Raw genomic sequence first — 115,343 nt, 5'->3', positions numbered from 1 at the left:
GAATCGGCGTCGCGGTCAGCGTCAGCACGTCGACTTCCGCGCGCAGCGCTTTCAGCGCTTCCTTCTGACGCACGCCGAAGCGATGCTCCTCGTCGATGATCACGAGCCCGAGCCGCTTGAACTGCACATCGGACGACAGCAGCTTGTGCGTGCCGATCACGATATCGACCGAACCTTCGTTGATCTGCTGGATCGCCGCGTTCACTTCCTTGGTCGACTTGAAGCGCGACAGCTCGGCGATGCGCACCGGCCAGTCGGAGAAGCGGTCACTGAAGGTTTGCGTGTGCTGTTCGGCGAGCAGCGTGGTGGGCGACAGCAGCGCGACCTGCTTGCCGCCCATCACCGCGATGAACGCCGCGCGCAGCGCGACCTCGGTCTTGCCGAAGCCGACGTCGCCGCACACGAGCCGGTCCATCGGCTTGCCGCCCGTCATGTCGCCGATCACGGCCGCGATCGCGGCGGCCTGGTCCGGCGTCTCCTCGAAGCCGAAGCTCTCGGCGAACTTCACATAGTCCTTCGGTTCGAGCGCGAACGCGTGGCCTTCGCGGGCGGCGCGGCGCGCGTACAGGTTGAGCAGTTCGGCGGCGGTGTCGCGGATCTGCTGCGCGGCCTTGCGTTTGGCCTTTTCCCACTGGCCCGAACCCAGCGAGTGCAGCGGCGCGCTTTCCGGATCGGCGCCGCTGTAGCGCGAGATCACGTGCAATTGCGCGACCGGCACGTAGAGCTTGCTGTCGCCCGCGTATTCGAGGTGCAGGAACTCGGTTTCGCCTTCGCCGAGGTCCATCGTCACGAGACCCATGTAGCGGCCGATACCGTGCTGCGAATGGACCACCGGATCGCCGACCTTCAGCTCGGACAGATCGCGCACCATCGAATCGACGTTGCTCGCCTGTTCCTGGCGGCGGCGTCCCGCGCGGCGCGCGAGCGGCCCGTACAGCTCGGTTTCGGTGATGATTGCGATGCCGTCGCCCGGCACCGCGAAGCCGTTCGCGAGCGGCGCGACGCCGAGCGAGAACGGCGCATCGCTCTTGAGCCAGTCGGCGAAGCTGTCGGCCGAGGCGGGCTTCAGCTGGTTGTCGGCGAGCAGTTGCAGCAGCGTCTCGCGGCGGCCCGCCGATTCGGCGGCAAACAGCACGCGGTTCGGCGTCGTGCTCAGGTACGCGCGCAGTGCCGAGACAGGGTCGTCGGCGTGACGGTCGATCGCGAGGTTCGGCAAAGTGATCGACCAGGCGCCGCCGCCGTTGCTGGGCAGCACGAGCCGTGCGAACGGCTTCGCGAACGTGAAGAAATCCTCGTCCGACAGGAACAGCTTCTGCGGTTCGAGAATCGGCCGGTCGCGGTCGTGCGACAGGAAGTTGAAGCGCTGCTTGGTGTCGTTGGTGAAGCGCCGGATCGCCGCGTCCAGATCGCCGACGAACGCGAGCTGCGAACCGTCGGGCAGGTAATGGAAGAGGGTGGCCGTTTCCTCGAAGAACAGCGGCAGATAGTATTCGATACCCGCCGACGGCACGCCGTTGCCGATGTCTTTATAGATCGACGCGCGGCTCGGATCGCCCTCGAAGGTCTCGCGCCAGCGGCTGCGGAATGCGGTGCGCGCGGCTTCGTCGAACGGGAATTCGCGGCCCGGCAGCAGGCGCACGTCCTTGACCGGATAGAGGCTGCGCTGCGTGTCGGGGTCGAACGCGCGGATCGAGTCGACCTGGTCGTCGAACAGGTCGATCCGGTAGGGCAGCGGCGAGCCCATCGGGAACAGATCGAGCAGCGAGCCGCGCACGCAGTATTCGCCGGGACGCACGACCTGGCTCACGTGCTCGTAGCCGGCGAGCGTCAGCTGCGCCTTCAGCTTCGCTTCGTCGAGCCGTTCGCCCTGCGAGAACGAGAACGTGTAGGCGGCGAGGAACGACGCCGGCGGCATCCGGTACAAGGCCGTCGTGGCCGGCACGAGCAGGATGTCGCAGCGGCCTTCGCCGAGATCGTGCAGCGTCGCGAGACGCTCGGACACGAGGTCCTGGTGCGGCGAAAACGTGTCGTAAGGCAGCGTTTCCCAGTCGGGCAGCAGGCGCACGCGCGCGTCGGGCGCGAAGAAGCCGATTTCCAGCGACAGGCGCTGCGCGTCGACCGCGCTTTCGCAGACCACCGCCAGCAGCGGCATCTTCTCTCGATAGCTGAGATGGTAGCGGGCGATCAGCAGCGCGTCGGACGAACCGCGCGTGCCGTCGAAGGCGAAACGCTGGCCGGCCTTGACGAGCGCGACGGGCGAGGAGGACTGCGAGGTTGCGGCGATGTCTGGCATAAAGGAGAGAAAGCGGCTCGGGGCTCACACGACGGCCAAGTTTACGCGTCCACGGGCGTGAATGCGAAGGACGTATTATAAAATCCGTCCTTTACTTTGACCTGGCGGCATCCGCACTCGTGACTTCCCGTCTCTTCGCCCTGATCCCGTGCGCGGGCACCGGCAGCCGTTCCGGCGCCGCGATGCCCAAGCAATACCGCACTGTCGCCGGCCGTGACATGCTGCATTACTCGCTCGCCGCGTTCGACGCGTGCAGCGAATTCACGCAGACGCTAGTCGTCATCGCGCCCGACGACCAGCACTTCGACGCGCGCCGCTTCGGCAATCTGCGTTTCGCGGTGCGGCGCGTCGGCGGCGCGTCGCGCCAGGCGTCGGTGCTCAACGGTCTGCACGCGCTCGCCGAGTTCGGCGCCCACGACGACGATTGGGTGCTCGTGCACGACGCAGCCCGGCCCGGCATCACGCCAGCGCTGATCCGCACGCTGATCGGAACGCTAAAGGACGACGCGGTCGGCGGCATCATGGCGCTGCCGGTCGCCGATACATTAAAGCGTATCGACCGCGCGTCGCCCGATGGCCGCATCGCCCGTACCGAGGCACGCGACGGCTTGTGGCAGGCGCAGACCCCGCAGATGTTCCGCATCGGCATGTTGCGCGAGGCGATCCTGCGCGCGCAGGCCGACGGCCACGATCTGACCGACGAAGCGAGCGCGATCGAATGGTCGGGGCATGCGCCGAAGCTTGTGCAAGGCAGTCTGCGCAATTTCAAGGTCACGTATCCGGAAGATTTCGATCTGGCCGAGGCGATTCTGAGCCGCGCCGGCGGTTCGTGATACCTCGTATTTGCTCAATAGAAAGATTTGAGAAGGCTTTAAAGAAGCTTTAAAAGCTTCAGCACTTGAGGATGTGACGCATATGGATTTCAGAATTGGGCAAGGCTACGACGTGCATGCGCTGGTGCCGGGACGCGCGTTGATCATCGGCGGCGTGACGATTCCGTACGAGCGTGGGCTGCTCGGTCACTCGGACGCGGACGTGCTGCTGCACGCGATCACCGACGCGCTGTTCGGCGCGGCCGCGCTGGGCGATATCGGCCGCCACTTCTCCGATACCGACGCGAAGTTCGCCGGCGCCGACAGCCGCGTGCTGTTGCGCGAATGCGTGGCGCGCGTGAAGGCGGCGGGTTTTGCGATCAGCAACGTCGATAGCAGCGTGATCGCGCAGGCGCCGAAGCTTGCGCCGCATATCGAAGGGATGCGCGCGAATATTGCGGCGGACCTCGGCCTGCCGATCGAGCGCGTGAACGTCAAGGCGAAGACGAACGAGAAGCTCGGGTATCTCGGCCGCGGCGAGGGCATCGAGGCGCAGGCCGCGGTGTTGCTGGTCAGGAACTGAGAGGGCTTTTTGTTTGAGTGACCGGCGGTTCCGCTTACAGCGTCGCGCCGCCGATCGTCCGATTGCTCGGACACAGTTCGTCCGTTTGCAGGCCGTCGAGGATGCGCAGCACTTCCTGGGGATTACGGCCCACGTATAGATTGTTGACCGACACGTGCTGGATCGTGTTGTCCGGATCGACGATATAGGTCGCGCGCAGCGCGACACCCGCCTCCTTGTCGCGCACGCCGAGCTGGTCGATCAGCTCGCCTTTCACGTCGCCGAACGAGTAGTGGTTGAGCCTGTCGAGCGCCTTGTCCTCGCGGCGCCACGCGAGCTTCACGTATTCATTGTCGACGCTGCCGCCGAGCAGCACTGCCTCGCGGTCCTCGAACTCCTTGACGAGCTTGCTGAAATCGACGATTTCCGTTGGGCAGATCAGCGAAAAATCCTTCGGATAGAAGTAGATGATTTTCCACTTGCCTGGAAACGATTGATCGGTGATGTATTCGAACGCCGAGACGCCGTGTTCTTCGTGATGATTGAAGCCCGGTTTCGCGGCAATGACGGTGAACGCTTCGAGTTTGTCGCCAACGGTTTTCATGCAAAGGCTCCTTCGGAAGTCGTACAAAGCGGCGTGCTTCGAATCACGACGGCGCGCCGTGTCGCGCGCCGTCGGCTCACGCGCTCTTTGCGAGCGGAAACTCGATCGTCACTTCAAGCCCAGGTCCGGGCGAGCGGTTGCGCAACCGCAGCGCGCCGCGATAACGCGCGACGAGCCGCTGCACGATCGCCATGCCGAGGCCCGTGCCGTTGGCCTGGGTGCGCGCCGAATTCACGCGATAGAACGGCCGCGTGACGAGCGCGAGCTGGTCTTCGGGAATGCCGGGGCCTTCGTCGACCACCGACAGTTCGACGCGCGAATGCGACACGCGCGTTTCGAGAATCACGTGTGGCACACCATCGCCGTCGCTAAGACCATATTTGCGGGCGTTCTCGAGCAGATTACCGACCACGCGGCGCATGTCGGTTTCATCGGCCTCGATCACCGCCGACGGAGCGAGCCGTGTGATCAGCCGCATGCTGTCCTCGCTTTGCATCCGCGCGGCGAGCTCGCTTGCGATCACCGACAGGTCGACCGGTTCCGGCACGCGCTGCACCGGACGCGCGTAGTCGAGGAAGCGGCCGATGATCATGTCCATCTGCTCGATGTCGTCGACCATCGCGTCCTTGGTGGCCTGATCGGACGGGCTCATTTCGGTTTCGAGCCGCAGCCGCGCGAGCGGCGTGCGCAGATCGTGCGAGATGCCCGCGAGCATCAGCGCGCGATCGGCCTCGAGCTGTTCGAGGTCGCGCACCATCTGGTTGAAGCTTCGATTGGTTTCGGCGGCGACGCCCATGCCGCGCTCGGGGAGCGGCTCGGGTGATTGCCCCGAGCCGACCCGGCGCGCGGCCATCGCGAGACGCGCAAAAGGCCGGTTCACCAGACTCGTGATGAACGCCGCGCCGAACAGCGACAGCGCAAGCGCGAACACGCCCCAGCCGGCCCACTGAAGGCCGGTCGCGTTATCGAGCTGATCGCGGTCGAGCGCGACCCAGTAGTCGTCGTCGTCGATCTTGAAGCTGATCCATACGCCGTTGATGTCGTTGACGCTCTGCGCGATCACGGTGTCGTCGCCGAGACGGCCGCGGATGTCGTGCTCGATCAGACGATTCAGCGATTCGTCGGGCTGGAGTTTGTATTTGTCGGTGGCTTCGCGCGGGTACACGCGCACCCCTTCATTGCTCTCCAGATCCTGCAGCAGCGCGCGCCGCAGGTCGGGATCGGAATAGAGGAGTGCGGTGCGCGTGAGTTTGACGATCGCGACGAGTTGCAAAGCCACGCGCTGCGCACGCGGCTCCCGCTCGATCACGCGAAAGCTCTGGAACCACGCGGCGAGACTGACTGCGATCAACAGCGCGATCAGCAGAAAGGTCCGCCAGAAAAGGCCGCCGAACGCGAGCGTCAGGAGGCGCCGGTCGATCCGCATGGGCCCTTCTTATCTGGAGTCAAAGACAGAAACTATATGGGACCGAAGCAGGCGCTTTGCATGGGACCAGGTGACGCACTGAAGCGCGAACTCTGATCGACAGCTAAAACGCCTACTCTGGTCGACATGAAAACGGAGCACAAACTCAGGCTGCGCCGTCGGGAATGAACACGTAGCCGAGGCCCCACACGGTCTGAATGAAGCGCGGACTGCCCGGATCCGGCTCGATCAGCTTGCGCAGACGCGAAATCTGCACGTCGAGGCTGCGGTCGAAGACTTCGTATTCGCGGCCGCGTGCGAGCTCCATCAGCTTTTCGCGCGACAGCGGCTGACGCGGATGACGGGCGAACACCTTCAGCACCGAGAATTCACCGGTGGTAAGCGGAATTTCCTGGCCGGCCTTGGTCAGCGTGCGGGTGGCGAGATTCAGTGCGAACTCACCGAACTCGAAAACCTCGGTGGTCTCGGACGGCGCGCCCGGCAACTCGGACGGCGACTGACGGCGCAGCACCGCGTGAATGCGCGCGACCAGTTCGCGCGGATTGAACGGCTTGGGCAGGTAGTCGTCGGCACCCATCTCGAGTCCGACGATGCGATCGACATCCTCACCCTTGGCCGTCAGCATGATGATCGGCGTACGGTCGTTGCTGCCGCGCAGACGGCGGCAGATCGACAGGCCGTCCTCACCGGGCAGCATCAGATCGAGCACCAGCAGATCGAAGCGCTCGCGCACCCAGAGCTTGTTCATTGACGGCGCATTTTCGGCGACGTAGACGTTAAAGCCCTGCTCACCGAGGTAGCGGCGCAGAAGATCGCGCAGGCGTGGATCGTCGTCGACGACGAGGATTTTCGAAGGGTTTTTGGTTTCCATGGTCGGCATCTTAGCGCGATTAGAAAGTGGTGCGCGGTTACACCATTTCTGGGGTTACAGTCAGTTACAAAATTTACCCGCGGTATGGCGTGACGTAAAGTATGCGCGTTTAGACTCCTTTACTGAATGCGGCTGTTCGGTGGATACTTCACTCGACAAAACTCTCGTACCCGGCTGTTACCGGGGTTTGTATACGCATCTGAGGTAGCCGGTTGCCGCGCCACGAAGGGAACAAAATGAAGGGAGGGGTTTGGCCAAATGTGCGCCTGAGCGTGATTGCACTGGCGGTTGCCGGTACGCTCGCAGGCACACTGGGCCCGACGCTCGCCCATGCGCAGCCGTCCGCGGATAGAGCGGCGAGCGAGCATGCGCCCCGCTCCGGCAATGGCAAACCCAGCCACCGCAACCCGAGCATCGATCACCCTGCTTCAGACGTGATGTTGCGTACCGCGGTTCCCCCTGACCTCGATCAACGTCGCCGAGACGGGCATATGACGCCCGAAGAGCGTCGGCTGCTGCGGCAGCACATCGAAGACGCCGTGCGCGAGTTGTACAAGCGTTGATCTCAGCGCGCGCATCGTCGCATGAGTAGTCCTGTTGCACCTTCCGCTTCCACTTCCTGATCCGCTGCTCCGTTGAGTCGCCAGCATCTGCTCGAGTTGTGACTCGTAATGGATCCGCGTTGGCGAACCATTTCAACGTGTGTGTTGAGCGTCGCGCGAAAGCTCCCGCAGCGAAGCGAAATCACCGCCTTCCGACTGGGTGTTCGAGCCGATTCCAATGCGTGCCGAGCGCATCACATGGAGGCCGGGTCAGCGTCGCGAGCAACGAATGCGGCTCGAACAGCGTTACGGACTATTACGTGCAAGCTGAGTGCGAGAGGGTCGAACATGCCTTCGCCGCCAGTCAAGTTCATGATCGGAGCGTTGCGCGCATTCGATGTCGGCTACGACGATACCTCGCGGTTCGTCGCGCCGATTCGCGCGTTCGGTCGCGGATCAATAGCTCGACGCTGCTCGCGCACAGGCAGTTCGTCGACCATCTGGTTCGCGCAATCAGCAGTGCAGGGGCGCCGCGCATGAATGGCGCGCCAGCGCTTGCCGCGAATCAGGTGCGCCCGCCGCTGCAGCGCGTCATGGCGCGCAATGGCCGGGGTGGCGTACGCTTTGACATCGCGATTTGGCTCGCGCATATGCAACGGGCGGCCCGACACGCGCCATCATGATCACGACGAGGTGCAGCATGAAACGACGCAGCTTTTTGTCGATGAGCGCGGCCGCCGGTGCATCGCTGTGGTTGTGTCGCGGGATCGGCGCAGAGGACGCGAACGCTGCGCAGTGGGGGGATGAATCGAAAGCGCCGTTCGTGCGGGGGCGTGGTTACAGCAACCTGCTGATACTGATCGAACTCAAAGGTGGCAACGACGGTTTGAACACCGTGATCCCGTTCGCCGATCCCGCGTACTACACGCTGCGCAAAAACATCGGCATCAGACGCGAACAGATGATCCAGCTCGACGAGCGCACCGCGCTGCATCCCGCGTTGCAGCCGTTGATGCCGTTGTGGCGCAGCCGGCAACTCGCGATCGTGCAGGGTGTCGGCTACGCGCAGCCGAACCTGTCGCATTTCCGGTCGATCGAGATCTGGGATACCGCGTCGCGCGCCGATCAGTATCTGCGGGACGGCTGGCTTACGCGCGCGTTCGCGATGAAGCCGGTGCCCTTCGATTTCGCGGCCGACGGCGTCGTCATCGGCAGCGCCGAAATGGGGCCGCTCGCAAATGGCGCGCGCGCGATCGCGCTGGTCAATCGCACGCCGTTCGTCGGGGCATCGCGACTCGCGACGCCGGTGCCTGAGTTGAAGACCGCGTTTCCAGGTGGCGCGTTCGGCAGTTCGATCAAAACGGCGATGCAGGTGCTGGCCGCTTCGGACAGCCGGAGGATGGTTGCGGCCGGACGCAAGCGAATGGAGCCGCCGTGGAGCGGCCAGGGCGTGGCCGTGATCCGGCTAACGCTGAACGGTTTCGATACGCACCAGAACCAGCGCGGACAGCACGCCGCATTGCTTCAACACTTCGCGGAAGGGATGGTGGCGATGCAGGCCGCGCTCGTCGAGTTGGGCCGCTGGAGCGATACGCTCGTGATGACGTATGCGGAGTTCGGGCGCCGTCCGCGCGAGAATGAGAGCAACGGCACCGATCACGGCACGGTGGCGCCGCACTTCGTGACGGGTGCTCGCGTGCGGGGCGGTTTGTATGGCGTATCGCCGATGCTCGCGCGGCTCGACGGAAATGGCAACCTGCCGGTCGGCGTGGATTTTCGCCACATTTATGCGACGGTGCTCGGGCCCTGGTGGGGGGTGGACGCATCGACGATTCTGCAGCAGCGGTTCGAGCCGCTGCCGTTGCTGCGGGTGTGAGCGGACGGGCGCGAATCGACGCGCCTCGCTGTCAGGCTACTTCGCGCGCCACGCGATCCATAGTTTGCGGATCGGCGTCAACGCGATGCGTTGATGCAGCACGTGATAGCCGTCGCGCTCGATTTCATCGAGCAGCGCCAACGCGAGCGCCGCGAGCGCGAGCAGCGTGCGCTGAGCGCGCCGCGCGCTGGCGGGCACCGCGGCGAGCGCGCTCTGCACGGCATCGCGCGCGCGGTGCGTCTCGAAGCGCATCAGCTCGGTGAACGCGTCGGTGTATTTGCGGTTGATCAGATCGGCGGCGGTGACGTTGTAGCGCTGCATCTCGTCGATCGGAACGTAGATGCGGCCGTGCCGCGCATCGTTGCCGGTTTCGGCGACGAACTGCGCGAGCATCAGCGCCTCGCCGAGCGGAGCCGCCCACGTCGACGCTTGCGCGGCATCGTCGGCCGATCCGGCTGCCGCAGCGCGCGACACCAGCGACGCAAAATTGCCGCCAACCCCGCGCACATAGCGGCGCAGGTTCGGATAGTCGAGATAGCGTGCCTGGTCGAGATCCATCTCGAAGCCCGCGAGCAGTTCCTGTAGAGCGGGATACTCGGCCTGCGCGTCGGGCAGGTAGGCCGCGAGCGCCTTGGACACCGGATGCGACGGCGAGCCCGCGGCGAGCGCCGCAATTTCTTTCTGCCACCACGCGAGCTTGGTGCGGCCGACCGCGGGATCGCTCGTCTCCTTGACCGTTTCCTCGAACTCGCGACGCAATGCGAAGAGCGCCGTCAACAGCGGCTGACTGGCTGCGCGCGCCTGGCGAAGCGCATAGTAGGTGCTCGATCCTGGGGGCGCCGCTTTCTGCTGGCAATAGTCGTCGAAATTCACGGGATGAGAGTGTGGGGAAGGGCTGGCGAGAAGGGCGCTGGCGTCCTTTGCGGCGCCCGTCCCGGCGAGCCGAAAATTGTAGCATCGGCGCCGCGCGCGCAGATACCGCTGGGTGCAGACAAGCGCGAATCAATCGGTTAGAATCTCGCGCTTACGCTTTCGGGCACGTTGTTTGGCGCGTCTGGAAGTGCACAGGACATCGGGCACGACGCATTGCGGCGTACCCGGCTGCGAGGGTGGCGAAATTGGTAGACGCACCAGGTTTAGGTCCTGACGCCCGCAAGGGTGTAGGGGTTCGAGTCCCCTCCCTCGCACCATTTATTGGAGTCAAGAAAACCCCGTCAAGTCCTTGGACCGGCGGGGTTTTTTCTTTGCTGCACGGTCTCTGCAGGGCCGCAGCATTGCCCCGCGGCCTGTCATTGCGAGCACGCGACTCAGGCGCCCGGTGTTCCCGGCGATTCCTGCGAACCCGGCAACTCCGCATGCGCGGCACCTTCGAGGAAGCGGCGCGTCGACTCGAATGCCTGCAGCATCTGGTCCGGCCACGGCGTTTGCAGCATCACGGCCTGATGATTTTCAAATGCCGACGACAGCAGTTTCGCCAGTTCCGGCGAACGAAGATGACGCAGCACGACGCTGACCGCGATTGCGGTTGCCTGGCTCGCGCCGGCGGTCTGGAGTTCCGACGCGGTGAGCGCCGCTACCTGTTTGTTGATGTCCACTGAAACGTCCCTGGATGAAAAAGAGGGTGAAGGCGCGTTCGCCAATGCTCAATTTTGACACGTGCCGCCCGATGCCGTGGGGGGGCGCTCTTCAAACATGGCCGGTTCGTCTCGCGCCATCACTCGCGCGCGTTCATCGCGCGGATCACCTTGTCGAGCGCCGCGCCGAAAGCGGCCCTTTCTTCTTCGTCTAGACAGTCGAACATATCGCCGTTCCATTTGCGCGCGATCGGCATCACCTTGCGATACAGCGCGCGGCCTTCCTGCGTGAGCGAGACCAGCACGACGCGGCCGTCTGCGGCGCTCGTCTCGCGCTGCACGAGTCCCTGCCGGATCAGCGCTTCGGCTGCGCGACTCGCCTGGCTTTTGTCCAGATTGGCATGGCGTGCCAGTTCCATGATCGAGAATGGTCCGAACGATCCCACCGACGCAATCACACGCGCTTCAGGCAGCGTTACGTCGAGCTTCGCCGCGTAGCGCGCGCTGATGCCGCGCTCGGCCAGTTTGTTCAAAACATGCAGACGATACGTGAGGAACTGCTCGAGCCCGGCTTTGGCGGAGTCCTTCATGGTCACCCCGTGATGAGTGGAACCGTCGTGGCGCTGTGATTGTTGCGGCAACCGTTTCGCGGGTCAACGCGCGCCGTATTTCAGGCGCGTCAACTGCTCGGCCTCGTTGGCGAGCAGGCGCGCTGTGTCGCGAATCGCGACGTCGAGCGCGATCGGCCCAGGCGCCGGCGAAAAGCAGCCGTTGAAGTGTTCGGCAAGACGCGGCAGTGCGGCGGGGTCGACCGCGCCGGACAGCAGCGTGGCGGGCACGCCCGCGGCTCGCGCATGCGCGCACGCGATGAAGGGCGCCTTGCCGTGCAGCGTCTGTACGTCGGAGCGGCCTTCGCCGGTGATCAGCCAGTCGGCGCCGGCGAGCGCCGCGTCGAGGCCGATTTGCCGCGCGACCGTTTCCGCGCCCGGCTCGAACTGCGCGCCGAGCATGTGCAACGCGAAGCCGAGGCCGCCTGCCGCGCCCGCACCCGGCAGGTCCCGCGCGCTGTGGCCGAGCGCGGCTTCGAGCAGATCGGCGAAGCGCGCGAGCGCCGCGTCGATCGGTGCGACCTGTTCGGGCTTTACGCCTTTTTGCGGTCCGAAGATCGCGGTCGCGCCGTGCTCGCCGGTCAGCGGATTGTCGACGTCCGACATGCCGACGAACTGCGTGTCGGCAAGCCGCGCGTCGAGCAGCGACGCATCGACCCGGGCCACACGTGCAAGCTGCTCGGGCGTGCCTTCGAGCGCGTTGCCTTGCGCGTCGAACAGTTGCAGGCCGAGGCCGGTCAGCAGACCGGCGCCGCCGTCGTTCGTGCTGCTGCCGCCGAGCGCGACGAAAAAGCGCCGCACGCCGGCGTCGAGCAGCGCGCGAATCGCTTCACCCATGCCGCGCGTGCTGCGCGCCTCGACCGGCACGCCCATGCCCACTGGGTCTGTAATACCGACGATTTCCGCCGTCTCGATGATTGCGCTGCCGTCCGCGAGCAGGCCTGTGAGCGCCGCGCGCGTCGGGCCGGCCGCGCCGCGCACGCTGAGCGTGCGGCGCTCGCCACCGCTCGTGAGCATGGCGTCGAGCGTGCCTTCGCCGCCGTCAGCCATAGGACAAATGCGCACGCTCGCGTCGGGGCGTGCACGCTGGATGCCGGATGCGATCGCCTGCGCGACCTGTTCCGCGCTGAGCGAGCCTTTGAATGAATCGGGAGCGATGACGACGACAGGCGAGGGCGACGAATTCGGCATGGTGTCTCTGAGAGGTTTGAGTCGTTGTAAGCGGTTGCTGGAGCCGATGAAGCGACCGGCAGCTGGTGACCGGCGGTGGCGGCCCGACCGAGTGCGTTAGCTTATCAGCATGGGGACGTCGGCTGAATATGTCGAAAGGCATAGGCAGGATCGCTGCAAACCGGATAGCGAGGCCAGCGACAAATCACGCTCGCTGTGCCAAAACCACCCGAAAATGCCCCGCAAAACGCGCAGAATGCAGGGAAAACTCGATGCATTCATCGAATCCCGGCTAGGCGCGCAAATAGTTTGCTAAAATATTTGGCTCTTTGGACTCAACCGTGCTGCCGGCGGCCTGCAAGCCCGCGGCGCAGGTGCGTGATCGATGCAATCGGCGCAAATCGATGCGAAGCGACATCGACGGGCAGCACGGAGAAGATAACTGATTCGCTCGAATAATTTTAGGACGATTGAAGCCATGGCTAACGTTGTTGAAAACCTCGGCAAGCTCGAACGCCGCGTGACGATTTCCCTGCCGAAGGATGCCGTGCAGAAGGAAGTGGATTCGCGTATCCGTCAACTCGCGAAGAACGTGCGCATGCCGGGTTTCCGCCCGGGCAAGGTGCCGCTCAAGATGGTCACGCAACAGTATTCGGGCCAGGTGGAAGCCGAAGTGCTGAGCGACAAGGTCGGCAAGGAATTCTTCGACATCAGCCGCGCCGAGAACCTGCGTGTCGCGGGTCAGCCGAGCTTCGCGCCGAAGACCGACGCCGCTGAAGGCAGCTACGCGTTCGACGCGACCTTCGAGGTGTACCCGGAAGTGAAGCTGGGCGACGTCGCCACGGCTGAAATCGAGCGCACCACCACCAGCATCAGCGAAGCGGAAATCGACCGCACGCTGGACATCCTGCGCAAGCAGCGCGTGCACTTCCACGCTCGCGGCGAAGCCGGCGAGCACGGCGACGGCGGGGCGGACACGGCCGCCAAAGACGGCGACCGCGTGACGGTCGACTTCGTCGGCAAGATCGACGGTGAAGCATTCCAAGGCGGTAGCGCCGAAGACTTCGGCTTCGTCCTCGGCGAAGGCCGCATGCTGCCGGAATTCGAAAAAGCCGCGTTGGGCCTGAAGGTCGGCGAGGCGAAGGAATTCGACCTGAAGTTCCCGGACGACTACCACGGCAAGGAAGTGGCGGGCAAGACGGCGCAATTCACGATCACGATGAAAAAGATCGAATGGCCGCATCTGCCGGAAGTCGACGGCGAATTCGCGAAATCGCTCGGCATCCAGGACGGCGATCTGACCAAGATGCGCGCCGAAATCAAGGACAACCTCGAGCGCGAAGCGAAGCGCCGCACGCAAGCCATCGTCAAGAACCAGGTGATGGACGCGCTGCTGAAGATCGCGGAACTCGACGTACCGAACGCGCTGATCGAACAGGATCAGGAACGCCTCGTCGCTATGGCTCGCCAGGATCTGGAGCAGCGTGGCGTGCCGAACGCCAAGGACGCGCCGATCCCGGCTGCAATGTTCAAGGAGCAGGCCGAGCGCCGCGTCAAGCTGGGCCTCGTGCTGGCCGAGCTCGTGAAGGCGAATGAACTGCAGGCGAAGCCGGAGCAGATTCGTGCCGAAGTCGACGAATTCGCGAAAAGCTACGAAGACCCGAAGGAAGTCGTCCGCTGGTATTATTCGAACCAGCAACGTCTTGCTGAAATGGAAGCGTACGTCGTTGAAGCCAACGTCGTCGACTTCGTCGTCAGCAAGGCCAAGGTGACGGACAAGGAAGTGAGCTTCGAGGAACTGGCAAGCGCAACGGCGCAAGCGTAAGCGTCGCTGCAACGGCGTGCCGGCTGTCGGAGCGACCGACGGCCCGCACGCCGTTTTTTTGCGCCGCGAGAGTGTGGGTGACGTACCGGATCTGTTTGTACGCGCACACAAGGACGGCACTTGAATACGGGCTCGTCGCACCAACCTGTGTCCAGCAGCTAATATTCAGAATATTTCCAGACAAGGATCCATTGCATGACCTTTCGCGCCCAAATGCTGGACACGTTGACCTCCCAGTCGTCCCGGGATCTCGAAGCGCAGGCACTCGGTCTGGTGCCGATCGTCGTGGAAACGAGCGGCCGGGGCGAGCGTTCGTATGATATCTACTCGCGTCTGCTGAAGGAACGCATTGTGTTCCTCGTAGGCGAAGTGAACGACCAGACGGCCAATCTGGTGGTTGCGCAGATGCTGTTTCTCGAAAGCGAGAATCCGGACAAGGACATCTACTTCTACATTAACAGCCCGGGCGGCTCCGTGTCTGCCGGTATGGCGATCTACGATACGATGCAGTTCATTAAGCCGGACGTTTCGACCCTTTGCATGGGCCTCGCGGCAAGCATGGGCGCGTTCCTGCTCGCGGCCGGCGCGAAGGGCAAGCGCTTTGCGCTGCCGAATTCGCGCGTGATGATTCACCAGCCGCTCGGCGGCGCGCGCGGTCAGGCATCGGATATCGAAATCCAGGCGCGCGAAATCCTGTACCTGAAGGATCGGCTGAATCACCTGCTCGCGCACCACACCGGTCAGCCCGTCGAGCGTATCGCGCGTGACACCGACCGCGACAATTTCATGTCCGGCGATGACGCGCAGGCGTACGGCCTTGTCGACCAGGTGGCGCACAAGCGTCCTTGATCTGGTACGGTTTTGCCACGCTGTTTTGCCCACGGTCGCGGCAAAACCGTCATCGGGCCGGTGGTGAATGTTCAACTTCCGTCCGGGCGTCTGCGGCAAGCGCCGTTATCGTGCTAACTAGCCCGGCCGCGCCCAAACTGCGTGGCGGGGGCAAACGGCGTATTATGTAATCCGGTGTCCGGAGGCTCACACATCTATGGCGGACAAGAAAGGTTCTAACAGCGAAAAGCTGTTGTATTGCTCGTTTTGCGGCAAGAGCCAGCATGAGGTCAAGAAACTGATTGCTGGCCCGTCGGTGTTCATCTGCGATGAATGTATCGATCTTTGCAACGAAATCATTCGTGACGAGGCTGCAGGCGCGGGCATCGAGGCGGGCTTGTCGAAGTCCGACCTGCCGACTCCGCAGGAAATCCGCGAAATTCTCGACCAGTACGTGATCGGTCAGGAGCGCGCGAAGAAAATCCTCGCGGTCGCGGTCTACAACCATTACAAGCGTCTCAAGCATCTCGACAAGAAGGACGAAATCGAGCTGTCGAAAAGCAACATCCTGCTGATCGGCCCGACCGGCTCCGGCAAGACGCTGCTCGCGCAGACGCTCGCGCGCCTTCTGAACGTACCGTTCGTGATCGCAGACGCGACCACGCTGACGGAAGCCGGCTATGTCGGTGAAGACGTCGAGAACATCATCCAGAAGCTGCTGCAAAATTGTAACTACGAGGTGGACAAGGCCCAGCGCGGCATTGTCTACATTGACGAGATCGACAAGATCAGCCGCAAGTCCGACAACCCGTCCATCACGCGCGACGTGTCGGGCGAGGGCGTGCAGCAGGCTCTGCTGAAGCTGGTCGAAGGCACAATGGCGTCGGTGCCGCCGCAAGGTGGCCGTAAGCATCCGAACCAGGACTTCATCCAGGTCGATACGACCAACATCCTGTTCATCTGCGGCGGCGCGTTCGACGGCCTTGAAAAGGTCATCGTCGACCGTACCGAGAAGACCGGCATCGGTTTTGGCGCCAGCGTGAAGAGCAAGCAGGACCGCGATGCCGGCGAAGTGCTGCGTGAAGTGGAACCGGAAGATCTGATCAAGTTCGGCCTGATTCCAGAACTGATCGGCCGTCTGCCGGTGGTCGCCACGCTCGGCAAGCTCGACGAAGCAGCGCTGATGAAGATTCTCGTCGAACCGAAGAATGCGCTGGTCAAGCAGTATCACAAGCTCTTCAGCATGGAGCGCGTCGAACTGGAAATTCGTCCGGCCGCGCTGCAGGCCGTGGCGCGCAAGGCGATCCGCCGCAAGACCGGGGCGCGGGGCCTGCGTTCGATACTGGAACAGGCGTTGCTCGATGTGATGTACGACCTTCCGCAAATGAAAGGTGTCAGCAAGGTCATCATCGACGACAACGTTATCGACGGCGACGGCAAACCGCTGCTGATCTACGAAGACGCGCCGAAGGTCGCGGGTTCGAACTGATCGGCTTTCGAGTTCTGCAAAAAAGCCGTTCATGGCGACGTGAACGGCTTTTTCGTTTATCGTGTGGTCAGGCTGGTTGTTCTCAACTATGGAGTCACTGAATCTTCGGAGTCACTGAACTTTTCCCACACGCGGAGGCTTGCAATATTTTCTGCTGGCCTCACCTATCGAACGAACTGATTCCACTCATGGGGAAATGAAATGTCAGGAACCCAACTCCTCCCGCCGGAACGCATTACGCTGCCGCTGCTCCCGCTGCGCGACGTAGTCGTTTTCCCGCACATGGTGATTCCGCTCTTCGTAGGCCGCCCGAAGTCGATCAAGGCTCTCGAAGCAGCGATGGAAGGCGGCAAGCACATCATGCTCGTCGCCCAGAAAACGGCTGCGAAAGATGAGCCGACCGAAAAGGACATGTACGAAGTAGGGTGTATCGCCAACATCCTGCAGATGCTCAAACTGCCCGACGGTACCGTGAAGGTGCTCGTCGAAGGCTTGCAGCGCGCGAAGACGCTTTCCATCGAAGAACAGGAAACGCAGTTCTCGTGCGAAGTCATGCCGCTCGAACCCGACCACGCCGACAGCGCTGAAACCGAAGCGCTGCGTCGCGCGATCGTGTCGCAGTTCGACCAGTATGTGAAGCTGAACAAGAAGATCCCGCCGGAGATCCTGACCTCCTTGTCGGGTATCGACGAAGCTGGGCGTCTCGCGGACACAATTGCCGCGCATCTGCCGCTCAAGCTCGACCAGAAGCAACACATCCTCGAGATGTTCCCGGTGATCGAGCGGCTCGAGCATCTGCTCGCGCAACTCGAAGCCGAGATCGACATCCTGCAGGTCGAAAAGCGTATCCGTGGACGCGTGAAGCGTCAGATGGAGAAGAGCCAGCGCGAGTACTACCTGAACGAACAGGTCAAGGCGATCCAGAAGGAACTCGGCGAAGGCGAAGAAGGTGCAGATCTCGAGGAGCTCGAGAAGCGCATCACGGCCGCCCGCATGCCGAAGGAAGCGAAGAAGAAGGCCGACGCCGAGCTGAAGAAGCTCAAGCTGATGTCGCCGATGTCGGCGGAAGCGACGGTCGTGCGCAACTACATCGACACGCTGATCGGCTTGCCGTGGCGCAAGAAGAGCAAGGTCAACAACGATCTGTCGAATGCTGAGCGCGTCCTCGACGAAGACCACTTCGGTCTCGAGAAGGTGAAGGAACGCATTCTCGAGTATCTCGCAGTCCAGCAACGTGTCGACAAGGTCAAGGCGCCGATTCTGTGCCTCGTTGGGCCTCCGGGTGTGGGTAAGACTTCACTCGGCCAGTCGATCGCGCGCGCGACGAACCGCAAGTTCGTGCGCATGGCATTGGGCGGCGTGCGTGACGAAGCCGAGATTCGCGGCCACCGCCGTACGTACATCGGTTCGATGCCGGGCAAGATCCTGCAGAGCCTGACCAAGGTCGGCGTGCGCAATCCGCTCTTCCTGCTCGACGAAGTCGACAAGATGGGCCAGGATTTCCGCGGCGATCCGTCGTCGGCGCTGCTCGAAGTGCTCGATCCGGAACAGAACCATACGTTTGCCGACCACTACGTCGAGGTCGATTTCGACCTGTCGGACGTGATGTTCGTCGCGACGTCGAACTCGCTGAACATTCCGCCGCCGCTGCTCGACCGGATGGAAGTGATTCGTCTGTCTGGCTATACGGAAGACGAGAAGGTCAGCATCGCGCAGCGTTATCTGTTGCCGAAGCAGAAGAAGAACAACGGCCTCAAGGATGGCGAGGTCGATGTGACCGAATCCGCGATCCGCGACATCATTCGCTACTACACGCGTGAAGCGGGCGTGCGTTCGCTCGAGCGTGAAGTGTCGAAGATTTGCCGCAAGGTCGTGAAGATGCTTCTGCTGAAGAAGGCGGAAGGCGCGGTGAAGGTCGACGGTAGCAATCTCGACACGTTCCTCGGCGTGCGCAAGTACGACTTCGGTCTAGCCGCCAAGGAAAATCAGGTGGGCCAGGTCACGGGTCTCGCGTGGACGGAAGTGGGCGGCGATCTGCTGACTATCGAAGCGGCAGTGATGCCGGGCAAGGGCAATGTGATCCGCACGGGTTCGCTCGGCGACGTGATGAAGGAATCCGTCGAAGCGGCACGCTCGGTCGTGCGTTCCCGTTCGCGTCGTCTTGGCATCAAGGACGAAGCGTTCGACAAACAGGACATTCACATCCACGTGCCGGAAGGCGCGACGCCGAAAGATGGTCCTTCGGCTGGTATCGCGATGACGACCGCGCTGGTGTCGGTGTTGACCGGCATTCCGGTGCGCGCCGATGTCGCGATGACGGGCGAAATCACGTTGCGTGGCGAAGTCCTGCCCATCGGCGGTCTGAAGGAGAAACTGCTGGCGGCGCATCGCGGTGGCATCAAGCTGGTGCTGATTCCGGAAGAAAACGTCAAGGATTTGACGGAGATTCCGGACAACGTGAAGAACGCGATCGAAATCGTGCCCGTCCGCTGGATCGATAAGGTACTCGAACTTGCGCTCGAACGTGTGCCGCAGGCGTTGCCGGAAGAAGAGCCGAAGCCTTCGGCGCCGGTTGGTGCCGAGCCGGGCAAGGATGCCGCGACGGACGTCGTCAAGCACTAAGGTCCGAGCCGCATCAGAATGCGCTGACGTCAAACAGCAGCGCTGTTGCTCGCTGAAGTAGAAAACCCGCGGTCAAGGCCGCGGGTTTTTTTATTGCCTGCGCGACCTTGTCGCGGTGTCGGATCACCAGACTTTCCGCTGCAACATACTGTGATGAAAGTGCCGCTCTAAAATCACCTCGATCAGGCTCAACCCCGGTTGACACAAGGGTTTCGGCCGCTTCTAATGGGGCGGCCTGGCGTTAGCGCCGGCCGCGTGGCGGGAGGTGCTGGAAAGCACTGTCACGATTGCCAATAAACATTCACGGGGGTTTTGAATGAACAAAACGGAATTGATCGATCACATCGCACAGCAAGCCGACATTTCGAAGGCTGCGGCCGGCCGCGCGCTCGATGCAGTCATCGCGGGCGTCAAAAGCACGTTGAAGAAGGGCGGATCGGTCACGCTGGTCGGCTTTGGCACGTTCGCGGTCGGCAAGCGCACCGCGCGCACCGGGCGCAATCCGCGCACGGGCGCTGCGATCAAAATCAAGGCAGCAAAAGTTCCTAAATTTAGGCCTGGCAAAGCGCTGAAGGATGCGCTAAACTAACAGGCTTGCTGCTTGAGGAATTGCTTGACCCGGTTGCGTGATCCATTCATCGGGCGAGCGGTAGCAAGGCAGAAAACACATCAAGCACTGAATCACGAAACGGGTGCTTAGCTCAGTTGGTAGAGCGGCGCCCTTACAAGGCGTAGGTCGGGAGTTCGAGCCTCTCAGCACCCACCAGTTTCAGATTCGGCGGCAGTGTTTTCAGTAGCAAGAGCGCAGTAAAAGGAGTGGTAGTTCAGTCGGTTAGAATACCGGCCTGTCACGCCGGGGGTCGCGGGTTCGAGTCCCGTCCACTCCGCCAGTATCCACGAAAGGCGAACTCCGGTTCGCCTTTTTTGTTGCCCGCTGAGGTAAGATCGGGCGTTCTGTTTTTGGCATCCCTCACGCATGCTCGATTTTTTCCGCAATCACCAACGCCTGATGATGTTCATGCTCATCCTCGTCATTTTGCCGGGGTTGGGTTTTGTGGGTATTCAGGGCTTCCGCGGCTTCTTTGACGAAAGCGCAAACGTCGCGAGTGTCAACGGTCACAAGATCACCCGCGTCGAATATGACGACGCGATGCGCCAGCAGCTCGACCGGGGGCGTCAGATGCTCGGCGCGCAGTTCGACATGAAGTCGTTCGACACGCCGGAGCGCCGCCGCCAGATGCTCGACGGCATGATCGAGCAGCGTGTGCTCGCCGACGAAACGCAGCGTCTGCATCTGACCGCATCGGACGACGCGGTGCGCCGTGCACTGCTGTCCGATCCGGTGATTTCGTCGCTGAAAAATCCCGACGGTTCGATCGACCTCGAGCGCTACAAGCAGTTGCTCGCGATGCAGGGCATGACGCCCGATCAGTACGACGAGCGCATGCGCTACAACCTCGCGATGCAACAGCTGCCCGCGAGCATCGCGGCGAGCGCGTTCACGTCGAAGACGCTTGCGCAGCACCTGACCGAGCTCGCGCAGCAGCAGCGTGAAGTGCAGGGCATCGCGTTCCATCCGCACGATTACGAGGCGAAGATCCAGCCGACCGATGCGCAACTGCAAGCGTATTACGACGCGCATCGCAACGACTTCGCGACGCCCGCTACCGCGACGATCCAGTATCTGGTGATGTCGCCGGCCACGCTGGGCGCATCGGTGCAGCCGAGCGACGCGGACCTGAAGAAATACTACGACGACAACATCGCCCACTTCCGCACCGAAGGCCAAGTGCGCGCGAGCCACATCCTGATCGCGGCACCGAAGGACACGAGCGCGGCCGACAAGGCCAAGGCGAAACAGAAGGCCGAGGAGTTGCTCGCACAGCTCAAGGCGCATCCGGATCAGTTCGCGCAGATCGCCCAGCAGAACTCGCAGGACCCGGGTTCGGCATCGAAGGGCGGCGATCTCGGTTACTTCGGCCGCGGCATGATCGCGGGCGGCCAGGCGTTCGACGACGCGGTGTTCGCGCTGAAGAAGGACGAGATCAGTGGCATCGTGCAGACGGACTTCGGCTTCCATATCATCAAGGTCACTGATGTAAAGCCGGCGGTGACGAAGTCGTTCGACGAAGTGAAAGAGCAGATCACCAGGGAGCTGAAGACGCAACTGGCGAGCAAGGCGTTCACCGACGGCTCGGAAGGCTTCACGTCGCTGGTCTATGAGAAGGCCAAGAGTCTGCAGCCGGCCGCCGACAAGTTCAAGCTGCAAATCCAGACCGCGACGGTCACGCCGCAGCCGGACGCGAAGCTGCCGCCCGACAGCCCGCTGAACAATCCGAAGTTCCTCGCAGCCGTATTCGCGAACGACTCGGTATCGGCGCACAACAATACGCAGGCCATCGACGTCGGGAACAACACGCTGATCGCAGCGCGCGTGACCGACTACAAGCCCGCCGCCGTGCCCGCATTCGACGCGGTGAAGGACGCGGTGCGTCAGAAGGTGATCGCCGAGCAGGCGAACGAAGCGGCGCACAAGGACGGCGCTGCGAAGCTGGCCGAGTTCGAAAAATCGAAGGCGACCGCCGGTTTCTCGTCGCCGCTCAAGGTTTCGCGCAATGACGCGCAGGGCGTGCCGCCTGCCGCACTGAGCGCGATCTACAAGGTCGATGCGCAAAAGTTGCCGGCCTACGTCGGTGTCGATCTCGGCGATGACGGCTATGCGATCTATCGCGTGAATCAGATCGTGCCGCCCGCTGCCACCGACGCGCAGCATCTCGCCGTCGCGCAGCAGCAGATTGCGCAGGTGGACTCGCAGTCGCAGGCCGAGGCCTATCTGAAGGCGCTGCGCGAGCGCTCGAAGGTGCAGTTCTACGGCACGCTCGACAACGCCGCCCAGACGGCCGACCAGTAAGCCGTAGCAAGCATTCCCTGCAGGTCAAAAGAAAAGCCCCGCAAATGCGGGGCTTTTTCTATCTACGGCCAGAGCGATCGTTTCACAGACAGCCGCTGATCGCGCCGGTAGCATTGCTTGCGCCCGCGCCGGCGCCGCCTGGGCGGAAGCCGACCCACGTGCCCTTGCCGCTATACGACGGACGGACCACCGCTGCGGCGCCGTTGGGCGGTTGCTGGCCCGGGACGTAGACGTCCATGGCCTGATCGTTGGCCAGGATACTTTGCGAAACGACCTGCTGTTGTGAGCTATCCGCCCATTTCTGCGCGATGCAGGTTGCGACGGCGCGAGGCGGCTGCTGGCTTTGACCCACCGACTGAACCCCCGCGGGCGGTTGAGCCGCGCAGGCCGAGATGGCAACAGTCAAAGCGATTAACGGTAAGTATTTCAACGTTATCTCCTCAGGAGTCGCTCAAGATTGAGCCGGGTGGCACGGAACGGCCCATGTATCGAACGGCTCGGCGATCCGTGCTCCCCCCAGGTTCCGGAAACAAGTCGTTAGCAGGTGTTTCAGTGCGGCGAACTTGTGCGAAGGAGTGGCTTGACAGCGGGCCACACGTTGTTGAGTAGCAGCGGCTGTGCCTGCTGCGTCGGGTGGATCTGATCGGCCTGGAACATATCCGGTTTATCCGCGATGCCGGCGAGCAAAAAAGGCACGAGCGGCAGATGGAATTCCTTCGACAACTGGCCGTAGAGGCCGTGGAACTTTTGCGTATAGTCGGGGCCGTAATTGGGCGGCACGTACATGCCGACGAGCACGACCTTCGCATGGCCGTGCTGCGCCTGTTCGATGATCGTGCGCAGGTTGGCCTCGGTCGTCGAAAGCGGCACGCCGCGCAACGCGTCGTTGGCGCCGAGTTCGACGATCACGATGCTCGGCTTGAGCCGTTCCATCAGCGCGGGCAGACGCGCGCGCCCGCCGCTCGTCGTGTCGCCGCTGATGCTCGCATTGGCGACGCTATAATCGATGCGCTCTTCGGCCAGACGCTGACGCATCAACGCGACCCAGCCCGTATCGCGGGGCAGCCCGTACTCGGCGGAGATGCTGTCGCCGAGCACGACGATCACAGGCTTCGCGGGTTCGGGCGCATTCGCCGCATGAGCCTGCAACGGTAACCAAACCAGCGCGGCGGCCATCATGGTCGCGCCGAATGCCGCGGTCAGCGCCGCGGCACGAGGGGCGATGGCGCGCACTTTCAATCTACGCTTCACCATGCCAAACAGAACTGATCCAGTCATTGAAGTGCGGGGTTTGTGCAAGAGGGTTAAGGATGCAACGGGTGAACTGACGATTCTCGATGACATCGATCTTGCCATCGATGCCGGCAGCAGCGTGGCGATCGTCGGTGCATCCGGGTCGGGCAAGTCTACGCTGCTCGGCTTGCTCGCGGGATTGGACAGCGCGAGCGCAGGCTCGGTTCGGCTGCTCGGCCGCGAACTCGGCGATCTCGACGAAGACGGGCGCGCCGCGTTGCGCAGCGGCGCGGTTGGCTTCGTGTTCCAGTCGTTTCAATTGATGCCGCATCTGACCGCGCTCGAAAACGTCACGCTACCGCTCGAACTGCAAGGCGGCATCGGCACACGCGAGGCCGCCGCGCGTGCGCGCGAACTGCTCGAACAGGTAGGGCTCGGGCAACGCACCGGTCACTATCCGAAGTTGCTGTCGGGCGGCGAGCAGCAGCGCGTTGCGCTCGCTCGCGCGTTCGTCACCCGCCCGAAGATCCTGTTCGCCGACGAACCCACCGGCAGTCTCGACGCGGCCACCGGCCACGCGGTCATCGATCTGATGTTCGAGATGAATCGCGCGCACGGCGCGACGCTCGTGCTCGTCACGCATGACATCGAACTCGCGCGGCGTTGCGATACGACGGTGACGATAGAAGCGGGGCGGCTCGCGTAATGATCTGCGCCGGATCGCGGGCTCGCGCTCGCGCATCGCCGCAACCATGTAGTCGTCGAAGCAAAAACAAAAGCGGGCCGCAGCCCGCTTTTGTTTTGTCTATCGCGCGCTAACGCCGCTAACGCGCACATCAAACTTCCACTCAGCGCTTCAACGCAGCCCGCGCCCGCGCGATCAACGCCGAGGTCGACGAATCATGCTTCTTCACGTCGGCACTCGCCGCACCCAGATCGGCCTCGACCACCTTGCCGAGGATCTTGCCGAGCTCGACGCCCCACTGGTCGAACGGATTGATGTTCCACACCGACGCCTGCACCAGCACCTTGTGTTCATAAAGCGCGATCAGCGCGCCGAGCGTGCGCGCGGTCAACGCGTCGAGCAGCAGCGTCGCGGTCGGGCGGTTGCCGGGGAAGGTCAGGTGCGGCGCGAGTTCCGGCTTGTCGGGGCCGGCCACCTTCTTTGCTTCCTCGAGCGTACGACCCAGCATCAGCGCTTCGCTTTGCGCGAAGCAGTTCGCGAGCAGCTTCGGATGATGGCTCGCGAGCGGATGCTCGGGCGTCAGCACTGCGATGAAATCGATCGGCACGATCGTCGGGCCCTGGTGCAGCATCTGGAAAAACGCGTGCTGACCGTTCGTGCCCGGCTCGCCCCACGTCACCGCGGAGGTCGCATAGTCGACGAATGCGCCGTCGAGACGCGCGGACTTGCCGTTGCTCTCCATTTCGAGCTGCTGCAGATACGACGGCAGAAAATGCAGCGCCTGTGAATACGGCGCGACCAGATAGCTCTGCGAGCCGAAGAAGTTGCGATACCAGATGCCGATCATGCCGAGCAGCACCGGCAGGTTCTTTTCGAGCGGCGCGGTACGGAAGTGCTGGTCCATCTCGTTGGCGCCGGCGAGCAGCTCGTCGAACTGCTGCGGGCCGATCGCGATCATGATCGACAGACCGACGGCCGACCACAGCGAGTAGCGTCCGCCGACCCAGTCCCACATCGAGAACACGTTTTCTTTCGCGATGCCGAACTTGACGACTTCGGCCGTATTCGCCGACACGCCGACGAAGTGCTTCGCAAGCGCGCTTTCCGGGCAGCCTTTCTGGATGAAGAAGTCGCGCAGCGAACGCGCATTGGTCATCGTCTCCAGCGTCGTGAAGGTCTTCGACACGATGATCGCGAGCGTCTCCTCGGGATCGATCTGCTGCATCACGTTGTACAGATCGGCGCCGTCGACGTTCGACACGAAGTGCGTCGAGATCTCGGGCGTCGCCAGATGATGCAGCGCGTGCACGACCATCTTCGGCCCGAGATCCGAGCCGCCGATGCCGATGTTCACGACATGACGAATCCGCTTGCCGGTGTAGCCGGTCCACGCGCCGCTGCGAACCTGCTCGGCGAACGCGGCCATTTTCTTGCGCTCGGCCTGCACGTCGGCGAAGAAAGGCGCCTTCGGGTCGGTTGCGCGCAATGCCGTGTGAAGCGCGGCGCGGCCTTCGGTCGGGTTGACGACTTCGCCCGCGAACATCGCGTCGCGGCGCTTTTCGACGCCGGCTTCGCGCGCGAGTTGCACGAGCAATTGCAGGGTTTCGTCGGTGATGCGGTGCTTCGAGAAATCGGCTGCGAGACCGCCGCCCGCGAACGTGAAGCGTTCGGCGCGCGTGGGAGCGGGATCGTTCTCGGGGGCGAACCAGTCGCGCAGATGCGCATCGCGAATCTTGTCGTAATGCGTCTGCAGCGAGGACCAGGAGGGGAGCGAGTTCTGGGTCATAGCGTCCGTCTAACCAAGGGGCACGAAGGAAGGCGCGCGCATGAAGCACGGCCGAGAATGATGCGGCGATTCAGTCAGAGCGATGCCACGCGGACCGGTTCGCGAGCGGGTGCCGACGATACTTCGCGAAGCCGGTGAACTTCGCGAAAACGCGAGGCGGCGCACGCGCCCGCTGGAGTATCGCCGCGACCCGCGACATCGATCCGACGCGCGGCGCAGGCAATCAGTATAGCGGGGATGCGTGGCGGGCAGCAGTGCGTTGCGCGCGGTCGCAATGATTGGGATCGCGATGTTTCACCGGTGTGAAAGAGCGAGGCGACCGAGCCGCGCACGACCCGTCCGTCAGGCAGGCGTCGCCGAATAGAACAGCCGGTTCAGTAGGGTGCGCACCATCGGCGCCAGCTCGCCGGCCGTCAAACCCGCGGGACCTTGGCCCTGCGCGGTCAGCGTATCGGCGGCGAGGCCGTGCAGATAGACGCCCGCGAGCGCCGCCTCGAAGCGTGGCAGGTGCTGCGCGAGCAGCGCGCCGATGATGCCGCCGAGCACGTCGCCGGTGCCGCCCGTCGCGAGCGCGGCGTTGCCGGTTGGATTCAGCGCGAGGCGGCCGTCGGGCGCGGCAATGATCGTGCCGACGCCTTTCAGCACGACGACGCTCGCAAAACGCGCCGCGAGCGCACGGGCGGCCGCCAGACGGTCGCGCTGCACGCTCGCCGCATCGCTGCCGAGCAGGCGCGCGGCTTCGAGCGGATGCGGCGTCAGGATGCACGGATCGCCCTGCACGCCGCGCGCGGTGACTTCGGCGGCGAGCGCGGGATCATTGGCGATCAGGTTCAGCGCGTCGGCATCGAACAGCTTGGGCACGTCGAGCGGCAGCACGTCGTGCAGTACGCGCGTCGCGCGTTCGCCATGCCCCATGCCGCAGCCGATCGCGAGCGCATCCATCGAATCGAGCGGCAGCGTGTCGATCGGATGCAGCATCAGTTCCGGGTGCGGCGGATCGTAGGGCGGGGCGCCTTCGCCGAGCAGCGCGACATGAACCTTGCCCGCGCCGCTGTAGAGCGCCGCGCGCGCCGCGAGGATCGGCGCGCCGCACATGCCCGTGTCGCCGCCGACGACCGCGAGGCTGCCGAAGGTGCCCTTGTTGGTCGCGAAGGTGCGCGGGGGCATGAACGGGCCGAAGAGGTCGGGGGCGCTGAGCTGGATCGCGGCGCGCGGGGCGCCTGGGGCAGCGTCCTGGCCACCGCCGCCGCCGTTGATTCCTGCGGTGAGCCCGATCGGTGCGACGGTCACCCGCCCGGTCAGGTCGCGGCCCTGCGCGGTGAAAAGCCCCGGTTTCGCGCCGATGAACGTGATCGTGTGGGTCGCATGGACCACCGCCGCGCCATTGCCGCCGATCACCGCGCCGGTGTCGCTGTCGAGCCCGCTGGGCACATCGAGCGCGAGTACGGCGCCTTGGGTCGGGCGCGTCTTCGTGCGTTGCGACAATTGCCGCGCGAGCGTCGCGAATACGCCGTCGAGCGGCCGCGCGAGACCGATGCCGAACATGCCGTCGACGAGCCAGCCATAGCCGTCGAGCGAGGCGGGCGGCGCAGTGTCGATCGGCACGCCGGCGGCGCGTGCGGCGTCGAGCGCCCAGCGCGCGTCGGCCGGCTTCACTTCGACCGGCATGCAGACTTCGACGGCGATGCCGGCCTTGTGCAGCTCCGTTGCGACGACCAGCGCGTCGCCGCCATTGTTGCCGGGGCCGGCGACCAGCCACGCGCGCTGCTGCGCTTTCGTCACCGAGGTATCCGCGGCGATCCGTTCGAGCAGCCAGCGCGCGGCCGCGTGACCGGCGCGCGCCATCAGCGTGTGCCCGGGCAGGGACGCGGCGGCCTGGGATTCGGCGATGCGCAGGTCGGTCAGCGTCAGCAGCGGCAGCGCAAGCGGCTGCGGGTCGCTGAGTGGGGCGGTGAGCGGATCGAAAAGGGTGAGCAGCGAGTTTTCGGCGTCTGTCATGGCGAAACCTGGCGGTGCGCCCGCGGCACGGCGGGCAGACTTGGGAATCGCTATGGTAGTGCCGATAGGCGCGCGGCGTGCGGCTGTTTCGGTGTTGGCGGTGGGAGTGGCGCGATGAGCGCGCCGTGTCGACAGCGGGCTGTCAGCCCGCCATCCCCGCGCGGAAGAGCGCGAAACCTTACTGGAACCGCTCCGGCCGCAACGCCGCGAGCGTGTCTGGCGGCAACGTCAGTGTCTGCCCCGACATCAGCTCTGCAACGAGCTTGCCCGCGCCGCAGGCGAGGCCCCAGCCGGCCGGGCCATGCCCGACGTTGACGAACAGGCGCGGATGCAGCGCGTTGCCGATCACCGGCAAGCCGTCCGGCGACAGCAGTTTCACGCCTTCCCACGGCAGCGCCGCCGAAATGCGCGCGGCGCCCGGAATCCAGTCGTGCGTCGCCTGACCGAGCATCGCGAGCGCCTCCTTGGTCGGCGCTTCGCCGAGCGGCTTGTCGATCTGGCTCGCGCTTTGCAGCACCGCACCGCCCGCGATCCGCAGCCGATGGTTCATGCGGCTGATGCCGATGCGCTTGACCGCATCGACGATCGCGACATGCGGCGCGCATTCCTCGTGCGCGATCGGCGCGACCAGCGAATGCAGCCGCAGCGGGTGCAGCGGCAGCTTGAGTCCCGCGCGTTCGAGCAGCGCCAGGCTGCCATAACCGGCCGCGACCACGATCGCGTCGGCCTGGACCACGTCGATTTCGCGCGAGCGGGGCGCGCCGTCGCGCGGCGCGAGTTCGACCGCCGCACGCTGATTTTCGAGCCGGATGCCGGTCACCTCGCAGTTCGGCATGAACTGCACGCCGCCCTGGGCGTCGAGCACCTGTTTGACGAGCTTGGTGAAAAGCGGACAGTTCGCGGTGCGCTCATGCTCGAACAGCACGCCGCCGGCGAATTCAGGATCTGTGGGCACCGCATGCTCGAACGCCGCGCATTCGGCCGGGCTCATCACGTGATGCGGCACTTCGAACTGGCCCAACAGATCGAGCGCAGCGGCGCTCAATTCCCATTCGTGCGCGCTGCGCACGAGGTACAAGAGACCGCTCGCCTGTTCGAATTCGAGGCCGAAGCGGGCTTCCACGTCGGCCATCGCCTCGCGCGACGATTCGATCAGCGGCCGCAACAGCGCGTACTGGCGCGCGAACGCCGCGGGTTCCTGCCATGCTCCGAGCTGCTTGATGAACTGCCGCGCGGCGCCGTTGAAGCCGGTCTTGCTGATCACGCCATTTTTCGCGTTGTAGCGGCTCGCCATGAAGGTCGGGCCGAACCAGACGTCGAGCGGCGTCGGCAGCACGCTGCCGCCTTGTCCGTAGGTGGCGCCTTGCGCGACAGTCGCGTGACGCTCGACGACGCATACCCGATGGCCGGCCGCGCGCAGCTGATAAGCGGTGGCGACGCCCGCTACCCCGCCGCCAATGACGATGACATCCATGTTCTGATTCGATGTGCCGACGGGCGGCTCGCGCGTTCCCGCTGGCTGTGACATGCGGCGCGCCGCAGGGTGAAGCCCGTGCCGCGTGCGCCGATCTGGTGAAACGCGAATGATAGCAGTCAAAGCACCCGCGCGGCGACGCGACGGGCACTCCAGCGACGCCTCGCGCGCGCAGACGCAGGCCGCCGGCGCGACACCCCGGAGCCCGCTGGAAGCCCGTTCCCGGGGTATAATCTCGGACTTCCTTTCCGCCTCACGTCGCCTGCATGCGCGGCTCCCCGGCATCAATGAGCGACGCAACGTCAAGTCCCATGGCCCACTTCTCGTGTTTCCCCGGCGCTTCGGCCCTTTCCGATTTCCGTCAAACCCGCCTGCTCGAAACGCTCACGCGCATCGACCCGAATATCACCGGCGTGCGCGGGCAGTATCTGCACTTCGTCAATGCCCAGACCGAACTGTCCGCTGAAGACAGCGCAAAGATCGAGGCGCTGATGCACTACGGCGATCCGTTCGAAGCAGGCAAGGAGCGTGGCGCGGTCGAAACCTTCCTCGTGGTGCCGCGCTTCGGCACCGTGTCGCCGTGGGCCAGCAAGGCAACCGACATCGCGCATCATTGCGGTCTCACGCACGTGCGCCGCATCGAGCGCGGCGTCGAATATTCGGTGACGCTGAAAAGCGGCCTGCTCGGCGGCAAGAAGACGCTGTCCGACGAAGCGCGCGCGGCCGTCGCCGCCGCGCTGCACGACCGCATGACGGAGAGCGTCGCGCCGTCGCGCGACCATGCGCTGCATCTGTTCGACGAGCTGCCGGCCAGGCCGCTGCAAACGGTCGACGTGCTCGCGAGCGGCCGCGCCGCGCTAGAAACCGCCAATGTGGAACTGGGCCTCGCACTCGCCGACGACGAAATCGACTACCTGGTCGACGCATTCACGAAACTCGAGCGCAATCCGACCGACGTCGAACTGATGATGTTCGCGCAGGCCAACAGCGAGCACTGCCGCCACAAGATCTTCAACGCGGACTGGACGATCGACGGCGAGAAGCAGGACATGTCGCTGTTCAACATGATCCGCAACACCGAGAAACTCAACCCGCAGGGCACCATCGTCGCGTATTCGGATAACTCGGCGATCATGGTCGGCGGCATGGCCGAGCGCTGGTTCCCGCGCACGCCGGCCACGCTCGGCGCGAGCGAATTGCCCGAGCACTATGGCCGCAGCGTCGAGCTCACGCACACGCTGATGAAGGTCGAAACGCACAACCACCCAACCGCGATCTCGCCGTTCCCGGGCGCCGCGACCGGCGCGGGCGGCGAAATCCGCGACGAAGGCGCGACCGGCCGCGGCGCGCGTCCGAAGGCGGGCCTCACGGGCTTCACGGTATCGAACCTCGAATTGCCGGACGGCGTCGAGGCGTGGGAAAACGCGCGCGACTCGGCGCAGCCGCTCGCGCAGCGCAATCCCGCCGACCAGCACGAAGCGTACGGCCGCCCGGACCGTATCGCGTCGCCGCTGCAGATCATGATCGACGGCCCGCTCGGCGGCGCCGCGTTCAACAACGAATTCGGCCGGCCGAACCTCGGCGGCTACTTCCGCACCTACGAGCAGAACGTCGCGGGTCTGGTGCGCGGCTATCACAAGCCGATCATGATCGCGGGCGGCATCGGCAATATCTCCGACCAGCACACGCACAAGCACGATCTGCCGGAAGGCTCGCTGCTGATCCAGATCGGCGGTCCGGGCATGCGCATCGGCATGGGCGGCGGCGCCGCGAGCTCGATGGCGACTGGCACCAACACCGCTGAACTCGACTTCGACTCGGTGCAGCGCGGCAACCCGGAAATCGAGCGGCGCGCGCAGGAAGTGATCAACGCGTGCTGGCAGCTCGGCGAGAAGAACCCGATCCTCAGCATTCACGATGTCGGCGCGGGCGGTCTGTCGAACGCATTCCCCGAAGTGGTCGACGGTGCGGGCAAGGGCGCACGGTTCGAACTGCGCAAGATCCAGCTCGAAGAAAGCGGCCTGTCGCCGCGCGAAATCTGGTCGAACGAAGCGCAGGAGCGCTATGTGCTGGCCATTTCGCCTGCCGATCTGCCGGTGTTCGAGGCGATGTGCAAGCGCGAGCGCTGCCCCTTCGCGGTGATCGGCACGGCCACCGCCGAGCGTCAGCTGAAACTGATCGATGCCGAGCAGAACGAAGCCGCGCACCAGCCGGTCGACATGCCGATGGAAGTGCTGCTCGGCAAGCCGCCGCGTATGCACCGCGACGTGAAGCGCGTCGAGCGCAAGCTCGAACCGGTCGACGTGACCGGCCTCGCGCTGCAAGAGGTCGCGCAGAGCGTGCTGCGTCACCCGACGGTTGCGAGCAAGTCGTTCCTGATCACGATCGGCGACCGTTCGGTCGGCGGCACGACCGCACGCGACCAGATGGTCGGCCCGTGGCAGGTGCCGGTGGCCGACGTCGCGATCACGACGATGGACTACGCGGGCTTCAGCGGCGAAGCGATGACGATGGCCGAGCGCACGCCGCTCGCCGTCATCAACGCGCCGGCCTCGGGCCGCATGGCGGTCGGTGAGGCGATCACCAACATCGCGGCGGCGCCGATCGCGTCGCTCGACAAGCTGAAGCTGTCGGCCAACTGGATGGCCGCGTGCGGCGCACCGGGCGAAGACGCGGCGCTCTACGACACGGTCAGGGCGATCGGTATGGAACTGTGCCCGGCGCTCGGTATCGGCATTCCGGTCGGCAAGGATTCGCTGTCGATGCGCACGCGCTGGGAAGACAGCGGCGTAGCGAAGGAAGTGGTCGCGCCCGTGTCGCTGATCATCTCGGCTTTCGCTCCGGTCGAAGACGTCCGCAAGCATCTGACGCCGCAATTGCAGCGCGTGAGCGAAGTCGGCGAGACGGTGCTGATCGCGATCGACCTCGGCCGCGGCAAGCAGCGCCTGGGCGGCAGCATCCTCGCGCAGGTCACGCAGCAGGTCGGCGATACGGTGCCGGACGTCGACGATCCGGAAGATCTGAAGCGCTTCTTCAACGCGATCCAGGCGCTCAATAGCGACGGCAAGCTGCTCGCGTACCACGACCGCTCGGACGGCGGCCTGTGGGCGACGGTCTGCGAAATGGCGTTCGCGGGTCACGCGGGTGTGTCGCTGAACGTCGACATGCTGGTGCTCGACGCGAATCACGAATCCGATTACGGCGACGCGAAGGACTGGGCAAAGCAGACCAGCGGCCGCCGCGAAGACCGCACGCTGCGCGCGCTCTTCAACGAAGAGCTCGGCGCCGTCGTGCAGGTGCGCACGGCCGATCGCGACGCGGTGCTCGCCGCATTGCGCGAACATGGTCTGTCGGCGTGCTCGCACGTGATCGGCAAGACCAACGAGCGCGACGTGATCGAGATCTATCGCGACGCGAAGAAGGTCTACGAAGCGCCGCGCACCGAACTGCATCGCACGTGGAGCGAAGTGAGCTGGCGCATCGCCCGTCTGCGCGACAACCCCGCTTGCGCCGACGCTGAATACGATTCGCTGCTCGATGCGGCCGACCCGGGCATCACGCCGGTGCTGAGCTTCGATCCGGCGGAAGACGTGGCCGCGCCGTTCGTCGGCAAGGGCGCGCGTCCGCGCGTCGCGATCCTGCGCGAGCAGGGCGTGAACTCGCATCTGGAGACGGCCTATGCCTTCGATCGCGCCGGCTTCGATGCTCACGACGTGCACATGAGCGACCTGCTCGCGGGCCGCGCGAACCTCGCCGATTTCGCGGGCGCGGTCGCCTGCGGCGGGTTCTCGTACGGCGACACGCTGGGTGCCGGCGAAGGCTGGGCGAAGACGATCCGCTTCAACGCGCAACTGGCCGACATGTTCGCCGCGTTCTTCGGCCGTGAAGACACGTTCGCGCTCGGCATCTGCAACGGCTGCCAGATGATGAGCAGCCTCGCGTCGATGATCCCCGGCGCCGAAGCATGGCCGAAGTTCACGCGCAACAAGTCGGAGAAATTCGAGGCGCGCTTCTCGCTCGTCGAAGTGCAGGCATCGCCATCGCTGTTTTTTGCGGGCATGGAAGGCTCGCGCATTCCGGTCGCCGTCGCGCACGGCGAAGGTTTTGCGGACTTCTCGCAGCAGGGCGACAAGTCGAAGGTCGCGGTTTCGATGCGCTACGTCGATCACCGTGGTCAGGCCACCGAGCAGTATCCGTTCAACCCGAACGGTTCGCCCGAGGGCATCACGTCGGTCACGACTGCAGACGGCCGCTTCACGGTGCTGATGCCGCACACGGAGCGCGTGCATCGCGCTGTGCAGATGAGCTGGCATCCGCAGGGCTGGGGCGAGATCGGCACGGACGCGAGCCCGTGGCTGCGTGTGTTCCAGAACGCACGTCGCTGGCTCGGTTGATGAGTCGAGGGGGCTGCCGCCTGCGTGCGGCGGCCTCTGTTTGCGGCGGCAGCACGTTGACGCCCCGCAAGTCTCACAGCAACAAAAAAGCCGCCCACGGGCGGCTTTTTTGCGTTCCAGCTTCTTCAGAGCCAGGAGACGGCGGACTGTCCAAAGACGATCCGCCCGCTGACACTCACTGAATCTTCGCGCTCTTGCGCAGATTCTCTTCGAATGCCTGCAGCTTTTCCTGCTGGATCTGCTGCACGATCTGCGCACGCACCTGCTCGAGCGGCGGCGGCGTGACGGCGCGGATGTCATCCACACGGATGATGTGCCAGCCGAATTGCGTATGCACCGGCGTGTCGGTCATCTGGCCTTTCTGCAGATGGGTGGCCGCGTCCGCGAATTCAGGCACGTAGGCCTTCGGGTCCGACCAGTCGAGGTCGCCGCCGTTCTTGCCCGATCCCGGGTCCTTCGAGTATTGCTTGGCGAGATCTTCGAAGCTTGCGCCGGCCTTGATCTTGGCGATCAGGTCCTTCGCCTGCTGCTCGTTGTCGACGAGGATATGGTGCAGGTGATATTCCTTGCCGCCCGCTTCCTTGACGAGCGCGTTGTAGCGCGCGGTGACTTCGGCGTCGGTCGGCTGGTTGTTCTTCACGAAATCTTCGATCAGCGCGCGCAGCACGACGGTTTGCTGTGCGACCGCGATTTGCGCCTTGATGTCCGGACGGTTCGGCAGCCCGCGACGCAGGGCTTCCTGCATCAGAATTTCGCGATTCACGAGCTCTTCGCGCACGGCCTGCTGCAGCTGCGGCGTGTCCTGCTGGCCCTGGTGAACCAGTTGCTGGATCAACGCATCGGCGCGCGACTTCGGAATCGGCGTACCGTTCACGACGGCGATGTTCTGTGCGAATGCAGGTGCGGCCGCGAACGCAGCCAGCAATACCCAGAGGCGGGTTTTCTTCAAGGTCATCGAAAGGTTCCTAGCGGGGCAACAAAGCAAATTCTTCGGGCGTGTACGCCGTGATGGCAAGGGCATGAATGCCGCGCTGCATGGCATCGGCCAGCGCATCATACACCATGCGATGCCTTGCCACGCGGGGCTTGCCGGCAAATGCGACGGCCACGATCGTGACGCTGAAATGACCGCCAGCCGCGGCACCTGCATGGCCCGCGTGCTGCGCGCTGTCGTCGGTGATGCTGATCGACTCGACGGGTGCGAGCGCGGCCGCGAGGCGCGCCTCGATCAGCGCGGCGCGCTCGGCGGTGGTCGCGTGCATGAACAGGTCGCTCATGTCATTCCTCCTTCATGTACTTCGACAGCCACAGGCTCTGTCCGACGATGAACACGAGCAGGCAGCCGGTCGCGCCGAACAGCTTGAAATTGACCCACTGATCTGTCGTGTAGTGATACGCGACGAACAGGTTCAGAAGACCGAGCAGCACGAAAAAGACCGCCCAGATCAGGTTCAGCTTGCCCCAGATCGCGTGCGGCAGCGTGATCTGCTTGCCCATCATCGCTTCGATCAGATTCTCGTTGAAGCCGAGCTGCGACACGATCAAAGCGACGGAAAACGCCCAGTACAGCACGGTCGGCTTCCATTTGATGAAGGTGTCGTTGTGCAGCACGAGCGTCGCACCACCGAATACCACGACGACGCCGAGGCTCACCCACAGCATCGGGTCGACCTTGCGGTGGCGGAACGCCACCCACGCGATCTGCACCAGCGTGGCGACGATCGCCACTGCCGTCGCCGTGAAAATGCCCCAGATCTTGAAGGCGACGAAGAACAGGATGATCGGGAACAGATCGAACAGGAATTTCATTATCTGGTCGGGAAGTGGGAGAGTGAGTCGAACGGTGAGTCGAACATTGATGCGCGCCCGCTTGGCGCGCAAGGTGCGCGGCGCCCGCCGACGAGCGGGAGTACCGCATTGAAAGGGCGCCGCGCGCGGTTTTGCGCCGCGGCGCCCGAAGCGGGCAAGGCTGCTGCCGCGCCGCGTTACTTGGGCTCGAATTGTAACGCAGCCGAATTGATGCAGTAGCGCAGACCGGTCGGCGCCGGTCCGTCCTCGAACACGTGGCCCAGATGCGCGCCGCAGTTCTTGCACTGCACCTCGATGCGCAGCATGCCGTGCGAGCGGTCGGTCTTCTCGGCGATCACCTCGCCGTTGATCGGCCGGAAATAGCTCGGCCAGCCGCAGCCGGCGTCGAACTTGGTGTCCGATTCGAACAGCGGCGTGCCGCAGCACACGCAGTCGTAGACGCCGCGTTCCCAGTGATCGTTGTAGCGGCCCGTGAACGGGCGCTCGGTGGCCGCGTGGCGGGTCACCTGGTATTCGATGTCGGACAGCTCCTTGCGCCACTCGGCGTCGCTTTTCTGGACGGCTGGGGCGTCATGCTTGAGATCGTCGGGGTTGCTCATGGTCGGGTTCCTGTCTCGGGTTTGTACCGGTGTTTTCTGGCGGGATGGCCGCGGCGATTGAACTGCGCCGGTGCGTCATGACGAACAGCTCACTTCGAGCGAGCTCGCCCAGTCGGGCGGCAGACCCGCATACGTCGCGTATTCGGGCTGCTCGTCGAACGGGCGACGCAGCACGGCCGCGAGCCGTTCCACCTCGGAGAAATCCTTCTCCCTCGCACGCTGGATCGCCGTTTCCGCCAGATGGTTGCGAAGTACGAATTTGGGGTTCACACGGTTCATTGCAATGGCGCGCGCAGCGTCGTCGCGTGACTCAACGGCGAGCCGCGCGCGGTAGTCGTTCGCCCATGCGTCGAAGGCGGCGCGATCGAGGAACAGATCGCGTACCGGCGCATCGCCGCTCGCATCGTGTTTCGACAGGCGCGCGAGATTGCGGAACGTCAGCGTGAAATCGGCGCGGTTCGTGTGCATCGCTTCGAACAGCCGGTTCACGAGCGCGTCGTCGCCGTCGCGCGCCTGTTCGAGGCCGAGCTTCGCGCGCATGCGGTTTTCGAGCGCCGGCGCGAAGCGCTCCTTGAAGCCGGCGAGCACATGCTGCGCTTCTTCGACCGCCTTGTCGGCGCGCACGCTTTCGTCATGCTTTTCGCCGAACAACGGCAGCAATCCCTGCGCGAGGCAAAAGAGGTTCCAGTACGCGATTTGCGGCTGCAGCCGGTAGGCATAACGCCCCTGCGTATCGGAGTGATTGCAGATGTGGCCGGCATCGAAGCCATCCATGAAGCCGAACGGTCCGTAGTCGATCGTCAGGCCCAGGATCGACATGTTGTCGGTATTCATCACGCCGTGACAGAAACCGACCGCCTGCCAGTCGACCATCAGATCGGCGGTAGAGCGTACCGCTTCGGCGAGCAGCGCCAGATACGGATCGTCGGCCTCCCTGCAATGCGGATAGAAGCGTTCGATCACATGATCGGCCAGCGCGCGCAACGCGTCGACGCGATCGTTCGCATAGAAGTGCTCGAAGTGTCCGAAGCGCACGAAGCTCGGCGCGACGCGCGTGACCACCGCGGCGGTTTCGATCGTCTCGCGCCGCACCGGCTGGTCGGAGCCGATCACGCACAACGCGCGCGTGGTCGGAATGCCGAGATGATGCATCGCCTCGGAGCACAGATATTCGCGGATCGACGAGCGCAGCACCGCGCGGCCGTCGCCCATGCGCGAATAAGGCGTGCGGCCCGCGCCTTTGAGCTGCAGCTCGTTGCGCTCGCCGTCGTGTTCCAGCTCGCCCAGCGTGAGCGCGCGGCCGTCGCCGAGCTGGCCGGCCCACACGCCGAATTGATGGCCCGAGTACACCGACGCATAAGGCAGTGCGTCGGCCGGCCAGTCGCGCGTCGCATTGCCGCAGAACAGCTCGAGAAAGCCCGGCTCGCGTTCGATGCCCTCGGGCATCCCGAGCCGCGCGGCGGTGTCGGCCGAGAAGCCGACGAGGTAGGGTGCGTCGAGCGGCGCGGCTGGCAGCCGCGTGAAGAAGGTGCCGCCGAGCCGCGCGAACGCGTTGGCTGGGGGAGTGGCGAGTGTGTTGGAAAGATCCGTCAATGCTGCGGATAACCCTGCAATGCTTGGGGAAAACGACATGTTGAGCGCCTCTGGATTAGCCGATATTGTAAGTCCGCGCCCGCGGCGGTGCTGGGCGGCCGGCTACATCGTTCGGACCATGCTGCGTACGACGCCGCCACGATCGTGCACCTCGCGCTGTTCGGCGCGCTATCCGTTTCACGACCATATATTCAACGAACCCGACCGCAACCCCATCGACACACTAACGAGCCGAGGAGACCCCGCCTTATGACGACGCCGCTGCTGGGCCAGATGATGGACGTGCCGCTCACCGTATCATCGTTGCTCGCGCATGCCGCGCGCCATTTCGGCAGCACCGAGATCGTGTCGCGGCGCATCGAAGGCGACCTGCATCGCTACACCTACCGCGATTGCGAGAAGCGCGCGAAGCAACTCGCGCAGGCGCTCATCGCGCTCGGCGTCGAACCGGGCGACCGGGTCGCGACGCTCGCGTGGAACGGCTACCGGCATCTCGAAGCGTATTACGGCACCACCGGCTTCGGCGCCGTGTGTCACACCATCAATCCGCGCCTTTTCCCCGATCAGATCGCCTACATCATCAATCACGCCGACGATGCGTACGTGCTGTTCGACACGACGTTCGCGGCGCTGGTCGACACGCTCGCGCCGCAGTGCCCGCGCGTGCGCGGCTGGATCGCACTGTGCGATGAAGCGCATCGGCCGCCGATGCAAACGTCGGTGCTGTGCTACGAAACGCTGATGGACGGGCAGGACGGAGTGTTCGACTGGCCCGCGCTCGACGAGCAGCAGGCGTCGTACCTCTGCTATACGTCGGGCACGACTGGCAATCCGAAAGGCGCGCTGTACACGCATCGCTCGACGGTGCTGCATGCGTTCGGCGCGGCGTTGCCCGACTCGATGAGCCTGTCGGCGCGCGACTCGGTGCTGCCGATCGTGCCGATGTTCCACGTCAACGCGTGGGGCCTCGCGCATGCGGGGCCGCTGACCGGCGCGAAGCTCGTGTTCCCCGGCAAGGATCTCGACGGCAAGTCGCTGTACGAACTGATGGAGAGCGAACGCGTCACGTGCTCGGCCGGCGTGCCGACCGTGTGGCTCGGTCTGCTGAACTACCTGCGCGAAACCGGAGCGAAGTTTTCGTCGCTCGAGCGCACCGTGATCGGCGGCTCCGCCTGTCCGCCCGCGATGCTGCGGGTGCTCGAGGACGACTACGGCGTGCAGGTGATCCATGCATGGGGCATGACGGAGATGTCGCCGCTCGGTACCTTGTCGAAGCTGAACTGGGAGCAGAGCCAGCGGCCGCTCGCCGAGCAGCGCAAGCTGCTCGAAAAGCAGGGCCATGTGATCTATGGCGTGGACATGAAGATCGTCGGCGAGGATGGCCGCGAGCTGCCGTGGGACGGCGTTGCGTTCGGCGATCTGCACGTGCGCGGGCCGTGGGTCATCGACCGGTATTTCCGCAAGGAAGATTCGCCGCTCATCGACGGCTGGTTTCCGACCGGCGACGTCGCCACGATCGACCCCGACAGCTTCCTGCACATCACCGACCGCTCGAAGGACGTGATCAAGTCGGGCGGCGAATGGATCAGTTCGATCGAACTCGAAAACGTCGCAATCGCGCACCCGGCGGTCGCGGAAGCCGCGTGCATCGCATGCGCGCATCCGAAGTGGACCGAGCGGCCGCTGCTCGTCGTCGTCAAACGCGCGGGGCACGACGTCACGCGCGACGAACTGCTGGCGTTCTACGACGGCAAAGTGGCGAAGTGGTGGATTCCCGACGACGTCGTGTTCGTCGACGAACTGCCGCACACGGCGACCGGCAAGCTGCAGAAGCTCAAGTTGCGCGACCTGTTCCGCGACCACGTGCTGCCGTCCGCGCTCGAAGACAGCCGCGACTGTCCACTGACCACCGAGGCCCAGGGGAAACCCCGTTCGATAATAAATTGAACGTTCGTGCTTTTTCAGTGTATTCTGCGCGCTGACACCCGGACCGTCGCTTGAGAAAGTCTGACAATAGTCAGGCTCGATGAACCGGACAGGCGGCGCATCATGCGCCGCCTCAATGAATGCATGGATCGCACGGAGGCACGCAGATGGCAGTGGACTACACAACTCATGACGGCGTGGCCGTTCTCACGCTGAACAATCCGCCCGTCAATGGGCTCGGTCTGTCGACGCGGGCGGGGATCGTCGAAGGGCTCGAGCGCGCGCAGAACGACTCGGCCATCAAGGCCATCGTGCTGACCGGCGCGGGCAAGGCCTTCTCGGGCGGCGCCGACATCACCGAATTCAATACGCCGAAGGCGACCCAGGAGCCGACGCTCGCGACCGTCATCAAGGCCGTCGAAGGCAGCGCGAAGCCGGTCGTCGCGGCGATTCACAGTGTCGCGATGGGCGGCGGCCTCGAGCTTGCGCTCGGCGCGCATTACCGCGTCGCCGCGGCCGGCGCGCAGATCGCGCTGCCCGAAGTGAAGCTCGGCATCCTGCCGGGCGCTGGCGGCACGCAACGTCTGCCGCGCGCGATCGGCCTCGAAGCGTCGCTGAACATGATCGTGTCGGGCGCGCCGGTGCTGTCGGAAAAGCTCGCCGATTCGGGGCTGTTCGACGAACTCGTCGCGAATCCCGCCGAACTGGCCGAAGCCGCGCTCGCGTTCGCGCGCAAGGTCGGCGCCCAAACGGGCCCGCATCCGAAGGTGCGAGACCGCAAGATCGAACATCCGAACGCGCCCGGTTTCATCCAGTTCGCGCGCAATAGCGTCGCGGCCATCGCGAAGAACTTCCCGGCGCCGCATAAATGCATCGACGCGGTCGAGGCCGGTGTGAAGGATGGCTTCGACAAGGGCCTCGCATTCGAGCGCGAATGCTTCATCGCGCTCGTGCAGACGCCGGAGAGCCACGCGCTGCGTCACGCGTTCTTCGGCGAGCGCGCGGCGAGCAAGATTCCCGACGTGCCGTCCGATACGCCCGTGCGCGACATCAATCAGGTGGCAGTGATCGGCGCCGGCACGATGGGCGGCGGCATCGCGATGAACTTCCTCAACGCCGGCATTCCGGTCACGCTGCTGGAAACGAAGCAGGAGGCGCTCGACCGCGGTCTCGCGACGATCCGCAAGAACTACGAGGCCACCGTCAAGAAGGGCAAGCTGAAGCCCGAAGTGATGGAGCAGCGTCTCGCGCTGCTGAGCCCGACGCTGTCCTACGACGACCTGAAGCACGCCGACATGATCGTCGAAGCCGTGTTCGAAGAGCTCAGTGTGAAGGAGCAGGTGTTCGGCCGGCTCGATGAAGTCGCGAAGCCGGGCGCGATCCTCGCGTCGAACACGTCGACGCTCGACGTCGACAAAATCGCCGCGTTCACGAAGCGTCCGCAGGATGTGGTCGGCATGCACTTCTTCAGCCCGGCCAACGTGATGAAGCTGCTCGAAGTCGTGCGTGGCAAAGAGACCGCGAAAGACGTGCTCGCCACCGTGATGAAGCTCGCGAAAAAGATCAGGAAGACCGCGGTGGTGTCGGGCGTGTGCGACGGCTTCATCGGCAACCGGATGATCGAGCAGTACCTGCGCCAGGCGCTCTTCATGCTCGAAGAGGGCGCATTGCCCGCGCAAGTCGACAAGGCCATCGAGAAATTCGGCTTCGCGATGGGCCCGTTCCGCATGAGCGACCTCGCCGGCAACGACATCGGCTGGGCGATCCGCAAGCGCCGCTACGTCGAGCATCCCGACATGCACTACTCGAAGATCGCCGATCGTCTGTGCGAGATGGGACGCTTCGGCCAGAAGACCGGCGGCGGCTGGTACGACTACAAGACGGGCGATCGCACCGCGTATCCGTCCGGCGTGGTCAACGAAATGATCGTCGAGTACTCGAAGGAAACCCACTGCGAGCGCCGCAAGATCAGCGACGAGGAAATCGTCGAGCGTCTGGTGTTCGCGCTCGTCAACGAAGGCGCGAAGATTCTCGAGGAAGGCATCGCGTCGAAGGCGTCGGATATCGACATGGTCTATCTGACCGGCTACGGCTTCCCGCTCTATCGCGGCGGCCCGATGCTGTACGCGGACACTGTCGGACTCTACAACGTCGAGCGCGCGATTCGCCGCTACGCGGCGCGGCCGAACGGCGACGCGTGGAAGCTCGCGCCGAGCATCGCGAAGCTGGCGGCCGAAGGTCGCGGCTTCAACGACTGAGCGCGGCTGACTTCAGCACACGAATTGAGCGCTGCGGGTGACGCCCGCAGCGCTCGCATCAAACGACAGAGGCGGCGCGGTGATGCGCTTTTGAACGCACGGCGGTGAGCCGGCGCGCCACTTCGACATTGCAATTGGAGACACCCATGACTGACGCCGTAATCGTATCCACCGCCCGCACGGGCCTCGCCAAATCGTGGCGCGGCGGTTTCAACATGACGCACGGCGCGACGCTCGGCGGTCACGTGACGCAGGCCGCGGTCGAGCGCGCGAAGCTCGATCCGGCGCGCGTCGAGGACGTGATCATGGGGTGCGCGAATCCGGAAGGCGCGACGGGCGGCAATATCGCGCGTCAGATCGCGTTGCGTGCGGGCCTGCCGGTCAGCGTGCCGGGCATGACCGTGAACCGTTTCTGCTCGTCGGGATTGCAGACGATCGCGCTCGCGTCGCAACGCGTGATTGCCGGTGAGGGCGACGTATACGTCGCGGGCGGCGTCGAGTCGATCTCGTGCGTGCAGAACGAAATGAACCACCACATGATGACCGACGGCTGGCTCACCGAGCATAAGCCGGAAATCTACTGGTCGATGCTGCAGACCGCCGAGACCGTCGCGAAGCGCTACTCGATCTCGAAGGAGCGCCAGGACGAATACGGCGTGCGCTCGCAGCAGCGCGCGGCGGCCGCGCTCGAAACCGGCAGGTTCAACGACGAGATCGTGCCGCTGACGGTGCTCGCCGGTGTCGCCGACAAGGCGAGCGGCCGTCTCTACACGAAGGAAGTGACCGTCAGCGGCGACGAAGGGATTCGCGCCGACACGACGCTCGAAGGCGTGTCGAAGATTCGCACCGCGCTGCCGGGCGGCGTGATCACCGCGGGCAATGCGAGCCAGTTCTCGGACGGCGCATCGGCTTGCGTCGTGATGAACGCGACGCTGGCCGAACGCGAAGGTCTGCAGCCGCTCGGCATTTTCCGCGGCTTTGCGGTGGCTGGCTGCGAGCCGGATGAAATGGGCATCGGCCCGGTGTTCGCGGTGCCGAAGCTGTTGCAGAAGGCCGGCCTCAAGGTCGACGACATCGGCCTGTGGGAGCTGAACGAAGCCTTCGCGGTGCAGGTGCTCTATTGCGCGGACAAGCTCGGTATTCCGCACGACCGCCTGAACGTGAACGGCGGCGCGATCGCGGTAGGCCATCCGTATGGCGTGTCGGGTGCGCGGCTCGTCGGCCATGCGCTGATCGAGGGCAAGCGGCGCGGCGTGAAGTTCGTCGTCGTGACGATGTGCATAGGCGGCGGGCAGGGCGCGGCGGGTCTGTTCGAGATCGCGTAACTCGGGCGCGAGCGCGGCTCAAGAAGACGGGCGGCGTGGGTTCGACGCTTTTATCCCGCCGCCATCGTGCCTACTGCGACGCCATACCCGGCAGCGTCAACATGCCCTGATCGGTGAAGCGTGTCGTGCCGGTCAGGCCGCCCGCGAGCTTGCCTTGCAGCCGGTATGGAACCTGCCCGGACTGCGCGATGCCCGCAAGCCCGAGCGCCTGGCGAACCGCGGCAAACGCGGGCACGGTCAGCGGCACGCTGACGACGGTTTCGCCGAAGCGCGGCACGGTGCCGCTCTGATCGCTGACACCGCTGGCGAACGGCTTGCCGTTCAGTTCGAGATCGACCGCGATGCCGTTGAAGCTCACCGCGGAGTCGTTCGGGTTCTGCACGCGCAGCTTCAGATTGAAGCGCATCTCGAGGCCTTCGCCGGCCAGCGGCTCGATGCCGGCGACGTTGACGCGCAACGCATCGCCGCCGAGCAGGCCGGCGCATGCGCCAAGCGTCAGCGTGATCGCGCAGACGAGGTGGAAATAGCGTACGAAGGTAGCGAGACGGCCGAAAAGCCGCGGGCGTGGGAAGGACATGACCGGCACCTCGAAGCAGGAAGCGGTTGGTCACGCATTCTAACTGGCGGCGAGGCGTCGATTCTCGTGATCGGGTCGGAGTTTCAGGTAGTACGCCGCCACGATCTCGCGACGGCACCAGCGAGTCGCCGGACGGCTCGACGGACGAGTTCGCGAAGGTCCGCCGCATCGCCGGGCGAAGCTTGCGCGATCAGCACAGCCGCGCCCGCGCGCGACGCGTGCGACGCGCGGATCGACATGGCCGTGCTCGCCGGGTTTCTGGGGACGGGCGCTTACGCGCGGCATTTGCGGCGCTTGCGCGAGAGTCTGCGGCTGCAGCGCGAGCGCATGGCGGCGGGGATCGCCGCGGCGTTTCCCGATGGCATACGCTTCACATCGCCGCGCGGCGGTATGTTCTTTTGGGTGGAGTTGCCGCACGGGTTGTCGTCGGCCGCATTTTTCGAGGCGGCGTTGGACGATGGCATCCGCATCATGCCTGGGACCGTTTTTTCGAACACCGGGCGCTTCGATCGTTTCATTCGCCTGAGTTGCCCGAGCGCGGACCTCGATCTGCTCGATGAAGCGGTGCGCCGATTGGGGCGCTTGGCGACGCGCATGATGGAGCGGAATGAGGCGGATGGAGCCACGCGATAGCCGGTAGAATTTCCCATTTAGCGTTAATGCGTACACCTCGCGGAGTACCGGCACGCGGCGAACCGATTTCCGGGCTTGCCGGCCACGAACTCCACACACCGCCATGACCGACCCAACCACTTCCGCCACAACAGGCAACCCATCGTTGCCGGAAAGCCCCTTCATCGACCGTCTCGGCGCGCAGCTGCTGCGCGCCGCCGATGGCGTCAGCGAAGTCGTGCTGCCGTTGCAACCCGATCACATGAACACATGGGACGTCGCGCACGGCGGCGTCACGATGACGCTCGCCGACGTCGCGCTCGCGATGGCCGCGCGCAGTCTCGCGGGCGACGGCGTCGGCGTCGTCACCGTCGAGATGAAGGTCAACTTCATGCAGCCGGGGCGCGGCGAGTTGCGCGCGACCGGCCGCGTGCTGCATCGCTCGACCACGATGGCCTATTGCGAAGGCGAGATCCGCGACAGCGAAGGTCACTTCGTCGCCAAGGCGCTCGGCACCTTCAAGTACATGCGCCGCCTCGCGGTGGGCCGCGACGTCAGGCGTCAGCGTCTGCGCAGCGATCCGGCGGCCAACCCCGGTCCGAGCGACTGAGCCCCCTGATCGCAGAGTTCAGACCTGGATTCGACACATGCGGGTCACCCCGCCAACAACCCAAGGAGACGACTTCATGGCCCAGATCAACCGCCAGGTGCTGCTGGTTTCGCGTCCGCAAGGCGAAGCCACGCCCGCTAATTTCAAGCTCGTCGAAACGCCGCTGGCGCCGCTCGCCGACGGCGAAGTACGAGTGCGCAACCACTATCTGTCGCTCGATCCGTACATGCGCGGACGCATGAACGACAGCAAGTCGTACGCGCCGCCGCAGCCGCTGAACGAGGTGATGATCGGCGGCACGGTCGGCGAGGTCGTCGAGACGAGGAATCCGAAGTTCGCGGTCGGCGACAAGGTCGTTGCGATGTTCGGCTGGCAGGAGTACGGCACCTCGAACGGCGCGGGCATGCAGAAGGTCGACGACACGCACGTGCCGCTCTCCGCGTATCTCGGCCCGGTCGGCATGCCGGGCGTCACCGCGTGGTACGGGCTGAACCGCATCATCGCGCCGAAAGCGGGCGAGACCATAGTCGTCAGCGCGGCGAGCGGCGCGGTGGGCAGCGTGGTCGGCCAGCTCGCGAAGGTGGCCGGCGCGCGCGGTCGGCATCGCGGGCGGCGCGGACAAGTGCCGCTACGTGGTCGACACGCTCGGCTTCGACGCCTGCGTCGACTACAAGGCCGGCAACCTGTACCAGGACCTGAAGGCCGCGACGCCCGACGGGGTCGACGGCTGCTTCGAGAACGTCGGCGGCGAGGGGCTCGACGCGACGCTCGCGCGCATGAACCCGTTCGGGCGCATCGCGCTGTGCGGCTTCATCGCGGGCTATGACGGCCAGCCGTTGCCTCTCAAGCATCCGTCGCTGATGCTGACGCAGCGGCTGCTCGTGCAGGGCTTCATCGTCAGCGAGCACATGGACGTGTGGCCGGAGGCGCTCAAGCAGCTCGGCACGCTCGTCGCGCAGAAGAAGCTGCACTATCGCGAGACGATCGCGCAAGGGCTCGAAACCGCGCCCGAGGCATTCATCGGCTTGCTCAAGGGCCGCAACTTCGGCAAGCAACTGGTCAAGCTGATCTGAGCACGACGTCGTCACGCATCGGCCAGCCGCCACTCAAACAGGGAGTCACAGGATGTTCGAATTCGCAGGCAAGGTGGCGGTGATCACCGGCGCGGGCAGCGGCTTCGGCCGCGCGTTCGCGCACAAGGGCGCGGCGCTCGGCATGAAGCTCGTGCTCGCCGACGTCAACGCCGGGCAGCTCGCGCAGACCGTCGACGCATTGCGCGAAGCCGGCGCCGAAGCGATCGCCGTACCGACCGACGTATCGAGCGCCGCGCAGGTCGAGGCGCTCGCGCAAGCCGCGCTCGCCGCGTTCGGCAAGGTCCACCTGCTGTTCAACAACGCGGGCGTCGGCACCGGCGGCTTCCTGTGGGAAAGCTCGGCCAACGACTGGTCGTGGGTGTTCGGCGTCAACGTGATGGGCGTCGCGCACGGCGTGCGCGTGTTCGCGCCGCTCATGCTGGCGCAGAACGAGCCCGCGCATATCGTCAATACGGCGTCGGTCGCGGGGCTGCTCGCGCCGCCGGGGATGGGCATCTACAACGCGTCCAAGCATGCGGTGGTGGCGCTGACCGAGACGCTGTATCACGACCTGAAGCTCGCGCAGGCCGGCACGGACGGCGAGGTCGGCTGTTCGCTGCTGTGTCCCGCCTTCGTGCCGACCGGCATCGCCCAGGCCGAGCGCGCGCGTCCGGACGAGCTGCGCAACGCGAGCCGGCCGACGCGCTCGCAAATCGCTGCGGCCAGGCAGTTGCAGCGCGCGGTGCAGTCGGGCAAGCTCAGCGTCGACGATGTCGCCGACATTGCGTTCGAGGCAATCGCCGCGCGCCGTTTCTATATCATCACGCACCCGGGCATCATGGCGACGGTCAAGCTGCGTCACGAGGACATCGAGCAGTTGCGCGAGCCGTCCGATCCGATGTCGCTGAAACCCGAAGTGAAGAACGCGGAGTAGCGGCCGGCTGCGTGGCCGCTGCGCCGGGTCCTGACAACAATTGGCGCACTGCGCGCCGCGCAGTGCTGTGCTGTGCGCATCACGTTGCTGAAACCATGCCGCTGAATCCGACGATCGAGCAGGTGCTCGACATGATCGCGCGGGCCAAACGCCCGCAGTATCACCAGATGAGCGCGCAAGCGGCGCGCGCGTCGTACGAGAAGAGCGCGCCGATCCTCGAGATCCCGAGCGCGCCGATGTACTCCGTCGAAGACCTGCGGGTGCCGACGCGCGATGGCGCGACGATCCGTGCGCGCCTGTACTTCCCGGTCGAGCCGAACTGGGCGGAGCCTCTGCCGGCGTTCGTGTACTACCACGGCGGCGGCTTCACGGTCGGCAGCGTCGACACGCACGATGCGCTGTGCCGGATGTTCGCGCGCGACGGCCAGTGCGCGGTGCTGTCGGTCGATTACCGGCTCGCGCCCGAGCACAAGTTTCCGACCGCTGTCGACGATGCCTTCGACGCCCTTAGCTGGCTGCACGCGCACGCCGCGGAATTCGGCATCGACGACACCCGGCTCGCGCTCGGCGGCGATAGCGCGGGCGGCACGCTTGCGACGGTCTGCGCGGTGCTCGCGCGTGATGCCGGCATCGCGCTCGCGCTGCAATTGCTGATCTATCCGGGCACCACCGGCCATCAGCAGACCGACTCGCACTCGCGCCTCGCCGACGGCTTCCTGCTGTCGGGCGACACGATCCAGTGGTTCTTCGAGCACTACCTGCGCGATAGCGGCGATCGCGACGACTGGCGTTTCGCGCCGCTCGACGGCGAGCGCGGCGCACCGGAGTTTCGTGGCGTCGCGCCCGCGTGGATCGCGACCGCCGAATACGATCCGCTCAGCGACGAGGGCGATGCGTATGCGGAAAAACTACGCGCGCTCGGCAATCCGGTCACGCTCAGGCGCTACGCCGGCATGATTCACGAGTTCTTCAAGATGGGCGGCTTCGTGCCCGAAGTCGCAGAGGCGCATGCGGATGCCGCGGCGGCGTTGCGCGCGGCATTCGGTATCGGGTGAGGGACGTTGTCGCGAAGCGGTGAGCGGCCGGCGGCGAATGCGCCGGCGAGGCGGTGTTCGAACGATCACGCCACGCTCATCCGGTCGCGCTCGACATTGAACGCGAAGCTGCGCTCGAAATCGCCGGGCCGCACGATGCGGTGCGAGCCGTTGTCGTCGCTGCGCTCGGCGACCGCGACGCCGATCACGTCGCCATAAGCGGCGACGCGCAGCGCGGTGGTGCTGCGCGTGCCATATTCCGGCGATTCGATGAATGCCGCCGACAGCACCCGTTCGCGTTCGAGCGGAATACCGGTCGACGGCAATTCGTCGTCGCGCGCGAGCCGCGGATCGCGCATCAGATCGATCAGGCGTTCGAGCGGCGGCATCGCATTGCGCGCGAGCAGCGTGCCGAGCTCGCCGCGCTTTCTGACCAGTTTCGGCCACGCGGTGTCGAGCACCGCGTTCGAGATGCCGTGCGTGCCGGGCGCGAGCAGTGTGGGGCCACTGTTTGCGTCGACGGCGCCGCGATTGCAGTACCACGCGAGCTCACGGCGCGTCCAGTCGCCGACCAGCAGGTTGAAGCCGTTGTAGATGTCGCCGCTTTGCGCGACGTGCTCCAGATACGCGAGCGGCGTCTCGTGCGGGTGGCCGTCGGGGTCGCGCGCGGCGTTCGTGAGCCAGTTGCTGACGAGCGTGCCGCGGGTCGGCGCATCGGCGCGCATTTCACCCGGCGCGCGGTAATTGGTCAGCGCGGCGAAGCGGCCGTCGCGCGACAGCCCGAGCCACGTGCCGCCGCCCACCAGATCGCGGCCCGCCAGCACGCCCGGCGCGTCGCGCCACCAGCCGATCGGCTCGGCCGTGCGACGAAAAAACTCGTCGCGATTCGCGGCGAGCGTGAACAGCGGACCAGCGACCGCATCAGGTCGCCAGTCGAAAACGATCAGGCACATCGGGGAGCATCTCCCGTTCAGAGCATCGGGCGGCCGCCTGCTGCCGCAAAGGCAGACGGCAAAGAAAGCGACAAAAATCAGACGAGAATAAAGCAGCCAATAAAAAACGGCGCCCGATTGCGCCGCTTCTTACCTGCCCAACCATCAGACCTCGGCCGGCAGCCCGTAGGGCAGCGTCAGGAAGCGCAACGCGGGGCCGTCGGCCGCGCCGACGTGCACGCTGCCGCTGTCGAGCGCCGTGAGCTTGATCTCGACCAGCAGATCGACGCCGCCGCCTTGTGCCGATGCCGCGTTGACGATCATCCCGCACGGCTGGCCGGGATCGTCCGAGTGGAACAGCTCAGCGCCGGGGCGCACCGTGTCCAGCTCGCCGGCGACGTTGGCGAGCGACGTGCGCCGCTTGATCGTGCCGCGATACTGGCTGCGCGCGACCACTTCCTGACCCGGATAGCAGCCCTTGCGGAAATTGACCGCGCCGAGCACGTCGAAGTTGACCATTTGCGGCACGAACTGCTCGACCACCGGCTGCGTGATGCGCGGCTCGCCCGCGCGGATATCGAGCCAGTCCCACACGGCCGGCGACACGCGCTTTAACTTGCCATCCAGCGACGGCAGCAGCGCTTCGACCTGCGCCTTCGGACCGATCCACAGATAGCGCAGCCGCTCCAACGCGTCCGGCACGCGGATCAGCGTGCCCGCGGTGCCGTCGACCTGCACGTGCACACCGTCGGGCAGCGCGTCGAACACGCCGGACAGCGCGCCGCGCACGTCGCCCGCGAGGCCGACCACCGCGAGCTCGCCGCTCGCGTCCACGAGCCTGGCTTTGGCGCGCAGCACGAACATCGACAGGCGCTTTTGCACGGCGGCCTGCACGTCTTTCGATACCAGCAGCCGGATCGTGTCGCCGCTGCGCCAGCAGAGGAACGACGCGAGCAGCCGGCCCTTGGCCGAGCAGTAGCCGGCGAGGCGCGCGTTCGCGGCATCGAGATGCTGGACGTCGTTGGTCAACTGGGCGTGCAGGAAGCTGGCCGCGTCGTCGCCGGTCGTGTCGATCACGCCGAACTGCGACAGCGGCATGTACGCGCCATGTTCGAGCACGGCGGCGAATTCTTCGGCCGACGGGCGCGGCAGGATGGGCAGGGCGGCGGGCGTCGCCGCGGTGGGAGTAAGACCGGAAGCGTTACCTGGGGCGTTCACGAGCGGTGTGTTCATGGATTCCGGGAACAGTCAATTCTGACTTTGGCTAAGGCAAACAGTTATTATATTCAGTCCAACCCAGTCACGTTTCGCATGACCCTTTTCAAGAAATGTTTCGCAGCCGGCGCGCTCGTCGTTGTGCTGGCCGCGGCGGCCATCGCCGCTGGATACTACTGGGCCACCCGCCCGCTCGAATTGACCCCGGCGCAACTCGACGTCACCGTCAAACCGCACAGCAGCCTGCGCAGCGTCGCGCTGCAGCTCAATCGCGGCGGCGTGCCGGTCGAACCCGAGCTGTTCATCGCGATGACGCGGCTGCTCGGGCTGCAAAGCGACCTGAAGTCCGGCAACTACGAGTTCAAGAGCGGCATCACGCCTTACGAGGTGCTGCAGAAAATCGCCCGCGGCGACGTCAACGAATACGTGGCGACGATCATCGAAGGCTGGACCTTCAAGCGCATGCGCGCCGAGCTCGACGCGAATCCCGCGCTCAAGCACGACACGCTCGGCATGAGCGACGCCGATCTGATGAGCGCAATCGGCGCGCCCGAGGCGTCGATCGGCAACGGCGAAGGGCTGTTCTTCCCGGATACCTACCTGTTCGACAAGGACACGAGCGACCTCGACATCTACCGCCGCGCTTACCGGCTGATGCGCGTGCGGCTCGACGAAGCGTGGCTCGCGCGCGCGCCGAATCTGCCGTACAAGACGCCGTACGACGCGCTGACGATGGCGTCGATCATCGAAAAGGAAACCGGCAAGGCGTCCGACCGGGCGCTCGTCGCCGCCGTGTTCGCCAACCGTCTGCGCGCGGGCATGCCGCTGCAGACCGACCCGACGGTGATCTACGGGATGGGCGACAGCTACGCCGGCCGCATCAGGAAGAAAGACCTGCAGACCGACACTCCCTACAATACCTACACCCGGATGGGCCTACCGCCGACGCCGATCTCGCTGCCGAGCGTCGCGTCGCTGCAGGCGGCGATGAACCCGGCGCCAAGCAGCGCGCTGTACTTCGTGTCGCGCGGCGACGGCAGCAGCATCTTTTCTGACACCCTCGGCGAACACAACAAGGCCGTGGACAAATACATTCGAGGGCAATGATGGCGCGCGGCAAATTCATCACTTTTGAAGGCATCGACGGCGCGGGCAAGACCACCCATCTGGGCTGGTTCCGCGAACGCCTCGAGGCGAAGCTCGCGCCGAGCGGCCGCTCGGTCGTGATGACGCGCGAGCCCGGCGGCACGCCGCTCGGCGAACAGATCCGCGAGATTGTGCTGCATCAGAAGATGGACCTCGAAACCGAGGCGCTGTTGATGTTCGCGCTGCGCCGCCAGCATCTGGCCGAGGTGATCGAGCCGGCGCTCACGCGGGGCGACTGGGTGCTGTCCGACCGTTTCACCGACGCCACGTTCGCGTATCAGGGCGGCGGCCGCGGCCTGCCGCGCGACAAGCTCGAGACGCTCGAGCGCTGGGTGCAGGGCGGCTTCCAGCCGGATTTGACCGTGCTGTTCGACCTGCCGCCCGCCGTCGCCAACGAGCGGCGCAGCGCGGCGCGCAACCCGGATCGTTTTGAGAGCGAGTCGGCGGCGTTTTTCGAGCGCACGCGCGCCGAATACATGCGCCGCGCCGAAGAAGCGCCGCATCGATTCGCTATCATCGACTCTTCGCAGAGCATCGTGAGAATTCAGAAGCAGCTTGAAGAGTTGATCGCAACTCTTTGATTTCAGGTCGATATAACCGATCCTTATAACCGCGCGCCAGGTTGATTCGCTATCTGAAGTTACGCGTGCAACCAATTGATTCATAAAGACAAACGATGATCTATCCGTGGCAAGCCGATGACTGGAGCCGCCTGCAACAACTGCGCGGACACTGGCCGCACGCGTTGTTGCTGCACGGTCAGGCGGGCATCGGCAAGCTGCGCTTCGCGCAGCATCTCGCGCAGGGTCTGCTGTGCGAGGCGCCGCAGCCGAACGGCGAGCCGTGCGGTGCGTGCGTGGCCTGCAACTGGTTCGCGCAAGGCAATCACCCCGACTACCGCATCGTCGTGCCGGAAGCGCTCGCCGCCGAAGCCGGTCTCGCGAACGCCGCGAATGGCGCCGACGACAAGGCAGAAAAAGCCGAAGGTGACGACGGCAAGAAGACCCGCACGCCGAGCAAGGAAATCAAGATCGAACAGATCCGCGGTCTGCTCGACTTCGTCGGCGTCGGTTCGCACCGCGGCGGCGCGCGCGTGGTCGTGCTGTCTCCGGCCGAGGCGCTCAACGTCGCGGCCGCCAACGCGTTGCTGAAGACGCTCGAAGAACCGCCCGCGGGCGTCGTGTTCCTGATGGTGTCAGCGCGCATCGACCGTTTGCTGCCGACCATCATCAGCCGCTGCCGTCAGTGGCCGATGAGCGTGCCCGCGCCGGACGCCGCAGCGCCATGGCTCGCCGCGCAAGGCGTCGACGACGCCGCCGCGCTGCTCGCCGAAGCGGGCGGTGCGCCGCTCGCCGCGCTCGCGCTCGCCAGCGACGAGAACCGGCCGCTGCGCGACTGGACACTCAAGCAGCTGGCAGCCGGCGCCAACTGCGACGCATTCGCCTGTGGCGAGGCGCTGCAGAAGCTGCCGGTGCCGCTCGTGCTCGGCTGGCTGCAGCGCTGGATGTACGATCTGCTCGCGCAGCGCACGGCCGGCGCGCCGCGCTATTTCCCGCAGGCGTCGGCCGCGCTTGCGCGATGCGCCGCGCAGGCCGACGCCAATGCATTCGCGCGCTTTCTGCGCACCGTCACGCGCCAGCGCGCGGTCGAAAACCATCCGCTGAACGCGCGGCTCGTGTTCGAGGAACTGTTCATCGGCTATCGCGCGCTGTTTGCGTGAGCCCGCAGCCAGACAGCCTTCCGTCTCATTCCATTCAAGCCAAGCCACCATGAGCCTTTCCTACCGCGACGCCACGCTCGACGATCTGCCCGCGATCGTCGCCATCTACAATTCGACAATCCCGTCGCGTCAGGTCACCGCGGACCTCGAACCGGTCAGCATCGAGAGCCGGCATGCGTGGTTTCATGCGCACGGTCCGCAAATGCGGCCGTTGTGGGTGGTCGAAGATCCGCAGCAGGCGGGGCGCGTGATCGCGTGGCTGAGCTTTTCGGATTTTTATGGCCGTCCGGCCTACCAGCGCACCGCCGAAGTCAGCATCTATCTCGACGAAAGCGCGCGCGGCCAGGGTCTCGGCAAGCAGCTGCTGGCGGCTTCGCTCGACGCGGCACCGGGGCTTGGCATCGACACGGTGCTCGGCTTCGTGTTCGGTCACAATGAAGCGAGCGTGCGGCTGTTCCGCGGCTTCGGCTTCGACGCATGGGGCACGCTGCCGCGCGTTGCGGTGCTCGACGGCGTCGAGCGCGATCTGGTGATTCTTGGCAAGCGCCTTGCGCACGCGAGTTGAGCACGCGAGTTGAGCACGCTGCCTGAACATACCCAAGCTGTCCCAAGCGGCCCCGGCCACGCCGTCGCCCGGCCGCAAAGCCCTTTTTCGCAGGACCTGACCATGTTTGTCGACTCACATTGCCATATCAACTTCGAAGGACTCGCGGACCGTCTGCCGCAAGTGCTCGAAAACATGCGCAGCCATTCGGTGTCGCACGCGCTGTGCGTGTCGGTGGACCTCGAAACGCTGCCGTCGGTGCTCGATATCGCCAGCCGCCATGACAACGTGTACGCGTCGGTCGGCGTGCATCCCGATCACGAGCACATGCGCGAGCCGAGCGTGGCCGAGCTGGTCGAACTGGCCGAGCATCCGAAGGTCGTCGCGATCGGCGAAACCGGGCTCGACTACTACCGCCTCGAAGGCCGCTCGATCGCCGACATGGAGTGGCAGCGCGAGCGCTTTCGCACCCACATCCGCGCCGCGCACGCGACGGGTAAGCCGCTGATCATCCACACCCGCTCGTCGTCGGAAGACACGTTGCGCATCATGGCCGAGGAGCGCGCGGGCGTGCCGGGCGGCGTGATGCATTGCTTCACGGAACCGTGGGCCATCGCCGAGCAGGCGCTTGCGCAGAATTTCTACATTTCGCTGTCGGGCATCGTCACGTTCAAGAACGCGACCGATGTGCAGGAGGTCGCGCGCCGCGTGCCGCTCGAGCGTCTGCTGATCGAAACCGATTCGCCGTATCTGGCGCCGGTGCCGTATCGCGGCAAGCCGAATGAACCTGCGTACGTCAGTTATGTCGGACGCTTCATCGCGCAGCAACGCGAGATGTCGGACGAGGCGCTAGCCGCCGCAACCACGCAAAACTTCTTCAGGCTGTTCGGAATCGCCGCACCGGACGGCGTCTGAAAAAGATGAATTATCAAAGAGATAGGAAACTTTCATAAAGTACTATATGAAAAACATTTCGACGTTGTCCGCTGATTTTCAACCGCTGTACGCCGGGCCGGCCGCCCGGGCTCTCGCGCCGGCACGCCGTCTTGCGTGCGCCGCCGCGCTCGCCTGCGCGGCGCTAGTCGCGGTGCCCGCGCATGCAGCGCCGATCGACACGCTGATCAAGGCGGTCAAGTTCGACGACGTCAGCGGCGTCAACAAGCTGCTCGCCAAGGGCATGGACCCGAACAGCGTCGACAACCAGGGCATGCCGCTGCTCGTGATCGCCGCGCGCGAGAAATCCGACAAGGTCGCGGCCGCGCTGCTCGCGAACCCGAAGACCGACATCGAGATTCAGGACAAGGCCGGTGAGAACGCGCTGATGATGGCGTCGCTGGTCGGCGACCTGAACCTCGTGAATCTGCTGATCGCGAAGGACGCCGAGGTCAACAAGAAGGGCTGGGCGCCGCTGCACTACGCGGCTGCGAACGGCCACGACGACATCGTCAAGGTGCTGCTCGACCACTCGGCCTACGTCGACACCGGCTCGCCGAACGGCACCACGCCGCTGATGATGGCCGCGCGCGGCGGCCATGTGTCGACCGTCAAGCTGCTGCTCGACAACGGCGCGGACCTGTCGGTGAAAAACCAGATCGGCATGACCGCGCTCGATTTCGCCAAGACCTACAAGGAGCCGGACGTCGTCGAAGGACTCACGGCGCGCATGCAGCAGACCCAGCAGCAGAAGCAATGACGCTGTCGGCAGGCGGCGCGGCGCGCCCGCGAGGCCGTGCCGTTTTGCTGCGGTTTTGTCCGAGCCGCGCGGCAGCGGGCCTGCTGCCGCCGTGTAAAACAGTGCAGAATGACGACTTCGGCGCGCCGCGTAGCGCGCCGTCCGGACGCGGCAGAAAGACCGCGTGATAAACAACCCTGGAAAGGAACACCATGCTGCGGGCATTGATTTTCGCCGGCGCGCTTGCCTTGCCGCTTTCGGCAGCCGCGTTTACGGGAGGCGACCTCAACAAGCTGTGCACCAAGACGGACATCGCTTCGCGTAGCGCCTGCGCGGCCTACATCGAAGGCGCGGCCGACGGCATCTTCAACACGATCGACGCGATCGGCGGCACCACCGGTCCGCGCGTCGGCCAGTACTTCTGCCTGCCGCCGGATGCGCGCTCGGCGCAGTTGACCGACGCGGTGCGCAAATACATCGCGGAGAATCCGAACGCCGCGGGCTACAACGCGAGCACGGCGATTTCGCTGGGTCTCGGCAAGGCGTTTCCCTGCAAGAGCGGCAGCTGACCGATAACCGCCGCGCATCGAAGAACCCGTTGTAACGCCCAGGCGCCGTCGTGCGCCTCGGTGTCGGGGTCATCGCTCCCGCTGGGGCACCCCCGGATGTCAGTAGTCCCGCAGGCGCGCCGCCGCTCATCGAGCCCGGAGGAAGATGCCCGTTATGCCTACTATCGACGACTTCTACCGCGTGGCCGCCGCGCCGCTGCATACGTGGCTCGGCGCGCTGATTGTGACGGCCTTCGTGACGATCGTGGCGATCGGCGTTCACCGCTTCGGCGCGCGCGTCGTGATGCGTCTCGCGCAGCCGCATGCGCTGACGAGCGTCGTGCTGCGCTACATCGACAAGCCGTCGCTGTTCGTCCTCGTGATCCTCGTGCTCGCGTGGGTCTGGTCCGAGGCGCCCGATACCCTCAACTTCATCGAACCGGTGCGCGACATCACCGGCATCGCGCTGATCGCCGCGCTCACGTGGCTGTCGGTGCGCTCGGCCGCGGCGATCGGCGAAGCGATCATCCGCGCCCATCCGCTCGATAGCGCCGATAACCTGCAGGCGCGCCGCATCCATACGCAGGCGCGTGTGCTCGCGCGCTCGGTGATGATCGTGATCGTGATCATCGGTGTCGGCGGTGCGCTGATGACCTTGCCCAATGTGCGGCAAATCGGTGCGAGCCTGCTGGCTTCCGCCGGTGTCGCCGGCCTGGTCGCCGGTATCGCGGCGCGGCCGGTGCTCGGCAACCTGATCGCCGGTTTGCAGATCGCGCTGTCGCAACCGATCCGCCTCGACGACGTCGTCGTGATCCAGAACGAGTGGGGACGCATCGAGGAAATCACCGGCACCTACGTATCGGTGCGGCTCTGGGACCAGCGCCGCCTGATCGTGCCGCTGCAATGGTTTATCGAAAACCCGTTCACGAACTGGACGCGCAACAGCTCGCAAATCATCGGCACCGTGTTTCTGTTCGTCGATTACCGGATGCCGCTCGCCCCGCTGCGCGAGGAGCTCGCGCGCATCGTCGAGAATGCGCCCGAGTGGGACCGCCGCGTGCAGGTACTGCAGGTAACGGACTGCACCGAACGCGCGATGCAGTTGCGCGCGCTCGTCAGCGCGCCCGATTCCGGCCTCGCGTGGGATTTGCGCTGCCGCGTGCGCGAAGGGCTGCTCGATTTCGTGCACCGGCATTACCCGGAATACCTGCCGCGGGCGCGTGCGGAGGTGTCGGCGGAGCTGGAGACCAGCGGCGCGGGTCCGATCGACTGGCTGCCGCGCAGCCGGCAGGCGCCCGCCGGCAGCACCGCCGCGCATACCGAAGCCGATCCGGTGGCGAGCCGCCTCGGCCGCACTGGCGCGGCCGAAGTCCCGCATAAGGCGAAGGAACAGGCTTAGCCATGCGTTGCCGAGCGCCAATCACGAATCACGAATCGCTAATCACTAATCGCGACTCGCGGCCGCGCTCACGCCCAACGATGCGCGGGCACGCCGATTGCTGTTAACGGGCGCACCACGCCCGCGCAGTCGGCGCGGCGCACCGCAAGAACTACGGAGGACATGCAATATGGGCCGATTGATCGTCGTGTCGAATCGCGTCGCGACGCCGACGGAGACCAAGGGATCGGCGGGCGGACTGGCTGTCGGCGTATTCGGCGCGCTCAAGGATGCAGGCGGCGTCTGGTTCGGCTGGAGCGGCGATGTGGTCAGCGAGACGGTCGCCAATGCGGGGCCGATGCTCGAGCAGGACGGCGCGGTGACCTTCGCGACCGTCGGCCTCACGCGCAAGGACTACGACCAGTACTACCGGGGCTTCTCGAACGCGACGCTGTGGCCGGTATTCCACTACCGTAACGACCTCGCGCGCTACGAGCGCGACGAGTACGCGGGCTACCGGCGCGTCAACGCGTGGCTCGCGCACAAGCTGGTCAAGCTGCTCGAACCGGACGACATCATCTGGATTCACGACTACCATCTGATCCCGTTCGCCGAGGCGCTGCGCAGCGAGGGCGTGACCAACCGCATCGGTTTCTTTCTGCACATCCCGTTTCCCGCGCCGCAGATCCTGCTCAACATTCCGCCGCACGAGGAACTCGTGAAGTCGCTGTCGTGCTACGACCTGCTCGGCTTCCAGACCGCCACCGACCAGCAGGCGTTCCACGACTACGTGACGCGTCACGCGCGCGGCACGGTCAGCGCGGACGGCATGGTCGAGGCGTTCGGGCGCAAGCTGCGCACCGGCGTGTACCGGATCGGCGTGTTCCCCGATGAAATCGCCGAGCAGGCCAAGCGCTACGAAAGCCGCCAGCACGTGCTCGAACTGAAGCAGAGTCTCGAAGGGCGCAAGCTGATCATGAGCGTCGACCGGCTCGATTATTCGAAGGGGCTGGTCGAGCGGTTTCGCGCGTTCGAACTGCTGCTCGAACGCTCGCCCGAATGGCGCGGCAACGTCACGCTCGTGCAGATCGCGCCGCCAACGCGCTCGGACGTCGCGACCTATCAGAAGATCCGCCAGGATCTCGAATACGAGGCGGGGCGCATCAACGGCCGCTACTCGGGGCTCGATTACACGCCGATCCGCTATCTGAACCAGCAGTACGACCGCTGGAAGCTGATGTCGCTGTTTCGCGAGTCGCAGATCGGCTTCGTCACGCCGCTGCACGACGGCATGAACCTCGTCGCGAAGGAGTACGTGGCAGCACAGAATCCCGAAGATCCCGGCGTGCTGGTGCTGTCGATTTTCGCGGGCGCCGCGGCCGAGCTCTCCGGCGCGGTGCTCGTCAATCCGCACGATGCGATCGGCATGTGCGAAGCCTTGCAGCGCGCACTGCAGATGCCGCTCGACGCGCGCCAGCGGCGTCACGAGATCAACATGGCCGCGCTGCGCGAGAACGATCTCGGCGTATGGCGCGACAGCTTTCTCAGGGATTTGCGCAGCGTGCCCGTGCGTCGGCCGGGCGAGGGCGGGGGCCACAAATGACGACGCGGTGATGGCGGATGTAAGCCGTTTGTAACAGCACCGAGCAATTGCAAGACCTGCGGCTTTTCCACCGGCGCCAAGGAATAATCCTCCGTAGCGACGATGCATGCGGCGCTTAGGGACCGCGTGAATTGATCCGACGTCATGGCGCTGTCATACTCGGCGTCGCCGACGGCATCGCGATTGCGCGTCAGCTATCGGCTCACGGAGACACAATATGAAGATTGCGCAGATCGCCCCGCTGACCGAATCGGTGCCGCCGAAGCTTTACGGCGGCACGGAGCGGGTCGTGTCGTACATCACCGAGGCGCTGGTCGAGCAGGGCCACGACGTGACGCTGTTCGCGAGTGGCGACTCCGTCACGAGCGCGAAGCTCGAACCGGTGTGGCCGCGTGCGCTGCGGCTCGATCCGGGCATTCGCGACCGCGTCGCGCCGCACATGCTGCTGATGGAACTGGTGCGCCGCCAGGCCGAAGACTTCGACGTGCTGCATTTCCATCTCGACTATTACTCGTTCTCGGTATTCAAGCGGCAGGAAACGCCATTCGTCACGACGATGCATGGGCGGCTCGATCTGCCCGAGCAGCAGCCAGTGTTCGACACCTTCAACTCGGTGCCGGTGATCTCGATCTCGAATGCGCAGCGTCATCCGCTGCCGCAGGCGCGCTGGCTCACCACGGTCTATCACGGCCTGCCGGAGCAGCTCTATACACCGCAACCGGTCGAGCAGAAGTACCTCGCGTTTCTCGGCCGGATTTCCCCGGAAAAACGCGTCGATACGGCGATCCGCATCGCGGGCCGCTGCGGCATGCCGATCCGCATCGCCGCCAAGGTCGATGCGGCCGACCGCGAATACTTCGAGCGTGACATCCGGCCGTTGCTCGATCTGCCGTACGTCGAGTACATCGGCGAGATCGCCGATCATCAGAAGGCCGAGTTTCTGTCGGGCGCGCATGCGCTGCTGTTTCCGATCGACTGGCCGGAGCCGTTCGGTCTCGTGATGATCGAGGCGATGGCGTGCGGCACGCCGGTGATCGCGTTCAACCGCGGCTCGGTGCCGGAAGTGCTCGAAGAGGGCGTGACCGGGTTCATCGTCGAGGACGAGATCGGCGCGGTGGCGGCCGTCAACCGGCTGCACAAGGTGCCGCGCGCGGGCGTGCGGCGGCGCTTCGAGGAGCGCTTCACGTCGCACCGGATGGCGCGTCAGTATGTGGAGGCGTATCAGTCGGTGATTCGCACGCAGAAGCGCTCGCGGTTCAAGGTGATCGATTCGTCGGGCGCTTGACGCGGGACCATTCGCGCGTGTCGAAGCGAAGAACGGCGGTGCGCGAGGCGCGCCGCCGTTTTTTTTTCGCGCTCGGGTTTTCTCGCGTGTGAGCGCCGGCATCGGCATCGCACAACAAAAAGGCCGCGCGATGGCCCACACAGGGTCCCTCGCGCGGCCTTCGCCGCGATGCGATCCGGATGCAAAGCCTGCGCGCGTGTCGGGATGCGCGCGCAGGTGTTCAGGGTAGCGTGCCGGGCAACGCGCTCAGATCTTCAGCCGCGTGACCTTCGTGCCTTGCAGCGACACGTCGCCCATCAGGCCCGCGTTGGTCAAGACGAAAACCTGGACCGGCGCGGTGGCCGTGGTCGTGTCGACGGCGCCGTTCGCGCCGACCTTCACGAGCGCGACCGATGCATCGACGCCGGCCGACCAGCCGTCCGCGTTGCGGAATTTGTCGAGCGAATCCTGCGTCATGAACAGGAAGATCAGTGCCTTCGACTGCGCGCCCGCCGTCAGGCCGAACGAGCCTGACACGGTGCTGTAGTAGCCGACCGTCGCGCCGCCCACTCGCAATGCGCCTTCGCCATACTGACCGCCGACGATGAAGCCCGCCTGTATCACCGACGGGAACACCAGCACGCCGCGCGCCTTCGACACCAGCTCACGCGAGCCCGGCACGGTCGTGAACAGTCTGGACAGCGTGCCGTCGACGCTGGCGTCGATCGACTGTCGTTTCGAGGCGTTGACATGAGCATTGTCCGGAGTGTTGCCCGTCGTCGTGCACCCGGCGAGTGCAAGGCCTCCGAAAGCTAGCGCAGCGGTCGTCTTCAACATGAAGTGTCGTCTTTGCATCGTTTTTCTCCGTGGTGGATCCGGGGCGCAACCGTGTTGATGTCGCCTGGTTGCCTCTGAGTTATATCACAGCCTGGTGTAAAAGGCGCGTCGCGTGGCAACGCGAAAAGCCTTATGGGACAAGGGTTTGAGGCTAATCGTAAGGTGCTTTTAAGTAATTTTGACCGGCCCGCCGGGCCGCGTCGAAGTACGCCTCGGGCGAAGATCGGAGGAGCCGAAGCGGACGAGCGCCCGAGGCGTGGCGATTTTGGGGACGCTTCGGCGCGGCCCCGCGATGCGCCGGTTTTTACCGATTTTCGCGTCGTGCCGCGGTCCATCGACATGGAAATGAAAGTGTTGTTTCGACGCAGCAGATTGCAGTACGAACGGCGTGGCCGCCGCTCAGCCGTGATTCACCGGACTCTTGACCGCGGGCGGGCGCCGCAGCGCGCGGCGCACCATGCCGATGATCGCGCCGATCGCGAACAGGACCGCCGCCGGCACGATCCAATAGCCGACGAACGCGTGCCACAGATACGCGAACAGCGTCGAGCGACGCACGTTGTATTCGTTGATCGCGTCCTGCTGACGCGGCGCGTTGGCGGCCAGCACGTCGGCCGGGCAGCCGGCGGCTTTTGCCTCGTCGGGTTTGCCATGACAATGCGCGGGCGCGCCGGCGGCGCGCTGCGCCTGAGTGAAATTCCAGGTGGTCAGCGCGCGCTCGAGATCGACCGCGTTGTACGACATTTCCTCGCGGATCTCGTTGACCGCGACGATCGCCACAGGCACGGCCCAGAATATGATGACCAGCAACCACCGCCTTAACCAGCGGTTTTTGTGCTTCGATACCATCCTTGCCTCCGATCGATGCTCAGTAGCACCAACGACAAGATGGCGGCCCAGTTTTGATTGATTCTATATGTGAGGGTGGGCCGTCTCCGCAGCCATCATAGAAGAAAACGGCGCGTTGCGGCGGGTGGACTACGAAGCAGGGGGCGAGCGAAGCGCCGCGCGGGTGGAACGATGCACCGGCGCCGTGTCGACAGGCAGGGCGCCGGCTGGAGGAACGGCTACGCGTCTTGTTCAGTTGGCAGGCGCCGACGAGGACAGGCAGGTCTTCATGAACGCCTTGCGGTCGTCGCCTTTCTTGTCGCCTGCCTGCTTGTTGCACGCCTTCATCTTGTCCTGCTGGCTCATCGGCGCGGCGGCGGCCGGCTTCGCGGAAAGACAGGTTTGCATGAACGCCTTGCGCTCGTCGCCTTTCTTGTCGCCGGCCTGCTTGTTGCAGTCGGCCATCTTGGTCTGCTGGCTGTTCGCCGCGAACGCCGGCGATACGAGTACCGCGCCCAACACCAGCGTAGCGATAGCGGATTGGATTTTCATGGGACACTCCATCGGTGGTGAAAACGTTTCTGGTCGTTTATGCGCGCGGGCGACGCCGGCATCCATGGGCCCATCGGCGCATCCATTATGGCAAATGCCGTCTGCCAGAACGGCTCGAAATGCATTCCGGTTGACAGCGGTCCGCGCTCGTTTTCCCTGAGTGGCGCAGAGCAACCGGTGATGCGGCGTTTGAAACGGTCGAATGAAGGACCGCGCGAATTTTGTTATGCAATGCAGATTGGTTGCGCCGATTATTCCTTGCTTATTGAATAGAAATTACGGCTCGCGGTATTTGGATATATTGCTAACAGGCAATCAGGATTTCTACATTGCTGCGAATGCAACTTAATAGAAAATTGGCATGAAATTCGGTATCCGCCGTTGTGCCAAAATCGCGCTCCGATGCGTGCCGGGTCCACGTCGACAACCTTCATCCTTGCAAGGAGACTTACCATGCATTACCTGTTGATGTACGAGCTGGTACCCGACTATCTGGAGCGACGCGGCGAGTACCGCGACGCGCATCTGAAACTCGCCTGGGCCGCCGCCGAACGGGGCGAACTGCTGCTGGCCGGCGCGCTCACCGAGCCGACGGACGGGGCGGTGCTGCTCTTCACCGGCACCTCGCCGGCAGTCGCGCAAGCCTTTGCCGAGGCCGATCCGTACGTGCTATCCGGGCTCGTTACGCGCTGGCGCGTGCGCGAATGGACCACGGTCGTCGGCGAGCACGCATCGAAACCGGTGCGCCCGTAGCACGCTCGAAGCGACTTCGGCGTCTTTTCTCTCGCCTCGAGCTCCGCGCATGGGCAGCAGCCGCATGCGCGCCTCCGATTGCCTCCATGTCACCGCGCGGGTGCGTCGCCGTTCTTTCGCCGACGCTCGACAAAGCCGATCACATCGATCATTAAAATGGCATAGAAATGCGTGCTGGATCGGCAATTACATTTCTAAAGAGCATTCTGTTCGGTAATGCGGTATTGTGCATTGCAATAGAGCGATTCCGTGCCGTTAAAGCAGCGGCTTCTGTTACGGCAATACGAGAATCGTCGCAGCGAAACGGACAAGATTGTTTCTATCCGTAACACTTGTCTCAACTGTACTCACGCAAAGAACGGGATGGTATGCTTCGTGCACAAATTTTCCCGTGCACGAGTGAGACCGCGTTTTGTGCTTCGCAATAGGGAAGAGCCGCACCACGCGTGGGCGGACTACTTCAGCGAGCCGAACGGACAAAACAAATTTGTGCAACCGAGGGCCGCACACGGGTCGTGAACGCTGAGAACCCGTGGCAGGCCCAACGCCGCGGCCAGGCCAGGCCGCGTGGAGAAAATCCAATGTTTTTCGATGAGCTAAACAACGACGAATGGGCGCTGCTCGCGCCGCTCGTCTCCGACGAGCCGGCCGTCCGTCTGAACCGGCGCGGCCGGCCGCGCGCCGAACCGCGCATCGTGGCGAATGCGGTGCTGTGGATCATGACTACGGGTGAGCCGTGGTCGAAGCTGCCGGGCCGCTATCCGTCCGGTCCCACGTGCCGTCGCCGCTTCGAAGAGTGGCAACTGAACGGCACACTGCTGGAGATGGTCCGCCTGCTGTCGCAGCGCGGCCGCACCTTCGCGTACATTCCCCAGCCGGCGCCGCCCGTTACGGCCAGACCCGTAGCGCCGGTTGCGCAAACCCCGAGCCCGCGTGAAGACAACAGTCTGCGCGGCGTGTCGTGGAAGAGTCCCGAGTCGTGGCAGGCGCCCGGCGTCGCGAGCGCGTTGAGCCAATGGCGCACGGCCGATCCGATCGGCGACATCACGCGGCAATTGTCGGGGCTTGCGCCAGCGGCAGCGCCGGCTGCGCGCGTGGCGAGATCCGCGTTGGCCGCGGCGCCGGAGGGGGACGTCGAACCGGCCGCATTCGACACGGCCGAGATCGACCGGGCCGGCGAGCCGCGCCCGTCGCTGACGATGGCTCTCGCGCCGAGCGGCATGCAGGTCGCCGACTCGCGCGGTTATCTGATCTACGTGGTGGTCGAGGAAGTGCCGAATGCGATGTATCGCGGGTGGGCGGAGATCACCAGGGACGGCAAGCGTGTCGAGCGCTCCGGCCTCGTCGGCCCGCGCTTCGAGGATGCGCAGCACGCGCAGAAATTCGCGCTCGACTGGGCGCGTCAGTGGATCGATCGTGAATGCGCAACCGACGCAGCGGCCGCCGCGATGACCGATGCAACCGCCGCCGAGCCTTCGTCGGCAGCCGCATCGAGCAACCCTGTGCAGCGCTCGGCGAGCCGTTCGTTGTCGGGCCTGCGTCATGTGCCGGAACCGGCGTCGATCGATGGCGTCGCGAATCACCCGGCGAATCACGCCGCAAATCACGGCGCGCCGCTTGACGGGCCGCTGAAGCCATCACTGAATGCATTGCGCGGGCCGCTGCGCCGCTATCCGTCGGACACCGCGAGCGCGGGCGTAACGAGCACGCCCACGGTGACGACCGACAGCGGCACCGTGGAGCACTTTTCGGCGACCTACAAGGAACTGATCTCGTACGTGAGATGAACCCTGCGCACCCTGCGCCCGCTTGATGCCGTCGCAGGGTCGCGCATCGTCATTGCCGTCCATACGTATCGTCGAAGCGCACGATATCGTCTTCACCCAGGTACGAACCGGACTGCACCTCGATCATTTCGAGCGGCATCTTGCCCGGGTTTTCGAGGCGATGCGTGACGCCGAGCGGAATATAGGCCGACTCGTTTTCGGACACGATAAAGCGCTCGTCGCCGCGCGTGACGAGCGCGGTGCCGCGCACGACGATCCAGTGCTCGGCGCGATGATGATGCATCTGCAGCGACAGCCGCGCGCCCGGCTTCACGACGATCCGCTTGACCTGGAAGCGCTCGCCGGTGTCGACGGAATCGTAGTTGCCCCAGGGGCGATGCACCTTGCGATGATTGGCCGCTTCGAGCCCGCCATCCTCGCGAATCCGGTTGACGATCTTCTTGACGTCCTGCACGCGTGATTTATCGGCGACGAGAATCGCATCGGCGGTCTCGACGACGACGAGATCCTGCGTGCCGACACAGGCAATCAGTCGCCCTTCGGAATGCGCGAAGGTCGAGTTCGCGCCTTCGAACATCACGCGGCCGCGGCTCACATTGCGATCGGCGTCCTTCTCGGAGATGTCCCAGATCGCGTCCCACGAACCGACGTCGGACCAGCCGGCCATCAGCGGCACGACCACGCCCGACGCGATGCGCTGATCGGCGCCGAGCTTTTCCATCACCGCGTAGTCGATCGAATTCGACGGCGACGCGCCGAACGCATCGCGTTGCAGCCGGAAGAAGTCGCCGTCCGCCGTGCTGCCCGCGAAGGCCGCTTCGCAGGCTTCGTAAATGGCCGGCTGAAAATGCCGAATCGCTTTGAGCCACGTCGATGCGCGCACGATGAAAAGGCCGCTGTTCCACCAGTATTCGCGTGATTCGACGTAGCGCCGCGCGAGTTCCAGATGCGGCTTTTCGACGAAGCGGTCGAGGCGGTGCGCGACGAGGCGCGCCGACCCTTCGGTCTGCGCGGCATCCGGCACATCGTCAGAACCGAGCGGCGCGCCGATGCGGATATAGCCATAGCCGGTTTCCGCGCGCGTCGGCACGATCCCCATCGTGACGATCTGGCCTGCCGCCGCATGCTGAACGCCGGCGGCGACCGCCGCGTGAAAGCCTTCGCTGTCGGTGACCGCGTGATCGGCGGGCATCACGACCATGATGCCGTCTTCGTCCTGCGCGGCGACGGACAACGCGGCCACCGTCAACGCGGGCGCGGTGTCACGGCCAACGGGTTCGAGTATCAGCCGGCTCGGCTTGCCGCTCGTGCGCAACTGTTCGGCCGTCGTGAAGCGCTGCTCTTCGTTGGCGACGACCACGAGCTGGCCGGCGAGCGGATAGCCGGCTTCGAGCCCATCGAGACGGCGGGTCGTCGATTGGAGCAGCGACTCGCCGCCGAGCAGGCCGATCAGCTGCTTCGGATGCTGCTCGCGCGACATCGGCCACAGCCGGGTGCCCGAGCCGCCCGCGAGAATCACGGGATGAACCTTGAGCTTGACGCTGGTTGCGGTAGGAGACGTGGTCGTGGACGAAGGGGCGGGGGTGGGCCGGGTGCCGGCGGGCGTGACCGGGGCCGGAGCTGTCATGGTGAACTCTCCTCGAGGCTGGATGAATGTGTCGAGTTTTATCACGAAGTCCAGAATCAATAAAAGCGCGTTAAATAAAATCGGATTAAGTGCGCGTCGAATTTATTAAAAATGCGGAAAAAAATGTGTCGCCGATTGATTCAAAAATAAAAATTACCGGAAAAAAATCGATAAGCATTTTTTTCGCTTAATGATGCGCAAGAATGACCGTACCCATGGAACCGGATGTCACCGGCAGACCTGTTGGGAACAGCGCAAGTTTCGCTGGCGAAGGGCTCGAATGTGCTGCTCGGAAACCGCTGTCGAGCCGCATTCCGGCAAAAATTGCCGCTCAAAATGCATAAAAAAATGCCGAAATTATGCCCGATACAATTTGAGATTTTTTGCGGTCTTGTCGTGCGAATTTTAATACCGCTTTATTGAGGTATGTACAAGGGTATTCACTCATTCAGCCGCGGCTTTTCCGCGTCGGCCTATTCCTTCGTATTAGTCCCATTCAGCCGCGAGGCAAATGCGAAATAAAGGCGCAGTGATGAAACCCGCATGCAACACCCATTTCAACCAACCGACGGATCGCACTTTGACTGACGAACAGAGGGGCGGCGCATGCTGAGCGTTCTAGCGAGAATCATCGACATAGCCATGGTCGCGCTCGCCGCGATGGTGGCGGCGGCCGTGCACAGCGGCAGAGCGGTATGGCTCGACGATATGCAAAGCGTGTCGCTCGCGTTCGGCTGCCTGCTTGTGGTGGTGTTCTTCCCGGCGCTCGGCATCTATCAGTCGTGGCGCGGCAAGCCGCTCTACGATCTGCTGTCGCGCGTCACGGGCGGCTGGCTGATGGTCGAAGTGACCGGCGTGCTGATCAGCTTCAGCGTGCACCGCGCCGACAGCCTGTCGCGACTGTGGCTCGTGTACTGGGCGCTAGCCTCGATCGTGCTGCTGGTCGTCACGAAGGTGATCGTCTATTCGATCCTGCGCGGGCTGCGCCGGGAGGGCTTCAATCAGCGCGCGGTCGCAATCGTCGGCGGCTCGCCTTACGGGCGCTTCCTGATCGAACAGATGCGCGGCCGGCCGGAAGCGGGCTTCACGCCCGTCGTCGTGTTCGACGAGGATGGCACGATCAATCCGTATGAAGACCCGGACGCGGCGCATGCGGTCGAGGGCGTGCCGGTCGAGCGCGACTATCAGCGCATGATCGAACTGGTGCGCGAGCGCTCGATCCGCGAGCTGTGGCTCGCGCTGCCGATCTCGAAGGAGAAGGCGATCCATCGCTTCGTGATGGATCTGCGCAACGACTTCGTGAACATCCGCTTCATCCCCGACGTCGGCAGCTTGACGCTGTTCAATCAGCCGATGGTCGAGCTGCTCGGCGTACCCGCGATCAACCTGGCCGCCTCGCCGATCACCGATCTGCGCGTGCTGCCCAAGCGCGTATTCGACGGCCTGTTCGCGCTCGCCGCATTGCTCGCGCTGTCGCCGCTGATGCTCGTGATCGCGCTGATGGTGAAGCTCAGCTCGCCGGGGCCGGTGTTTTTCCGCCAGCGGCGCAAGGGCATCGACGGCCGCGAGTTCGAGATCTTCAAGTTCCGCTCGATGAAGGTCCACAAGGAAGCGGCCGGCCAGATCACCCAGGCGACGCGGCGCGATCCGCGCATCACCGCGGTCGGCGCGTTCCTGCGCCGCACCAGCCTCGACGAGCTGCCGCAGTTCATCAACGTGCTGCGCGGCGAGATGTCGGTGGTCGGTCCCCGTCCGCATGCGCTCGAGCACGACGACATCTACAAGGATCTGGTGAAGGGCTATATGCACCGCTACCGGATAAAGCCGGGCATCACCGGCTGGGCGCAGATCAACGGTTATCGCGGCGAAACCGACCGCATCGAAAAGATGATGGGCCGCGTGAAGCTGGATCTGTACTACATGCAGCACTGGACCTTCTGGCTCGACATCAAGATCGTCGTGCTGACGCTGTGGAAGGGCTTCGCAGGCAGCAACGCCTATTGAACGTGGCGCGCCGGGCCGCGCCGATGCCACGCATCGCGCGAGCGCATTCCTGAATCAACTCTATTTATCGAGGTGCAATCCATGAACCTGACGATCATCGGTAGCGGCTATGTCGGCCTCGTGACCGGCGCGTGTCTGGCCGACATCGGCCACGACGTGTTCTGTCTCGACGTCGACGCTCGCAAGATCGACGTGCTCAACAACGGCGGCGTGCCGATCCACGAACCGGGTCTGCAGGAGATCATCGCGCGCAATCGCCGCGCGAAGCGCCTGACGTTTTCCACCGACGTCGAGGCCGCGGTCGCGCACGGCGACATCCAGTTCATCGCGGTCGGCACGCCGGCCGACGAAGACGGTTCGGCGGACTTGCAGTACGTGCTCGCCGCTGCGCGCAACATCGGCCGCCATATGAACGGCTTCAAGGTGATCGTCGACAAATCGACGGTGCCGGTCGGCACCGCATCGCGCGTACGCGAAGTGGTCGCCGCCGAGCTGGCCGCGCGCGGCGTCGAGCAGATGTTCTCGGTCGTGTCGAATCCGGAGTTCCTGAAGGAGGGCGCGGCCGTCGAAGACTTCACGCGGCCCGATCGCATCGTGCTCGGCTGCGACGACGACGTGCCCGGCGAAAAGGCGCGCGAGCTGATGAAGCGCCTGTATGCGCCGTTCAACCGCAATCGCGAACGCACGCTGTATATGGACGTGCGTTCCGCCGAGTTCACCAAGTACGCGGCCAACGCGATGCTCGCGACGCGCATCTCGTACATGAACGAGCTCGCGAATCTGGCCGATCGCGTCGGCGCCGATATCGAGGCGGTGCGCCGCGGCATCGGCTCCGATCCGCGCATCGGCTACGACTTTCTGTACGCGGGTTGCGGCTATGGCGGCTCGTGCTTTCCGAAGGACGTGCAGGCGCTGATCCGTACCGCCGCCGATCACGACGCGAACCTGCGCATTCTCGAAGCGGTGGAAGCGGTCAACGACGCGCAGAAACAGGTCCTCGCGCAGAAAATCGTCGCGCGTCTCGGCGAGGATCTGTCGGACCGCACGTTCGGCGTGTGGGGTCTCGCGTTCAAGCCGAACACCGACGACATGCGCGCGGCGCCGAGCCGCGAGCTGATCGCCGAACTGCTGCGCCGCGGCGCGCGCGTGAAGGCTTACGACCCGGTGTCGATCGACGAAGCGAAGCGGGTGCTCGCGCTCGATCTGAAGGACGTGCCGCAGCAGCATGCGCGCCTGTCGTTCGTGAACGAGGAGATGGAAGCGGCGAGCGGCGTCGATGCGCTCGTGATCCTGACCGAATGGAAAGTCTTCAAGAGCCCTGATTTCGATGCGCTAAAGCGCATGCTGAAGACGCCGCTGATTTTCGACGGCCGCAATCTGTACGAGCCGGACGTGCTGCTCGAACTCGGCATCGAGTATCACGCGATCGGCCGGCGGCATGCGTTGCGCAATGCGCCGGCACGGGTCGGCGCGAACAGCGCGATACATGCGGCGGACCTCGCCGCCGCGGAAACCTCCGGCCGCTGAGGCCATTGCGACCGCCGCCGCGCGAGGAAATCCGCCATGTTCGCCAACGTTCTGATCGTGTGCCACGCCAACGTGTGCCGCTCGCCCGCCGCGGAGATGCTGTTCAAGGCGCGTCAGGCGCGCGCGCCGCGCCCGGGCGCCGCGCCGATCGCGTTTCATTCGGCGGGCATTCGCGCGGTGAACGGTCACGGCATGGACCCGGTGATGCGGCGCCTGCTCGAAGAGCGCGGCGTCGCGGCCGGCCTCCATCACGCGCGGCGTCTGGACCGCTCGCTCGTGCGCGCGGCCGATCTCGTGCTGGTGAGCGAGCGCGCGCAGGTGAGCAAGGTCGAAGCGCTCGATCCGTCCGCGCGCGGCAAGGTCTATCCGCTCGGCAAGTGGGAAGCCGATTCGGACGTCGCCGATCCACACGGCGGCGCGGAAGACGAATACAGGGAGAGTCTCGTGCTCATCGAACATCTGGTCATGGGATGGCTGAAAAAAATATGCTGACGAAACCCCGCAACGAAAACTCATTCGCGAGCTTGCGCACGAAGCTCGCCGTATCACTTCTGCTGACGTCTTTTCTGTCGGCCTGCGCGACCGCACCGGGCAATTATCTCGACACGTCCCGGCTCAAGGACAACGATCAGGCGCCGAGCGAAACCTATCCGGTCCATCTGATCGACGCGAAGCTGATCATGGCGCAGGCGCAAGCCGCCGCCGCGAAAACCGAGCCGTTGCCGCCGTCGGCGCTGTCCGATCCGTCGCTGTACGTGTACCACCTCGCGCCGCAGGACATTCTCGGCATCACCGTGTGGGATCACCCCGAGCTGACCACGCCGCAGGGCAGCACCTTGTCCTCGGGCGGCAACACCACGCAGACGATCGCGGGCGCGTTGCAGCAGCCGTATACGGCCGCGTTGCCGGGCCAGGCCGATCCGTACGGCCAGACCATCGCTGCCGACGGCACGATCTTTTTCCCGTTCGTCGGCCGCATTCAGGCCGCGGGCAAGACCACGACCCAGCTGCGCGATCAGCTCGCCGCGCGCCTCGTGCCTTATATCCGCAATCCGCAGGTCGACGTGCGCGTGCTGTCGTATCGCAGCCAGAAGGTGCAGGTCACCGGCGAAGTGAAGCAGCCGGGACCGCTCGCGGTCAGCGACGTGCCGCTGACGCTGGTCGACGCGATCACGCGCTCGGGCGGCACCAACCCGGACGCCGACATCCAGCGCGTGCGCCTCACGCGCAACCACAAGCTCTACGTGCTCAACGCCGATCGCATGCTCGATCAGGGCGATACCACGCAGGACGTGATGCTGCAGAACGGCGACGTGGTCAACGTGCCGGACCGCACCGACAGCCGCATCTTCGTGATGGGCGAAGTGAAGACGCCGATCCAGGTGCCGATCATCCGCGGCCGCATGACGATCGCCGATGCGCTCACGCAAGGCGGCGGCATCCTCAATACGGACGCCAATCCGCGCCAGATCTTCGTGATGCGCGGCATGCGCGAGCATCCGACCACGCCCGAGGTGTTCCGCCTCGACATGACGCAGCCGGACTCGATCATGCTGTCTTCGCAGTTCCAGTTGCAGCCGCTCGACGTCGTGTACGTGGGCACCGCCGCATCGACCACGTTCAACCGCGTGTTGCAGCAGGTGCTGCCGAGCGTGCAGACGCTGTTCTATCTGAAGCAGCTGACGCGCTGAACGTTCCGGCTGTAACGTTCCGCGCCGCTGTTGTAGAGGCCGGCGCGGGACGCGCAACGAAAGCAGAAGTACCGCTGACGCGAAAGCCGAAGCCAACGACACGGGATGGAACAGTGAGCAATCAACTCTCTCCACACATGGCTGGTCCGATCAAGACCGAAGAAGAAGACGTCGTCCTCGGACAACTGGTGCAGGTGATCCTCGACGATATCTGGTGGCTGCTCGCGATCACCGCGGTCATCGTCACGATGGCGGTGGCGTACTGCTACCTCGCCAAGCCGACCTATTCGGCCGATGCGCACGTACGCGTCGAGCCGTCCGACAGCCTGTCGCAGGCGCTCACGCAAACGCAGACCGGCGCCGCGATCACCAGCGGCTCGACCTCGCTGCCGACCGACGCCGAGATCGAAATCATCAAGAGCCGTGGCGTGGTCGCCCCGGTCGTGCAGCAGCTGAAGCTGAACTTCAGCGTGACGCCGAAGACGATCCCGCTGCTCGGCAACATCGCCGCGCGCCTCGCGACGCCGGGCCAGCCCGCGCGCGCGTGGCTGGGGCTCACGTCATACGCATGGGGCGGTGAAAACGTCGACGTCGATTCGATCGACGTGACGCCGTCGCTCGAAGGCGAGAAGCTGCTGCTGCGCGTGATCGACGCGCAGCACTACGAGCTGTTCGCGCCGAACGGCTCGCTGCTGCTGCGCGGCGAGGTCGGCCAGCAGGCGCAGGGCGGCGGCGTGACGATGGTCGTCAACAAGCTGGTCGCGCGCCCCGGGCAGGAGTTCACGATCGTGCGCTCGAACGACCTCGACGCGATCACCGCGTTCCAGTCGGCGATCACGGTGCAGGAGCAGGGCAAGCAGACCGGCGTGATCCAGATCTCTCTGGAGGACAAGAGTCCCCAGCATGCGGCGCTGGTCGCCAATGCGCTCGCGCAGTCGTATCTGCGGCAGCACGTGTCGAACAAGCAGGCCGACGCGAGCAAGATGCTCGACTTCCTGAAGAGCGAGGAGCCGCGCCTGAAGGCCGACCTAGAACGTGCGGAAGCCGCGCTGACCGCCTATCAACGTCAGTCCGGCTCGATCAACGCGAGCGAAGAGGCGAAGGTCTACCTCGAAGGCAGCGTGCAGTACGAGCAGCAGATCGCCGCGTTGCGGCTGCAGATGACGCAGCTCGCCGAGCGCTACGGCGACGACCATCCGACGCTCGTCGCCGCGCGTCAGCAGATGGCCGAGCTGCAGGCGCAGCGCACCAAATACGCGGACCGTTTCCGCGATCTGCCGGCCACCGAAGTAAAGGCCGTGCAGTTGCAGCGCGACGCCAAGGTCGCCGAAGACATCTACGTGCTGCTGCTCAATCGCGTGCAGGAACTGTCCGTGCAGAAGGCGGGCACGGGCGGCAACGTGCATATCGTCGACGCGGCGCTGCGCCCCGGTGCGCCGGTCAAGCCGAAGAAGATGCTGATCATGTCGGCGGCGGTGATTCTCGGGCTGATCGCGGGCACCGGTTTCGTGTTCCTGCGCCGCAATCTGTTCAAGGGCATCGACGACCCCGATCACGTCGAGCGCGCGTTCCATCTGCCGGTGTTCGGCCTCGTGCCGCAAAGCGCCGAGCAGGTGCAGCTCGAAAACAGCTACGCGCGCGGCGGCGAACGGCTGCGTCCGGTGCTCGCGAATGCGCGGCCGAAGGACGTGACGATCGAAAGTCTGCGCAGCCTGCGCACCGCGATGCAGTTCACGCTGATGGACGCGCGCAACCGCATCGTGATGCTGACGGGTCCGATGGCCGGCGTCGGCAAGAGCTTCCTCAGCGTGAACCTCGCGATGCTGCTCGCGCATTCGGGCAAGCGCGTGCTGCTGATCGACGGCGACATGCGGCGCGGCGCGCTCGAACGTCAGGTCGGCGGCGTGCAGGAGAACGGCCTGTCCGAATTGCTGAGCGGGCAGATCTCGCTCGAAGAGGCGATTCGCCCGTCGAACGTCGAGGGCCTGAGCTTCATCTCGTGCGGCCGCCGTCCGCCGAATCCGTCCGAGCTGCTGATGTCGCCGCGTCTGCCGCAATACCTCGACGGCCTCGCGAAGCGCTACGACGTGATCCTGATCGACACGCCGCCGGTGCTCGCGGTGACCGATGCATCGATCATCGGCGCGTATGCGGGCTCGACGTTCTTCGTGATGCGCTCGGGCATGCACAGCGAGATCGAGCTGGCCGATGCGCTGAAGCGCCTGCGCGCGGCGGGCGTGCACGTGCAGGGCGGCATCTTCAACGGCATGCCGGCGCGCTCGCGGGTCGGCTACGACCGCGGCTACGCGGCGACCCAGGAATACCTGAGCACGTGAGGCGCGCACCGGAATCAAGCGCCGACTTCTGCACAACAGGAACCGAGGACATCACGATGAAACTGACGGTACTGGTACCGACTTATCGCCGCCCGGCCGATCTCTCGCGCTGCCTCGCGGCGCTCGAGCGGCAATCGCGCGCGCCCGACGAAGTGATCGTGGTCGCACGCGTCGACGACGACGCGACCCATGCGTGCCTGCGCAATCCGTCCACAGCCGGCCGCCTCCCGCTGGTGATCGCACCGGTGGATATACCCGGCCAGGTCGCGGCGCTCAATCGCGGGCTCGATGCCGCCAGCGGCGACGTAATCGCGATCACCGACGACGACGCCGCGCCGCGCCGCGACTGGGTCGAGCGCATCGCCGCCGCGTTCGAAGCCGATGCGCGCCTGGGCGCCTTGGGCGGGCGCGACTGGGTGCACGAAAAAGGCCGCGTGCTCGACGGCGAGCGGCCGCTGGTCGGCAAGGTGACCGCGCACGGCAAGATCATCGGCAATCATCACCTGGGGGTCGGTGCCGCGCGCGAAGTCGACATCCTGAAGGGCGCCAACATGAGCTACCGGCGCGACGCGGTGCGCACGATCCGCTTCGACGCGCGTTTGCGCGGCGCGGGCGCGCAGGTGCACAACGACATGGCGTTCAGTCTCGCGGTGAAAAACGCGGGCTGGAAGCTCGTCTACGACCCGCAGGTCGCCGTCGATCATTTCCCCGCCGAGCGTTTCGACGACGACAAACGCGACGCGCAGACGATGGCCGCGCTGCGCAACGCCGCGTTCAACTTCCATCTGATCCTGCGCGACCAGTTGCCGCCGCTGCGCCGCGAAGCCGCGTGGTGGTGGTGGACGCTGGTCGGCACACGGCTTTATCCGGGCCTCACGCACGCGGCGCTCGCGCTGCTGTCGAAACAGGCGCGGTTGCAGCTGTCGCGCTGGCGCGAGGTCCGCGCGGGCGCCCACGAGGCGCGGCGCGCGCTGTCGAAGAGCGGAGTGTCCGCATGAGTACCAAGGTGCACGTCCATCTGTTCTACGGCGCCGATCCGCGTTTTTATCGCAAGGGCGACGACATCGGCTGCCTGTACGGTTATCACCACGCGGAGTCCGAAGCATTCGAGCTGACCTATTCGCAAGATGTGCGCGAAAGCCGGCCTGTGCGGCTCGTGCGGCGCGCGCTGAAGGCCGCGCTCGGTTTCGATTTCATCCATACGTGGCGCAATCGCACGGAGATGCTGCGCTCGGACGTGATCTGGACGCATACCGAGCAGGAATGGCTGTCCGCCGCGCTGATGCTGCTGCTGTGCGGCCGCAAGGCGGGGCCTGCCGCATCGCCGCTGCTGCTCGCGCAAAGCGTGTGGCTGCTCGATAAGTGGCCGTCGTACGGCATCGTGCGCAGCTGGCTGTATCGCAAGCTGATGACGCGGGCGGACCGGTTGACCACGCTCGCGAGCGCAAACGCCGAGTTGTGCCAGGACTACTTCCACCGCGACGCGACGCCGCTGCTGTATGGCCTGAACACGCGCGACTTCCCGGTCAATGCGCCGACGCAGTGGGCGCCGCGCACGCCGCTGCGCATCGCGGCGATCGGCAACGATCGCGATCGTGACTGGGAGACGCTGATCAAGGCGTTCGGCGACGATCCGCGCTACACGGTGAAGCTCGCGACGCGGCGGCGGATTCCCGCGTCGCTGCGCGCGTCGAACGTCGAAATCGCGTTGTTCTCGGGCATCAAGAAGCAGCACGAGCTGTACGACTGGGCCGACGTGATCGTCGTGCCGTTGCGGCCGAACTCGCACGCGTCGGGCATCACCGTGATGCTCGAAGCGGCGGCGGTCGGCAAGCCGATGGTCGCGACCGACGTCGGCGCGCTGCGCGATTATTTTCCCGCCGACGAAGCCGCCTACGTGCCGCCATTCAATCCTGAGGCGCTGCGCGCCGCGCTCGAGCGGCTCGCCGCCGAGCCCGCCGAGGCGCTGCGCCAGGCGCAGGCAGCGGCAGCCGGTCTGCTCGCGCGCGATCTGACCACCGAGCACTATGCGATGCAGCACGTACGGATCACGCGCGAGATGCTGAGCGCGCGCGGGCAGGCGAGCGCGCATGCGGCCGCGGCCAGACACGAGCAACGCGCCGCACCCGCGCGCGAATCGCGCGGAGGCCTCTGAGCGATGTCGACGATTCCGCGCGCGAATCCATTGCCGCCGACCGGCGCGGTCAACGCCGGTGCCGGGCAAACCAATGCGAGCGGGTTGCTGTCCGGCGCAAGGCGAGAATGGCTGCCGCCGCTGCTGCTGTGGCTGATCACCGCGGTGCTGATCGTCGCGCATCAGGGCACGGTGCTCACGCTCGCGTTTCCGGTGCTCGCGATCGTGACGGGCCTGTGGCTCTACTTCAAGAGCCCGGCGCGCTATATCGGCTTCATGTGGTGGCTGTGGTTTCTGAGCCCCGAAGTGCGGCGTCTCGCCGACTGGTCGAAGGGCGCGTTCACGCCGACCAGCCTCATCCAGGTCGCGCCGCTCGCCGTGACGATGATCAGCGGCCTGTCGCTGCTGCGCTACTACCGGCTGCTCGCGCAGCGCCGTGGTTTGCCAGTGCTGCTGATCCTGCTCGGCCTCGTCTACGCGTTCCTGATCGGCGTGATGTCGAGCGGCCCGCTCGCGGCCACCTACGACCTCGCGAACTGGCTCTATCCGATCCTGATCGGCTTTCACATCATGGCGCACACGCGCCAGTATCCGCAGTACCGCGACACGATCATCAACACGTTCATCTGGGGCATGCTGGTGATGGGCGGCTACGGCCTGATCCAGTTCTTCATCATGCCGCCATGGGACGTGCTGTGGATGCTCGGCTCGCAGATGAACTCGCAGGGCGACCCGGTGCCGATGGGCGTGCGCGTGTTCAGCACGATGAATTCGTCGGGCCCGTTCGCGTTCGCGATGATGGGCGCGATGGTCTTCGTGATGGCCGCGCAGCATCGCGTGCGCTGGATCGCCGCCGGGCTCGGCTTCTTCTCGTTCGCGTTGAGCCTCGTGCGCTCGACGTGGGGCGGCTGGGTCATCGCGCTCCTGATCCAGCTGGTGAAGTCGAACAACAAGGTGCGCGTGCGCATCGTCGCGAGCGCGGTGCTGCTCGCCGGCTTCTGCGTGCCGCTGCTGGCGGTCGGCCCGGTGGCCGAACGGATGCAGGCGCGCCTGAACACGATCGTCAATCTGCACGACGACCAGAGCTACGCGGCCCGCAACGAGTTCTACGCGAGCTTCGCGAAGACCGCGTTTACCGACGTGTCGGGCGAGGGCATGGGCGCGACCGGCACCTCGACGAAGCTCTCCAACGACGGCGGCCAGCTCGGCCAGTACGGCAACTTCGACAGTGGCGTGATGAACATTCCGTTCGTGCTCGGCTGGCCGGGCACCTTGCTGTACATGTCCGGCATCGTGTGGCTGCTGACGCGCGCGGTGCTCGCGTCGTTCAGGCTGCGCGACGACAAGTTCGTCTCCGCGTGCCTGAGCCTCTGTCTGGCGACCTTCGCGATGCTCGTGTTCACGAACTCGCTGGTCGGCACCGGCGGCCTGCTGCTTTTCATGAGCGCTTTTTCGATTCTTTCCGCGGTTCACTACGAAAAAATGAACCGCGCACGCACGCTATTTCTCCACGGAGGCACGGATTGAGAGTCGCCATAGTCACGCACGTAGTGCGTCATAACGACGGCCAGGGGCGCGTCAATCACGAGATCGCGCGCGCGGCGCTCGACGAGAACATCCGTGTGACGCTGGTCGCGTCGCACGTGGCGCCCGAGCTGCTCGCGCATCCGAACGTGCGCTGGGCGCCGGTGAAGATAGGCCGCTGGTGGCCGACTAATCTACTGCGCCAACAGGTGTTCGCGCTGAAGAGCGCGCTATGGCTGCGCGCGCATCGCCGCGACTACGACGTGCTGCACGTAAACGGCTTCATCACGTGGATGCGCGCCGACGTCAACACCTCGCATTTCGTGCATAGCGGCTGGTTCGCGAGCAAGTACTACCCGTTCGGTTTGACGAAGGGCGTGTGGTCCGCGTACCAGTCGGTCTATACGCGCTGCAATGCGCTGCTCGAACGCTGGGCGTACCGGCGCTCGAAGGTGATCACCGCGGTGTCGCAGAAGGTCGCCGACGAAATCCGCGCGATCGGCCTCACGCCGCGCAATCGCGTGGACGTGATCTACAACGGCGTCGACACGCAGGGCTTCGCGGCGGCGAGCGGCGATCGCGCGAAGTTTCGGTTACCGGACGATGCGTTCCTGCTGCTGTTCGTCGGCGATCTGCGCACCCCGCGCAAGAATCTCGGCACCGTGCTCGCCGCGTTGAAGCATCTGCCCGAGCACGTGCAGATCGCGGTAGCGGGCTTTCTGCCGGGCAGCCCGTATCCGGAACAGGCGAAGGCGCTCGGCATCGCGCATCGCGTGCACTTTCTCGGCCTCGTGAAGGAGATGCCGGTACTGATGCATTCGGTCGATGCGTTCGTGTTTCCGTCGCGCTACGAGGCGATGAGCCTGTCGCTGCTCGAAGCGATGGCGGCGGGCCTGCCGGTCGTCACCGCGCGCACCGCGGGCGGCGCCGAGATCATCACGCCCGAGTGCGGCATCGTGCTCGACGATCCGGACGACCCGCAGGCCCTCGCTCGCGCGGTCGCGCAACTCGCCGGCGACGACACCGCGCGCCGCGCGATGGGCCAGGCCGCGAGCGAGCTCGCAACCGGCTTCGGCTGGGCGCGCATGGCCGCGCAATACATCGCGCTGTACCGGCAGCTCGCCGGACAGCAGGAAAACCGCCGGCGCAGCCAGACCGAAGCGACGGTTGTTGCGCAGAACGATGCGCTGACGCTGAACCATCTCGCCGGACGCAAGAGCGTGGAATGAACGCGCGAGCCGCACAATCCACGCAACGACATAGCAACTCACCGCAAGCAACACACAGGGGCACACCATCATGACGACTGGCTCAATCAAATCACTGCAGATCGGGATGCACTGGTTTCCCGAACGCGCGGGCGGCCTCGACCGCATGTACTACTCGCTGGTCGGCGCGCTGCCGGGCGCGGGCGTCGCGGTGCGCGGCGTCGTCGCCGGCTCGCCGAAAGTCGCGGCCGATACCGGTGGCGCGATCAACGGCTTCGGCTCCGCCGCGCAATCGCTGCCGTTGCGGCTGATGGCGGCACGCCGCGCGTTGCGCCACGAGATCCGCAGGTCGCGGCCCGACGTGATTTCCTCGCACTTCGCGCTCTATACGTTTCCGGGCCTCGACGTGACGCGCGGCATTCCGCAGGTGTCGCATTTTCAGGGGCCGTGGGCCGACGAGAGCCACGTCGAAGGCGCCGATTCGCTCGGCCAGCGCGCGAAGCGTTATCTGGAGCAGTCGGTGTACGCGCGTTCGTCACGGCTGATCGTACTGTCCGACGCATTCGGCAAGATCCTGACGACGCGCTACGGCATCTCGCCGGAGCGCGTCCGCGTGGTGCCGGGCTGCGTCGATGTCGAGCAGTTCAATCTGCCGATCACGCAGGCCGAAGCGCGTCTGCGTCTGCAATTGCCGCAGGATCGGCCGATCGTGCTGGCAGTGCGACGGCTGGTGCGGCGCATGGGTCTCGAAGATCTGATCGATGCGGTGAAGCTGGTGAAACGCAGCGCGCCCGACGTGCTGCTGCTGATCGCGGGCAAGGGGCGGCTCGAAAGCGAGCTTCAGGCGCGCATCGACGACGCGGGGCTCGAACACAACGTGAAGCTGCTCGGCTTCGTGCCCGACCAGCATCTCGCGGCGCTGTATCGCGCGGCCAATCTCAGCGTCGTGCCGACGGTCGCGCTGGAAGGCTTCGGGCTCATCACGGTTGAATCGCTTGCGTCGGGCACGCCGGTGCTGGTGACGCCGGTCGGCGGATTGCCTGAGGCGGTGGCGGGCTTGTCGCCGGATCTGGTGTTGCCGGAGACCGGTGCAGCGGCGATCGCCGCGGGTCTCGCCGGCGCGTTTGACGGCACGCTAAAGCTGCCCGATGAGGATGCATGCCGCCGCTATGCGCGCGAGCACTTCGATAACGCGGTGATCGCGAAACGGGTCGCGGCGGTGTATGCCGAAGCGATCGCGGGAGACGCACTGCATTGAAGCGCAGTGGGCTAACAAAAAAAATGGCCATCAATAACGGCATTTTTTTTGCGAACTTGAGCCCGGATCAGCCCTTATTCACGAATCTTTCGACCTTATTTTTCGAAACGCTAAAACGTGTAGCCCGGCGTCGACTTCGTCACGTTGACGTCACACATCCGCGACGATAATCCCCGCGCCCGAAAGTACAAAAACACACGGGCGTCCCGCCCAAAGCGTGGACCTTGTATTTTCAGACCTCGGGGATTCTCAGATGACCATCCGTCACCGCATCACGCTACTCGTCATTCTGATGCTCGTCGCGTTATCCGCCATTGGTGGATACGCTGTGCTTCAGACTCGCAACAGCGCCGCCAACGTCAGGCAGGTCACCCAGGGCGTCGTGCCGAGCGCGCTCGCGTCGGCCGACCTCGTGTCGCAGCTCAAGGACGTGCAGCTCGCGATGATGACACTCGTCTATGCGCCTGACGAGAACATGGTCTCGCAGGCCCGAGACCTGCTGAAGAGCAAGGAAGCGTCGCTGCACGCGGCGCTCGACGTGCAGGCGAAGGCCGCGCAAGGTCAGGCCCAAAGCGGGCTCGTGAGCCAGGCGCGCGACAGCCTCGCGAACTATTTCAACGCGGTCAACGACACCGCGAAGATGAAGGCCGACGGCAAGAACGAACTGGCGCAGGCATATCTGTTCGCGAACGTCGCGCAATACCGCGATGAACTCGAAGGCATCGTCGAGACGCTGCGAATCGAAAAGAACCGTCAGAAAGACGCCGCGATCGACGACCTGAACAGCGCGCTCGCCACCACCACGACGGCGATCGGCGCCGCGACCGGCGCGGCGATCGTCGTGCTGCTGCTGATTAGCGCGCTGCTGTATCGCCAGATCACCCGGCCACTGAGCCGCATGCAGGTGGAGATGAGCGAGATCGCGGCAAGCCAGGACTTCACGCGCCGCGTGCCGGTCGGCCGCATGGACGAGATCGGTCATTCGATCGTCGCGTTCAACGGCATGATCGAGAAGATCCAGCAAAGCTCGCTGCAGTTGAAGCAGAAGACCGCCGACATCCAGGCGATGCTGCAAAACATGCAGCAGGGGATTCTGACGGTGGTCGAAGGCGTGGTCGTGCATCCCGAGTACTCCGCGTATCTCGAGGCGATCTTCGAGACGCGCGAGATTGCGGGCCGTCCGTTGCTCGATCTCGTGTTCGGCGGCACCGGTATCAACAGCGATGAGCTCGCGCAGATCGAAGCGGCGCTGCACGCATGTATCGGTGAAGACAGCATGAACTTCGAGTTCAATCAACACCTGCTCGTCAACGAGATCGCCAGGCCGATGACCGATGGCCGCGTGAAGACGCTCGATCTGAGCTGGTCGGCGATCACCGACGAACACGACGTCGTGCAGCGCTTGATGCTGTGCGTGCGCGACGTGACCGAACTGCGCGCGCTCGCCGCCGAGGCCGGCGAACAGAAGCGCCGGCTGGAGATGATCGGCGAGATTCTCGCGGTGAGCCAGGAGAAGTTCCATCACTTCGTCGAAAGCGCGGCGGGCTTCATCAGCGAGAACGAGCGGATCATTCGTCAGCATCATGAGCCGAGCCACGAGGCCGTCGCCGAGCTGTTCCGCAACATGCACACCGTCAAGGGCAATGCGCGCACCTTCAGCCTTCAGCATCTGACCGGTGTCGTCCACGAAACCGAACAGCGGTACGACGCGTTGCGCCGCGCGGACGGCGGCGAAGCGTGGGACCAGCAGCTTCTGATCGACGATCTGCAGCGCGTGAAGGCTGCGCTCGAAACCTATGCGACGCTCAACGAAGTGAGCCTCGGCCGCAAGGGACCGGGCCAGAACGGCACGGTCGATCGCTACCTGATGGTCGATCGCGAGTTGATCCAGAAGCAGCTGGACCTGCTCGAAAGCGCCGATCCGGCCGACCGTGACGCACTCGTGTCGATGCGCGAATCGTTGCAGCGCGAGCTGCGTCTGTTGGGCACCGAATCGATCCACGAAGCGCTCGCGGGCGTGCTCGAATCGCTGCCGTCGCTGGCGGCCGAGCTCGGCAAGGAAGCGCCGGTCGTCAGCATCGACAACAACGGCTACCGCGTGCGCAGCGAGGTCAGCGATACGTTGCGCAATGTGTTCACGCACCTGCTGCGCAATTCGGTCGACCACGGCATCGAGCCTGCCGCCGAGCGTATCGCGAATGGCAAGAACGCGGCCGGCGTCATCGAGCTTGAAGTGGGTGTCGACCATCACGCGCTGCAGATCACCATCAGCGACGACGGCCGCGGTCTTGCGCTCGCGAAGATCCGGGCGGCGGCGATCGAACGCGGCTGGATCGACGCCGATGCCGCACTCAGCGATGAAGCGATCGCCGAGCTGATCTTCCGTTCAGGCTTTTCGACCGCGCAGAGCGTCAGCGAGATTTCGGGCCGCGGCGTCGGCATGGATGCGGTGCGCGATTTCGTGCGGCGCGAGCATGGCCGCATCGAATTGCGTTTCACCGACGACCGTCGCGGCGCGGACTATCGCCGCTTTCAGACCATCGTGTCGTTCCCCGAGGACTGGGCGGTGGACAGTCTCGATGCGTCCGTCGATGCAGCGCGCGAGCGTGACACGGATGCGGTGGCAGGCTAACGGCCTGACCGATTGAACGAAGCGATGGGAGCAGGTTGTGCTTGAAAGTTATCTTTTGGCCGCAGGCGTTGGCGGTATCGTCTGCGCGCTCGCGACGGGAATCTTTTATCGTCGGAAGCTTCGCGCCGGTGCGCAAGCGCAGCGTGTCGACACGCTCGCGCGGCAGGCCCTCGAGCAGCAACTCGACGTGGCTTTCAAGGTCGGTGAGCAGGCGAACGGCGAGCGTGCCGCCCTGGAGGCGATGCTCGCCGATCTGCGCGCACAGGCCGAACAGCGCGAGCAGGATCGCGAATCATTGCAGGCGAGCCTCGACGCCGCGAGCGCGCGCAGCAACGAATGGCTGCAGCATGCGACTCGGATCGCGCACGAGGCCGCCCGTCTGAAGACGCTGACGATCACGTTCGAGCGTTGGCACGAGCAGATGATTTCGCTGATGTCGCAGAACCGTGACATGCACAAGAAGAACCAGGAGTTGTCGTCGATCGTGCAGCACGTGCTGATCGTTTCGCTGAATGCGTCGATCGAAGCGGCACGCGCCGGCACCGCGGGTCGCGGCTTTTCGATCGTCGCGGGCGAAGTGCGCTCGCTCGCGTCACGCTCGCAGGAACTGTCGAAGAGCTATCAGGAGAGCCTGCATCGCAACGACCTGACGACCGCGGCGACGTTCCAGGACATCCAGGCCGGCGGCAAGATGATCACGGCGTCGCTCGGCGGCGTCGAAGCGCTGGCGACCCAGTTTCAATCCAGGCTAGAGCAGGCCACAGCGTGATTACCGATCAGGCGTTGCAAAGCATCGAGGACATCTTCTGTCACGCGGCTCGCGCGAGATTGCCCGCGACGCCGGGTGATGCGTGCGAGATCAGCGCGGTGCCGAGGTGGGATCGCGATCATCCGCCCGGACCTTGCGCGATGGCGCTGACGATCTCGTCGATCGGTTTTCGTTTGCTGTTCGTGCTGCATTTCAGCAAGGACGAAGCGACGCGCGCGTACTACGCCAGCGGCGACACGACGCGTTCGCTGTCGGAAACGCTGATGGAACTCGGCAATCTGTGCTGCGGCTACATGAACCAGCAGCTGGTCGAGCATTTCCCCGATCTCGGCATGTCGACGCCGTATGAATTGAACAGCAGCTGTATCGAGTATCTGGACGAATTGCGGCCCGATCACGTGTGGGCGTACGAACTGACGATCGGCGCTGCGGCCCGGCTGGGCGTGACGTTATGCGTATGCGCGCATGCGCCACTCGATTTCAAGGCTGAACTCGCGACGGCCGACGAGGCCGAAGGCGAACTCGAACTTTTCTAGCAACACTGCATTCGCAGACTGAAACACGATGAATATCAGCAAGCCCGTCAGCAAGGTGCTCGTGCTCGACGACTGTCCGGCACACGCGCAAGCGCTGAAGCTCTTTTTCGACGAGCACAATCTGATAGCACTGAAGGTGCGCGACAGCAGCCGCCTCGGCTCGGTACTGGCCACGAATATCGATCTAGGCGGCGTTCTGCTGGCGGATAACTACGGTGGATCGGTCGAACAGGCGGCAACCACCGCGGCCCGAATCAGTACCTTGCGCCCCGAACTGCCGGTGATCCTGCGTTCGAGCGGCGACGCGCCGCTCGAACGGCTTCCGAAGCCGTTGAAGAACGCGGCATGCGCGCACTTCAATGCGGCCGATCTGACGGCGCTGCGTGAAGCCGTCGATCAATACATCTTCAGCCTCGACTTCCCGAATGCGCTCGTGCGCGGTATCGCGGAGATCACGGAAGCACGGCTCGCCACGCTGTTCGACGGCGTCACCGTGCAACGCGACACGCCCAGTGTCGTGCGCGATCGCATCATCTTCGGCGAGGTGTTCAGCCTGATCCCGCTCGAAGGCACCTGGTGTCGCGGCTATATGTTGATGCAGGCCGAAGAGGAGCCGCTGCTCGGCATGATCGAGCGCGATCGCGCCGCACGCGAGGCCGGCATGAGCAGGACGCAAGCGGGCTTTCGCGATCTGAACAACGTGCTCGGCGAATTGACGAATCTGATCTGGGGGGCGTTCAAGGACCGGTTCCTCGCTGCGCGGAGCGCTCGCGAAGCGAGCCAGGTGCAGGTGCCTCTGCTCGTCAATCACAAGCACCGCTACATCTCGTTCGGCTCGGACAATCCGCAGTTGCGGTTTCAATACCGATTGAGCGACGTGGCGAGCGGACAGTCGGTGTCGATCGACCAGCGTTTCGTTTTCAACCTCAGCTGGTCCCCCGAAGATTTCTCTGAAAACACGGTGGATGTCGACGATCTCGTCGAGTCCGGCGAACTGGATCTGTTTTGATACAACGCGTCGGTGACGCAAGGGAATGGCTATGGCAAAGATTCTGGTGGTGGACGATTCGAGTACGGTACGCGATGAAGTCGCGGGCTTTCTGGCGAAAAACGGTCTGGACGTCGCGACCGCCATCGACGGCAAGGATGGTCTTACGAAGCTGAAGACGGATTCGAACATCCGCCTGATCGTCAGCGACGTGAACATGCCGAACATGGACGGCCTGACGATGGTCGAGAAAATCCGCGGCGAACTCGCGAACAAGACCGTCAACGTGATCATGCTGACGACCGAAAGCAGCCCCGCGATGAAGGAACGCGGCAAGGCCGCCGGCGTGAAGGGCTGGATCGTCAAGCCGTTCAAGGGCGATGCTGTGTTGGAGACGTTCCGCAAATTGGCGGGTTGACGGGATAGTGTGCGGCGAACACCGCCGCACACGGATACCGTGTTAGAACGTCTCGTGGTGCTCGTTGCGCGCGATGTCCGCCTGCACCATCATCTGGCACAGCTGTTCGAGCGAGGTTTGCGGTTGCCAGCCGAGCGTGTCGCGCGCCTTGTCCGCGCAGCCGATCAGCAGGTCCACTTCGGCGGGGCGATAGAACTTCGGGTTCACTCGCACCAGCGTCTTGCCGGTCGCGACATCGATGCCGGTCTCGCGCTCGTCCTTGCCCGACCATTCCAGCTGGAAGCCGGCCGCCGCGAACGCCATGCGTACGAAATCGCGAACCGTTTCGGTGCGGCCGGTCGCGAGCACGAAGGTATCGGGCGCGTCGGCCTGCAACATGCGCCACATGCCCTCGACGTATTCGAGCGCGAAGCCCCAGTCGCGCTGCGCGCTCAGGTTGCCGAGTTCGAGCACGTCCTGCTTGCCGAGCTTGATCTTCGCGACCGTGTCGGTGATCTTGCGCGTGACGAATTCGCGGCCACGTAGCGGCGATTCATGATTGAACAGGATGCCGCTGCTCGCGAACAGGTTGTACGACTCGCGAAAGTTGATCGTCGACCAGTGTGCAAACAGCTTCGCGACGCCATACGGGCTGCGCGGATAGAACGGCGTGCTTTCGCGTTGCGGCACCGCCTGCACGAGGCCGAACATCTCGGAGGTCGACGCCTGGTAGAAGCGCGTCTTCGGGCTCAGGATACGCAGCCCTTCGAGCAGATTCAGCGCGCCGACGCCGGTCACTTCGGCGGTGGTCACCGGCTGGTCGAACGACACGCCGACGAAGCTCTGCGCGGCGAGGTTGTACAGCTCGTCGGCCTGGGTGCCGTCGAGCAGACGCAGCGTCGAGCCGAGGTCGGTGAGGTCGTGTTCGACCAGACGCAGATTCGGATGATCGAGCACGCCAAGCTCACGCATGCGCCAGAAGTTGACAGAACTCGTGCGCCGGTAGGTGCCGGTCACGTGATAGCCCTTGTCGAGCAGCAGCTTGGTCAGATAGGCGCCGTCCTGTCCGGATACGCCGGTGATGATCGCTTTGCGTGGTTGGCTCATAGCTTGCCTTCTAGTGTGTGAATGAAAAAGAACGGTTCGCGCGTAAAAGCGGGGGTCAATGTGTTTCGTCCAGCAGTCGCCGCACCAACGGCTCGACGACCCGATAATCCTGTTCAGCCTTCAGTCGGTACAACTCCGGTTTCGGATGCGCGCCGTCCGACATCAGGGACTTCCAGTCGGGCAGGCTGCTCACATACGCGTATTGATCGACGAGCGGCACCTGCTGTTCGGCGGCCACGCGTCGCGTGATCGCGACCATCGTTGCCAGCTTCGCGTTGAGCCGGTTATCGGGCATCGGGTTCGAGGTTTGCAAAACAGGCTGCTTGCCGAGCGCTCGCGCGGTTTGCACGAGCGATGTTTCGGCCGAATAGAACTGCTCGGGCGTCTGGTTCTGCATCACTTCGTTGATGCCATAGTTGATCAGCACGAGCCGCGCGGGCGAGACGGCGAGACGTTCGCGCCACGACAGGCCCGCCGCCGGTCCCGTACGACGATTGCCGGTGCCGTCGCGCAACTGCGAGGCCATTGTGCCGCCGACACCGTAGTTCGTGACGCGCACGCGCTCGCCGTCATGCGCCTGCAACGCCTGCTGCAGATAGGTGACGGCGTTGCGCGCTTGCGGGCCGCAGTGGCCGTCGCTACAGGTGATGCCGAGCGTGGTCGAATCGCCGTAGGCGTCGATCAGCAGTTGCGTCGGCGATGACGTTGGCGGCTCGTCGGCGGTCGCGCTCGTTGCCGGCGCGAACAACGTCAGCGCCGACACGACGCCCAGCACGCGGGCAGCGGCAACGGCCACGCGGTTCATGCGCGGCTTTGCGGTGCTTGCCGCGCGACGCTGGCGCCGCCGCTGACCGTCGCTTTCGTGCCGCGCGTGGCGAAAATCAGGCGCTTCTCGAATGCGAACCACGTGATGCTCGCGTAGACGAGCGTGATCGCAAGCGCGATCGCGGCGCTCAGATAGCGATTCAAATGCAGCGGCCACACCATGTACAGCACGCTCAGGTGGATCAGATAGATCGTGTAGCTGATGGTGCCGATATAAACGAGCGCGGGATTGCACAACAGCCGCTTGACGATGCCCTTGCTCTGCAGCGCGATCACCACGATCGACGTACACAGCACCAGCGACACGCTATAGAGCCCCGCATTCGACAACGGCGTATTCGCCGCGCGAAAACGCGGGAAGTGCAGATGCAGCCATGCCAGCACCGCGAGCGCGGCCAGCGCGCCGAGCACCGCGAGTCCCTTGTACGGTTCGAGCGCATTGCGATCACGCCGCACGGCCACCGCGAGCAGCGCGCCGGCCGCGAGCAGATCCATGCGGAACGGCGTCAGGTAGTAGATCGGCCAGAACGAATCGAACCACGGCGTCGCGAGCGCGCGCAGCAGCGGCACCAGTACGATCAGCGCCGCCGCCACACCGCCGAGCAGGCGCTCGGGTACGAGCAGGATCACGAACGGCCAGAAGATATAGAACTGCTCTTCGACCGCGAGCGACCACAGCACGTTGAGGCTTTCGTGACCGCTTTGATTGAGCGCATCGCCGATATTGGTCGCGAAAAACGTGTACCAGTACCAGTGCTGTGCCCACGCGAGGCCGAACAGCAGCGACGACACGGCCATCAGCAGCAGGTACGGCGGCAGGATGCGGCGCGCGCGCCGTGCATAGAAATAGCTGAAATACGACTGCTGACGCGACTTGCGATCGAGCAGGATGCCGCTGATCAGAAAGCCGCTCAAAACGAAGAACAGATCGACGCCCATCCATAGCGGCGCTTTCAACGCGTGCTGCGCGAACACCGCGAGCACGGCGATCGCGCGCAGACCGTCGAGTTGCACGATGCGGGAATGGGAGGGCGCGAGGGGCAATGCGCTGGCTGTCATGAACCGTCCATGGTGTAAAGCGGATGGGCCGGGCGAAGGGCCGCGCGGTTCGCAACGGATAGCCGGCGAACAGGCGCGCGCTTCGCGTCGCAACTGAAGTGCAATCGATTCTAGGGAAAAGAAAATCGAGAAAAAATCCATTGGAGTCGGCTAATTGAATCAGATTGAAACAGGGTATTTCTTTGACCATTCCAGAAGGATTTATATGGTTATCTGGTGAGCAGTGGGCAATCCGTAATAAATGCGTACTGCGTGATCCCACATCAGTATGACCGGAGGATCGCCGCGACAGACGCACGCGCGACGGCGCGGCTTCCACTTTTATCTATTTTTAATTGATTTCTTTTGCGACGTATAAGCGAACGAATATTTTTGAATTATTTTCTATTTTCGTCGCTGCGTTTTTTCCGCGTAACTTAGCCGTGCGGACGGCTGCCTTCAGGCGCCGCGCTTCAATCGGTTGCGCTTCGTTTCGCTTTACCACATCACTGAATTTCGCCCCGAGCGGGCGCGGGTCCGCGTGGATCGCGTTGACCGGACATCGACTGGAGATTCCGCCTTGCGCCATATCACGTTCAAAAGCTGGTTCGCCCTGACAGCCTGCGCTGCCGGCTTCGTCGCCGCAACGGCCGGTGTGCCGGCTTGCGCGGAAACCACGTTGAACGCGAAGACCTCATGGATCGGCAACAGCTTCGGGTTCGGCGATGGCACATGGACGCAGATCAATATCACCGCGATTGCGGTCACGCCGGACGGCAAGGTCTATACGAACTCGCCGTGGGATGAAAGCGGCGCCGAAGCGAGCGTCTATCAGGACGGCAAGATGCTCGGCTTCGCGGGCGGCACACATGGCTGGGGCAACGCCGGCGGCAATGCGATCGCGGTCAACCGCAAATATGCGTTCGTCGCGATCGCGGTCGGCAATGAGAAGGGGCACCTGGTCGAGCCGGGCGTCTGGCCGGACAAGGGCAAGCAGTGGTTCGGCATTTCGCGGCGCCTGATCGGCGAGCCGAAGCGCGTGGCGCCGTTTCAGCCCGCCGCCAAAAACGCGGACCCGCATGCGCAGCTAGCGGCCGGCTTTCTGATGATGAACGAAGTGCCGACCGGCACGAACGCGGAGATTGGCGGACTCGCCGCGAACGACACGACGCTGTTCGCGGCCAACACCGCGCGCAATCGGGTCGAAGTCTACGATGCCGAGTCGATGCAGCAGAAGGCGACGTGGAGCGTGCACGAGCCTGGACGTCTCGCACTCGCGCCCGACGGCACGCTATGGGTGCTGAGCGGCACGCGCAACGATCGCGCGCCGGCCATCGAGCATTACACGGCGACCGGCGAGCGTATCGACGAAACCATCACGCTGCCGGCCGATACGGTCGCGGTCGACCTCGCCGTCGATACCCAAGGCCGCCTGCTGATCGCCGATAACGGTGCGCGCCAGCAGGTGCTGTTTTTCACGAAGCGCGACGGCCGCTATACGGCGTCGGGCACGCTCGGCGAGCGCGGCGGCATTTTCAGCGGCGTCACGGGCAAGCCGGGTCCGTTGCGATTCAACGGCTTGACGGGCGTCGGTGTCGATGCGCGCGGCAACGTGTACGTGTCGACCAACGGCATCGGTCCGCGTTACGAGCCGATCGGTGCGGGTCTCGGCGCGACGCTCGAAAGCTACGCGCCGAATGGCAAGCGCAACTGGCAGGTCGAGGGGCTGCTGTTCGTCGACGGCGCGTGGATCGATCCGGCCCGGCCCAACAGCGTTTATACCGGCAACAAGCGCTTCGAACTCGATCTGTCGAAGCCGTCGGGGCACGACTGGAAATACGCGGGATTCCTGTCGAATCGATTCAAGTACCCGGACGATCCGGTGTTCCATAGCGACCAGTATCCGGGCCTGCCGATCGCGCGACGGTTGAAGGGGCGCACGTTCCTCTATCTGACCGACATGTATGCGGACCATCTGAAGATCTATCGCTTCGATCCGCAGCACGACGGCGAGAGCGCGATTCCGTCCGGTTTTATCGCAGGCCGCGAGCGCCCGGTCTTGAAGGTGCCGAATGCGCCGCCGGGCGGTGACTGGATCTGGCGCGACATGAATGGCGATGGCCATTTCGAGCGCGACGAATACATGCTGAATACGAGCGGCACCAAGCTCGCGGGCGGCTGGGGCTGGTGGGTCGATACGGCCGGCGACATCTGGCGCACCCGGGATACGAAGGGCATCTATCGCTTCCGTTTCGGCGGACTCGATGCGAAGGGCAACCCGGTCTACTCGTACTCGAACCTGGCGCAGTACCCGGTGCCGGCACCGTTCAGCGAACTGCATCGCGCGATCTATGAACCGGACACCGACACGATGTACGTGACCGGCTATACGGCCGATATGCCGACCGCGCAGGGCTTCTGGAAGGAAGTGGGGCGCGTGCTGGTGCGCTACGACAAGTGGTCGAGCGGCCAGCCGGTGCAGCGTTACGCGATCAGCTTGCCGTGGCAGACGCAAAGCAAGCCGATTGCGACGATCATCGGCGTCACCGTCGAGGGGCAATACCTGTTCGGCGTCGAGCCGGTCGGCGCGGTGCACGTTTGGGACAAGGACAGCGGCAAGGAACTCGGCGTGATCCGGCCGGGCCCCGAAGTGGGCCGCGCGTCGGGCTGGGTCGACGTGCCCAACGGCATCAGCGCGACGAAACGCGCCGATGGCGAGTACCTGGTGTTCGTCGAGGAAGACGCGCGCGGCAAGGTGCTGATGTATCGCTGGAAGCCTTGAGATGCGTTGGCCTCGCTGACGCACTCCGCACGCAATCTAACCGCAAAAACCCAAGGGATTCGATGGACAAAGGCATTCTCAGGAACGTAGCGATCAATTTTTTCGGGCTCGTGCTGCCGACCTTCGTATCGCTCGTAACCGTGCCGGCGTATATCCGGCTGCTCGGCGTCGAGCGCTACGGCGTGATCAGTCTCGTGTGGACGCTGATCGGCTACTTCGGAATCCTCGATCTCGGCATGAGCATGGCCGCGCAGAACCATATTTCGAAGGCGCGCGCGTCGGGCGATCAGCGGGAAAGCGCGCGCGTGTTCTGGAGCGCGACGTGGCTCAACCTCACGACCGGCGTGGTCGGCGGTTTGATCATCTACTTCGGTGCGTTCCTGTACACCGCGTATTTCACCAAGGTATCGCCCGAGCTGCAGCACGAAGTCTATATGGCGCTGCCGTGGCTTGCGGTCGCGATTCCGATCGCGAACGTGTCGTGGGTGTTCGCGGGCGCGATCAATGGCGCCGAACGTTTCGGCGTCTACAACACGAATCAGACCATCGGCACGTTCCTGTTCCAGCTTCTGCCGCTCGGTGCCGCGCTGTGGCTCGGCGCGACCTTGCAGAACGTACTCGCCGCGGCCGTGGTCGCGCGGATTCTCGCCGCGCTGCTGCTCGGCCGCTATGCGCTGAAAGTGCTTGAAATAGGCAGCATTGAACCGCCGCGGCTCGGCGTTGCAAAGGGGCTGTTCAACTTCGGCGGCTGGATGCTGATCGCGAGCGTGACGACGATGCTCGCCGATTCGCTCGATCGCGTGATGCTCGGTTCGCGCCTCGGCGCGCGCTTCGTCACGTATTACACGGTGCCGCAGAATCTCGTCACGCGTCTGAATATCGTACCGACCGCGCTGGTGCGTACGCTGTTTCCGCGGCTGTCGGCGGTCGGCCGCGCGGATGCCGACACGATCACGCAGCAGTCGCTCGAATTTCTCAACGGCGTGTTCACGCCGGTCGCGCTCGTCGCGATGCTGGTGCTCGAACCGTTCCTGCATCTGTGGGTCGGCAACGAGATCGCGACGGTCGCGGCGCCCGTGGGCCGGATCATGATCGTCGCCGTGTGGCTCGTCGGCCAGGCGAACGTGACGCGCATTCTGATTCAGTCACAGGTCAATCCCGCCACCGCCGCGCGCATCGGCCTCGTCGAGTTGCCGCTATTCGCCGGCGCGTTGTGGCTCGGTATCACGCATTTCGGGCTGACTGGCGCGGCGGTCGCGGTTTCCGCTCGCGCACTGTTCGACTACGCAGTGCTGCTGCATTTCGCGGCGATCCGCGCGCGTCAGATCGTGCTCGACATGCTCGCCCATCTCGCCTTCCTGCTCGCCAGCCTGTGGCTCGCGAGCTTCCTGCCGAGCCTCGCGCTCGCGATCGCCGCCGGTGTGCTGATGGTCGGTGCGAACGTCGCGTGGTCGATCACGATGACGCCCGCCTTGCGCAATCTTGCGCGTTCACTGCTATTGCGACTGAATCCGAGGAAAAGCGCATGAATCAAGACGTCCTTGATAAAGACCTGTTGAGGCCTGCGACGCGCAGCGCGCTCGACGAACTGACGAGCGTGCCCGGCATGCAGCCGGCACCGCGCCGTACCGCGCCCCGCGCGAACAAGAGCGTGCGCATCGCGATCGTGCACGACTGGCTCGCCACCTACGCGGGCGCGGAGAAAGTGCTCGAGCAGATCATCGCGTGCTTTCCCGATGCGGACCTGTTCAGCCTCGTGGACTTTCTCGACGATCGCAGCTTCCTGCGCGGCAAGCCGGTGACGACATCGTTCATCCAGAAACTGCCGCTCGCGCGCAGCAAGTACCGCTCGTATCTGCCGCTGATGCCGCTCGCAATCGAGCAGCTCGACGTGTCGGCGTACGACTTGGTGATCTCGAGCAGTCACGCGGTCGCCAAGGGCGTTCTGACCGGACCCGACCAGGTGCACATCAGCTACGTGCATTCGCCGATCCGCTATGCATGGGATTTGCAGCATCAGTATCTGCAGCAGTCGAAGCTGACCAACGGCCCGAAGTCGGCGCTCGCGCGGCTGATTCTGCATTACATGCGCAACTGGGATATCCGCACGTCGAACTCGGTTGACGGCTTCATCGCGAACTCGGCGTTCATCGCGCGACGCATCAAGAAGGTGTATCAGCGCGACGCGCAGGTGATTTTCCCGCCGGTCGATGTCGACGCGTTCACGCTGTGCACGCAGAAGGAAGACTTTTATCTGACCGCGTCGCGGATGGTGCCGTACAAGAAGATCGATCTGATCGTCGAGGCGTTCGCGCGGATGCCCGAGCGCAAGCTCGTCGTGATCGGCGATGGGCCCGAGATGGCCAAGATCCGCGCGAAGGTGGGGCCGAACGTCGAGATCATGGGCTATCAGCCGTTCAAGGTGCTGAAGGACCGCATGAGCCGCGCGAAGGCATTCGTGTTCGCGGCCGAAGAGGACTTCGGCATTTCGGTGGTCGAGGCGCAGGCTTGCGGCACGCCGGTGATCGCCTACGGCAAGGGCGGGGCGCTCGAAACCGTGCGCGATCTGTCGGAGCCGAAGCCGACCGGCATGTTCTTCGATGAGCAGGATGCCGATTCGATCATCGCTGCGGTGAATCGTTTCGACGAGCTTGGGCACCGGTTCCAGCCGGAGCATTGCCGCGACAACGCGGAGCAGTTTTCGGCCGCGCATTTCCGCGAGCGTTTTTTCGCGCAGGTGCGCGCGGCGGTACCGGCATTGCGCGACGCGACGCTGCCGCCCTATACGCCGTATCGGCCGGGCGCGCAGAGCGCCGCGAACGTGCCGCGGATTCTCGCGGTCGATCAGAGCGGCGTGCTCGGCGGCGCCGAGCTGTCGCTGCTCGAAATCGTCAAGGCGCTGCGCTCGCGCATCGAGGTCGTGCTGTTCGACGACGGGCCGTTCAAGACCGCGCTCACGAAGACCGGCGTCGAGGTCGCCGTGCTCGATGCCGGGGTGCTGAAAAACGTGCGCAAGCAGGGCGGTTCGTTGCCCAAGGGCCAGGCATTGAAGGGGCTCATCTCGCTCGTGCGTGCCACCGCGAAACGGGCGCGCAAAGCGGATGTGATCTATGCGAACACGCAACGTGCGATGGTGATCGGCGCAGTGGCCGGCAAGCTCGCGAGACGGCCGGTGGTCTGGCATTTACGCGACATCGTCAGCGCCGAGCATTTCGGCGGCAAGCAGCTCGCGATCATCAAGTGGTGCGCGCGGCTCGGCCTGACGCATGTGATCGCCAATTCGGCCGCGTCGGCACAGGCATTCGCGAAGCTCACGCGCTTCGACAGCAAGCGCATCGACGTCGTGTTCAACGGGATTGACGCAGAGCCGTTCGACGCGTTGCGCACGGTGCCGCAAGCGGTGTTGCGTGAGCGCCTGAATTTGCCTTGCGACGCGTTCCTCGTCGGCTCGTTCAGCCGGCTTGCGCGTTGGAAGGGGCAGCATGTGCTGCTCGAAGCGATGGTGCTCAATCCGCACATGCACGCGGTATTGGTCGGCGCGGCGCTGTTCGGCGAGGACCAGTACGAGATGGAACTGCGTGCGTTCGTCGCCGCGCACGAGCTGGGCGACCGGGTCCACTTTCTAGGCTTCCAGCACAATATTCCTGCTTGCATGTGCGCGGTCGACGCGGTCGTGCATACGTCGATCACGCCGGAGCCGTTCGGCCGCGTGATCGTCGAGGGGATGCTCGCGCAGCGGCCGGTCGTGGCGTCGCGCGCGGGCGGCGTGCTCGAAATCATCGACGACTATGAGAACGGCGTGCTGTGTACGCCGGGCGATGCGCATGCGCTCGCCGATACGCTCGCCGAATTGCGCTCGAACGGGGACTTGCGTCACAGGCTGGTCGAGAACGGCTATAAGACCGCGCAGGAGCGTTTCGGCACGCGCAGCTATGTGGATGGGGTTGCGGGGATTCTGAACAGTGTGGCGGGGCAGTAGAGCAGGTTTTTTTACGTGTGGGTAGACAGGGGCTTGGCCAGTCCTTGCTTGGCGTGACGGGGCGAAGGTCGAAGGACCTTTGCTCCGTTTTTTTTCGCGCCGCATCCAACGACACACGGTATATCCCGCAGACGGGTCGTGTTCCAGCTTTTTCGCGAACATCACCGCGCGTGCATGCGCAGGGTAGCGTCGAACCGCCCTGTCGCGGCGGCCAGTAGATTACTCGTTTAGAAGGCGCTTCAATTCGTCAAGGAATGAGGCTGTAGTGTGGCCCCACAGATTGGGATCAAATCCTGAGCCGTAATCTCTTTCGAACGCAGAATCCAGATCGGACGGATGGTCATTCAAGAACGAATTTATTTCACCTATTATTTCTTTTCGATACTCCGGAGGACTATCATCTTTATAGCATGAGACAATTTCAGGGATTGTGTTTCCCCACAAATCAAAATCCTCATTGAAATACGCACCGAAAAGCTCGTACATTCTGGGGTAGCGGTCAGATAACATTGTCCATCCTTTAGCCGACGTGCGCGGTTAATATGTAATACGGCATATTGTTATACTCTTGAAACCTCAGAATTACCGTAACTTCGTTCATCCTGGTCAGTTCGTTGGTTTTTCTCGTTATCCCATATCCGATATCGCCCGGAATCTTCTTGACCAATGTAAGAGGGATGCGGTTTTTCGGAGATTTAGCCCAACTCTGAATTCTCAAGATATTTGAATTCATTACATCAGATATCGCCAATTCCGCCACCCGTAGACTGTGAAACGATGAAACAACCGTCTTTTGGGGTTCCCGTCTAAGGCGCTCCCGTAGCCATGCCTCATCCTTCTCGACGTGCTTCAGAATTGTATGCCCGCCAAGCCCTGGATTAACGGCCCTGGCCTCATGCATTTGCAGATTGATCCGGCCCATCGTGACGCTGGCCACGCGCGCAGCCTTGATCGAGCCAGCGAAACCAAACGGCACGATCATATCGACTGACAGGCCGATATTATTCGCGATGTCTGGACTGGCCTTCATCGCCTCGGCCAGTTTCGTCGTACCTTGCTGGATCAGCGTGGCCGTATCCCGGCCTGTCCAGACTTGGCGTACACCTGCCGACACCGTATCTGAGCCGTGTGCTCCGAACACAACACATCCGGCCTTGCTTGCCATCGTCGGTTCCGGAAGTACACACAGAGCCGCCGCTCCAACCATTTCCAGCACCCCGCCCACGACCTGCAAGCCGCCCCATAGGCGGTTGGAAAGCATCTCGGTGCGGTTTATCGACTGGCGGGAGAGCACCGCGGCCAGTTGAGGAGCACTGAGTACCACGCGCACGGCGCCCGAATCCTGTTGATACGACATCCTGAATTCCTCTGTAGCGATTGGGGTTGCCACGCTAGCAGGCGGATACGGGGATTTGGAATGGGCGACGGATGATTTTGATGGCTATTTGTGCGCGCGAATCCAACCGCGCCGGGGCGGGCGCCTTTTCGCGGGCGGCGTTCCCGAAATCATCGACGACTTCGAGAACGGGGCGCCGGGCGATGCGCATGCGCTCGCCGAATTGCGCTCGAACGGCGACTTGCGTGACAAGTTGGTCGAGAACGACTGTCGGACCGCGCACGAGCGTTTCGGCACGCGCAGTTATGTTGATGGGGTTGGGGGATTCTGACGAGTGTGGCGGGGCAGTAGAGCGCTATCTCTTACGCGAGGTTAGACATGGGCTTGGCCAGACCTTGCTTGGCGTAACGGGGCGAAAGTCGAAGGACCCTCGCTCCGTTTTTTTGCGCGCCGCGCACATGGCATCTAACAACCCTCGCGTGGCGATCAGTGGATTACTCGCTCAGAAGACGTTTCAACTCGTCAAGGAACGAGGCCGTAGTGTGCCCCCAAAGACGCGGGTCGCAATGACTTCCAAAGAGATCATCAAACGCCAAATCCAGACAGTTTGAGTTGACCTCCTGGAATCGGACTATCTCTTCCAGCATCGCGACTCTTTCGTCCTCGGTCATCCCCGCTTTATAGGAGAGAACGAGTTCCGGTATCGAATTTCCATAGATCGAATAGTCCTCATGGAATCGCCCCATGATCAACTGTTCGAGATTGTGATACGTCCCGTAGTTCATGACTGTGTTGTGAAATGTTACGCGACAAGCATCGCTGTCAGGACATAATAAGGCATACCATTGTATGTCTGATAGCGGAGGATCACTTTGACCCGGCTCGCGGGTCTATATTCTCCTGATTTTCTGATCACTAGATTTCCAACGTTTCTTCCAACGTCTTCGAATAGTGTTAAATCGTTACGCGGTGCTGTTGTCCACGTCTTTATTTTGGTGGCATTGGCGCGCATCGCTGCCGTAATTGCCCATTCTGCTTGCCTGATATCTGTAAATGATGATGCCGCGGCGATGTGCAAGTCGCGTTTCAGGCGCTCCCGTAGCCATGCCTCATCCTTCTCGACGTGCTTCAGAATTGTATGCCCGCCAAGCCCTGGATTAACGGCCCTGGCCTCATGCATTTGCAGATTGATCCGGCCCATCGTGACGCTGGCCACGCGTGCAGCCTTGATCGAGCCAGCGAAACCGAACGGCACGATCATATCGACTGACAGGCCGATATTATTCGCCATGTCCGGACTGGCCTTCATCGCCTCGGCCAGTTTCGTCGTACCTTGCTGGATCAGCGTGGCCGTATCCCGGCCTGTCCAGACTTGGCGTACACCTGCCGACACCGTATCTGAACCATGCACGCCGAACACAACACATCCGGCCTTGCTTGCCATCGTCGGTTCTGGAAGTACGCACAGAGCCGCCGCTCCGACCATTTCCAGCACCCCGCCCACGACCTGCAAACCGCCCCATAGGCGGTTGGAAAGCATCTCGGTGCGGTTGATCGACTGGCGGGAGAGCACCGCGGCCAGTTGAGGAGCACTGAGTACCACGCGCACGGCGCCCGAATCCTGTTGATACGACATCCTGAATTCCTCTGTAGCGATTGGGGCTGCCACGCTAGCAGGCGGATACGGGGATTTGGAATGGGCGATGGATGATTTTTGTGGCGTCTTTGTGCGCGTCAATCACCCACCCCGCGCAGGGCGGGCGCCTGTTCGCGGCGGTCGCAATCGAAACTTCGGGATGCACGCCTAAGCCCCCGTCGCGGCACTTGGCCGTTACGGGGCTGACACAGCGCAGGGTGCACTTACGCCTTGAGACTCGCCGACCACTTCATCGCGGGCATTTCGACCAGCCGATAGAAGACATAGGCGGCCGGCACGACGACCAGCATGTAACCAAACGACGGCCAGATCGACATCTGCAGCGACGAGCGGAACAACCACGACGACAGCAGCACGAAGATCGGCAGATGAATCAGATACAGCGAGAAGCTGAAGTCACCCACGCGGGACAGCAAGCGCGACAGCGCGCGCGACCCAGCGCGAAGCAGTGCAAGCACGCCACTTCCTTCGTGTTGCGGGTCATTGGGCACATCGAGCGCCTTGTACAGATAGCACGCGAAGCCCAGCGCCCAGATCTGGAACGCACCATACTGGCCGAAATGAAACGCGACGCAGCCTGCCGCGATCAATACCGCCACGAGCACGTACAGCAATGCAGGCGCGCGCGCCTCCCGCGCGTTGCGCGCCCTGACATCGGCGATCCATGCACCGAGCATCCACGAGAACCAGTACGACGTGAAGAACTGCAGATCATGTCGCTCCAGCCCATACGCGGATGCAACGTTGATCACCGCGACGAGCGCGAGCACGGCGTTCATGCCGATGCGCCGCCGCAGCGCGAATAGCAGCGGATAGATCGCATAGAACTGCACTTCGAGCGACAGCGTCCACAGCGCGCCGTTAGAACCATACGTCTTGCCCGCCACACCCTGCAGCGAAAGCAGATTGACCAGAAACGCCTGCCAGCCGATCTCGCGAATCTTGTGACTGACGGGCGGCAATTGCAGGCTCAGCGAATCGAGCGCGAAAGTCAGTACCAGCGCCGCAAGCAGCACCGGATAGATGCGCGCGAAGCGCCGCAGCCAGAAGTTGCCCGCCTCGAGCCGATAAGCGGGATTGCCCGCGAGCCGCAGCGCGCCGCCGCGATGGATGCAGTAGCCGCTGATCACGAAGAACATCGGCACGCCGGCCGAGCCCCATGCGATCGGAAACGTCAGATACGCAGCGAGACTGCTCGGACTAACCGAATGACCGACGCTCTGATGAAACGCCTGCATGCCGACCCACACGATCTGGCGGCAATGAAAATAGGCGACCAGCAGCGCGGCGAAGCCCCGCATCGCGTCGATCACATGCTCCTTGCTGGCGCTATCGATACGCGCGTCGCTGCGCGCGTGCGCCGCGGCCGGGTTTTTTTCCGGGCGCGGCAGCGGGGAGAGGGGCAGGGAGGAGCCGGCGGCATCCAGTGCTGGGTCGCTCATACGCGGTCCTTATCTGAAGCGGAAAAGAGAAAAATCGACGCGACATACACCTTCGAGCGGGCGTCCTTGCGCACCTCGCGACGCACCCATGCTAGAGCATCACAATCCCACAAAATGATTAAAAAATTGCGTTTCGGATTGAATTCGGCATCGATTTTGTGACGAATTGTAATTACGCATCGCCGTCTGGATCATCGAATTATTTATCGCTTTTGTCGTGCTAATTTAGATCAAGGATTTTCTGAGCCGAGGTGAACTCATGAACCTGCATTTACTGGCCGGCGTGGCCGTCCTGCTGATCCTGGTGGCCGCCTCCGCCTACCGCGATGCGTTGCGCAACGAGCCGATCCGTCGTTACCGGATGGCCCCCGGCAAGCTGCCGCCGGTCGACGAACAGGACTGAGGTGCTGCCGAAGCCGGTCACCAGATCGCCAGACGGGTCACGCCAGGGGCCGTCCGAAAGGTAAGACTTTCGGATTTTGTCACTCGCCGCCTGACAATATATGCGTAACAATTTACTCAATTTTTCGCAATATCGCATTGCGAACAATGCGTGAATTATCCGAATTAAATCGGAGAAAGCCAGCTTACGTGAACCTCGCAGATTTTTCTGCTAGTCTTGCGCCGGCATCGATTGGCCGCCAGGTCCGCGAACACACCAACTTCTAACCGATGTGGGAATGCCTACCATGCTGAAAGTCACCAAAGCCGTGTTTCCCGTAGCGGGCCTCGGGACACGATTCCTGCCGGCTACCAAAGCAAGTCCGAAGGAAATGCTGCCGATCGTCGACAAGCCGCTGATCCAGTACGCGGTCGAAGAAGCGATCGCCGCCGGCATCACCGAGATGATCTTCGTGACGGGCCGCAGCAAGCGCGCGATCGAAGATCACTTCGACAAATCCTATGAGATCGAGTCCGAGCTCGAAGCGCGCAACAAGCAGAAGCTGCTCGATCTGGTGCGCAGCATCAAACCGGCCAACGTCGACTGCTTTTACGTGCGCCAGGCCGAAGCGCTCGGTCTCGGCCATGCGGTGCTGTGCGCCGAGAAGCTGGTGGGCGACAGCCCGTTCGCGGTGATACTCGCCGACGACCTGCTGCATAGCACGAAGCCCGTGATGAGCCAGCTCGTCGATACCTTCAACCACTACCACAGCTCGGTGATCGGCGTCGAAACGATCGCGCGCGAGGACAGCCGTTCGTATGGCGTCGTCGACGGCCGCGAGTGGGAAGACAACGTGATCAAGCTGTCGGGCATCGTCGAGAAGCCGGCGCCGGACCAGGCGCCGTCGAATCTCGGCGTGGTCGGGCGCTACGTGCTGATGCCGACGATCTTCAAGCATATCCGCGCGCTGCAGCCGGGCGCGGGCGGGGAGCTGCAACTGACCGACGCGGTGCAGTCGCTGCTGACCGAAGAGCAGGTGCTCGCGTACCGCTACTTCGGCACGCGCTTCGATTGCGGCAGCAAGCTCGGCTATCTGAAGGCGACCGTCGAATTCGCGCTGCGCCATCCGGAGGTGAAGGCTGAATTCGAGGCGTATCTGCAGGCGTATATGCAGAACGAAGCGCCAACCGGCGAGGCGGGGCAATTGACGGCCGAAGCCGCGTGAACTGACGAGGCCCTGAAATAAAAAACGGGCGCCGCATTGCGCGGCGCCCGTTGTCGCTTCAGCAGGACGGTCTCACCCCTGTTGCTTCACCTCGAGCCGGAACTTGTGCAGCAACGGCTCGGTATAACCGCTCGGCTGCTGGCGCCCTTCGAATACGAGCGCTTGCGCGGCCTTGAACGCAATCGTGTCGAAACCCGGCGCCATCGGCTGATAGAGCGGATCACCGGCGTTTTGCGCATCCACGACCTTGGCCATGCGCTTGAACGTCTCCTCGACGAGCTCGCGTTTGATCACGCCGTGATACAGCCAGTTGGCGATGTGCTGGCTCGAAATACGCAGCGTCGCGCGGTCTTCCATCAGGCCGACGTTGTGAATATCCGGCACCTTCGAGCAGCCGACGCCCTGATCGATCCAGCGCACCACGTAGCCGAGAATGCCCTGCGTGTTGTTGTCGACTTCGGCGCGGATTTCGTCGTCGCTCCATTGCGCCTTTTCGACGACCGGAATCGTCAGCAGGCCATCGAGCAGTTCGTCGTAAACCTTCGCGTAGTCGGTGCGTTCGAGTTCCTGCTGGACCGCCTGCACGTCGACCTGGTGATAGTGCAGCGCGTGCAGCGTCGCGGCGGTCGGCGAGGGCACCCACGCGGTGTTCGCGCCAGCCTTCGGATGGCCGATCTTCTGCTCGAGCATCGCGTGCATCAGGTCGGGCATCGCCCACATGCCCTTGCCGATCTGCGAGCGGCCGCGCAGGCCCCCGCTCAAACCGACCAGCACGTTGCTGCGCTCGTACGACGCGATCCACTTGCTCGACTTCATGTCGCCCTTGCGCATCATCGGGCCCGCTTCCATCGCCGAGTGCATCTCGTCGCCGGTGCGATCGAGGAAGCCCGTGTTGATGAACGCGACGCGCGCCGACGCTTCGGCGATACAGGCGAGCAGGTTCACGCTGGTGCGGCGCTCCTCGTCCATGATGCCCATCTTGATCGTGTTGCGCGGCAGCTTCAGCAGGTCTTCGACGCGCGCGAACAGCTCGCTCGCGAACGCGACTTCGGCCGGGCCGTGCATCTTCGGCTTCACGATATAGATCGAGCCGGTGCGCGAGTTCAGCTTGTTCTGGCGGTCGCGCAGTGCGCACAGCGTCGTGATCACCGCGTCGAGAATGCCTTCCGGAATCTCGTGGCCGTCTTTGGTCAACACGGCCGGGTTCGTCATCAGATGGCCGACGTTGCGGATGAACAGCAGCGAGCGGCCATGCAGCTTGACCTGCGACTTGCCGTCCGCGCTGGTGTACTCGCGATCCGCGTTGAGCCGGCGCGTGAAGGTCTTGCCATTCTTCGTGACCTGTTCGGTCAGGTCGCCGTTCATCAGGCCGAGCCAGTTGCGATAGAGCTGCACCTTGTCGTCGGCGTCGACGGCCGCGACCGAGTCTTCGCAATCGATGATCGTCGTGACCGCCGCTTCGACGACGACGTCCTTCACATGCGCCGCGTCGGTCTTGCCGACCGGATCGTTCGCATCGATCTGGATTTCGAGGTGCAGGCCGTTGTGCTTGAGCAGCACCGCCGACGGCGCGCTCGCATCGCCCTGATAGCCGACCAGTTGCGCGGGTGTCTTCAGTGCGGTAGTGCCGCTCTTCAGCGCGACGACCAGCTGGCCGTTCTCGACGCTATAGCGCGTCGCATCCGCGTGCGAACCGTTCGCGAGCGGCGCGGCCTGATCGAGGAACCTGCGCGCATACGCGATCACCGCGGCGCCGCGCACCGGGTTGTAGCCCTTCTGCTTTTCCGCGCCATCCGTTTCAGGGATCGCGTCGGTGCCGTACAGCGCGTCGTACAGGCTGCCCCTGCGCGCGTTCGCGGCGTTCAGCGCATACCGCTGGTTCGACAGCGGCACGACCAGCTGCGGGCCGGCCTGCTCCGAGATTTCGCTGTCCACGTGGTCGGTCGTGGCCTGGACGCCGGCGGGCACGGGCACGATGTAGCCGATGCCTTCGAGAAACGCACGATACGCGCGCAGATCCCGCACCGGGCCGGGATGGGTCCGATGCCAGTTGTCGAGTTCGGTTTGCAGGCGGTCGCGTTCGGCGAGCAACGCCCGATTCTTTGGCGCCAGCTCGTGCACGAGGGCATCGAAACCCGACCAGAAGGCGGCGCTGTCGATTCCGGTGCCGGGCAGGGCTTCGGTTTCAACGAACTGGTCGAGGTTGGCGGCGACCTGCAGTCCGCCGCGCGGGTTCATCTGAGTCATCGACTGCTCCATCTGTTATGGGACCGATGAGGGGGCATCGGTCCGCGTTGTGCCACGGGATTGCTGTGACGCCCGGCGCTTTAAACGCCGAGCGCCTGAATGCCGGCCTTCGCGATCTGCGCATCCTGCTCCGACTTGACGCCCGACACGCCAACCGCGCCGACCACATGGCCGTCGACGATCACCGGCACGCCGCCCTCGAGCGTGCCCTGCAACGGTGCGCTGAGGAATGCGGTGCGGCCGTTGTTGATCATGTCTTCATAGACCTTGGTTTCGCGGCGGCCAAGCGCCGCGGTGCGCGCTTTCTCGGTCGCGATATACGAGGTGGCCGGCGCCGCGCCGTCCAGACGCAGCACCGCGAGCGGATGGCCGCCGTCGTCGGCGACGACGATTGCGACCGGCCACCTGTTCTTCTCGGCTTCCGCGCGCGCGGCATCGACAATGCGAGTCGTCTCGGCGACGGTCAACACGGGTTTGGTCAGCATAATGAATGTCCTGTCTCGGTGAGGGAAGGTGGCTTTTGTAGCTTCTTTCGGTAACGGGTCGATACGGCGCCTGCGCGCGCTTTCGCAGCTCCGCCGCATGCCGCATGCCCCGCGCCGGCGCCTGTCTGATCCGAAGATTCTACTTCCCGGCGCCTCAGCGCGGAACGGCAGCTTCCCTGGTCGCCATCACTGAAACACGCGCAGCGCTTTACAATCGCGTCTCCACCTGAAAACCGCGCTTCCCACGAGATCTCCGATCATGCCAACCATCAGCGAGCTGTTCGTCTATCCGATCAAATCCTGCGCGGGCATCCCGCTCGATCAGGCGCGCCTGCTGGCGACCGGCCTCGAATACGACCGCAACTGGATGATCGTCGATCCCGAAGGCGCGATGTTCACGCAGCGCGCGTACCCGCGCATGTCCCTGATCAAGGTCGAACTCGGCGCCGACGATCTGATCGTCAACGCGCCGGGCATGCGTGAGCTGCGCACGCCGCTCGATGCCGCGCGCCTCGCCGGCGCGGCCAGGATCGATACCGCGGTGTGGCGCGACGCGGCCTACGGGCTCGACACCGGCGAAGCCACGGCGGCGTGGTTCACGGAGTTCCTCGGTCTGCCCGCGCGCTTGCTGCGCTTCGATCCGGAGCGCGAGCGCATCGTCGATCCGGACTACACGGACAGCACCGGCGGTGCGACGACCTTTTTTGCCGATGGCTTTCCGCTGCTGGTGGTCGGCCAGGCCTCGCTCGACGATCTGAACGCGCGCCTGAACCGCAAAGGCGCGCCGTCGATCAGAATCGATCGCTTCCGGCCCAACATCGTGCTCACGGGCCTCGATGCCTACGAAGAGGACTATGTCGAGACGCTCGCCGTCGACACGGATGCGGATTCGAGCGCGCGCGTCGAGTTGCGTCTCGTCAAGCTGTGCTCGCGCTGTCCGATGCCGACCATCGATCAGGCGCGCGGCGCGCCCGATCCGGACTGGCCGAACGAGCCGACCGACACGATGCTCGGTTATCGCGTCAGCGAACGTTTCGACGGTGCGGTCACGTTCGGCAACAACGCGCTGGTCGCGAGCGGGGCGGGGGCCCGGCTGCGGGTCGGGCAGCAGGTCGACGCGGAGCTCGGGTTCGGCGATTGACTGGATGAAAGGCGGGCGAGGCCCGCTCCGATCGGATCTCAGGCCGCCCGCGCAATCGCCGCCGCGCGCAGCGTTTCTCCACCTTCTTCGCCACGACCTTCGCGTTCCCAGCAAGGCGCTTCGGCGCTCTCGCCAACCGCATCGCCCACCAGAATCACCGCCGGACTGCCGAAGCCCGCGCCGAGCGCATCGGCGGCGAGCCGATCGAGCCGCGTCAACAGGCGCCGCTCGTCGCGGCCGCCGGCCCACTGCACGACCGCGGCCGGCGTGCCCGCCGGCAGGTGCGCGAGCAAGGCAGCGGCGATGCCGTCGACGCGCCGCATGCCCATATAGATCGCCAGCGTCGTGCGCGTCGCGGCGAGCGCGGCCCAGTCCGGCTCGCCGTGGTCTTCGGTGTGCGCGGTGACGAAGCTCACGCCGTGGCAGTGCCGCCGATGCGTGAGCGACATGCCGAGTCCCGCCGCGGCCGCGAAGCCCGACGAGATGCCGTTGACGATGTCGACCGCAAGGCCCGCGTCGCGCAGCACGGCGAGTTCCTCGCCCGCGCGGCCGAACAGCAGCGCTTCGCCGCCTTTGACGCGCACCACGTGCAGACCCTTCAGCGCATAACGCCGCATCAGGCGCTCGATGAACGCCTGCGGCGTCGAGCGGCAGCCGCCGCGTTTGCCGACGCGAATTACGCGCGCCTGCGGTGCGAGCGTCACGATGTCGGGATTCGCGAGGTCGTCGAGCAGCACGACGTCGGCGGCCGCGAGCGCCTTGACGGCCTTCAGCGTCAGCAAGTCGAGATCGCCTGGGCCCGCGCTCAGTAGCGTGACCTTGCCGGTGTTGGTGTTCATGTTGTTCCTTGTAGCTAGAAACGAATACGGCGTCCGCCCGTGAAGATCACGAGGGGACGCCGTTGTCCATTGCATTGCCGGTTGACGGTTGAATCTGCGCTTCGCGACGACGTTGCCGCGATGAGGTTGCGCAGGACTAACGCAAGGACCACGCCATCGATCGAATCGAGGCGCGCAAGCCGTTGCCACATGCTGCGATTCACGCGGAAAACAGCGTCACGATCGCACCTGCGCGCACCTTCGTTTCGCACGTCCACAGTGCTGCGTCGCACCATCCCTGTGCTTTGCCGCATCAAAACGCGTCGCGCTCGGGATGCGCTCCGAAGCCGCGCGATTGGCGGCGAATCCCCGCCACACCGTGCTTTCCGGCGCATTTATCTAAATTGGCACAGCCTTTGCGAGAAGCGTTGCCATCGGACCAACGTGGGTTCGTCGCGCTTGCAGCACAATGCAGCGCCCCGCAGCACCCAACAGGACAACGGCGTCCCCCGGATTCAGCCCTCGGCTGGATTCGCGGGACGCCGTTTTTATTTCCGCAATCGCTTTCGCCAGACACCAAAGGACAGCGCGCTCATGAAAATCATCGTTATCGGTCACGGGATGGTCGGCCACAAACTGGTCGAATGCCTGGCGCAACAGGACGCGCACGATCTCGACATCACGGTGCTGGGCGAAGAATCGCGACCCGCCTACGATCGCGTTCATCTGTCCGAGTTCTTCTCGGGCAAGACCGCCGATGACCTGTCGCTCGTCGAGCCCGGCTTTTTCGAGCGCCACGGTGTGCAACTGAAGCTGAACGCGCGGGCCGTTGCGGTCGATCGCGACGCACGCACGGTGACGGTCGCGAGCGGCGAAACGCTGCCGTACGACCGCCTCGTGTTCGCGACCGGCTCCTATCCGTTCGTGCCGCCGGTGCCGGGCCGTGAGCGCGGCGATTGCTTCGTGTATCGAACGATCGACGATCTCGAAGCGATGCGCGAATGCGGCGCGCGCTCGAAAACGGGCACGGTGGTCGGCGGTGGCCTGCTCGGTCTCGAATGCGCGAAGGCGCTGCGCGGTATGGGCCTGCAAACCCACGTGGTCGAATTCGCGCCGCGCCTGATGGCGGTGCAGGTCGACGACGGCGGCGGCCGCGTGCTGCGCGGCCGGATCGAAGAACTCGGCGTCACGGTGCACACGCACAAGAACACGACGGCGATCGTCGACGGCGAAGCGGGCACGCACCGCATGCAGTTCGCCGACGGCAGCCATCTCGACACCGACATGATCGTGTTCTCCGCGGGCATCCGTCCACGCGACGATCTGGCCCGGGCATGCGGCCTCGAACTCGGCGCGCGCGGCGGCATCGTCATCGACGACGCGTGCCGCACCAGCGATCCGCACATCTACGCGATCGGCGAATGCGCGCTGTGGGGCGGTCAGCTGTTCGGGCTCGTCGCGCCCGGCTACGAGATGGCGCGCGTGGTCGCGAAGCAGTTGCTGGGCGACTCGGCCGAATTCGCCGGTGCCGACATGAGCACCAAGCTGAAGCTGATGGGCGTCGATGTGGCCAGCATCGGCGACGCGCACGGCAATACGCCGGGCAGCCGCACCTACCAGTTCAGCGACGAGCGCAAGCAGATCTACAAGAAGCTCGTCGTGTCCGATTGCGGCAAGTATCTGCTTGGCGGCGTGATGGTCGGCGACGCGAGCGAATACGGCACGTTGCTGCAGATGATGCTGAACCGTATCGAGTTGCCCGCGTCGCCCGAATTCCTGATCCTGCCGCAAGCGGACGGCAGCGCGAAGCCGGCGCTCGGCGTCGAGGCGCTGCCCGCGGCCGCGCAGATCTGCTCGTGCAACAACGTGTCGAAGGGCGAGCTTTGCGCAGCCGTGTGCGCGGGCGCGACCGACATCGGCGCGTTGAAGAGCGCGACCGGCGCGGGCACCTCGTGCGGCGGTTGCGTGCCGCTCGTCACGCAAGTGATGAAGGCCGAGATGAAGAAGCAGGGCCTCGCGGTGAACAACCACGTCTGCGAGCACTTCCCGTATTCGCGCCAGGAGCTGTACCACCTCGTGCGCGTCGAGGGGCTGCGCAGTTTCGGCGCGCTGCTCGCCAAGCATGGCCGCGGGCTTGGTTGCGATATCTGCAAGCCGGCGGTCGCCAGCATTCTCGCGTCGTGCTGGAACGAATTCGTGCTGAAGAAGGAGCACGCATCGCTGCAGGACACCAACGACTACTACCTCGCGAACATCCAGCGCGACGGCACCTATTCGGTCGTGCCGCGCATGCCGGGCGGCGAAGTGACGCCCGACGGCCTGATCGCGGTCGCGCAGGTCGCCAAGAAATACGGCCTCTACACGAAGATCACCGGCGGTCAGCGTGTCGATCTGTTCGGCGCGCGCGTCGAGCAATTGCCGTCGATCTGGGAAGAGCTGATCGCGGCCGGTTTCGAGTCGGGGCACGCGTATGGCAAATCGCTGCGCACCGTGAAATCGTGCGTCGGTTCGACGTGGTGCCGCTATGGCGTCGGCGATTCGGTCGGCCTCGCGGTCGAACTCGAGAATCGCTACAAGGGGCTGCGTACGCCGCACAAGATCAAGTTCGGCGTATCGGGCTGCACCCGCGAATGCGCGGAAGCGCAGGGCAAGGATGTCGGCGTGATCGCAACCGAGAAGGGCTGGAATCTGTACGTGTGCGGCAACGGCGGCATGAAGCCGCGTCACGCGGAACTGCTCGCCGCGGACCTCGATAAGGCGACGCTGGTGCGCTATATCGACCGCTTCCTGATGTTCTACGTGCGCACCGCCGACCGGCTGCAACGCACCAGCGTGTGGCGCGACAACCTCGAAGGCGGCCTCGACTATCTGATCGATGTGATTGTCAACGATCGCCTTGGCGTGGCAACCGAACTCGAAGCGGAGATGCAGCACGTGGTCGACACGTACGAGTGCGAATGGAAGAAGGCCGTCACCGATCCCGAAACACGCAAGCGCTTCCGTCATTTCGTCAACAGCGGCGAGTCCGATAGCAACGTCGCGTTCGTCGAGGAGCGCGGACAGATCCGGCCGGCCACGCCCGCCGAGCGGCAGGCGCCGCGCATCGAGATTCCGATTGTCGTCGAGACGGTTTGACCTCATCCGATTCTCGCTTAACTCAAAGGAGCCCAGTCATGAAGAACGAATGCTTGCCCCGCGCCTGGACCGCGATCTGCGCACTCGAGGACATCGTGCCGAACACCGGCGTTTGCGCGCTCGTCAACGGCGAGCAGGTGGCCGTGTTTCACGTCGAAGGCGGTCAAGTGGAGTCGCCCGCCGCGCCCACGGTCTACGCGATCGAAAACTTCGATCCGGGTTCGCACGCGGCGGTGCTGTCGCGCGGACTCGTCGGCAGTCTCGGCGAGCGCATCGTGGTCGCCTCGCCGATCTACAAGCATCACTTCGATCTGCGCACTGGCGAATGCCTCGAAACGCCGTCGTATTCGGTCAGCGCGTTTGCCACGCGCGTCGAAAACGGCCAGGTGTGGGTCGCGGTTTGACGTAACGGCCTCGCTTCATCGTTCAGAGTTCTAACCGGATCATTCGCGCATGTCTGATACCAGCGTAAAGAGCGTGTGTCCTTATTGCGGCGTCGGTTGCGGCATGGTGCTGCACGTCGAGGACGGCCAGGTCGTGAAGATCGCTGGCGACAAGGAGCATCCGGCCAACTTTGGCCGGCTCTGCACCAAAGGGCAGTCGGCTCACGTCGCGCTGCGCAAGTCGGGGCGCCTCGAAGGCGCGTTCGTGCGTCATGCGCGCGACGAAGACCCGGCGCCGCTGCCGATGGCGCAGGCGTTGAGCGACACCGCGGCGCGTCTGCGGCGTGTGATCGACGAGCATGGTCCCGATGCGGTGTCGTTTTACGTGTCGGGGCAGATGTCGCTCGAAGCGCAGTATCTGGTCAACAAGCTCGCGAAGGGCTTTATCGGCACGAACAATATCGAAGCGAATTCGCGCCTGTGCATGGCGAGCGCGGCGAGCGGCTACAAGCTGTCGCTCGGCGCGGACGGGCCGCCCGGCTCGTACGAAGACTTCGATCACGCGGATCTGTTTTTCGTCAGCGGCGCGAATATGGCCGACTGTCATCCGATCCTGTTCCTGCGCATGATGGATCGCGTGAAGGCGGGCGCGAAGCTGATCGTCGTCGATCCGCGCCGCAACACGACCGCCGAGAAAGCCGATCTGTTCCTGCAGATCAAACCCGGCACCGACCTCGCGTTGCTGAACGGTCTGCTGCATCTGCTGCACGAAAACGGCGCAACCGATGCGGCTTTTATCGCCGAGCACACCGAGGGCTGGGACGCGATGCCCGCGTTTCTCGCCGGGTACACGCCGGAGAACGTTGCACGCATCACGGGCCTCGCCGTCGACGACATCCGTCGCGCCGCACAGATGATCGCGTCGGCCAAAGACTGGATGAGCTGCTGGACGATGGGCCTGAACCAGAGCACGCACGGCACGTGGCACACCAATGCGCTGTGCAATCTGCATCTGGCGACGGGCCGTATCTGCCGGCGCGGCAGTGGCCCGTTCTCGCTGACGGGCCAGCCGAACGCGATGGGCGGCCGCGAAATGGGCTACATGGGCCCCGGTTTGCCGGGTCAGCGTTCGGCGCTGGTCGCCGAAGATCGCGCGTTCATCGAAGCGCTGTGGGGCATCGCACCGGGCACGCTGAAAGCGGACGCGGGCAACGGCACGATCGACCTGTTCGCGCGCATGGCCGCGGGCGACATCAAGGCGTGCTGGATCATCTGCACGAATCCGGCCGCGACCGTCGCGAACCGGCAGACCGCGATCGCCGGTTTGCGCGCGGCCGATCTCGTGATCGCGCAGGACGCGTTCCTCGACACCGAAACGAATCGCTACGCCGACGTGCTGCTGCCAGGCGCTTTGTGGGCCGAAGCCGAAGGCGTGATGGTCAACTCGGAGCGCAATCTGACGCTGATGCAGCAGGCCATCGAACCGCCCGGCGCGGCATTGCCCGACTGGCAGATCATCGCGCGCATCGCGTGTGAAATGGGCTTTGCCGATGCATTCAGCTATGCGAGCGCGGGCGAAGTGTTCGCCGAACTCACGCGCGCGGCGAACCCGGCGACCGGCTACGACCTGCGCGGCGCGAGTCATCGCCGCTTGAAGGGCGCGCCGCTGCAGTGGCCGATCGCGTCGGCGGATTCGTGCGAGCGCAATCCGCTTCGCTATCTGAATGACGGCGTGAGCCAGACGCTCAGAGAGTCCGAAGATGGCAGCCGCCCGCGCATTGCTTTTCCGACCGCGAGCGGCAGGGCGAAGTTTTTCGCACGCGCGTATGCGCCCGCGGCCGAGTTGCCCGATCGCGAGTTTCCGATCGTGTTGAACACGGGCCGCGTGCAGCATCAATGGCACACGATGACCAAGACCGGCAAGGTCGCGATGCTGAACAAGCTGAACCCGGGACCCTTCGTCGAGATTCATCCGCACGATGCGGCCGAACTCGGCATTCGCGCGAAAGACGCGGTCGAGATCCGTTCACGGCGCGGCCGCGCAGTGCTGCCCGCCGTCGTCACCGATCGGGTGAGCGCGGGTCAGTGCTTCGCGCCGATGCACTGGAACGACGTGTTCGGCGACGAACTTTGCATCAACGCGGTGACCAACGACGCGGTCGATCCGGTTTCATTGCAGCCCGAACTGAAAGTCTGCGCGGTCGCGCTGAGTCCGGTGACGGCCGATCGCGTCGCGGACACACGCAACGACGACGCGCTCTCTACCCCCACCGACGCAGCGGTTTTAGCGCCCAGCGCCAAGGATCAACCCATGCCTCGTATCGAAGCCCTCACGACTTTGCTGCACTTGCCGCCCGAGCCCGTATCGATGCCCGCGCTCAGCGATCCGGAGCGCGCGTATCTGGCGGGTTTCGTGAGCGGCCTGCGTTCGTCCGAAGCGCAAGGCCTCGACAACGTGCCGGTGCTGCCGCACAGCGCACCGTTCGATGCGGTGAAGCGGCTCTATGTCGATGGTCTGCTTGCGGGACTGTATAGCCGCAGCGCGACGCCGGCCCGGGCTTCAGCCACCGCATTGCCGCCGCATGCCGCGCAGGAAGAGGCGCGCGAATCGGGCGTGCGGATCGTGCGCACCCGGCCTAAGGTCACGCTGTTGTGGGCCTCGCAAACCGGTAACACCGAATCGCTGACCGAGCGTTACGCGACGCGTCTGATGGAATCGGGCTTCGAAATCCGCACTGCGTGCATGGCCGACTATCCGTTCGCGGCGCTCGCGAAGGCGCAGTACGTGTTGCTGATGACCAGCACGTTCGGCGACGGCGATGCGCCCGACAACGCGCAGGACTTCTGGACGCATCTGAACGCCGCCACAGCGCCGCGCCTCGATGGCGTGCGTTTCGCGGTGCTCGCACTCGGCGATCGCAACTACGATCAGTTTTGCGGTCACGGCCGTCGGCTCGACGAGCGGCTCGCCGCGCAGGGCGCGCTGCGTCTCACCGAGCGCGTTGATTGCGACATCGACTATCAGTCGAGCGCAGATGCCTGGCTCGAACGCGTGATCGTCTGTATCAAGCAGGCGGATGCCGCACTGCACGCGGTGCCGCCGGGCGGCATGATCAACGCGGTGGTCGGCGCGGTGCCGACCAAGGCGCGGCCAGCCGCGTCGCGCATCGTCGGCAATTTGCGACTGAACCGGCAGGGCGCCGTGAAGGATACGCGCTACGTGTCGCTGCAAACGGGCGAGACGAACCTCGAATACGAAGCAGGTGATGCGCTCGGCGTGTGGCCGAGCAACTGCCCCGAACTCGTCGACGAACTGATCACGCTGAGCGGTCTGCACGCGGAGGCATCGGTGCACGTCACGGGTATCGGCGACATGCGGCTCGCCGATGCGCTCACCAAGCACTACGAAATCGCGCGGCCGAGCGCCGAGGCACTTGCGTTCGTCGCCGCGCGCAGCCGCAACGGCGCGCTGGGCGATCTGCTCGCGCCCGAACGCAAGGCGGATCTGAAGCAATGGCTGTGGGGACAGCAGCTCGCCGACGTATTGCACGAGTTTCCGGTGAACCTCTCGGCCGCCGAACTCACCGGCATGCTGAAGCGCCTGCAGCCGCGCCTGTATTCGATCGCATCGAGCCCGAAGGCGCATCCGGGCGAGGTGCATCTGACGGTTTCGGCGGTGCGTTACAGCAACGGGCGGCGGCACCGCAAGGGTGTGTCGTCGACCTTTCTCGCGGATCGCGCAAGCGACACCGACGTCCCCGTGTTCGTGCAAAAGTCCGCGCACTTTCGTCCTCCTCATCACCCGGACACGCCGATGATCATGGTCGGTCCCGGCACCGGCATCGCACCGTTTCGCGGCTTTCTGCATGAACGGCAGGCACGCGGCGAGCGCGGGCGCAACTGGCTGTTCTTCGGCGAACAACATGCCGCGACCGACTTCTACTATCGCGACGAGCTCGAAGCGATGCGCGCGAGCGGTCTGCTGACCCGACTCGACGTCGCGTTCTCGCGCGACCAGGCCGACAAGATCTATGTGCAGGACCGCATGCGCGAACACGGTGCGCAACTGTGGGCATGGCTCGAAGACGGTGCGCATTTCTATGTATGCGGCGACGCGAACCGGATGGCACGCGATGTCGATGCGGCGCTGAAGGACATCATCACGACGCACGGCGGCATGAGCGAAGAGAAAGCACTCGAATACGTGAGTCGTCTGACGCGCGAAAAACGCTATGCACGCGACGTGTATTGAGCCACCGACGCATTTCGAAAAAGGCCTTAAAAAAGGCCTCAAAACACGCAGCATGATGGCATGACGCTTGCATACCGAGTCCCGGTTAAAACTCCGGGCGAGATGCCGGTGCAAAACACAAGTAACGTATCAACCGGACTACCAGGCATTTTATTTACCGAGGATCTCTGATGAAAAACGTGATGCACTCCCTGCGAAGCGGCGATTGGCGCGCACTGGTCGCCTGCTTTCTGTATTTCGACACGGGCTTCACCGTCTGGGTGCTGTATGGGCCGCTCGCGCCGTTCATCAGCAAGAGCATTGCGATGACGCCCGCGCAACAGGGTCTGCTGGTTGCGGTGCCGGTATTATCCGCGGCGATTCTGCGCGTGACGCTCGGCAATCTGTATCAGTCCGCGCATGGCAAACGCATTGCGTTGATGGGAGTGTTGCTCTCGGCGGTTCCGACGATCGTGCTGCCGTTGCTGCAATCGGTGCCGTCGTATGAAACGCTGCTGGTGCTCGGCGTGTTCCTCGGCGTCGGCGGCGCCAGCTTCGCGGTCGCACTGCCGATGGCCGGCAGCAACTATCCGCCGAAGGTGCAGGGCCTCGTATTGGGGCTCGCCGCGGCCGGCAACATCGGCGCGGTGCTCGACGGCTTCCTGTTCCCTCAACTCGCAACGCGTTACGGTTGGCAGCTCGCCGCGGGCGGCGCCTTGCCGCTGCTCGCGATCGCCGCGATCACGCTGTACTTCTGGGCCAACGACGCAGGCGTTAAAACCGGCAGCGTGCTGCGCGCTTTCGGCAGCTTCGCGACGACGCTCGCCGGCCTGATCGTGCTCGTGCTGCTCGTCGAAGCGGGGCTGTTCGGCGCGGGCAAGACCGGCGTGCTGCTGTTGCCGGTGGTCGGCGCGCTGCTCGCGATCGCGGTGCTGCCGCAACGCTACCGCTCGGTGCTCGCCGAGCGCGATACGTGGGTCATCATGCTCGTCTATAGCATCACGTTCGGCGGTTTCGTCGGCATGTCCTCGTATGTGTCGCTGCTGCTGACCAACCTGTATCAACTGTCGAAGATCGACGCGGGTCTGTTCATGGCGCTGCTCGCCGCGACCGGCGCGATGGTGCGTCCGCTCGGCGGTCTGATTGCGGACCGCGTGTCGGGCGTGCGCGCGCTGACCGTGCTGCTCGCGATCATCGCGATTTGTGACTTCCTGTTCGCGACGGCGATGCCGTCGTTCGCGGGCGGCATCGCGTTGCTGCTGTGCATGTACGTCGCGTTCGGACTCGGCAATGGCGCGACGTTCCAGCTCGTGCCGCATCGCTGGGCCGGCCGCACTGGCCTGATGTCGGGCATCGTCGGCGCGGCGGGCGGCATCGGCGGCTTCTATCTGCCGGTCGTGATGGGCATCGCGAAGGAGAGCACCGGTAGCTATCAGATGGGCTTCGCGACGTTCGGCACGCTGTCGGCGTGCGCGTTCCTTGCGATCGTCGCGCTGCGCCGGCCGTGGATGGCGTGGTCGATGCAGGCCGGCGTCATGCATGCGCATGCGACTGAGTGAGGCACGGAGCGCGGCGCTCGGTCGAGCCGGCGCCGCGCGCATCATGCGCTGAAAAAAGCGCAGTCGAATGCTTGCATATCGGCGGCGGTGTTTCTAATATGCAGCCTGGAGGCTGCATATGAATTCATCGACCGATCGCATCGAAAAGCAGATTCTGTTGAAGGCGCCGCGCTCGCGCGTCTGGCGCGCGCTGGCCAACGCCGAGGAGTTCGGCAAGTGGTTCGGTGT

Annotated in this window: 92 protein-coding genes, 3 tRNA genes and 3 pseudogenes (2 of these 98 cut by a window edge); 62 read left to right on the top strand and 36 right to left on the bottom strand. The window is 64.4% G+C overall.

Annotated features, from left to right (window positions below):
* Window positions 1–2,293 carry the 5' portion of a transcription-repair coupling factor gene (mfd, locus tag QFZ94_RS21490; RefSeq protein WP_429459359.1) on the bottom strand. It extends 1,187 nt beyond the left edge of the window, so 2,293 of the gene's 3,480 nt are visible here — the first part of the coding sequence; it begins with the start codon at window positions 2,291–2,293; its stop codon lies off the left edge, out of view.
* Between the two features lie 119 nt (window positions 2,294–2,412).
* Here mfd and ispD point away from each other — a divergent pair, with 119 nt between their 5' ends.
* Together ispD and ispF are read left to right on the top strand one after the other, a co-directional pair.
* Window positions 2,413–3,126, top strand: a complete 714-nt coding sequence (gene ispD, locus QFZ94_RS21485; RefSeq protein ID WP_429459357.1) for a 2-C-methyl-D-erythritol 4-phosphate cytidylyltransferase — start codon at window positions 2,413–2,415, stop codon at window positions 3,124–3,126.
* Window positions 3,127–3,208: 82 nt separating this feature from the next.
* The gene (gene ispF / locus QFZ94_RS21480) at window positions 3,209–3,688 is read left to right on the top strand and encodes a 2-C-methyl-D-erythritol 2,4-cyclodiphosphate synthase (protein ID WP_429459355.1); all 480 of its coding nucleotides are present in this window, start codon (window positions 3,209–3,211) and stop codon (window positions 3,686–3,688) included.
* A gap of 34 nt (window positions 3,689–3,722) precedes the next feature.
* Here ispF and QFZ94_RS21475 read toward each other — a convergent pair whose 3' ends face one another.
* The 3 genes from QFZ94_RS21475 to ompR all read right to left on the bottom strand — a co-directional run bounded on the left by QFZ94_RS21475 (window position 3,723) and on the right by ompR (window position 6,577).
* Window positions 3,723–4,271, bottom strand: a complete 549-nt coding sequence (locus tag QFZ94_RS21475) for a peroxiredoxin (protein ID WP_368585945.1) — start codon at window positions 4,269–4,271, stop codon at window positions 3,723–3,725.
* A gap of 76 nt (window positions 4,272–4,347) precedes the next feature.
* Window positions 4,348–5,697, bottom strand: coding sequence for an ATP-binding protein (locus QFZ94_RS21470; protein WP_013089393.1), 1,350 nt, complete (start codon window positions 5,695–5,697; stop codon window positions 4,348–4,350).
* 145 nt (window positions 5,698–5,842) lie between these two features.
* Window positions 5,843–6,577 (bottom strand): two-component system response regulator OmpR, encoded by a 735-nt coding sequence (gene ompR, locus QFZ94_RS21465; RefSeq protein WP_006048917.1) that lies wholly within the window; start codon window positions 6,575–6,577, stop codon window positions 5,843–5,845.
* 227 nt (window positions 6,578–6,804) lie between these two features.
* Between ompR and QFZ94_RS21460 the strand changes: the two genes are divergently transcribed.
* Both QFZ94_RS21460 and QFZ94_RS21455 read left to right on the top strand, forming a co-directional pair.
* Window positions 6,805–7,131 (top strand): hypothetical protein, encoded by a 327-nt coding sequence (locus QFZ94_RS21460; RefSeq protein WP_176108610.1) that lies wholly within the window; start codon window positions 6,805–6,807, stop codon window positions 7,129–7,131.
* A gap of 679 nt (window positions 7,132–7,810) precedes the next feature.
* On the top strand, window positions 7,811–8,986 hold the full coding sequence (locus QFZ94_RS21455; protein WP_429459351.1) for a DUF1501 domain-containing protein: 1,176 nt from the start codon (window positions 7,811–7,813) through the stop codon (window positions 8,984–8,986).
* Between the two features lie 36 nt (window positions 8,987–9,022).
* On the opposite strand, the gene QFZ94_RS21450 is transcribed toward QFZ94_RS21455, so the two are convergent.
* Window positions 9,023–9,859, bottom strand: coding sequence for a squalene/phytoene synthase family protein (locus QFZ94_RS21450; protein WP_368585942.1), 837 nt, complete (start codon window positions 9,857–9,859; stop codon window positions 9,023–9,025).
* A 230-nt stretch (window positions 9,860–10,089) separates the two neighbouring features.
* Here QFZ94_RS21450 and QFZ94_RS21445 point away from each other — a divergent pair.
* A tRNA-Leu gene (locus QFZ94_RS21445) sits at window positions 10,090–10,176 on the top strand.
* Window positions 10,177–10,293: 117 nt separating this feature from the next.
* Here the strand turns inward: QFZ94_RS21445 and QFZ94_RS21440 are convergent.
* From QFZ94_RS21440 to QFZ94_RS21430, 3 genes are all read right to left on the bottom strand, one after another.
* Window positions 10,294–10,581 carry a hypothetical protein gene (locus tag QFZ94_RS21440; protein ID WP_429459349.1) on the bottom strand — a complete coding sequence of 96 codons (288 nt, stop codon included), beginning with the start codon at window positions 10,579–10,581 and terminating at the stop codon, window positions 10,294–10,296.
* Between the two features lie 119 nt (window positions 10,582–10,700).
* Window positions 10,701–11,150 carry a MarR family winged helix-turn-helix transcriptional regulator gene (locus QFZ94_RS21435; RefSeq protein ID WP_368585940.1) on the bottom strand — a complete coding sequence of 150 codons (450 nt, stop codon included), beginning with the start codon at window positions 11,148–11,150 and terminating at the stop codon, window positions 10,701–10,703.
* A gap of 63 nt (window positions 11,151–11,213) precedes the next feature.
* On the bottom strand, window positions 11,214–12,359 hold the full coding sequence (locus QFZ94_RS21430; RefSeq protein ID WP_429459346.1) for a glycerate kinase: 1,146 nt from the start codon (window positions 12,357–12,359) through the stop codon (window positions 11,214–11,216).
* Window positions 12,360–12,816: 457 nt separating this feature from the next.
* On the opposite strand from QFZ94_RS21430, the gene tig reads away from it, so the two are divergent.
* The 8 genes from tig to QFZ94_RS21390 all read left to right on the top strand — a co-directional run bounded on the left by tig (window position 12,817) and on the right by QFZ94_RS21390 (window position 22,013).
* Window positions 12,817–14,163, top strand: a complete 1,347-nt coding sequence (tig, locus tag QFZ94_RS21425; RefSeq protein WP_429459344.1) for a trigger factor — start codon at window positions 12,817–12,819, stop codon at window positions 14,161–14,163.
* Between the two features lie 195 nt (window positions 14,164–14,358).
* Window positions 14,359–15,012: an ATP-dependent Clp endopeptidase proteolytic subunit ClpP gene (clpP, locus tag QFZ94_RS21420; protein WP_013089401.1), complete on the top strand. Its 654-nt coding sequence runs from the start codon at window positions 14,359–14,361 to the stop codon at window positions 15,010–15,012.
* 196 nt (window positions 15,013–15,208) lie between these two features.
* Window positions 15,209–16,480, top strand: a complete 1,272-nt coding sequence (gene clpX / locus QFZ94_RS21415; protein WP_013089402.1) for an ATP-dependent Clp protease ATP-binding subunit ClpX — start codon at window positions 15,209–15,211, stop codon at window positions 16,478–16,480.
* 201 nt (window positions 16,481–16,681) lie between these two features.
* Window positions 16,682–19,102, top strand: coding sequence for an endopeptidase La (gene lon / locus QFZ94_RS21410; RefSeq protein WP_018432018.1), 2,421 nt, complete (start codon window positions 16,682–16,684; stop codon window positions 19,100–19,102).
* A 316-nt stretch (window positions 19,103–19,418) separates the two neighbouring features.
* The gene (locus QFZ94_RS21405) at window positions 19,419–19,691 is read left to right on the top strand and encodes an HU family DNA-binding protein (RefSeq protein WP_008923411.1); all 273 of its coding nucleotides are present in this window, start codon (window positions 19,419–19,421) and stop codon (window positions 19,689–19,691) included.
* Window positions 19,692–19,792: 101 nt separating this feature from the next.
* A tRNA-Val gene (locus QFZ94_RS21400) sits at window positions 19,793–19,868 on the top strand.
* A gap of 47 nt (window positions 19,869–19,915) precedes the next feature.
* Window positions 19,916–19,992 (top strand) — tRNA-Asp (locus QFZ94_RS21395).
* An 86-nt stretch (window positions 19,993–20,078) separates the two neighbouring features.
* Window positions 20,079–22,013 carry a SurA N-terminal domain-containing protein gene (locus tag QFZ94_RS21390; protein ID WP_429459342.1) on the top strand — a complete coding sequence of 645 codons (1,935 nt, stop codon included), beginning with the start codon at window positions 20,079–20,081 and terminating at the stop codon, window positions 22,011–22,013.
* A gap of 82 nt (window positions 22,014–22,095) precedes the next feature.
* Here QFZ94_RS21390 and QFZ94_RS21385 read toward each other — a convergent pair whose 3' ends face one another.
* Both QFZ94_RS21385 and QFZ94_RS21380 read right to left on the bottom strand, forming a co-directional pair.
* Entirely contained in the window at window positions 22,096–22,443 is a 348-nt protein-coding gene (locus QFZ94_RS21385) for a hypothetical protein (protein ID WP_368585935.1), read from the bottom strand.
* 119 nt (window positions 22,444–22,562) lie between these two features.
* Complete coding sequence (locus tag QFZ94_RS21380; protein WP_410849141.1) at window positions 22,563–23,267, bottom strand: arylesterase; 705 nt, start codon at window positions 23,265–23,267, stop codon at window positions 22,563–22,565.
* Between QFZ94_RS21380 and QFZ94_RS21375 the strand changes: the two genes are divergently transcribed.
* A complete protein-coding gene (locus QFZ94_RS21375; protein ID WP_410849140.1) occupies window positions 23,266–23,952 on the top strand; it encodes an ABC transporter ATP-binding protein in 687 nt (228 codons plus the stop codon). The two genes, QFZ94_RS21380 and QFZ94_RS21375, sit on opposite strands and share 2 nt — an antisense overlap.
* Window positions 23,953–24,094: 142 nt before the next feature.
* Here the strand turns inward: QFZ94_RS21375 and pgi are convergent, their stop codons facing one another.
* From pgi to QFZ94_RS21360, 3 genes are all read right to left on the bottom strand, one after another.
* Window positions 24,095–25,717, bottom strand: coding sequence for a glucose-6-phosphate isomerase (gene pgi, locus QFZ94_RS21370; protein ID WP_429459339.1), 1,623 nt, complete (start codon window positions 25,715–25,717; stop codon window positions 24,095–24,097).
* Between the two features lie 342 nt (window positions 25,718–26,059).
* Entirely contained in the window at window positions 26,060–27,715 is a 1,656-nt protein-coding gene (locus QFZ94_RS21365; RefSeq protein WP_429459337.1) for an NAD(P)H-hydrate dehydratase, read from the bottom strand.
* Window positions 27,716–27,893: 178 nt separating this feature from the next.
* On the bottom strand, window positions 27,894–29,189 hold the full coding sequence (locus tag QFZ94_RS21360) for an FAD-dependent oxidoreductase (RefSeq protein ID WP_429461875.1): 1,296 nt from the start codon (window positions 29,187–29,189) through the stop codon (window positions 27,894–27,896).
* Window positions 29,190–29,500: 311 nt separating this feature from the next.
* On the opposite strand from QFZ94_RS21360, the gene purL reads away from it, so the two are divergent.
* Complete coding sequence (gene purL, locus QFZ94_RS21355) at window positions 29,501–33,583, top strand: phosphoribosylformylglycinamidine synthase (protein WP_429459335.1); 4,083 nt, start codon at window positions 29,501–29,503, stop codon at window positions 33,581–33,583.
* Window positions 33,584–33,758: 175 nt separating this feature from the next.
* Here the strand turns inward: purL and QFZ94_RS21350 are convergent, their stop codons facing one another.
* The 5 genes from QFZ94_RS21350 to QFZ94_RS21330 all read right to left on the bottom strand — a co-directional run bounded on the left by QFZ94_RS21350 (window position 33,759) and on the right by QFZ94_RS21330 (window position 37,623).
* A complete protein-coding gene (locus tag QFZ94_RS21350) occupies window positions 33,759–34,538 on the bottom strand; it encodes a peptidylprolyl isomerase (protein ID WP_368585928.1) in 780 nt (259 codons plus the stop codon).
* Window positions 34,539–34,548: 10 nt separating this feature from the next.
* On the bottom strand, window positions 34,549–34,860 hold the full coding sequence (locus QFZ94_RS21345; RefSeq protein ID WP_368585927.1) for a BolA family protein: 312 nt from the start codon (window positions 34,858–34,860) through the stop codon (window positions 34,549–34,551).
* 1 nt (window position 34,861) lies between these two features.
* On the bottom strand, window positions 34,862–35,392 hold the full coding sequence (locus tag QFZ94_RS21340) for a septation protein A (protein WP_429459332.1): 531 nt from the start codon (window positions 35,390–35,392) through the stop codon (window positions 34,862–34,864).
* A gap of 176 nt (window positions 35,393–35,568) precedes the next feature.
* Entirely contained in the window at window positions 35,569–35,991 is a 423-nt protein-coding gene (gene msrB / locus QFZ94_RS21335) for a peptide-methionine (R)-S-oxide reductase MsrB (RefSeq protein ID WP_013089415.1), read from the bottom strand.
* A gap of 75 nt (window positions 35,992–36,066) precedes the next feature.
* Window positions 36,067–37,623, bottom strand: a complete 1,557-nt coding sequence (locus QFZ94_RS21330) for a protein adenylyltransferase SelO (protein ID WP_410849134.1) — start codon at window positions 37,621–37,623, stop codon at window positions 36,067–36,069.
* A 210-nt stretch (window positions 37,624–37,833) separates the two neighbouring features.
* Here QFZ94_RS21330 and QFZ94_RS21325 point away from each other — a divergent pair, with 210 nt between their 5' ends.
* The 3 genes from QFZ94_RS21325 (at window position 37,834) to QFZ94_RS21315 (ending at window position 43,093) form a co-directional block, all read left to right on the top strand.
* Window positions 37,834–39,531: a 3-(methylthio)propionyl-CoA ligase gene (locus QFZ94_RS21325; RefSeq protein WP_429459330.1), complete on the top strand. Its 1,698-nt coding sequence runs from the start codon at window positions 37,834–37,836 to the stop codon at window positions 39,529–39,531.
* Between the two features lie 146 nt (window positions 39,532–39,677).
* Entirely contained in the window at window positions 39,678–41,768 is a 2,091-nt protein-coding gene (locus QFZ94_RS21320; protein WP_429459328.1) for a 3-hydroxyacyl-CoA dehydrogenase NAD-binding domain-containing protein, read from the top strand.
* A gap of 146 nt (window positions 41,769–41,914) precedes the next feature.
* The gene (locus QFZ94_RS21315) at window positions 41,915–43,093 is read left to right on the top strand and encodes an acetyl-CoA C-acyltransferase (RefSeq protein WP_368585923.1); all 1,179 of its coding nucleotides are present in this window, start codon (window positions 41,915–41,917) and stop codon (window positions 43,091–43,093) included.
* A gap of 70 nt (window positions 43,094–43,163) precedes the next feature.
* On the opposite strand, the gene QFZ94_RS21310 is transcribed toward QFZ94_RS21315, so the two are convergent.
* On the bottom strand, window positions 43,164–43,670 hold the full coding sequence (locus QFZ94_RS21310; RefSeq protein ID WP_429459325.1) for an LEA type 2 family protein: 507 nt from the start codon (window positions 43,668–43,670) through the stop codon (window positions 43,164–43,166).
* 240 nt (window positions 43,671–43,910) lie between these two features.
* Here QFZ94_RS21310 and QFZ94_RS21305 point away from each other — a divergent pair.
* From QFZ94_RS21305 to QFZ94_RS21285, 5 genes and pseudogenes are all read left to right on the top strand, one after another.
* Window positions 43,911–44,303: pseudogene (locus QFZ94_RS21305) on the top strand (aminotransferase class I/II-fold pyridoxal phosphate-dependent enzyme); the annotation flags it as partial.
* Window positions 44,304–44,406: 103 nt separating this feature from the next.
* Complete coding sequence (locus tag QFZ94_RS21300) at window positions 44,407–44,892, top strand: PaaI family thioesterase (protein ID WP_429459323.1); 486 nt, start codon at window positions 44,407–44,409, stop codon at window positions 44,890–44,892.
* A 76-nt stretch (window positions 44,893–44,968) separates the two neighbouring features.
* Window positions 44,969–45,965, top strand: a pseudogene (locus QFZ94_RS21295) (NADP-dependent oxidoreductase).
* Window positions 45,966–46,017: 52 nt separating this feature from the next.
* Entirely contained in the window at window positions 46,018–46,899 is an 882-nt protein-coding gene (locus tag QFZ94_RS21290) for an SDR family oxidoreductase (protein ID WP_429459321.1), read from the top strand.
* Between the two features lie 95 nt (window positions 46,900–46,994).
* Window positions 46,995–47,954 (top strand): alpha/beta hydrolase, encoded by a 960-nt coding sequence (locus tag QFZ94_RS21285; protein ID WP_429459319.1) that lies wholly within the window; start codon window positions 46,995–46,997, stop codon window positions 47,952–47,954.
* 65 nt (window positions 47,955–48,019) lie between these two features.
* Here QFZ94_RS21285 and QFZ94_RS21280 read toward each other — a convergent pair whose 3' ends face one another.
* Complete coding sequence (locus tag QFZ94_RS21280; protein WP_429459317.1) at window positions 48,020–48,886, bottom strand: NRDE family protein; 867 nt, start codon at window positions 48,884–48,886, stop codon at window positions 48,020–48,022.
* A gap of 144 nt (window positions 48,887–49,030) precedes the next feature.
* Complete coding sequence (locus QFZ94_RS21275) at window positions 49,031–50,098, bottom strand: YgfZ/GcvT domain-containing protein (protein ID WP_368587884.1); 1,068 nt, start codon at window positions 50,096–50,098, stop codon at window positions 49,031–49,033.
* A 78-nt stretch (window positions 50,099–50,176) separates the two neighbouring features.
* Between QFZ94_RS21275 and mltG the strand changes: the two genes are divergently transcribed.
* The 10 genes from mltG to QFZ94_RS21225 all read left to right on the top strand — a co-directional run bounded on the left by mltG (window position 50,177) and on the right by QFZ94_RS21225 (window position 59,976).
* Window positions 50,177–51,187, top strand: a complete 1,011-nt coding sequence (gene mltG, locus QFZ94_RS21270) for an endolytic transglycosylase MltG (protein WP_013089429.1) — start codon at window positions 50,177–50,179, stop codon at window positions 51,185–51,187.
* On the top strand, window positions 51,187–51,807 hold the full coding sequence (gene tmk, locus QFZ94_RS21265; protein ID WP_176108577.1) for a dTMP kinase: 621 nt from the start codon (window positions 51,187–51,189) through the stop codon (window positions 51,805–51,807). Before mltG ends, tmk begins: the two co-directional genes overlap by 1 nt.
* 95 nt (window positions 51,808–51,902) lie before the next feature.
* Window positions 51,903–52,946 (top strand): DNA polymerase III subunit delta', encoded by a 1,044-nt coding sequence (locus QFZ94_RS21260; protein ID WP_429459314.1) that lies wholly within the window; start codon window positions 51,903–51,905, stop codon window positions 52,944–52,946.
* A gap of 49 nt (window positions 52,947–52,995) precedes the next feature.
* Window positions 52,996–53,511, top strand: coding sequence for an N-acetyltransferase family protein (locus QFZ94_RS21255; protein WP_429459312.1), 516 nt, complete (start codon window positions 52,996–52,998; stop codon window positions 53,509–53,511).
* Between the two features lie 102 nt (window positions 53,512–53,613).
* Window positions 53,614–54,405 (top strand): TatD family hydrolase, encoded by a 792-nt coding sequence (locus QFZ94_RS21250; protein WP_429459310.1) that lies wholly within the window; start codon window positions 53,614–53,616, stop codon window positions 54,403–54,405.
* 46 nt (window positions 54,406–54,451) lie between these two features.
* Complete coding sequence (locus tag QFZ94_RS21245; protein ID WP_429459308.1) at window positions 54,452–55,183, top strand: ankyrin repeat domain-containing protein; 732 nt, start codon at window positions 54,452–54,454, stop codon at window positions 55,181–55,183.
* Window positions 55,184–55,374: 191 nt separating this feature from the next.
* The gene (locus QFZ94_RS21240; protein WP_018431989.1) at window positions 55,375–55,731 is read left to right on the top strand and encodes a Rap1a/Tai family immunity protein; all 357 of its coding nucleotides are present in this window, start codon (window positions 55,375–55,377) and stop codon (window positions 55,729–55,731) included.
* A 154-nt stretch (window positions 55,732–55,885) separates the two neighbouring features.
* Complete coding sequence (locus QFZ94_RS21235) at window positions 55,886–57,109, top strand: mechanosensitive ion channel family protein (protein WP_368586287.1); 1,224 nt, start codon at window positions 55,886–55,888, stop codon at window positions 57,107–57,109.
* 169 nt (window positions 57,110–57,278) lie between these two features.
* Window positions 57,279–58,691, top strand: coding sequence for an alpha,alpha-trehalose-phosphate synthase (UDP-forming) (gene otsA / locus QFZ94_RS21230; RefSeq protein WP_368586286.1), 1,413 nt, complete (start codon window positions 57,279–57,281; stop codon window positions 58,689–58,691).
* Window positions 58,692–58,908: 217 nt separating this feature from the next.
* Window positions 58,909–59,976, top strand: coding sequence for a glycosyltransferase family 4 protein (locus QFZ94_RS21225; protein WP_429459302.1), 1,068 nt, complete (start codon window positions 58,909–58,911; stop codon window positions 59,974–59,976).
* A 246-nt stretch (window positions 59,977–60,222) separates the two neighbouring features.
* Here the strand turns inward: QFZ94_RS21225 and QFZ94_RS21220 are convergent, their stop codons facing one another.
* The 3 genes from QFZ94_RS21220 to QFZ94_RS21210 form a co-directional block, all read right to left on the bottom strand.
* Window positions 60,223–60,810: a BPSL1445 family SYLF domain-containing lipoprotein gene (locus QFZ94_RS21220; protein ID WP_026228012.1), complete on the bottom strand. Its 588-nt coding sequence runs from the start codon at window positions 60,808–60,810 to the stop codon at window positions 60,223–60,225.
* Between the two features lie 381 nt (window positions 60,811–61,191).
* Window positions 61,192–61,641: a hypothetical protein gene (locus tag QFZ94_RS21215; RefSeq protein WP_368586285.1), complete on the bottom strand. Its 450-nt coding sequence runs from the start codon at window positions 61,639–61,641 to the stop codon at window positions 61,192–61,194.
* Between the two features lie 231 nt (window positions 61,642–61,872).
* Entirely contained in the window at window positions 61,873–62,172 is a 300-nt protein-coding gene (locus QFZ94_RS21210; protein WP_018431983.1) for a PsiF family protein, read from the bottom strand.
* Window positions 62,173–62,625: 453 nt separating this feature from the next.
* Between QFZ94_RS21210 and QFZ94_RS21205 the strand changes: the two genes are divergently transcribed.
* Together QFZ94_RS21205 and QFZ94_RS21200 are read left to right on the top strand one after the other, a co-directional pair.
* Entirely contained in the window at window positions 62,626–62,925 is a 300-nt protein-coding gene (locus QFZ94_RS21205; RefSeq protein ID WP_368586283.1) for a YciI-like protein, read from the top strand.
* 581 nt (window positions 62,926–63,506) lie between these two features.
* The gene (locus QFZ94_RS21200; RefSeq protein ID WP_429459299.1) at window positions 63,507–64,712 is read left to right on the top strand and encodes a transposase; all 1,206 of its coding nucleotides are present in this window, start codon (window positions 63,507–63,509) and stop codon (window positions 64,710–64,712) included.
* 49 nt (window positions 64,713–64,761) lie between these two features.
* Here QFZ94_RS21200 and QFZ94_RS21195 read toward each other — a convergent pair whose 3' ends face one another.
* The gene (locus QFZ94_RS21195; protein ID WP_429459297.1) at window positions 64,762–66,339 is read right to left on the bottom strand and encodes a mannose-1-phosphate guanylyltransferase/mannose-6-phosphate isomerase; all 1,578 of its coding nucleotides are present in this window, start codon (window positions 66,337–66,339) and stop codon (window positions 64,762–64,764) included.
* A gap of 606 nt (window positions 66,340–66,945) precedes the next feature.
* Between QFZ94_RS21195 and QFZ94_RS21190 the strand changes: the two genes are divergently transcribed.
* The 15 genes from QFZ94_RS21190 (at window position 66,946) to QFZ94_RS21120 (ending at window position 85,364) form a co-directional block, all read left to right on the top strand.
* Window positions 66,946–68,343 (top strand): undecaprenyl-phosphate glucose phosphotransferase, encoded by a 1,398-nt coding sequence (locus QFZ94_RS21190; RefSeq protein WP_368586280.1) that lies wholly within the window; start codon window positions 66,946–66,948, stop codon window positions 68,341–68,343.
* A gap of 81 nt (window positions 68,344–68,424) precedes the next feature.
* Window positions 68,425–69,870, top strand: a complete 1,446-nt coding sequence (locus QFZ94_RS21185) for a UDP-glucose dehydrogenase family protein (RefSeq protein WP_410849118.1) — start codon at window positions 68,425–68,427, stop codon at window positions 69,868–69,870.
* 36 nt (window positions 69,871–69,906) lie between these two features.
* The gene (locus QFZ94_RS21180; RefSeq protein ID WP_018431976.1) at window positions 69,907–70,362 is read left to right on the top strand and encodes an exopolysaccharide biosynthesis protein; all 456 of its coding nucleotides are present in this window, start codon (window positions 69,907–69,909) and stop codon (window positions 70,360–70,362) included.
* Window positions 70,356–71,561, top strand: coding sequence for a polysaccharide biosynthesis/export family protein (locus tag QFZ94_RS21175; RefSeq protein WP_368586277.1), 1,206 nt, complete (start codon window positions 70,356–70,358; stop codon window positions 71,559–71,561). The genes QFZ94_RS21180 and QFZ94_RS21175 overlap by 7 nt, the downstream gene beginning before the upstream one ends.
* A gap of 137 nt (window positions 71,562–71,698) precedes the next feature.
* On the top strand, window positions 71,699–73,897 hold the full coding sequence (locus QFZ94_RS21170) for a polysaccharide biosynthesis tyrosine autokinase (protein ID WP_368586291.1): 2,199 nt from the start codon (window positions 71,699–71,701) through the stop codon (window positions 73,895–73,897).
* A 56-nt stretch (window positions 73,898–73,953) separates the two neighbouring features.
* Complete coding sequence (locus tag QFZ94_RS21165) at window positions 73,954–74,895, top strand: glycosyltransferase family 2 protein (protein WP_429459294.1); 942 nt, start codon at window positions 73,954–73,956, stop codon at window positions 74,893–74,895.
* The gene (locus tag QFZ94_RS21160) at window positions 74,892–76,052 is read left to right on the top strand and encodes a glycosyltransferase family 4 protein (protein WP_429459292.1); all 1,161 of its coding nucleotides are present in this window, start codon (window positions 74,892–74,894) and stop codon (window positions 76,050–76,052) included. The genes QFZ94_RS21165 and QFZ94_RS21160 overlap by 4 nt, the downstream gene beginning before the upstream one ends.
* A 3-nt stretch (window positions 76,053–76,055) precedes the next feature.
* A complete protein-coding gene (locus QFZ94_RS21155; protein WP_368586274.1) occupies window positions 76,056–77,558 on the top strand; it encodes a glucose-6-phosphate isomerase in 1,503 nt (500 codons plus the stop codon).
* Entirely contained in the window at window positions 77,555–78,784 is a 1,230-nt protein-coding gene (locus tag QFZ94_RS21150) for a glycosyltransferase family 4 protein (RefSeq protein ID WP_368586273.1), read from the top strand. Before QFZ94_RS21155 ends, QFZ94_RS21150 begins: the two co-directional genes overlap by 4 nt.
* Window positions 78,785–78,854: 70 nt before the next feature.
* Window positions 78,855–80,021: a glycosyltransferase family 4 protein gene (locus QFZ94_RS21145; RefSeq protein ID WP_410849112.1), complete on the top strand. Its 1,167-nt coding sequence runs from the start codon at window positions 78,855–78,857 to the stop codon at window positions 80,019–80,021.
* 253 nt (window positions 80,022–80,274) lie between these two features.
* Window positions 80,275–82,653 (top strand): ATP-binding protein, encoded by a 2,379-nt coding sequence (locus QFZ94_RS21140; protein WP_429459289.1) that lies wholly within the window; start codon window positions 80,275–80,277, stop codon window positions 82,651–82,653.
* Between the two features lie 37 nt (window positions 82,654–82,690).
* On the top strand, window positions 82,691–83,422 hold the full coding sequence (locus QFZ94_RS21135; RefSeq protein WP_429459287.1) for a methyl-accepting chemotaxis protein: 732 nt from the start codon (window positions 82,691–82,693) through the stop codon (window positions 83,420–83,422).
* Window positions 83,419–83,958, top strand: coding sequence for a hypothetical protein (locus QFZ94_RS21130; protein ID WP_429459285.1), 540 nt, complete (start codon window positions 83,419–83,421; stop codon window positions 83,956–83,958). Before QFZ94_RS21135 ends, QFZ94_RS21130 begins: the two co-directional genes overlap by 4 nt.
* Window positions 83,959–83,986: 28 nt before the next feature.
* Complete coding sequence (locus QFZ94_RS21125) at window positions 83,987–84,967, top strand: chemotaxis protein CheX (RefSeq protein ID WP_429459283.1); 981 nt, start codon at window positions 83,987–83,989, stop codon at window positions 84,965–84,967.
* A 31-nt stretch (window positions 84,968–84,998) separates the two neighbouring features.
* Window positions 84,999–85,364: a response regulator gene (locus QFZ94_RS21120; protein WP_018431965.1), complete on the top strand. Its 366-nt coding sequence runs from the start codon at window positions 84,999–85,001 to the stop codon at window positions 85,362–85,364.
* Between the two features lie 42 nt (window positions 85,365–85,406).
* Here the strand turns inward: QFZ94_RS21120 and gmd are convergent, their stop codons facing one another.
* Genes gmd through QFZ94_RS21105 form a run of 3 tightly spaced genes read right to left on the bottom strand, consistent with a single transcriptional unit; the run spans window position 85,407 to window position 88,334 of the window.
* The gene (gmd, locus tag QFZ94_RS21115; RefSeq protein WP_368586267.1) at window positions 85,407–86,450 is read right to left on the bottom strand and encodes a GDP-mannose 4,6-dehydratase; all 1,044 of its coding nucleotides are present in this window, start codon (window positions 86,448–86,450) and stop codon (window positions 85,407–85,409) included.
* Between the two features lie 55 nt (window positions 86,451–86,505).
* On the bottom strand, window positions 86,506–87,255 hold the full coding sequence (locus tag QFZ94_RS21110; RefSeq protein ID WP_429459281.1) for an SGNH/GDSL hydrolase family protein: 750 nt from the start codon (window positions 87,253–87,255) through the stop codon (window positions 86,506–86,508).
* Complete coding sequence (locus tag QFZ94_RS21105; RefSeq protein ID WP_429459279.1) at window positions 87,252–88,334, bottom strand: acyltransferase family protein; 1,083 nt, start codon at window positions 88,332–88,334, stop codon at window positions 87,252–87,254. Before QFZ94_RS21105 ends, QFZ94_RS21110 begins: the two co-directional genes overlap by 4 nt.
* A gap of 559 nt (window positions 88,335–88,893) precedes the next feature.
* Here QFZ94_RS21105 and QFZ94_RS21100 point away from each other — a divergent pair.
* The 3 genes from QFZ94_RS21100 to QFZ94_RS21090 all read left to right on the top strand — a co-directional run bounded on the left by QFZ94_RS21100 (window position 88,894) and on the right by QFZ94_RS21090 (window position 95,074).
* Window positions 88,894–91,095, top strand: a complete 2,202-nt coding sequence (locus QFZ94_RS21100; RefSeq protein WP_429459277.1) for a hypothetical protein — start codon at window positions 88,894–88,896, stop codon at window positions 91,093–91,095.
* Window positions 91,096–91,157: 62 nt separating this feature from the next.
* Window positions 91,158–92,624 carry a flippase gene (locus QFZ94_RS21095; RefSeq protein ID WP_429459275.1) on the top strand — a complete coding sequence of 489 codons (1,467 nt, stop codon included), beginning with the start codon at window positions 91,158–91,160 and terminating at the stop codon, window positions 92,622–92,624.
* Window positions 92,621–95,074 (top strand): glycosyltransferase family 4 protein, encoded by a 2,454-nt coding sequence (locus tag QFZ94_RS21090; RefSeq protein ID WP_429459272.1) that lies wholly within the window; start codon window positions 92,621–92,623, stop codon window positions 95,072–95,074. The genes QFZ94_RS21095 and QFZ94_RS21090 overlap by 4 nt, the downstream gene beginning before the upstream one ends.
* A gap of 219 nt (window positions 95,075–95,293) precedes the next feature.
* Here the strand turns inward: QFZ94_RS21090 and QFZ94_RS21085 are convergent, their stop codons facing one another.
* Window positions 95,294–95,560 carry a contact-dependent growth inhibition system immunity protein gene (locus tag QFZ94_RS21085; protein WP_410849212.1) on the bottom strand — a complete coding sequence of 89 codons (267 nt, stop codon included), beginning with the start codon at window positions 95,558–95,560 and terminating at the stop codon, window positions 95,294–95,296.
* Between the two features lie 34 nt (window positions 95,561–95,594).
* Window positions 95,595–96,431, bottom strand: coding sequence for an RNase A-like domain-containing protein (locus QFZ94_RS21080; RefSeq protein ID WP_429459270.1), 837 nt, complete (start codon window positions 96,429–96,431; stop codon window positions 95,595–95,597).
* A 130-nt stretch (window positions 96,432–96,561) separates the two neighbouring features.
* On the opposite strand from QFZ94_RS21080, the pseudogene QFZ94_RS21075 reads away from it, so the two are divergent.
* Window positions 96,562–96,761: pseudogene (locus QFZ94_RS21075) on the top strand (glycosyltransferase); the annotation flags it as partial.
* Window positions 96,762–96,904: 143 nt separating this feature from the next.
* On the opposite strand, the gene QFZ94_RS21070 reads toward QFZ94_RS21075, so the two are convergent.
* The 3 genes from QFZ94_RS21070 to QFZ94_RS21060 all read right to left on the bottom strand — a co-directional run bounded on the left by QFZ94_RS21070 (window position 96,905) and on the right by QFZ94_RS21060 (window position 99,509).
* The gene (locus tag QFZ94_RS21070; protein WP_429459268.1) at window positions 96,905–97,195 is read right to left on the bottom strand and encodes a contact-dependent growth inhibition system immunity protein; all 291 of its coding nucleotides are present in this window, start codon (window positions 97,193–97,195) and stop codon (window positions 96,905–96,907) included.
* A 17-nt stretch (window positions 97,196–97,212) separates the two neighbouring features.
* Window positions 97,213–98,046 (bottom strand): RNase A-like domain-containing protein, encoded by an 834-nt coding sequence (locus QFZ94_RS21065; protein WP_429459266.1) that lies wholly within the window; start codon window positions 98,044–98,046, stop codon window positions 97,213–97,215.
* A gap of 224 nt (window positions 98,047–98,270) precedes the next feature.
* Complete coding sequence (locus QFZ94_RS21060) at window positions 98,271–99,509, bottom strand: acyltransferase family protein (RefSeq protein ID WP_429459264.1); 1,239 nt, start codon at window positions 99,507–99,509, stop codon at window positions 98,271–98,273.
* A gap of 259 nt (window positions 99,510–99,768) precedes the next feature.
* Between QFZ94_RS21060 and QFZ94_RS21055 the strand changes: the two genes are divergently transcribed.
* Window positions 99,769–99,912 carry a hypothetical protein gene (locus QFZ94_RS21055; protein WP_429459262.1) on the top strand — a complete coding sequence of 48 codons (144 nt, stop codon included), beginning with the start codon at window positions 99,769–99,771 and terminating at the stop codon, window positions 99,910–99,912.
* 286 nt (window positions 99,913–100,198) lie between these two features.
* Complete coding sequence (galU, locus tag QFZ94_RS21050; RefSeq protein WP_368586255.1) at window positions 100,199–101,116, top strand: UTP--glucose-1-phosphate uridylyltransferase GalU; 918 nt, start codon at window positions 100,199–100,201, stop codon at window positions 101,114–101,116.
* Between the two features lie 72 nt (window positions 101,117–101,188).
* On the opposite strand, the gene QFZ94_RS21045 is transcribed toward galU, so the two are convergent.
* Both QFZ94_RS21045 and QFZ94_RS21040 read right to left on the bottom strand, forming a co-directional pair.
* Window positions 101,189–103,363 (bottom strand): malate synthase G, encoded by a 2,175-nt coding sequence (locus QFZ94_RS21045; RefSeq protein ID WP_429459260.1) that lies wholly within the window; start codon window positions 103,361–103,363, stop codon window positions 101,189–101,191.
* 80 nt (window positions 103,364–103,443) lie between these two features.
* Window positions 103,444–103,848 carry a heme-binding protein gene (locus QFZ94_RS21040; RefSeq protein ID WP_368586253.1) on the bottom strand — a complete coding sequence of 135 codons (405 nt, stop codon included), beginning with the start codon at window positions 103,846–103,848 and terminating at the stop codon, window positions 103,444–103,446.
* 259 nt (window positions 103,849–104,107) lie between these two features.
* On the opposite strand from QFZ94_RS21040, the gene QFZ94_RS21035 reads away from it, so the two are divergent.
* Window positions 104,108–104,989: an MOSC domain-containing protein gene (locus QFZ94_RS21035; protein ID WP_368586252.1), complete on the top strand. Its 882-nt coding sequence runs from the start codon at window positions 104,108–104,110 to the stop codon at window positions 104,987–104,989.
* Between the two features lie 38 nt (window positions 104,990–105,027).
* On the opposite strand, the gene cobA is transcribed toward QFZ94_RS21035, so the two are convergent.
* Window positions 105,028–105,828 carry a uroporphyrinogen-III C-methyltransferase gene (gene cobA / locus QFZ94_RS21030; protein WP_429459257.1) on the bottom strand — a complete coding sequence of 267 codons (801 nt, stop codon included), beginning with the start codon at window positions 105,826–105,828 and terminating at the stop codon, window positions 105,028–105,030.
* 573 nt (window positions 105,829–106,401) lie between these two features.
* Between cobA and nirB the strand changes: the two genes are divergently transcribed.
* The 5 genes from nirB to QFZ94_RS21005 form a co-directional block, all read left to right on the top strand.
* Window positions 106,402–108,942, top strand: coding sequence for a nitrite reductase large subunit NirB (gene nirB, locus QFZ94_RS21025; protein ID WP_429459255.1), 2,541 nt, complete (start codon window positions 106,402–106,404; stop codon window positions 108,940–108,942).
* A gap of 38 nt (window positions 108,943–108,980) precedes the next feature.
* A complete protein-coding gene (gene nirD, locus QFZ94_RS21020; RefSeq protein ID WP_429459254.1) occupies window positions 108,981–109,346 on the top strand; it encodes a nitrite reductase small subunit NirD in 366 nt (121 codons plus the stop codon).
* 49 nt (window positions 109,347–109,395) lie between these two features.
* Entirely contained in the window at window positions 109,396–113,577 is a 4,182-nt protein-coding gene (locus tag QFZ94_RS21015; protein WP_429459252.1) for a molybdopterin-dependent oxidoreductase, read from the top strand.
* A gap of 170 nt (window positions 113,578–113,747) precedes the next feature.
* A complete protein-coding gene (locus QFZ94_RS21010; RefSeq protein ID WP_368586247.1) occupies window positions 113,748–115,115 on the top strand; it encodes an MFS transporter in 1,368 nt (455 codons plus the stop codon).
* Window positions 115,116–115,233: 118 nt separating this feature from the next.
* A protein-coding gene (locus QFZ94_RS21005; protein WP_429459251.1) for an SRPBCC family protein crosses the window boundary here: on the top strand, window positions 115,234–115,343 show its start. The gene runs 352 nt beyond the window's last position; the window shows 110 of its 462 coding nt (coding positions 1–110); the start codon lies at window positions 115,234–115,236; its stop codon lies beyond the right edge, outside the window.

This window comes from Paraburkholderia sp. JPY465, assembly GCF_050436725.1.
Lineage (GTDB): Bacteria > Pseudomonadota > Gammaproteobacteria > Burkholderiales > Burkholderiaceae > Paraburkholderia > Paraburkholderia youngii.
This window is presented reverse-complemented; position numbering and strand designations above follow the sequence as displayed.

Coding starts and splice junctions, on each gene's coding strand:
- ispF (WP_429459355.1), top strand. CDS start 3,209: ATGGATTTCAGAATTGGGCAAGGCTACGACGTGCATGCGCTGGTGCCG.
- QFZ94_RS21475 (WP_368585945.1), bottom strand. CDS start 4,271: ATGAAAACCGTTGGCGACAAACTCGAAGCGTTCACCGTCATTGCCGCG.
- QFZ94_RS21470 (WP_013089393.1), bottom strand. CDS start 5,697: ATGCGGATCGACCGGCGCCTCCTGACGCTCGCGTTCGGCGGCCTTTTC.
- ompR (WP_006048917.1), bottom strand. CDS start 6,577: ATGCCGACCATGGAAACCAAAAACCCTTCGAAAATCCTCGTCGTCGAC.
- QFZ94_RS21460 (WP_176108610.1), top strand. CDS start 6,805: ATGAAGGGAGGGGTTTGGCCAAATGTGCGCCTGAGCGTGATTGCACTG.
- QFZ94_RS21455 (WP_429459351.1), top strand. CDS start 7,811: ATGAAACGACGCAGCTTTTTGTCGATGAGCGCGGCCGCCGGTGCATCG.
- QFZ94_RS21435 (WP_368585940.1), bottom strand. CDS start 11,150: ATGAAGGACTCCGCCAAAGCCGGGCTCGAGCAGTTCCTCACGTATCGT.
- QFZ94_RS21430 (WP_429459346.1), bottom strand. CDS start 12,359: ATGCCGAATTCGTCGCCCTCGCCTGTCGTCGTCATCGCTCCCGATTCA.
- tig (WP_429459344.1), top strand. CDS start 12,817: ATGGCTAACGTTGTTGAAAACCTCGGCAAGCTCGAACGCCGCGTGACG.
- clpP (WP_013089401.1), top strand. CDS start 14,359: ATGACCTTTCGCGCCCAAATGCTGGACACGTTGACCTCCCAGTCGTCC.
- clpX (WP_013089402.1), top strand. CDS start 15,209: ATGGCGGACAAGAAAGGTTCTAACAGCGAAAAGCTGTTGTATTGCTCG.
- lon (WP_018432018.1), top strand. CDS start 16,682: ATGTCAGGAACCCAACTCCTCCCGCCGGAACGCATTACGCTGCCGCTG.
- QFZ94_RS21405 (WP_008923411.1), top strand. CDS start 19,419: ATGAACAAAACGGAATTGATCGATCACATCGCACAGCAAGCCGACATT.
- QFZ94_RS21390 (WP_429459342.1), top strand. CDS start 20,079: ATGCTCGATTTTTTCCGCAATCACCAACGCCTGATGATGTTCATGCTC.
- QFZ94_RS21375 (WP_410849140.1), top strand. CDS start 23,266: ATGCCAAACAGAACTGATCCAGTCATTGAAGTGCGGGGTTTGTGCAAG.
- QFZ94_RS21380 (WP_410849141.1), bottom strand. CDS start 23,267: ATGGTGAAGCGTAGATTGAAAGTGCGCGCCATCGCCCCTCGTGCCGCG.
- pgi (WP_429459339.1), bottom strand. CDS start 25,717: ATGACCCAGAACTCGCTCCCCTCCTGGTCCTCGCTGCAGACGCATTAC.
- QFZ94_RS21365 (WP_429459337.1), bottom strand. CDS start 27,715: ATGACAGACGCCGAAAACTCGCTGCTCACCCTTTTCGATCCGCTCACC.
- QFZ94_RS21360 (WP_429461875.1), bottom strand. CDS start 29,189: ATGGATGTCATCGTCATTGGCGGCGGGGTAGCGGGCGTCGCCACCGCT.
- purL (WP_429459335.1), top strand. CDS start 29,501: ATGGCCCACTTCTCGTGTTTCCCCGGCGCTTCGGCCCTTTCCGATTTC.
- QFZ94_RS21350 (WP_368585928.1), bottom strand. CDS start 34,538: ATGACCTTGAAGAAAACCCGCCTCTGGGTATTGCTGGCTGCGTTCGCG.
- QFZ94_RS21345 (WP_368585927.1), bottom strand. CDS start 34,860: ATGAGCGACCTGTTCATGCACGCGACCACCGCCGAGCGCGCCGCGCTG.
- QFZ94_RS21340 (WP_429459332.1), bottom strand. CDS start 35,392: ATGAAATTCCTGTTCGATCTGTTCCCGATCATCCTGTTCTTCGTCGCC.
- msrB (WP_013089415.1), bottom strand. CDS start 35,991: ATGAGCAACCCCGACGATCTCAAGCATGACGCCCCAGCCGTCCAGAAA.
- QFZ94_RS21330 (WP_410849134.1), bottom strand. CDS start 37,623: ATGTCGTTTTCCCCAAGCATTGCAGGGTTATCCGCAGCATTGACGGAT.
- QFZ94_RS21325 (WP_429459330.1), top strand. CDS start 37,834: ATGACGACGCCGCTGCTGGGCCAGATGATGGACGTGCCGCTCACCGTA.
- QFZ94_RS21320 (WP_429459328.1), top strand. CDS start 39,678: ATGGCAGTGGACTACACAACTCATGACGGCGTGGCCGTTCTCACGCTG.
- QFZ94_RS21315 (WP_368585923.1), top strand. CDS start 41,915: ATGACTGACGCCGTAATCGTATCCACCGCCCGCACGGGCCTCGCCAAA.
- QFZ94_RS21310 (WP_429459325.1), bottom strand. CDS start 43,670: ATGTCCTTCCCACGCCCGCGGCTTTTCGGCCGTCTCGCTACCTTCGTA.
- QFZ94_RS21300 (WP_429459323.1), top strand. CDS start 44,407: ATGACCGACCCAACCACTTCCGCCACAACAGGCAACCCATCGTTGCCG.
- QFZ94_RS21290 (WP_429459321.1), top strand. CDS start 46,018: ATGTTCGAATTCGCAGGCAAGGTGGCGGTGATCACCGGCGCGGGCAGC.
- QFZ94_RS21285 (WP_429459319.1), top strand. CDS start 46,995: ATGCCGCTGAATCCGACGATCGAGCAGGTGCTCGACATGATCGCGCGG.
- QFZ94_RS21280 (WP_429459317.1), bottom strand. CDS start 48,886: ATGTGCCTGATCGTTTTCGACTGGCGACCTGATGCGGTCGCTGGTCCG.
- QFZ94_RS21275 (WP_368587884.1), bottom strand. CDS start 50,098: ATGAACACACCGCTCGTGAACGCCCCAGGTAACGCTTCCGGTCTTACT.
- mltG (WP_013089429.1), top strand. CDS start 50,177: ATGACCCTTTTCAAGAAATGTTTCGCAGCCGGCGCGCTCGTCGTTGTG.
- tmk (WP_176108577.1), top strand. CDS start 51,187: ATGGCGCGCGGCAAATTCATCACTTTTGAAGGCATCGACGGCGCGGGC.
- QFZ94_RS21260 (WP_429459314.1), top strand. CDS start 51,903: ATGATCTATCCGTGGCAAGCCGATGACTGGAGCCGCCTGCAACAACTG.
- QFZ94_RS21255 (WP_429459312.1), top strand. CDS start 52,996: ATGAGCCTTTCCTACCGCGACGCCACGCTCGACGATCTGCCCGCGATC.
- QFZ94_RS21250 (WP_429459310.1), top strand. CDS start 53,614: ATGTTTGTCGACTCACATTGCCATATCAACTTCGAAGGACTCGCGGAC.
- QFZ94_RS21245 (WP_429459308.1), top strand. CDS start 54,452: ATGAAAAACATTTCGACGTTGTCCGCTGATTTTCAACCGCTGTACGCC.
- QFZ94_RS21240 (WP_018431989.1), top strand. CDS start 55,375: ATGCTGCGGGCATTGATTTTCGCCGGCGCGCTTGCCTTGCCGCTTTCG.
- QFZ94_RS21235 (WP_368586287.1), top strand. CDS start 55,886: ATGCCTACTATCGACGACTTCTACCGCGTGGCCGCCGCGCCGCTGCAT.
- otsA (WP_368586286.1), top strand. CDS start 57,279: ATGGGCCGATTGATCGTCGTGTCGAATCGCGTCGCGACGCCGACGGAG.
- QFZ94_RS21225 (WP_429459302.1), top strand. CDS start 58,909: ATGAAGATTGCGCAGATCGCCCCGCTGACCGAATCGGTGCCGCCGAAG.
- QFZ94_RS21220 (WP_026228012.1), bottom strand. CDS start 60,810: ATGCAAAGACGACACTTCATGTTGAAGACGACCGCTGCGCTAGCTTTC.
- QFZ94_RS21215 (WP_368586285.1), bottom strand. CDS start 61,641: ATGGTATCGAAGCACAAAAACCGCTGGTTAAGGCGGTGGTTGCTGGTC.
- QFZ94_RS21210 (WP_018431983.1), bottom strand. CDS start 62,172: ATGAAAATCCAATCCGCTATCGCTACGCTGGTGTTGGGCGCGGTACTC.
- QFZ94_RS21205 (WP_368586283.1), top strand. CDS start 62,626: ATGCATTACCTGTTGATGTACGAGCTGGTACCCGACTATCTGGAGCGA.
- QFZ94_RS21200 (WP_429459299.1), top strand. CDS start 63,507: ATGTTTTTCGATGAGCTAAACAACGACGAATGGGCGCTGCTCGCGCCG.
- QFZ94_RS21195 (WP_429459297.1), bottom strand. CDS start 66,339: ATGACAGCTCCGGCCCCGGTCACGCCCGCCGGCACCCGGCCCACCCCC.
- QFZ94_RS21190 (WP_368586280.1), top strand. CDS start 66,946: ATGCTGAGCGTTCTAGCGAGAATCATCGACATAGCCATGGTCGCGCTC.
- QFZ94_RS21185 (WP_410849118.1), top strand. CDS start 68,425: ATGAACCTGACGATCATCGGTAGCGGCTATGTCGGCCTCGTGACCGGC.
- QFZ94_RS21180 (WP_018431976.1), top strand. CDS start 69,907: ATGTTCGCCAACGTTCTGATCGTGTGCCACGCCAACGTGTGCCGCTCG.
- QFZ94_RS21175 (WP_368586277.1), top strand. CDS start 70,356: ATGCTGACGAAACCCCGCAACGAAAACTCATTCGCGAGCTTGCGCACG.
- QFZ94_RS21170 (WP_368586291.1), top strand. CDS start 71,699: ATGGCTGGTCCGATCAAGACCGAAGAAGAAGACGTCGTCCTCGGACAA.
- QFZ94_RS21165 (WP_429459294.1), top strand. CDS start 73,954: ATGAAACTGACGGTACTGGTACCGACTTATCGCCGCCCGGCCGATCTC.
- QFZ94_RS21160 (WP_429459292.1), top strand. CDS start 74,892: ATGAGTACCAAGGTGCACGTCCATCTGTTCTACGGCGCCGATCCGCGT.
- QFZ94_RS21155 (WP_368586274.1), top strand. CDS start 76,056: ATGTCGACGATTCCGCGCGCGAATCCATTGCCGCCGACCGGCGCGGTC.
- QFZ94_RS21145 (WP_410849112.1), top strand. CDS start 78,855: ATGACGACTGGCTCAATCAAATCACTGCAGATCGGGATGCACTGGTTT.
- QFZ94_RS21140 (WP_429459289.1), top strand. CDS start 80,275: ATGACCATCCGTCACCGCATCACGCTACTCGTCATTCTGATGCTCGTC.
- QFZ94_RS21125 (WP_429459283.1), top strand. CDS start 83,987: ATGAATATCAGCAAGCCCGTCAGCAAGGTGCTCGTGCTCGACGACTGT.
- QFZ94_RS21120 (WP_018431965.1), top strand. CDS start 84,999: ATGGCAAAGATTCTGGTGGTGGACGATTCGAGTACGGTACGCGATGAA.
- gmd (WP_368586267.1), bottom strand. CDS start 86,450: ATGAGCCAACCACGCAAAGCGATCATCACCGGCGTATCCGGACAGGAC.
- QFZ94_RS21110 (WP_429459281.1), bottom strand. CDS start 87,255: ATGAACCGCGTGGCCGTTGCCGCTGCCCGCGTGCTGGGCGTCGTGTCG.
- QFZ94_RS21105 (WP_429459279.1), bottom strand. CDS start 88,334: ATGACAGCCAGCGCATTGCCCCTCGCGCCCTCCCATTCCCGCATCGTG.
- QFZ94_RS21095 (WP_429459275.1), top strand. CDS start 91,158: ATGGACAAAGGCATTCTCAGGAACGTAGCGATCAATTTTTTCGGGCTC.
- QFZ94_RS21090 (WP_429459272.1), top strand. CDS start 92,621: ATGAATCAAGACGTCCTTGATAAAGACCTGTTGAGGCCTGCGACGCGC.
- QFZ94_RS21085 (WP_410849212.1), bottom strand. CDS start 95,560: ATGTACGAGCTTTTCGGTGCGTATTTCAATGAGGATTTTGATTTGTGG.
- QFZ94_RS21080 (WP_429459270.1), bottom strand. CDS start 96,431: ATGTCGTATCAACAGGATTCGGGCGCCGTGCGCGTGGTACTCAGTGCT.
- QFZ94_RS21070 (WP_429459268.1), bottom strand. CDS start 97,195: ATGAACTACGGGACGTATCACAATCTCGAACAGTTGATCATGGGGCGA.
- QFZ94_RS21065 (WP_429459266.1), bottom strand. CDS start 98,046: ATGTCGTATCAACAGGATTCGGGCGCCGTGCGCGTGGTACTCAGTGCT.
- QFZ94_RS21060 (WP_429459264.1), bottom strand. CDS start 99,509: ATGAGCGACCCAGCACTGGATGCCGCCGGCTCCTCCCTGCCCCTCTCC.
- QFZ94_RS21055 (WP_429459262.1), top strand. CDS start 99,769: ATGAACCTGCATTTACTGGCCGGCGTGGCCGTCCTGCTGATCCTGGTG.
- galU (WP_368586255.1), top strand. CDS start 100,199: ATGCTGAAAGTCACCAAAGCCGTGTTTCCCGTAGCGGGCCTCGGGACA.
- QFZ94_RS21045 (WP_429459260.1), bottom strand. CDS start 103,363: ATGACTCAGATGAACCCGCGCGGCGGACTGCAGGTCGCCGCCAACCTC.
- QFZ94_RS21040 (WP_368586253.1), bottom strand. CDS start 103,848: ATGCTGACCAAACCCGTGTTGACCGTCGCCGAGACGACTCGCATTGTC.
- QFZ94_RS21035 (WP_368586252.1), top strand. CDS start 104,108: ATGCCAACCATCAGCGAGCTGTTCGTCTATCCGATCAAATCCTGCGCG.
- cobA (WP_429459257.1), bottom strand. CDS start 105,828: ATGAACACCAACACCGGCAAGGTCACGCTACTGAGCGCGGGCCCAGGC.
- nirB (WP_429459255.1), top strand. CDS start 106,402: ATGAAAATCATCGTTATCGGTCACGGGATGGTCGGCCACAAACTGGTC.
- nirD (WP_429459254.1), top strand. CDS start 108,981: ATGAAGAACGAATGCTTGCCCCGCGCCTGGACCGCGATCTGCGCACTC.
- QFZ94_RS21015 (WP_429459252.1), top strand. CDS start 109,396: ATGTCTGATACCAGCGTAAAGAGCGTGTGTCCTTATTGCGGCGTCGGT.
- QFZ94_RS21010 (WP_368586247.1), top strand. CDS start 113,748: ATGAAAAACGTGATGCACTCCCTGCGAAGCGGCGATTGGCGCGCACTG.